We start from the raw sequence: 115343 nt of genomic DNA on the forward strand, positions 1-115343 counted from the left end.
CAAGTTGTCCTTCTTGATATTCTTTCACTACCATAAGCTTAAATTTTTCATCATATCTAGACATTAATAAAACACCCCAAAAGTTAGATTCTTTACTCTAACTTTTGGGGTGCAGTTCAAATAGAGGGGGGTTTATGATATTTATCAATACTTATTCTCCTGAAGGTTTGGTGATAGGAGTATATGCAGCTAAAGGTATCCCCAAATTTGGCGTCCCATCTTGATTCCAGTGAAATTTTTGGATCCTTGGATTACGAAGCTTCCCATTCCTATGGTCTCCTTCAGCCTCTGAAAAAGAAAATGCGTGATACAGAATCCAATCCTCAGTTCCATCCGGAGATTGAGTAAAGCTATTATGTCCCGGTGAAAACACCCGATTTTTTATATTCTTTGAAAAAACAGGTTGAGGATACTTACCCCAAGAAGTTGGGTCCATTACATCATCTGATTCATTAGCAGATAACATTCCTAAACAATAATCATCCGACCATGTAGCGCTTGCTGAAAAGATTAAAAATAGCCTCCCATTCCTTTTCAAAAAGATTGGCCCTTCATTAATTGCCATTCCACCTTGTTTCTCCCACTCAGCTGTTGGTACAGATAGTAGAATATTTTCACCTACTAATGTCCAGGGATTTTTCATTTTTGCAATATATAAGGCTGATCCATAATCAGGAAAATATCCATAACCTGCATAAAGGAAATAAAGTTGATTATGATGCTGAAGGACTGTTCCATCCAGCCCTGGAAGTTCCGTATTCACAGCACCTTTAAAACTCCATTCCCCCTCTAGCGGGTTTTCAGAGGAATTTTCTAACACATAAATTCGTCGTGTGTCATCTCCTTGCCCGTCATTAGCAGTAAAATAGATAAACCATTTATTATGTATAAAGTGGATTTCCGGCGCCCAAATATTTTTACTGTATGGCCCTTCTGCAGGAGGCACCCAAATGATCTTCTTTTCAGCAGTTGATATCCCTGTAATCGTTGTACTCTTCCAAAGGGCTATATGAGTACGAGTCGTAGCTGTAAAATAGTAGTTCCCATCAAAATGTTTACATATATATGGATCAGGCCCACTCTCAAGTAGAGGGTTCATAAACATTTCTCCTACTTCTACTTGACTTTGATTTTGTTTATTTTTTTCCAACGTATATCCTCCATTCATCGTTCATGACATATCCAAAATAAACGGGTAGGTATCTTTATTTTCTTGTACCTACCCATTTCCACTTATTTTTCTTCTATTTTTCTTATAAGTCTTAGAGCATCTCCCTCAAGTTCTTGTTTGATAGCTTCAGATAGTTTCTTTTCTTTTTCTAGAGAATCTCTAAAATCATTTAGATGCTTGATTGATTTAGCAATTTTCCCTTTGTCTAAATGATGCTTTGATTGGTCTAATTTATTTATAATTTTTTTATATGCACTATGAACAATCTCACCAGATTCTTTCATTCTATCCAGATCATTTTTAAGGGATGAATGGGTCGCTTCTAGTGGTTTTACCACAAAATTATCAAACGTTGTCTGATTATAATTTGATCGCAGTCCTACTTTTCCTTGCGTAAACGCCGTGCTGCTGTTGTCTGTATAATCTATTTTGGGCACATTCATATCTCCAACATAAATCTTTATATTTGTGCCTTTAGCGACAACTTTCACATGATGCCATGTATTCAATGGCTCATTTAGTTCAGCACCTTTTAAGTATTCCCAGTTATAATTAAACTTCCCTAAATGAATTCCAGCTTTATTTATATAAGCTATATAACCTTGCATAAAATCAGGATTATTTTGCCCAAGTTCAATACCGTTTGCCGGATTATTCACTCTGAAAAGTAAACCACCGTCTCCTGTTCCAGCTCGGATATTAAGATCCGCTTCGACTGTATAATCCTTCCACCTACTGTCTCCTATGACAGATTTCGCAAAGGTACCTGGTGATGTGCTATACTCACCTTCAATAGCTAGTGGTTCTTGACCGTCACCAACTGAGAATTGGATGCTTCTAAAGTCAAATTCCCCTTTTACCATTTCCACCTTGATGGTATGCTTTCCAGCCGGTAATGAAACATTTTCTTTAATAATACTTTCCCAGTTATCCCATCCTCCAGTTTTTGGAATACTTATAACACCTGTTAAATCAACAGTATCATCTAGCCAAAGCCTTATTTGACTTCCTTCTATATCAGTTGCCACTCTAATAGCCAGTTCATAATCATCCGCTTTGCTTATGTCGACATTATATTTTAGCCATTCTCCAGCCTGGTTCCAGCCTACATTATATCCACCTTCCGGATTAATACGGATATCGACTGCATCTCTCCTATATTTCCCCCCAATATTATCAGGAGAATTGTCGTGATATCCAACTCCTTCACCACCAGTCATATAATCCGCTGCCATTATTTTTCCCGGAAGCTCCTTTTGATGATCAAATCTATGAAATAGTAGTCTGGAAATATCAAATTCTCCATTTAAGACTTCAAGCTTTAACGTATGCTTTCCAGCTGGTAAAGAAAGATCCTGTAGTGAAATGTTTTCCCACCTATTTAAATCCCCTGTATTAGGTATATCGATTTCTCCTGTTAGATCAATGTCATCATCTAACAGAAGCCTTACTTTCCCTCCAGATTTAGTAGAGGCGGCAATAATATCTAATCCATAACTTCCTTCTTCTTCAATATCGATATTATAGGCTAGCCATTCTCCTGTTTGGTTGGAGGTAACAGCATAACCACCTTCCGGATTTGATCGTATATCGACAGAATCCTTCCGATATTGTTCTCCACTATTCTCTAAGGTATTATCATGATATCCAACACCTTCGCCGCCAAGATTGTAATCTTCCGCCTCAATAATACCAGGGATTTGCTTATGGATATCAAATGATGTAAAGTCAATGCTCGTGAAATCAAATTCTCCTTCTACGATCTCAACCTTTAACGTGTGCTCTCCCTCAGGTAATGTGACGCCTTCTTTTATGACAGGCTGCCAATTATTCCAATCCCCGGTGTTAGGAACATCCAACACACCAGTTAAATCTATCTCATCATCAAGCCAAATTCTCACTTTTGCTGATTGAAATGTTGTTGCCGCATTTAATTGAAGATTATATAAACCCGATTCTTTAATGGATACATTGTATTTAAACCATTCACCAGTTTGATTCCATCCTACTGCAGTACCTCCTTTTGGGTTATCACGTATATCTACAGAATCTCCTCTTAATACCCCGCCGATATTTTCCGCTGTTGTTTCGTGATAAGCGATTCCTTCACCGCCAGTAATATAATAAGCAGCACCTATTGACCCCGGTATTGGTTTGTACGCATCAAATACGCTTAGTTTATTTGTATTTACTGTCCAAAACCCTTCTATTTCCTCCCAGCCCTCGCTTGTTCCATCATTGAAGTTTGACGATATTTTCGTAACTTCCTTACTTTCATGAAAATCAAGTGTCGATAGATCAAAGCTTCCATTTTCTGCAATGACTTTTAATGTATGTTTTCCTTTTGGTAATTTTATCTCCTCAATCGAAAGAGTTTTCCACTTATCTGTTTGAGGGATATTGATGCTTGGAGTCAATTCCGTCGAATTGTCTAATACTACTTTTATTTGTGCATCTTTACTTGAGTCAGTGATTCTTAAATCCAGATTATAAGAACCCTCTTCTGCAATAGTTACGTTATAATTCAACCATTCTCCTTTTTTATTCAAACTTACATAATATCCACCATCGGAATTCCCTTTAAAATCTACCGTATCTTTTCTATATTTATCACTAGTATTCTCAGTCGTTGTGTCATGGTAGCCTTTTCCTTCTCCTCCTGAATTATAGTGCACCGCTTCTATGCTCCCTGGTACAGGTTTATATGCATCAAATACAGAGCTTCCGTTTACCTTATTACTAAAGGCAGTAAACCCGAAAGCAGCATGAACATCATTCGTCATGTATCCAATCTTTCCACCATCCAGTTTTTTTATGTGTCGGGTTTGCTTTTGCATACCATCTACAAAGATCTTAAAGGTTGATGCAGCTTTTTCGATTCGTATTTGATGAAGTTTAGTATAATCGTAACCATTAGGTAAATCTGTTGCTTCCCATTTTTGTTCAACACCGTTTACGATGAAGAACGTTTCTAATTGATTTTTATTAGGATTTAATACTGCTAATCCATAGTTTTTTTCATCCTTATAGGAGAAAACAGCACCAAAACGTGGATCACTACTGGATCCTTGTTCAATTATTTTCATATTAAATTCTGCGGTGTAGTCTGAGGATGTCCCAGCCTTTGTCAGTTGTTTAAACACTTTCGCACTACCCGTTTTTGTTTGCTGAAGCCACCCGGACATACCTGAGTTAACATTCCAGCTTCCTCCATTTACATTTTCCCAGTTCTTACTATGTGAGGATTGAGTGAACCGCTCACTAAAATCAGGTAAATCCGGGTTAGGCTGTTCGGTTGTAGTTGGACCAAGAACAAGCATTTTATCTCCATTCCAAGCAATTCGGTCGAGGTTCATATAGCGACCTGGATTTGCATGACTATGATAAACCATATAATCGGAATCAAGATCTGGTCCGCGAACAACAGAATTATGTCCTACACCTGCATTTACTCCTTCTGCATTTAGTAAGATCGGGTTTTGTTCCAACTTAGGTGCGAAATCAGCTATCGGGGAGTCGCTCGATGCATAATCAACACGGTAAGCTTTATTCCAAACGTGATTTCCTGTGTACGTCATGTAATATTTGTTATTTCTTTTTATAATCGTTGGTCCCTCTGTCCAACCATTCATTTCTGCACCAGTGTGTGAAACTTCTCCAAATGTATATGGATCAGACATTGGCCGTGCATCAATTCTTTGGTCACCGGTACTATAGAAATACCATTTCCCATCATCGTCTATAAACACATGTCCATCAATTCCCATACCGAGGTTTTCTGTTTGCTTTTTGAAAGGCCCTAAAGGATTTGAACTTTTATATACATAATGTCCATTACCTCCAGGTGATGTGTACATATAAAAACTACCATTCCAATAGACAACCTCAGGTGCATAGGCAGCCTTTGTTGTGGGTTCCTCCGTCACTAATCCACCGTACTCCCAATTCACCAAATCTTCTGACTTCCAGACTTTTACTCCACTCTTATCATCAACCGTACTGACATAAAGATAATAAATACCGTTATGTTTTAAAATATAAGGATCTCCTTCTCCATAAAACACTCCTGTATCCCATTCCCAAGAATTCGGTAACGTAAAAGGGTTACTGAAAGCAAAGGTTGCTAGCGGGAGAGACAGTATAAAACTAACCAAAATTGCCATTGTCATCATCTTTTTCAGGAAAATCTCCTCCTATTATTAGATTTTTTAAAAGTACAAAGACTACTAGCTAATACTCTATTACTCAATAAATTCCAAAGGAAAAACCAAAGGAAAAGAAGTTGGTCTTTCCTTTGGTTTTATCTTATTGATTTTGCAAATGATACTTCTCCATCTTTACTATTGATTTGTTTTTAGCAAAAGCTAAGATTCCTCCAGATAAAAACATGAGTGATGCTAAAATGTCCATGACAAAATAAGAGGCTAAACCTATGACAATAAACCATACCGGCTTTTTTGTTTCTGCTTTATCGTCCTTTAATCTCCTAGCTAAAAAGAAGTTTATCACCCCTAATAAAACAAATAACATCCCAAACGAGACCGAAAAGATATATAAACTTCCAAATATCGATTGTACTGCTTCCAGCTTTGCGAAGGTATCAAAAGAAGAGTTCAGCCCTTCATTTTTGATAAATGAAGCATAGACAAAAATGGTTAAGAGTCCTGTAGTCATTTGCCAAATGGATCCGATAATGATTAATCTTCTCTCGAGTTTTCTATTCAATGTGAAACCTCCTTTTGTTTCTACCCTTTAACACCTGATGACAAGGAAAGCGATTCCATAAAATATTTTTGTGTGAATAAATATAGAATAAATGTTGGAACGATCGCAATTAGCGCACCTGTTAAAGCATGAGCTATATCAAGTGCATACATCCCCTGAAGTAATTGCAGCCCTGGTGTAATTGGCATTTTTTCTATATCATTAAACACGATCGACGGCCATAAGAAGTCATTCCATGAACCTGTAAAAGTAAACAACGCAACAACCGTTAAAACCGGTCTTATTAACGGTAATATTAACTTAGTGAAAATTTGAAATTCAGAAGCACCGTCCACTCTGGCAGACTCATCAAAGTCCTTAGGAATTCCCTGCATAAATTGTCTCACTAAAAAGATATTAAATACTCCGGCAGCCCCTGGAACAATGGCTGCAAAATAGCTATTAACCCATCCTAATGTATCAATGATTTTATATAGTGGGATAAGGTTTACAACAGCAGGGAACATCATCGTTGCCATTAAAAAAACAAAGATGGCATCTCTTCCCTTAAATTTCATCCTTGAATAACCATAACCGGCTAATGAAACAATCACTAGTACTAATACTGTTTGAGATACCGATATAATCAGCGAGTTCATAAACCACTTAGCAACAGGGGCACTTGTGTTTTCAAACAGAACATCCTGATAGTTACCAATCACCCAATTTATTGGCAGGATGGTAAATGGATTTGATTGAATATCCGATTCATTTTTGAATGTAGTTAAAAATGTGTAAAGTAATGGAACAAGCCATATAAACGCCATGAATAATAAAAAGATGAATGAAATCATTTTCGATACTGATATTTTCTTCAAGGAAAGCACCTCCTAATCACGTTGTCTTAAAAAGAAGAATTGGATTGTTGATACAACCATAATACATAATCCTAAAATGACAGCCATTGCTGCCCCAATTCCGGCAATGGAAATTCCAGAACCGAATGCATTCTCTTGAATGTACATTAATAGAACTGTCGTCGAGCTTGTTGGTCCACCTTTTGTTAACATGAGCGGCTGCCCGTAAACATTAAATTGTGCGATTGTCGTAATAACGACTGTATAAAGTATTTGAGCTCTTATGCTAGGAAGTGTAATTTTAAAGAATTTTTGAATATTATTTGCGCCATCTATTGATGCGGCTTCATATAAATCTTTTGAAATTCCATTAAGAGCAGCTTGATAGATAATCATATTTGCTCCAATTGTCCACCAAACAGTTACGATAACCAATGTAACCCAGGCGTACGGCTGGGTAGATAACCAGTTTGTATCAACATTCAAAAAATGGTTGATTGGTCCAAATGAAACACTAAATAGCATAGCAAATATGATCATGACAGCAGATACAGAAAATAAAGATGGCATATAAAAGAGTGCTTGGAAAAACTTCATTCCTTTTGGTTTCGTATTTAGTCCAGCAGCTAAAAACAATGGAACTATAACACAAAATGGGACTGTAAATATTACAAATTTAAATGTATTTCCCAAACCAACACGGAGTTGTTCATAGAAAGTAGAATCCTTATTAAGTAGTATTTCTGTATAGTTTGCCAGTCCTACAAATTCAGGATCACCAATTAGATCCCAATTGGTAAAAGAAATATAAACACCATATAAGGTGGGAAATAGAAAAAATACGGCAAAAAGAATGAGATGCGGTCCAATATATAGATAAGGTGATAGATTCAACCTTTTTTTATTTGATTTTCCTACCAGTAACGAGGACATATTTACTTCCTTATTCTCTCCAGTATTTATCATCATTTTAAGCTCCTATTCTTTCGTTATCGAATAGAGAGAGGACAACTCAACCAAAGGGACAAACCCTTTGGTTGAATCATTCTCAATAATTTTAGCAACGCTTATTTGTTTGTTGCTATTTTATCTTCAATGGCTTTTTGTGCTTTTTCCAATCCTTCATCAATATCTAATTTTCCAAACGCAGCATCTCCAACTAATTTATCAATCTCTTCAACTACAAAGCCATTATATTTATAATCAAAGATTTTTAATGTTTTTTGTAATTCAGGATCTTCTACTAAAAATGATTGCGGCATTTCTTTGTATTCAGAATCTTCTAGTGTTTCTAATGCCGCAGGGTTTTGTCCTGCCTTTGCCCACGGAAGTGAATGTTGTCTGACATAGTCAAGGAAATCCATCATTCCTTTTGTTTTCTCTTCAGACCGATTTTCGTCTTTAAACATGACGAATTGATGAGAAGACGTCCAGTTTACAATATTATCTGGTGAAATTTGCGGGAAATTTGTTAAGCCCCAATTTAAATTTTTCGCTTCATTTAAGCCGTTTTGCATCCAAATACCTTCAGGATAGAAGATTGCTTTACCGGATTGAAACAATTGACCTGGATCTTCTCCATCTTTGTTGGCAATTTTGTCATCAACTAACCCCTTAATTAATTCCAACGCTTCTTTCGCTTCCGGCGTATTAAGAGTTGGTGTTTCTCCATCACTAGTAATATCTCCACCTAGTTGATTGTAAATAGATAAGAAGATCGGTCGGGTCCAAGTTAAGCCGAAACCAGTAATACCGTCTTTTTTAGATAGTTCTCCAGCCTCTCGGATTTCATCAAATGTAATAACGTTATCATCAAGTGCATTTGGTGCATATTTTTCAAGTAATTCTTTATTGTAATACATAACAAAGCTGTGAACATCTAATGGAACACTATATCTGCTGCCATTAATATCTCCAATATTCCATCCTGCGGGAACATAGTTTTCTGCTTTAATTTCAGGATAATCAACCAATAAATCATCGTATGGTGTTAACATATCATTATCAACAAATTGTTTAATTCTCTCTGCATGGACAATGGTTAAATCAGGGATACCTTTTCCGGAATTTACTACGGTTGGGATTTTCGTATACATATCTCCTTCAGTAATAGATAGGTTTTTAACCTTGAATTCCGGATTGGTCTTATTATACTCATCCACGATTTGTTTCATATTTTCACCATCTGGACCTGTAAACGGATTCCAAAATAGAATCTCATTTTTAGATGATCCTGAACTACTGGATGAACTACTACAACCTGATAAAGCCATGGCTAACACAAAAAGTATCATGAACATTAATACCGCTTTTTTCTTCATATATTTCCCCCCTAAGTTTTGTTTTACTTTATTTAAATCCCTTGACTGAAAATAGACCAATTTCAGTCAAGGGATCTTTCACATCATTCATTTTTGATTGGAATAGATTAGTTACCTTACAATCGGTACATGCCACATATCATTTATCTTTTTAAGCAGTTGTATATCACACTTTGGTTTTCGATCATATGTTAATAAGCCATTAATCTCCTGTTCAACATCTGTTAACTGTGTATAGCAATATCCATGCAGAGCACTGGATTCATACACCGCTTTCATGACTCGTTCATAATCTGCCAGAAAATCTTCCTCATTTGTAACCGACGTATAACCCCAGCCACTATCATCACCAACTTTATATCCAATTCCACCGAATTCAGTTAACAGAATTGGCTCCCCACTGTGATGATAACCTTTTGTATAGATCTCTCGTCCTGCAGGTCTTGAAAGAAGCAGGTTTTCAGTAGTTCGTAATGAATTCCGAAACTCATTGTGCTTTTCCACTTCATCCTTTTGTCCATGGTTGTAATTATGAATGGCACAAATATCTGTTTTTGTTAATTCCCACCCATCATTTGAAATGACTAATCTTGTTGTATCAAGTGAATGGATTAAATGATACATCGCTGCCGAATGGTGTATTTGCTGGTCATTATTACAAATAGAAGGAACTCCCCAGCTTTCATTAATAGGTACCCATGTGACGATACAAGGATGGTTGTAATCTCGTTCGATGATTTCAATCCACTCATTTGTTAAACGCGCAACAGCATCCTCGCTAAAGGAAGGGGAAGCAGCACATTCTCCCCAAACTAGAAAGCCTAATTGATCTGCCCAATAAAGAAATCGCGGATCCTCTACCTTTTGGTGCTTCCTGCAGCCATTGAAACCCATCTCTTTCGTTAGTTCTATATCTTTCTTTAAATCCTCATCAGTTGGTGCAGTTAATAAACCTTCCGGCCAATACCCCTGATCAAGTACTAATTTTTGATAATACGGTCTATTATTTAGATACACCATGCCATTTTCAGTATGGATTTTCCTCATTCCAAAGTAAGAAGAAATAGTATCCAGCACTTGTTCTTGTTCTTTCACACGTATTTTGACATCGAATAAATTCGGATTTTCTGGTGACCAGTTCCACCCAACATGATGAAAACCAGTTCGAAATATTTTTCGATTGTAGAGATTAATCGACCTTTTGACAAAACTTTCATAAATTTGGATGGTTTCATTGGCAATCACTTCATCTTTAAAGGTGATATCGATTTCCACCTTTTTATTTATATAATCACCTGCCAACTCAAAATCGATTGTAATATCACCTTTGTCGATATCCGGAGTGAATCTCAATTTTTTTATATGAGTTTTATTCACTGCTTCTATCCATACTGTCTGCCATATTCCGGTAGTCCGTGTGTACCAAATAGCAGCAGATTTTTGAATCCAATATTGCTTTCCTCTCGGAATGGTTTCATCTATAGAAGGATCTTCAACTCTTACAACAAGTGTTTGGTTTCCATCCTGTAAATAGTTGGTTATATCAAATGAAAAGGAGGTGTGGCCACCCTCATGGGAACCTACCAAATTTCCATTAACGAAAACCATTGCTCGGTAGTCAACAGCACCAAAATGCAGGATCATTTGCTTTCCATTCATAGAATCGGGAATCGTAAATTCACGACGATACCATATCCAATCATGGAAAGAAGGATCATTAATTCCACTTAGCTTTGTTTGATAAGCAAATGGTACATTTATTTTTTGCTTGTATTCCGTACTTTCTTTAAACCATTTTTCTTCCAGTCCAATATTCTGATCATCAAATTCAAAATCCCATTCACCGTTTAGATTAAGCCAGTCTCCTCTTACTAATTGTGGGCGGGGATATTCTTGTCGAAATGTCATAAACTTCTCCTTTATCTGTGTTAAAATTATTTACTGTTAATCTCTTTAATTTTGGTTAAGTCTACTTTTGGTGTTCGATCTTCATTTAGAAGTCCATTAATCTCTTGCTGAACATCTGTAATTTGTGTATAACAAAACCCGCTAATATATGGAGTATCTTTAATTCCTTGTGTAATAGATTCATAGCGTTTTAGGAAATCTTCTTCATTCTTAACTTGATTTCCATACCCCCAACCTTTTTCTGAATTGAAGGCAATACCGCCATACTCACTGATGATGATTGGTTGGGCTTTATATTCATATCCTTGTGCCATGGCATGTTTATGTTTATTGAAAGCTATTTCATTATTCACTACTTTTTCTTTATCTCCATAGCGGCTTAAAAATTCATCTCCATATTCCACATAATCGTGTAATGTAATGATGTCTGATACTGTGTGCTCCCAGCCATCGTTAACAATCACCGGTCTCATACTGTCGATTGCTTTTGTGAGATGATAAATTCCCTCTGTGAACTTTTGTTGCTTACGGTCTGTAAAAATATTTTTCACACCCCATGACTCATTAAACGGTGTCCATACAATAATACTTGGGTGATTATAGTGTTGCTTGACAACCTCCATCCATTCCTCAGTAAAGTTTTGAACAGCCTCATCTGAAAACTCGTATGTTGCAGCCATTTCAGACCAAACAAGGAGACCCTTTTTATCCGCCCAATAAAGATATCGTTGATCTTCCACCTTCATATGTTTTCTTACTCCGTTAAAGCCCATCGCGAAAGTTTTATCAATATCCTCAAGTATGGCTTCTTCGGAAGGTGGTGTTAAATGGGATTCCTCCCAATAACCCTGATCTAAAATGAGCTTTTGATAGATTGGAATATTATTAAGCAATACATTTCCGTTCTCTATTGATATCTTTCTCATCCCAAAATACGATTTTACAAGATCTATGACTTCACCATTTTTAAGTAAAGTAAATGTAACATCGTATAAGTTAGGAGAATGTGGACTCCAATGAACAACTCTCCAATGGTGGAACTCACTTGCAATATTTGTATTTATTGTTAGGTTTGGACGGCTAACTACTTGATCAAATGTCTTTATGGGTAAACCCTTAAAGGAAATAGACGTTTTCAACACATAGGAAGAATCCATGTTACCTCCTACTTCATAGACAAATTCAACTGATTCAGTATCTATATCAGGGGTTATTTTTACAGCATGAATATGTGTATCATTTAAGAACTCAAGCCATACTGTTTGCCAAATGCCTGTTGTTTGAACATACCAGCATTCATAACTCTGATCCAACCATCTCTGTTTTCCACGTGGTTGAAAGCAGCTTTGGCTATCCTCGTTTTTTACGACAATGTCCAGTTCATTTGTTCCTTCTAAATAGTCTGTTATATTGAAAGAAAAAGCGATTTGCCCACCTTTTCGTTCACCAACAAACCTCCCATTCACCCATAGCTTTGTCTTATAATCTGCTGCCTGAAAATGAAGGACGATTTCCTTGCCCTCGTATTCAGAAGGAATCGTTATTTTCTTCTGATACCAAATATGTGGACAAAATTCTTCCTCCTCAATTCCGCTGGCTTTTGTTTCATATGTAAATGGAACAGTGATTTTTTTATCAGCGTTGAATTTCTTGTACCACTTCTCTTTTTCACCATTGTTATCTTTATCAAATTTAAAGTTCCATTCACCATTTAAGTTCAACCATTCTGCTCGTTCAAATTGAGGCCTAGGATATTCCTCTCTAGGAATGCTATTATTTATCATTCTATAAATCTCCTTTAACCAAAATCTTGTTTATACACTCAGTACACTGAAAGTGCTTACACAAATATTATTACAGAATCAGTATAACTTATATACTAAATTTAATATAAAATATACTTTTATATACCAAATCAATTCTTTTCTCCCGATAATTGTGATCACTTAAAACGACATTTTTATAAGAAACGTAAATTTAAGCGCTTTCATTAAGATGTTAATATAATAAATCTAGATATCACATACTAAATTTAGTATAAAATATACTTAATTTATAAACTAACCAAAGTATTCTTATATTGTGAACAATACCTTACAGGTACCAAAAACTTGTGAAATGGAGCATCCAGGGTGGTTATTGAGCACGGGATAGCAAGAAAAAGGAATCAATGAGAAGTCACAAAAAACCGTACATTATATTTGCCTAAATGGCTCCAACATGTACGGTTTAATCTTGATTGTTTAATCACCGAAAAGTATTCGTTAACCTTCATATACTTTCTTCATCATTTACAATTTTCAGATCAACAGCAACGTATATTCTTTTTGGACTGTAATGCCCCTCAAGTTGCTCTAAAAGCAAGTTCACTGTTTTATTACTACATTCAGCAATATTCTGTTGTATAAAGGAAACCCCATATATTCCGGACGGGTCAAATGATAACAATTCAATGTCTCTGGATGCTTCTTTTTTAATTGATTTAATAGCTTCATGAGTATATAAAGCTAGTTCAGCATTCATCGTAAATACAGCTGTTATTTCAGATTTACTTAAAAGAAATTCTTTGATAAGTGCAGGGGTTTTACCAGCTGAAATATCATTAAAGTTTAAAGTAAGCCATTGATTTTTATTGATAGTCGTTCCCTTCTTTAAAAAAGCATTTTCAAAGCCTTTAGCTCGTTCAGCTGTAACTGTATTCGTAATAATTGGTGAAACAAGACCAATGTTTGTATGACCTTTTTCCAAAAAATAAGAGATCGCCTCATAGGTCCCAGATTCATTTTCAGAGGTTACACTATAAGTCAATATATTCTCCATGTATCTATCAATTAAGACCAGAGGGAATTTATCCAGTGATAGCCTGAGTACTGCTTCATTGTAAGTTTCCTTTTCTGTAGGAAAAATGATCATTCCCTTTACATCAAGCTTTCTGAACATTTCAATTGCATCAGCTTCTTCAAACTGAGATTCTCGCGTGATTTTTATAATTAGATGATAGCCATTTTTCGAAACATATTTTTCAATATAATTAACAAACTCTTGCTCAATCTTCGTTTTCATACTAGGAAGAATAAATCCTATTAGTCCTTTTGATTTTTTCGTTATACTAGTTGAGCTTGTGAGACTACTTTCACAAACAAACGTCCCTTTCCCTTTTATTCTTTCAACAATTCCCTCTTCCGCGAGTCCTGCTAATGCATTTTTGGTTGTAATTTGGCTCACATGATATTCTTCCGTTAATTCCTTTTCAGATGATACTCTGTCACCTACTCGCAGCTTACCAGATTGGATTTGCTCTTTAATTCTATTTTTTATTTGTTGGTATAGTGGTTCATTTTTTATTTTAACTCACCCTTAGTATATTATTGATACTAATTATACTAAGTCTTAATATAAAATACTACATCTTATTTCTAATAGTAGGAGTATCTCTGAAAAGCAAAAGCCAACTTAGAATAGAAGGCATTAATTCCCTTCTCCCAAATTGGCTTAAACTTGAAACTTGATTATTAAGATGTTTGTAAATTTTAAAGAAATATTTTTTTTTACAAATAATAACTAATAAACAGACCAATAAAAAGAAGAAATCCAAAGATCGTATTCGTTTGCGCAGTTGCTTTCATGGCTATACCAGTATTCATCGGAATCTCATTATCTAAGAAACCTTTAACTGCTTGAATCGGCTTTGGTACACTTAATAAGACAAGGAAAAGCCAAGGACTTGTATTACCTACTATTACTAATCCAGCAATCCATATATAGGAAATAATAAATAATAATGCCAGAAAATAGACCGCTTTTCTATGCCCCATTAAAATAGCTAAAGTCTTCCTTCCACCTTTCGTATCTTCTTCAATATCTCGTATATTATTAGATAGATTTATAGCTCCGACAAGAATAGCAATAGGAATAGATAAAAAGATGATTTGCAAGTTGATTGTATTTGTTTGAATAAAAAATGAAATTAATACAAATAAAGAGCCCATACAAAGACCGGCAAATAGTTCACCAAATGGTGTATACGCGATAGGAAATGGTCCTCCTGTATAAAGGTATCCAATTGCCATACCAATAATCCCAACCAGTGCCAACCACCAACTGCTACTTGCACAAATATAGATCCCTAATAATAGTGCTAAACTATATAATGCCAAAGCAAGCTGTAATACAGTTCTTGGTTTCATACCATGACGTACAATCGCGCCGCCAATCCCTACCGAATCTTCTGTATCCAATCCTCGTTTAAAATCATAATATTCATTGAATAAATTTGTAGCAATTTGAAGAAAAAGACATGCACATAACATAGCGATAAATAGTAAAATATCAACCTTCATATAAAACATCGCTGATACAGTTCCTATTAAAACAGGTATAAAGGATGCTGTTAACGTATGTGGCCGGGTTAGTTGCCATAACAGTTTTCCCATATTTTTATTTTCTTTACCCAGTGTTTGTTGATCCATCATTTCAATCCTTTCAAACCAGATAGTGACATTATATTAGGTTAGGAAACTACCTACTTTCTAGTTATATCATAATAGTTATTGTCCTTCTATACAAAGCCTCCTATGAAACAACTTCCAGCACAAAAAAATTCTCTCCACATTGAAATGTATTTTAAGGAGAGAACGTTTAGATGTTAATAGATTATGATTGCAACATCACTTAACCTGAGGACGTTATTAACCAAATATTTCTTTTGCTAACCTTTTTCCTGTAGGAGTCGCAGCGAGACCGCCTTCTGCTGTTTCTTTATGTGCTAGGGGCATTCTTTGGCCAATCAGATACATCGCATTTATGACTTCATCACATGGGATTTTACTCTTAATACCTGCTAATGCCATATCTGCTGCTGTCAGTGCGTTGGAAGCACCCATCGCGTTTCGTTTCACACATGGCACCTCAACTAAACCTGCAACAGGGTCACAAACTAAACCAAGCATATTTTTTAAGGTAATGGCCATCGCTTCAGCTGCTTGGGCTGGTGTACCGCCTGCCAATTCCACGATTGCTGCAGCTGCCATTCCGCTCGCAGAACCAACCTCTGCTTGACAACCGCCAGCAGCTCCTGAAATTGAGGCATTATTTGCGACAACAAAGCCAAAAGCTGCAGCTGTAAATAAGAATTCGATCATTTCCATACGTGTCGGGTTTAATTTTTCTTTTACTGCAAATAGTGTCCCTGGAACAACTCCAGCTGAACCGGCTGTTGGAGTAGCACAAATTGTTCCCATTGCGGCATTTACCTCGTTTGTCGCAACTGCCTTACTCACTGCATCTAACAATAGATTGCCTGTTAGCGTTTTTCCGCTTTTTATATAATTCTGCAACAATACCGCATCTCCGCCAGTCAGTCCTGAAAAAGATTGTACCCCTTTAAGCCCCCGTTCAATCGCTTGTTCCATGACCGTTAAGTTTTTGTCCATTTTTTCTATAATTTCTTCTCTTGTAAGACCCGAAACCTTAATTTCCTGCTGGATCATGATTTCTGCTGTTTTCACTTGTTTGCTTTCTGCCAACTCTACAAGTTCGGCTACGTTCCTAATCATTAATAAACCTCCTTAACCCAATCTATTCTACCATTCGTATCGTTTGAATAATGTTTGGCAATTTTTCTATTTCTTTTAATACCTCATCCTCGATTTTTTGATCTACTTCGATCACCATCATCGCCATATTACCTTTTTCTTTCCGTGACACTTCCATATGTCCAATATTCAATTCATATTTCGCCAGAATGTTTGCAACACTGGAAATAGCTCCAAACTTATCTTGGTGCACAACTAAAACGGCAGGACATTCTCCTGACAATTTTAGTTGAAATGAATTTAATTCCGTAATTTCAATGGACCCTCCACCAATTGAAACACCAACGATTTCCATTTGATGATTATTATCGTCATACAGGTTAATTCTGACTGTGTTTGGATGATTAGTTACGAGATTTTCAACAATAAATTCTATTTCAATCCCCGCTTTTTGAGCTATTTGTAAAGCTTGTGGAATTCGTTCATCAAAAGTATCAAAATCAAGTAGACCACCAACAATAGCAACATCTGTTCCGTGACCTTTATATGTTTTGGCAAATGAGCCATATAAAGATATAACTGCCTTTTTCGGCTCTCTTCCGAACAATGTCCGTGCCACTCTGCCAATTCTAGCTGCACCAGCTGTATGAGAACTGGAGGGGCCGATCATAATGGGACCAATAATATCAAATGCAGATCTATACTTCATTTATATTCCACCTTTTATATTAGCAACTTCTTTTTACTTAGTTGTTTATTTAAACTTAACCATTATGGCATAATACTTTAATACACATTTTATTCATTTCGTTGTCGATGGTTTCTTGTAATCTGAAATATTCAAACTATTTTGTAAACGCTTACACATAAAGATAAACTAAATAATTCCTTAATTTTAATATCAAAGTCTTTCAAACTCAAAAAGTATCATAACATAATAAACTTTAGTTGGAAATTAGAAATTAAGTATTTGTAAAATTCAATCAAACTTAAACCCCTTTGTGCATTTAGACCGGAAAGGTTCGAAACTTACTATATAAAAAACTTCAATCCCTTTATTAATAAGGAATTGAAGTTTTTTCACCATATATAATAACTATTTTGCTACGTTTTTCACGTATTAAATATTTAATCCCTCTTTAATATTTAATCCTTCTCTTATAGACTTCAATGTTACTTCATTGGACCATTCCGGTTTATCCGGATAAGCAAATACTGAATTTGTTACAATTCCATCAAACTTCATTTCTCTTAATTTTCGATAAAGTGCTTCAAAGTTTATTTCTCCTTCACCAGGGTTCAAGTGTTGATGAATCGTTACGTTCGCATTTGGAGGATTTACAATATAACGCAGTCCGAATGCTGCTTTATGATTCAGAGTGTCGGCAATTAGGACGTGAGCAAGCAAACTACCCGCTTCTTCCAAATGTTTCTCTACATCGCCGATACCATCATCATAAAAGAAAGCATGTGCAACAGAATAGACTAACTTCATCCACTCTTTATCAAATGCACGAATCATTCGAATAGCCTCTGTATTTAACTCAATAAAATCATTAGGATGGGATTGTAAATTAAGGTTAATTCCTTCTTTTTCAAAAAGCGGCATGAGCTCTTCCATTGATTTAACAAAAGCTCCTTCACTTTCCACCGGCCGGCTTTTGTCTCCGGCAAATTCACTGTTCATTAAATCTACTCCTAAATCAGAAGTGATCTCAATACAGCGCTTCCAATTCCTCACTGCAGCTTGACGTTCTTCCTCATTCGGTGAAGACCATTGTTGTACAGGAAGGACAGAAGAGATTTTAACACCCGCATCTAAACAATATCTTTTTAAATCTTTAATCAACTGTCTATCAACCTTAGGATATTCATAAAACCAAATAAAATCTTTGCGCGGTGATAACTCTACATATTCATATCCTAATCTGGCAACGGCATCAATTGTATCTTTTAAATTTGTATTATCACGATAATGTGATGGATCATAAGCCAATCGCAATGGAAACATCTCCTTTTTATGTTGTTTTTATTTAACATTTATCTTCTCTTATTTAGTGGAAGTTTTGGATTTAGAGGAACAATCAACGAAATCGAATAGTGTAATTCGTAGGATTGTTCCATCTAACCTTTTACATTACCAGCGAGCTGTTACCATCTTTTTACGAGTATAGAATTCTACACCGTCTGTTCCATTTGCATGCAGATCTCCGTAGAATGATTTCTTCCAACCAGAGAATGGAAAGAACGCCATCGGTGCAGGAACACCTAAGTTAACACCTAGCATACCTGCATCTATTGTTTCACGGAATTGTCGTACATGACTGCCGTTCGTTGTGTAAATACATGCGCCATTTGCAAAATCAGATTTATTCGTTAAAGCAATTGCTTCATCTAATGTGTTTACACGAACGACTGATAATACAGGAGCAAAGATTTCTTCCTTCCAAATGGTCATTTCAGTATTAACATGGTCAAAAATGGTAGGTCCTACAAAGTAACCCTCTCCAGAAGCTTGAGCATCTTTGCGTCCATCACGTACTAAAGTAGCTCCTTCTTTTTCTCCAAGTTCAATGTATCTCTCTGTTCTTTCTTTATGTGAATCACGGATAACCGGTCCAAGGAAAACTCCTTCATCTAATCCATTTCCGATTGTAATATTATTTACTGCTTCCAGTAATTTTTCCATAAATGGATCTGCAACTTCTCCAACTGCAACGACAACTGCAGCAGCCATACATCTTTCTCCAGCTGATCCATATGCAGCGTTCATGATTTGGTTAACAGCACCATCTAAATCTGCATCTGGCATAACGATTGAGTGATTTTTTGCACCAGCAAGAGCTTGAACACGTTTGCCATGATTTGAAGCAGTTTTATAAACATATTCTGCAACTGGTTGAGAACCAACAAATGAAATCCCCTTCACTTGAGGGTGTTCCAACAAACCATTTACAACATCATGTGCACCGTGAACAATGTTTAAAACGCCATCTGGTAAACCGGCTTCTGTAAATAATTCAGCAAGGCGATTTGCAAGTAATGGTGTACGCTCGGAAGGCTTTAATATGAAAGTATTTCCACAAGCAATTGCTAATGGGAACATCCAACAAGGTACCATCATAGGAAAGTTAAATGGTGAAATTCCCCCGATCACACCGATTGGATAGCGGTACATTCCTGATTCAACATTTGTTGCAATATCAGGAAGCTGTTTTCCCATCATTAAAGTAGGAGCACCTGCAGCAAACTCAACACATTCAATCCCACGTTGCACTTCACCGTATGCTTCGTTATAGCTTTTACCATTTTCCAAGGTTACTAAGCGGGCTAATTCATCCCAATTCTCTACAAGTAATTGTTGGTATTTAAAAAGCACTCTTGCTCTGCGAGGTACTGCCGTTGTGCTCCAAGTTTTAAACGCTTCTGCCGCTACTTCAACCGCATGGTCCAAGTCCTCACGACTAGAAAGGGGTACATTTGCTAATGTTTCACCAGTTGCCGGATTTGGAACAACTTCTGTTTTTCCGGAATTAGATTCTATCCATTTACCACCAATATAGTTTCTTAAATTTTGAACTGTTACTGTGTTTGACATAATCAATACTCCTCCCTTTTTAACAATCTATCATTACACTACTTTAATCGTTTTCATTTTCTTTAACTGGCAAATTAGTAAAGATCATGAAAAGTAGTAGCAAGTTCACATAATCAACCTATTGAATGAAATCGATTTCAATGATATCTCCGAAATAATCTTTCTACAAGACTTATTCTAAATGAAAAACGAAACTTTGTAAACGCTTTTCTAATATTCTCTACATTAAAAATCTTTAAATATTACAAGGTTTTCAAAGGTTTATATGATGAAATAACAAATTATTAATCTTATATTACATATATTCATTTTCATTTTTATTTAGAGAATTATTTGAAATCGATTACATTAACTATATATTCTAAAAACAACTATTTTAGTACGTATATTCTAACTTTTCCGCCAAGGAATGAAGAAACTAACATCATCCATTCCATGGCTTTCCTAATTTTTCACCGATGATTCTCTGATAATCAGTTCATCTTTCATAACAAATTTTTTCTTTTGAAGAGATTCACCATTGATTAATTTCAATAATAGCTCCATTGCTTTTTTTCCTATTTCGTACTTCGGCTGATTAATTGTCGTTAAATTTGGCTCAATTACGGAAGACATTTTTATATTATCAAACCCAACAATCGCCACATCTTCCGGTACTGACAAATAACTATCTTTCACAGCTTTTATTGCGCCCATTGCCATTTCATCATTAAAAGCAAAAACAGCCGAAGGCGGGGTTTCTAAGGCTAGTAATTTCAACATTTGATGATAGCCTGATTCAAAGGTAAAGTCGCCTTCCTGAATATATGCTGAATCAATTTCCAAATCATGACTCATCATTGCTTGTTGAAAACCTCTTAATCGATCCCTGCTTAGGATTACATTTATAGGTCCTGTAATATGAGCAATTTTTGTATGTCCCTGCTGAATTAAATGTTCTGTCGCTTTTCTCGCACTACTAATGTTATCAATTGAAACGGTGGGAACATTTAACCCATCCATATATTCGCACGCCAAAACCATTGGAAAATGCTCAGCTATTTCCTCCAGTTGGGTTTTATCTTGTCTGGCCGTTAATAGGACCATTCCATCCGCTTGTTTTTGCAGTAATAAATTAATATATTCTTGTTCTCTTTCAGTATCGTTTTCAGTATCTCCTAAAATAACCTGGTAGCCATTTTGAACAGCGACATGTTCAATTCCCCGTAAAACCTTCGAGAAGAAAGCGCTTGTAATATCAGGCACGACGACAAGTATAATTTTCGTTTCCTTCGTTCTAAACTGCCTTGCAACAATATGGGGCTTATAATTTACTTTATTGATAACCTCCATCACTTTTTCCCTAGTTTCTTTGCTGACTAAATCAGGATTGCTTAACACTCTGGAAACTGTTGCAGGCGATACATTGGCTAATTTTGCAACATCACTCATTTTCATTTATTTCACTCACCTTCAGTTGACACCATGAAGCAGAAATAGTATCTAAACTCCACACTCGTTTTCATTCATTTATTCTATATATCGTTTATAAAGAACTTTTAGAAATAGGGCAATTCCAAACTATTTTAACACGTGAAAGAAATAAATACGATTTTTTCATATGTTAAGTAAGAAATGAAAAAAGTGAAAGGATGGAAATACAAACTACTTTATCAATGAACAAAAAGCAACGTTCTAACGGGCAATCTAAGGCATTGTTGAACTTTAACAGAAATGCATCTTTTATGTGAACTCATTCTTGCAGGTTAAGTGATTTTTTTGCAACCCTTAATTCACTGCCTCTTTTGATAGAAGGCTCCTTAAAGCACGATCTTCGTCTCTTGTTAAAAACTCACAGCAATCGCTATTGCTTTTCTACTTGATTGAAATTCTCTCATTTTCCCCTTAACAGTATTAACTATAGCTTCTTTACCTGGAGTTGTAATAGCGCGTTGGTCATATAATTCCAAGTCACTATTTAATTTCTCTCGCACCGCTTTTGTCCATGCTTGTAGACACTCTGTATTTACGTTAATTTTTGCATGGCCTAATTCTATTGCTTTTCTAATCTGGTAGTCTGGTATTCCCGAACCACCATGCAGGACAAGTGGTATGCCCGTTAGTTCGGATATTTGTTTCATTTCATTAAAGCCAAGTTTCGGCTCACCTTGGTAAGGACCATGAACAGATCCTAGTGCAGCAGCAAGCGCGTCTACCCCTGCTTGTTCAACAAGTCGAACACACTCGTTTGGATCAGCATATTTCACACCGCCAATAAGGCCATCTTCCATTCCACCAACCGTTCCAACTTCTGCTTCAACAGAAGCATTTTTAGAATGTGCATATTCGACAACTTGCTTTGTCATTTGAATATTTTGATCAATTGAGAAGTGTGATCCGTCTATCATAACGGATGTAAAGCCGGCATCAATCGCTTGTTTACATCTATTGACAGATAACCCGTGATCAAGGTGTAACGCTACAGGAACTGTAATGTTCATTTCTTCTATTAGAGCTCTTACCATCGCAGAAATGGTTTTAAATCCTCCTAAGTCATCCACCAGCCGATCTGAGGCTGCTACAATGACCGGCGATTGTTCCTCTTCTGCAGCCTGAAGGATTGCTTGAGCCCATTGTAAACTATTTATATTAAATTGACCGACAGCATACTTCCCTTCTTTTGCCTTTAGAAGCATTTTCTTCATCGGGACTAAAGTCACTGCATACACCTCCTTAGCTATGTTTAAAATTCCTTACTTAGAGGCAATTTCAACATTATAGTAGTTAGTAATAACTTCCAATGTAGTTTCTTTCGCTGTTTTAATTGCTTCTTCTGCATTTAATTGATAGTACTCCGGTCTAAAGATTTCTACTGATGCCGGACCTGAGTAACCTTTATCTTTTAAAATGCCCAAAATACTTTCTAAATCAATTACACCTAATCCCGGCCACACACGATCTTCATCTGTTAAGAAACCGATTGGAAAATCCTCTGTATCATCAATATGGAAGATAAATATTTTAGAACCGTCAGCATTTTTAAGATCTTCCAGTTGTGATCCCATCGCATGGAAGTGGAACGCATCTAAAACTAATCCAACATTTTTGCGATCAACCGCTTCCACAATATCATAGGCTTGACCGAATGTATTCACTGTACATTGAGGATGACCGACAAATTCCAGTGCAATGTTAACACCATACGGTTCTGCTAGTTCTGACAATTCTTTTAACACTTCTACACAACTATCTTTAATATCTGTTTTCAAGATTTTCTCTTGTGTTACAAGTGGAACAGCTACGATATATTGAGCACCAATTGCTCCTGCTACTTCCAACATGTTTTTAAATTCAGCAATAGTTTCCTTAAGCCCTGCTTCATCGCGATTGTTAAAGAAAACAAGTGCATTTAGCGCCAGAGGCTTGATGTGGTTTGATTTAAAGAAATTAGCTAAATCATCAATCGAATGGTCTTGAAGATATTCTGGTAATTTATCCATTGTGCGAATCTCAATAAAATCATATCCATGTTTTTCACAATACTCTAAGTCTTTTACAAGGTTTGAATTTTCTAATGTTGTTGCCTGATTAAAACATAGTTTCATCGCTCATCTCTCCTTAAAAATCAAGCATTTACTGCTTCGGTTGGTTTACTATAAAAAACTGGTTTCTCTTGTAAAGTAATCTTCTCTTTTTCACCTGAATCTTGTGCTTTAATGGCAGCATCTGCTGTTACCTGTGCAATATAACCATCCCATGAAGTTGGACCGTCTGGTTCACCTGTTTTCTTAATCGAATCCATGAAATCTTGAAGCTCTTTGTCATAAGCATCAATAAAACGATCTTTCCAATCCATTAAGACATGTGTACCGAACATCGCATTTTTGCGGAATGAAATGCTCTGGAATTCAGGTAGACTAACAATCCCTTCTTCTCCGATAACTTCACATTGAATATCATAACCGTATTTACAGTTCACATTAATTTCCGCAGTGATCACGATTCCACCTTTTGTTTCAAGTGTCACAATTTGCGGATCTTTAAGATTTTCATGTGCATGCTTTGATTTTTTTGGATAAGCCACTTGAACCGTTTGATAATCATCGTTAACTAACCAATGCAGAACATCTATTTCATGAATTAATGTGTCATGAATGGCCATATCTGTCGTATAATTTTCTCCCACTTCCGGATTTCTGTGTGCAGCCCGTATCATAAGCGGCTCACCAATAAAGTTGTTTTCAATCGCTTCTTTTAACTGAACGTATCCACTATCATAACGACGCATAAAACCAACTTGTACAAGACGCTTACCGTGTTTCATTTCTGCTTCAACAATTCTCATGCATCCTTCAGCTGTTGTAGCCAATGGTTTCTCAACGAATACATATTTTCCAGCTTCAATTGCTGCTAATACGCTCGCCTCATGAGCAGGCCCCCAGCTTGTTACAAGAACAGCATCAACATTGTCAGCAGCAAGAAGTGCTAAGTCATTTGGATAAACAACTGCATCAAGCCCAAAACTCTTTACCGCATCTTCTGCAGACGTTTGATTCACATCTGTTACAGCAACAATTTTTCCACCTGCTAACTTATTGCTAATACGTTTAATATGTTCTCTTCCAATTGCACCTGTACCGATTACTCCGAATCTTAATGTCATGCTCTATTCCTCCTAAACATTTTATTTAATCTCTCTTGGCTCATACAAATAAAGGCAGTAGAGTCATGTAACCTCTATGCCCCTGCAAAAACTAACGTTCATAAAGTTAGTTTTTAACGATTTAGTCCTTTGTTTTTAGGAGCTTTTCATCAATATATTTTCTTGTAAGCAAAGCATATTCTAAAGGGTGAGCTATGGCTGGATCTTGTTCTGCTTCAATGACGATCCATCCTTTATAATTGTGATCAAGCAAGAATTGATAGACCTCTGTGAAATCAATACATCCATCTCCAGGAACAGTAAACATTCCATTTAAAAATGACTGTAAAAATGATCTCCCATTTTCTTTACATTGATGTAGTACTTCTTGTCGTGAATCTTTAAAGTGAACGTGTTTGATACGATCAATGTGCTTAATCAAAAGCGACATATAATCCCCATCTGAAACGTAAATATGACCGGTATCATAAAGTAAATGAACATGATTAGAGTCTGTGTTCTCCATAAGACGATTAATTTCTTCTAAAGTTTGCACTCCTGTCCCCATATGGTGATGGAAAACAAGTTTAAGATTATACTGTTCTGCTATTTTTCCAAGCTCATTTAACCCGACGCATAAAACATCCCACTCTTCATCAGTAAAGTATGGCTTTTCTCCAAACACATTCATTTCAGTTCCTTGAATACTGTATGTCTGTTCTGACACTACAGCCACACTGGCATTCACTTCTTGAAGATATGCACAATGCTGATGAAATTCTTTTGAAGCTTCTTCAAGACCGTCTCGAATAATAAAGCTACTAAACCATTTACCTGCAATTTTTAAATTTCGTAGATTAAGCTCTTTATTTAAAATTTTTGGCTCCGGGAAAAATCCGCCAACCTCTGTTCCTTGAAACCCTGCAACAACAATATCACTTAACAGATGTGATAACGTATTTTCCTTCCCAATTTCCGGTATATCATCGTTTCTCCAACCAATGGGAGCAATTCCCCAAAGAATATCTTGATTACTCATGAGCTCACCTCTATTAATATTGCTTTGCATTTTGTAGTTTTTGTTGTTTTGTCTCATATGACTTTTGGACACCTTCTTCAGCAGAAACTTCTGGTACACCCAAATTCCACCAGCTGCCATCATACCCATCTGTCATCGTTTTTGGTAGCACTTTCATTTCAATTAATGTTGATCTATCTTGATTTTTAGCATCCTCAAGAGCTGATTTTAATTCCTCAACTGTGTTTGCACGGTATGCCTTTGCTCCATATCCTTCAGCTACTTTTGCATAATCAATGTTCATAATTTGGTTATCATCTGTTCTGAATTCACAGAAATAGCTACCATTTCCGAAATCCATTTGTAAATTATTAATACATCCGTAACCTGAGTTATCAAACAGAAGAATATTAATTTTCTTCTTGTATTGAATTGCTGTAATAAATTCAGAATGTAGCATAAGAAAGCTTCCATCTCCAACAATTGTGTATACTTCCTTATCCGGCTCAGCAAGCTTTAAACCCAATGTACCGGAAACCTCATAACCCATACAAGAATAACCGTACTCCAGGTGATACGTATTTGGTACCTCGGCATGCCATAGTCGTTGAAGATCACCAGGTAATGATCCTGCAGCACAGATGATAATACTGTCCGGATCAATTGTTTCATTGATTGTAAGCAATGCAGTTGTCTGCGGTAATTCAGTGTTTAATGCATCTGCATATTCATTTAATAATTCTTGTGAGAAATGATTTTTTATTTCCGGATCAAAATTTTCTCTAGTAAATGTCACCTTGCTTAATCTATCACGTTCAACTAACCATTCTTCTTGCAACTCATCTATATAGGTGCCGAATTCACTCTTATATCCTTCCAACATAGGGATTAAGGCTTCAATTGAAGACTTAGCGTCTGCCACGACTGGAAAGGCATCTAATTTGTATGCTTGCATACGACTAACATTTATGTTTAAGAAGTTAGTTGTTTCAAAGTTAAAAATTGTCTTAGAGGATGTGGCGAAATCTGTAAATCTTGTACCGATACCAATAATGAGATCCGCTTCTTGTGCCGCTTTATTTGCTGCTGAAGTTCCGGTAATACCTAGTCCTCCAAGGTTGTTTTTAAATGTAGATTCAACAGCTGATTTACCAGCCTGTGTTTCAACTAATGGAATATTATATCTTTCTGAAATTTCGATGAGAGCTTCTCTTGCTTCTGAATACTTTGCTCCTCCACCAACAACAATCACCGGTTTTTTGCTTGCTTTAATTAGCTTGACTGCCCCCTCTAATTCACGTTGGTTAGGGAGACGTCGGTCAATATAATGTACTCGTTTTTCAAAGAACTTTACATCATAATCATATGCTTCCCCTTCTATATCCTGGGAAATACAGATGGTAGCCGGACCCGCCTTTGCTGGATCTGTCATCACTTCAAATGCACGAATTAAGCTTGACATTAACTGTTCTGGCCGTGTAATTCGATCCCAATATCGGGATAACGGCTGAAGAGCATCATTTGTTGTTATCGCAATACTATGTTCCTGCTCTACCTGTTGTAAAACCGGATCAGGTTGGCGCGTTGCATATGTGTCTGCAGGAAGTAAAAGAATCGGAATATTATTCGCAAGTGCTGTACCTGCAGCCGTAACTAAGTTTGCGGAACCTGGACCACTTGAAGTTGTAACCGCATATATTTTTTTTCTGAGCATCTGTTTGCTGTAAGCAATTGCCGCGTGTGCCATTCCTTGTTCGTTTTTACCTTGAATTATTTTTAAGTTTCCGGGATTTTGTTCAAGTGCCTCTCCAAAACCCAAAACATTTCCATGTCCAAAGATGTTAAAAATTCCTTCAACAAAAGGCTGTTCTTCACCATCAATTGAAACATATTGTTGCTGTATAAATTTAACCAAAGCTTGCGCTGTTGTTAATCGAATTGTGTCCATCTTTTTTCACCTCTATCAAACAGATATTGTTTCATTTTTATCAATTAATGCCTCAATTTCTTCTACTGTCGGCATTGCTTCTGATGAGCTATGTTTACTTACAACGATGGATGCTGATGCACTTCCATATTTTAGTGCTGTTTCAATATCTTTCCCGGAAATTAGTGCGAAAAGAAAAGCTGAAGCATAGGAATCTCCGGCACCAAATGTTTTTAAAACCTTTGTTTTGTATGCTTTTCCTCTAAATGTTTCACCTGACTTTGTATATGCATAAGACCCTTCCACACCATGTTTAATAACGACTAATTCAGGAAAATGATTAAATAAGTACGTAACAGTATCCTCGTTTTTACCTTCTGTTGTTCTGTTTTCAAGGGCATCATATTCATCACGAGTTCCAATGACAACGTCTGATTGCTCTGCAACAAAGGAGTAATATACAGCTGTTTCCTCTTGGTTTTCCCATGAATATGGACGGTAGTCTAATTCAAAAATGACTTTAACACCATTCTTTTTAGCCAAACTAACAGCCTTAATAACAGCTTCACGAGACGGACTCTTAGAGAGTGCAGTACCTGATACAAGTAAAACTTTTGACCTTTTAATGTAGTCCTCATTCACCTCTGCTGGAGTTAAATAAAGATCTGCAACATCTTGACGGTACATAAGGATGCTGCATTCTTCAGGACTTTTAATTTCTGTAAACGCCAATCCAGTTTTATGTCCTTCTTGATCGACAACAAAATTCGTCGTATCAACCCTTGCATTTCTCATATATTTTTCAATAAAACGACCGTGCTGGTCATCAGCAAGCTTTCCAATAAAACCTACTTTCAACCCGAGCTTTGCACTGCCAATCGCTATGTTTGCAGGAGATCCACCAACATACTTTGAGAATGTCATTGTCTCTTCCATTGGGCGGTTATACTCAACAGCATTTAAATCAATACACGCACGGCCAATTGCGATAATATCGAACTCTTTATCTGTATTAAAATTCACTTTCATGTCCATCACATCTCCTTTTGTTATCGTTTTAAAATCCATTCATGGTCAGGATCATTATGAAACTTCCAAACTCGTGTAGGACCTGCCATTATATTTAAGTAGTAAGACGTATATCCTTCAGGAACTCCAACTGGATGATAACCAACAGGTACAATGACCGTGTCACTATTTTCTACTGTCATTGTTTCATCTATTGAGCGATCATCTGTGTAAACCCGTTGGAACACAAAGCCCTGCGGTGGATCCATTTCATGGTAATATGTTTCTTCCAAAAATGATTCCTCAGGCAAATTATCCTGATCATGCTTATGAGGAGGATAACTGGACCAGTTACCACTTTCTGTAAACACCTCTACAACTAGTAAACTATTTGCTGAAGGATCAGAATCAGGCAGAATATTATGAACCATTCGTTTATTATTACCTGCGCCTCTATGCTCCACACCAATATCTGCAGCACTGATGAGTTTTGTTGGTAATTGTTTATTTGAAGGTGAATAACATAAAGCAACTCTCGCCTGACTAACGGCCTCAATGTCAAAGGTTTTATCATTTGAAACATAAACACTGTCAGTTGGTTTCTTTTCAAAAACTGATTCACGCGTTCCAATTTGATCAAATAATACTTCCTGATCACTTACATTGATTTGTCCTGTTACAGCCACAATACAACATTCTTGTTTTCCTAACGTTTCTGTATATTTTGCCCCAGGTACCAGGTCAATCATCTTAAAGCCAACATACTCTAATGTTGAATTAACAGATGTCACCTCATGTACAAGAGTAATACCCTTTGCCAACTCCTTTAGCACTGGTTTACGCAGTAATCTACTCATTCATGATCCTCCTTATTTGATAATGTATTTATGAATATTTTACATCTATCTGCTGATCTTACTGAAATCGATTTCATTCATTACTATAAAAGAATGAAAAAATCACCTAGGGTATTTAGTTTATTTCACTTGTTGCTCCAAAAAGGTCATGCCAAGCGTTTTTGCGACAGAATTTTTACCTATCTTGAACTTTTTAGTCCATTCATATTCTTTTAATGACAGGATTACTATTGCAATCGATTTCATTTATATGTCTTATTAGACTTTAATATTCTCGTTGTGGTTAGAAATACTAAATTTATAATTTAATAGTAACACTTACATAAAGCGCTTTCAAGTTTTGTTTGGAATTTAATAAATTTCGATACTATCCCGGAAAAGGTCTATCTCAAAGGGCGGGATTACTCCTGCTGATCTGATGGATACTTTATGTTAAAGCTTACCTGTTAAAAATTGTGCTTCACCCAGTCCAAAACTCCAATCCGCATTATTATTTTCTGTAATCGATATCATGAGATCTTCAGGTGAAACACCACACTCTGTTTTCAGTCTATCAGCTAATAACGCATATAACTTTTCTTTCTGACTTGTTGTACGTTTTTTACTTACAACACTTATAAGAACCAAGTCCTTTGTTCTTGTAAACCCTAACCCTGTATCTTGAATGATCAATTCATTTGGAGCATGCTGGTGAACAATTTGATAACGATCACGTTGAGGCACTTGAAAAGCATCCACCATCGCTTGGTGAGCTGTATCAAGCAACTTCCTTAATGTTTCTTCATCTCGACCTTCTACTAAATCAAAACGTAATAATGGCATAAATCTAAATCCCCCTAAATAATTTTTTTAACTTGAAATGATTAATTCAATACCATGTTTCTTTGTAAAATGCTGATACTCTTCTCCCGGAAATTTGTTTGTAATAATACAATCAACATCTTCGAGATCACAATACGTCATTAAAGCATATCGACCAAATTTAATATGATCAACCAGCAAATAAATTTCATCACTTTTTTGAACAACAGCTTGCTTAATTTCACTTTCATGTGGAGATGAATGTGTTACCCCATTTTCTAGTGTAATTCCAGTGGAAGCCATAAAAGCTTTATTAATGTTGTAGGATCTTAAAAGATCCATATTTTTCAAGCTAACAAATGACTTCGTCTTACGATCAAACACACCACCGGTTGAGATGACATTAAGATTTTCATATGGAAAAGAATTGAAAATAAAATCTAAATTATTTGTAATAATTGTCACTTGTTTATCTTTTATAAACTTCACCATTTCAAGTGTTGTTGTTCCTGAATCAACATAAATAATGTCTCCATCTTGAATTAAATCAGCTGCAGCTTTTGCAATAGATATCTTTTCTAACTGATTCTTTGTCTGTCTTTCATTAAATGATTTAAGAGTTGCATGATTAACTGCTACTCCCCCATAAACCTTTTTAATCTTGCCTCTTTCCACTAATTGCTGAATATCTCTTCTTATTGTGTTCTTAGAAACTTCAAATACCTCGACAAGTTCATCTAAAGAAACTGTTTGTTGCTGAAAAATATAATCTTGAATTTGTTCAATTCTTTCCGTTTTTATCATGACAATCCCTCTGTTCTCATTTGGCAGTGTGGTAGTGATGAATATGTCATTAACACTAAATGATTCATGTAAACCATTTCATCTCCCTTACATCAACTATAAATGGTTCTAACGATTTTTTCAACACTTAACCAAAAAATAATCATAAATATTCAAAAACTTACCCATTTATACTACATCTCTTAAAAAATTTACAAGATGAAAAAATACAAGTTTCTGTAACTACTTATTTGAAAGGTCAATAAACCCTTAGTTTATAAGGGTTCTTTTTAATAAATAGATACAAACTTATGAAATTTTTCAAAAATTCTCATTGACTGAAAGCGCTTTTAATATTATGATCAAACCAGATTAAATTACCAAAACATAATCAACACATTACCAACATATTGCAAAGGGGAGAATTTATATGGAACAATCTCAAAAATCTTTTCTATTTAAAGTCATCTTTGTATCAACATTTGGCGGGCTACTATTTGGTTACGACACTGGTGTAATCAATGGCGCCTTACCATTTATGTCTGAAGCACTTGGCCTTACGTCGTTTACTGAAGGGCTTGTTGCAAGCTCATTGCTTTTTGGTGCAGCTCTTGGTGCAGTTTTCGGTGGTAGATTATCAGATTACAGCGGACGCCGGAACAATATCCTGTTATTAGCTGTTATTTTCTTTGTCGCTACAGTTGGATGTACGTTGGCACCAAATGTAACGGCTATGGTGTTCTTTCGCTTCCTGCTTGGATTAGCAGTTGGAGGAGCATCAGTAACGGTACCTAGTTATCTAGCAGAAATGTCTCCAGCGGAGAGTAGAGGAAGAATGGTTACCCAGAACGAATTAATGATTGTGTCCGGTCAACTCTTAGCGTTTGTTATTAATGCTATTCTAGGTAACACAATGGGCCACCATGATCATGTATGGCGTTATATGTTAATTATTGCCGCACTTCCTGCGATCTTTTTATTCTTTGGAATGCTTAAGCTTCCAGAAAGTCCCCGTTGGCTCGTTTCTAGACAAAAAAATACGGAAGCTCTACAAGTTTTAAATAAAATCAGAGCAGAAAAGCAAGCGAAATCAGAATTAAATGAAATTAAATCAATTTTCGAAAAAGAAGCCCAAACTAATAAAGCTACGATGAAAGACATGGCTGTTCCTTGGGTACGACGTATTCTTTTTATCGGAATCGGTATTGCAGTTGTTCAACAAGTAACGGGTGTTAACTCTATCATGTATTATGGGACTGAGATTCTGAAAGATGCCGGCTTTGATACTGGTGCAGCACTAATTGGTAACATCGCAAACGGTCTTATTTCTGTACTCGCTACTTTTGTGGGAATTTGGCTGCTTGGAAAAGTAGGTCGCAGACCAATGCTATTAACTGGTTTATTAGGTACAACATCAGCGCTTCTTCTTATTGGTATATTCTCCATTGCACTTGAAGGTACTGCAGCTCTTCCATACGTTGTTCTTTCGTTAACGGTTTTATTTCTCGCCTTCCAACAAGGTGCTATCTCACCAGTTACATGGTTAATGTTATCAGAAATATTCCCTACTCGTCTAAGAGGTCTCGGTATGGGTGTTAGTGTATTCTGTTTATGGATTGTTAATTTTTTAATAGGTTTATTATTCCCAGTGCTTTTAGCATCAGTAGGTCTATCAACTACATTCTTTGTTTTCGTTGGACTCGGAATCATTGCTATGACATTTGTCGTTAAATTCTTACCGGAAACAAAAGGTCTGTCTCTTGAGCAATTGGAGGAGTACTTCCGTAATTATGGTAAGGATACTAATACGGTTAAGCAGTTAAGAAAGATAGCTGAATAGATAAAACGAAGGCGCTTATTTTAAAGCGCCCTTTTTGATTTAGCTGTTTTGCATAATTTTTTGTTTTTCAATGTATTTTTAATGGTGAAAATTGTTACACCATGTAAGTCAACTTCTAGTACTTCTTTATAGATTTCATAAAGTGTGCCATTCGTTTTAGCAAATGAAACGACTTCAATTCCATCCTCACGTGCAGCTTCTTTGTGAAACATCGTTTTGTAGTTTAGTTAACAACTTTTACTTGGCTTATTCTCTCTATTACTCCAAATTCGTGTGATAAACTTCCATTTTTTCTTCAGATACTGATAGTTCCTCTTTTAGTCTAACGATAATTAACTCAAAAAGCAGCAGCTGTGCTTGCTCAAATACCGCCCCCATTGGTTGAGGAGATGTACGGTTCTGGATATCAACTTTCATTGTTTGTGCATCAATTTGTACAACATGGTCTATATATTGTAATAGAGGAGATTCATCAGAAGCTGTTATAAAAACAACTCTGGCAAATTCTTGTTTTACTATTTTCAAAAGAGCTTCTACAGTTGATAAATAACCCGTACCAGAGCTAGTAATAAATAAATCATTTTTTTGAATTCTTTGTGCTGTAACATCACCAACTACATGAACATCTAAACCTAAATGCATCAGTCTCATCGCAAATGCTTGAAGCATTAACCGCTCTCTGCCCAGTCCAAATAAAAAGATTTTTCGAGCCTTAATAATCTCTTTTATGAATACTTGAATATCTGTGTCTTTAATACTAGAGAATGCAACCTTCAATTCTTCCACCATCAATGATTTAAGTTGTTCCATGTTTCCTCCTACAAGTATTTATTCTTTATCAAAACTCCTAATTTTTTCCACAAGTTGATCATACTCTTGAAAATTCGTAAAGGATTGAAAAGAATAATAAATTTTATGAGGAGCTCTATCTTGTACCTTTTTCAGAAATGCTTGATGACATACAATAAGATCAATGTCTGGATCTATATGATCTTGTATCGATGCATTATTTACCTTAACGTCTAAGTTCGCTAATTTTAATTTTTTTCTAAGCATTGCTGCACCCATAGAACTTGATCCCATACCTGCTTCGCAAACAAATAATACTTTTTCAATCGGCTTTTTAATGGGTTTTTCTCGTAATGGACTACTTTCAACTTCTTCCATCTTCTTTTCTATCGTATTATTTATCTTTGAAAAATGGTCAATATGCTGTAACGTATTAAGTGTAGCAATTTGAGTTTCAAACTCCTGCTCGTTAGGACTGATTAATGAACGACCTAATATAATAAAGGATAAAATAAATGACACAATAGCAGAAATGATGATTCCAAATAAAACACCTAGTATATCAGCCTTAGGACTCATACCTATCAAGGTAATAATACTACCAGGAGAAGGAATAGAAACTAATCCTATATTAAGAAATTGAAACACTGCATTACCAGCTATTCCACCACCGATTACAGCAAATAGAAGTTTCCAATTCCGCAATATATATGGAAAATAAATTTCATGAATTCCTCCAATTGATTGTATGATCATTGATAGTGTTAAAGACTTTCTTTTCCCATGAACAGACTTGAAAAAGTATGCCAATAAAACACCAAAGCCAGGTCCTGGATTAGATTCGAGGAGGAAAAAGATTGATTTTCCAATTTCCTTCGCCTGATGAATTCCTATTGGAGTTAAAAACCCGTAATTTATAACATTGTTAAAGAAAAATATCTTCGCTGGCTCAATAATTACTGCGGCTAATGGTAACCATCCAGAATAAATCACCATTTGCAGCATGTAAATGAACTCTTTGATGCCACTTGATAATAATTGTCCTACGTATAAAAAGCATATAATGGTCAAAAAGACACCAACAATTGCAATAATAATATTGGATATTAAAAATTCGAAACCGATTGGAATTTTGTCTTTTAATAGTCTCTCAATTCTATTTACGATAAATCCAGCAAATGGACCAATAAACATAGCTCCAATAATAATAGGGACGGAACTTGCCATTGTTAATCCGTAAACAACTAAAGCAGCAACTACAGCCCCTCGTTTCCCTCCTACTAATTTCCCTCCAGAATATGCTAACAAAATAGGTAATAAAGTTTCATAAATTGGATTAACGAGCAGGAGTATCCGATCATTATAAAAATATCCATAGATACCAAATAACTCTTGAATGATCCCGACAGCAATAATCACAGCAATATTCTGGTAAATCATTGCACTGAGTAATTGACCAAATTTTCTCATCGAGTACTTGGCTCCTTTAATAACGCTTTCATTCTTGTGAAATAAGCACTGGATAAAAGTGACTCTATTTCAATTTTTATCTGCTCCTCTACTCCTTTCTTGAGAGTCTTAAGAAACGAATCTTCGATTAAATTTGCACTTATTTCACTTATCATTTCTATATGTTCTTTTGGAGCATTAATAGGAGCTGCCAGCAATAGAATAGTATCGATTTTTTTTTCATCCCAAACTGTTAAACTACTTAATTGAAACACGGATACAAATAATTCACTTACGCCTGAAGTTTTTGTATGTACCATTGCTAAATGGTCTAGAACAAATGCACCTTGTTTTTCTCTTTTTTCTAAATCGAATAAGACTTGGTCAGAACTCGCTACGACTGAAATAGCTTCCACCTTATCCGTTAGGTCTTTTAAAAGAGTATTTTTATCCGCTACTAAATGAAAAACGGATAAATTTCGTAAGATTTGTACCATCGCTTCACCATACTTTGCTGATCCTACCATTGATACATAACTTTGTTCTTGTGAGCCCTTCGCTGCTTCTTTATCTTTTATTATTATGGTCCCTATCTTTTTACGGATTATATTGATTTCTTCTTCTCTTAAAAATGGACTGACCAAAATGTAATGATCTGGTTCCAAAAATGGCAAAGAAACGGTAGACAATATCAATTGATTTTGTGATAAATTGAATATTCGATCCCTTAATTCAGTTAATGACAATATTGATTCTATTTGGAGATTTGATATTTCTTTCTCCACTCTTGAAGCTAAATATGTCGATGTACCCATGCCGCTTGCACAAACAACAATAGCTTTATAGATACGACTTTGTTGCTCTTTTAAACGAATAGCTGATGCACCTATATGGATAGCTAAATAGCCTACTTCATCTTCTGGTATCACCTTTCCTACCTTAGCAGAGATGGTTTCACCCGCTTTAAGACAAGCTGTAAAAATATCCGGGTATCGCTGCTTTATTTCTGAAAGCATGGGGTTATGAATTTGCAAGCCTAATTTTAGCCTATTTACAGCCGGTACTAAGTGAGCAAGCAACCCTTCAAAAAGTGCAACATCTTCTTTTAACGATAGTGAGAGCTCTTTTTCGACCGCAGTTATAAAGCATTGCGTTAGATCGTACCATTCCATATCGTCTTGGCTATTTACAACTGTATCAGGATGGTTTAAAAAATTAGCACCATATAAATGAAGGGTGATGTATCCAATCTCATATCCCGGTATTGAAATTCCCAACATTTTTTCTAATTTCTTTACAATTTGTTTAGCAATTGAATACTCTTTCATTGTTTCAATCTCTTGAACTAAATTTTCTTGCTCAAGTACAGTATGTACATCATCTTTAATTCTCTCGATAGCTAATATGAGATGTACAACTAAATTGACATAATTTCGGTCAGTTAACTCAATATGAGTTTGGGATTCAATTACTTCTTTTACAGCATGCTCTACTTTTAATATACTCGATGTTTCGACAAATTTATGTAATCGTTTACAAACCAATTGATTAAACTGACTTCCTTCAATTGTTCCTTCCTCCTGTTCTGAAAGTTGAAAAAACTCAAACCACTCCTCAAAAGTGATATCTTTATGAAGCAACTTAGATAACATTGACCTTTTATCACTTTCTGCTCCTTTTATAAAAATCCCTACACCAGCTTTTCGAATTACAGTTACATGATTCTGAATGCATGTCTGTTCTAATTTATCTAAATCATTACTAATAGTTGCTTCTGTAACACCGTATTTATTGCTTAATGTAAAAAATTTGATTGGCTCGTTTGTTATTAGTAAATCAAATAATATCCCTTCTTGTCTTTCTTCCGGTGAATAGAGGGTGTATGTATTGGCATTTATTATCATTTCATTAAGTTTTTTCTTGTCTTCAGGTTTACCATTAATCAAAATGCCTGAACCCATTTTACTTACAACTTCTAGATTAAAGTCTCTTAAAATTGATTTTAAAGAAGAAACTTCCCTTTGCATTGTTCTCGAACTTACCTTAAACTGTGCAGAAATCTGTTTATAAGAAACAGGTGAAGGTGCATTCAACAATGTTCGTAATATGGATTCCTGTCTGGAGCTTAATAACTGAAACTTACTCATTTTACTCCCCCAATTCAATTTATGTTAAATTTTAACTAAATCTCTTATGTCATTATATAGTAAGCATAAAATCTCTGAAAAGGGGGAATCAAAAAAATATATAGCTATACGGTTCCTTCATTCTCGGTTTCGTATATAAAATAAATTAGCTTAGACTCTATATGTCTATGACAACTTTTATATGGCCTTTCCCAGTTTCCACCTGATACAAAGCACGTTCAAATTCGTCGAGACTATATCGATGTGTGATAAGTTTTTGAGTGCTTACTACTCCATTTTCAATAAATTTTAATGCACGATCAAAACAATGGGTTTGTGCAAAGGATCCAATAATCTTCAACTCTTTTTGAAAAATTTCATAAGGACTTAACTGGATTGTATCTTTTTGTGCTGCAACACCATAAATCACAACTTTTGCACCATTTTTACAAAATTGAGGTAAGTGTTGTATAACCTCTTTTGCCCCTGTAGCGTCAATCACAATATCAAAGCCTTTTGGAAAAAGATTGTTTATTTCTTGTTCATGTTTCGAATAATTAGATCGCTCCATTTGCACAACATGATCAGCTGCTAACTCTTTCACTAATGCTAGTTTTTTCGAATCAGATGCTGACACCACTACATTTCCAGCACCCGCATTTTTTAATAATTGCGCTAAAATGATCCCAGTCGGCCCTGTACCAAACATTAGTACATCATCACCAGGTTTGACATCGATCACATCCAAACCATGTACAGCACATGCTGTTGGCTCAGCAAAAACAGCTTGATCATATGATAAATTCCTTATCTGAAAGACTTTATCATGATTCACGACAACATATTCTGAAAAACCGCCTGGTCCATTAACTCCTAAAGAATAAAAATTTTCACAATAGAGAGGTTCATTACGTTTACAATAATAGCAATGGCCACATAAAACTGTATTATCACAAGCAACACGATCACCTATTGTTATACCTTTTACGTTTTCTCCTACTTGAACAACTTCACCGACAAATTCATGTCCAGGAACGAGAGGAAAACCTGCAATAAATTCCCCATGGTGAATATGAATATCTGTACGGCATACTCCACATGTTTTCACTTTAATCAAAACTTGTTGGCTTTTTATAACAGGATTTTGTACATTCTTAACTGAAAATGTTAATGGGCTTTCATATAAAACAGCTTTCATTTTTTTCTCCCCTTTCCATTTTTACTATTCGTTCATCCCTATCTTTCTACAAAAAATCTCATTATTGCCTTGCTGATAAGACATTTGCTTAATCTTTATTATTCCTAAATCATCCCATTTGGATAAACTATTACTTTTAGACTCTCTTTTTTATTTAATCGAGCTCTCTCCATAGCTACTTTTGCTTCTTCTAATGAAAAACGATCTGTAATCAGACAATTAAAATCAGGAGTCTTTGCTAGTAAAAACTTAATACCTTGTGGGTATGTGTTTGAATAACGGAATATCCCGAAAATATCTAGTTCATTATCTGCGATTAATGGAACATTAAGTCCAATTTCATCTTGTGGAGGAAGCCCGACAATCGCCAACTTTCCACCACGTTTAACAGCTTGAAGTGCAGATTTTAAAGCTATTGGATTTCCTGCCGTTTCTAAAGCAACATCAACGCCTTTTCCATTTGTTATTTTTAGAATCTCCTCATTAGGGTTTTCTTCCAACACATTAATCACATGAGTTGCACCTAGTTTTTTTGCAGCGACTAGACGATTCGGCTCTAAATCAGTTACGATTATTGTAGATGCTCCAAAAGCTTTTACTGCAGCAATAGCTGTTAATCCAACTGGCCCCATCCCCATAATCGAAACCGTCGAGCCTGGTTTTAACATGGATCGTTTTGCTGCGTGAATTCCTACTGAAAAGGGCTCAACCAATGCAGCTTCCTCAAAGGAAAGATCATCAGGAATGGGAAATAAAAAATCCTCCCGGTGCTTGATATATTGTACAAAAGCTCCATCAACAGGTGGAGTTGCTAGAAATTGAACCTCTGGGCAAAGATTATATCGACCTTCTTTACAATACTCGCATTTACCACATGTGATTCCTGGTTCAATGGCAACACGGTCTCCTACTTTTAATTTTGTGACATTTTCACCAACCTCTGCTACGATACCTGCACATTCGTGACCAAGAATAATCGGTTTTTCAACAACATAACGGCCAATTTTTCCATGTTCGTAGTAATGAATATCTGATCCGCAAATTCCCACGGCCATTACCTTTACTAAAACCTCGTCTTCTTGGACCTTTGGAACAGCAATTTCTTGAATTTCAATTTCATATGGCTGAGTCATTACCGCTGCTTTCATTACTTTCGGCACTACTACTTTTTCACTTACTCTCTCTTGATTTTGTACATTCATTTGTATATCCTCCTAATCTTCTATTTAACAGCTCCCATTGATAATCCTTGAACAAGATATTTTCTTACGGCTAAACCAGCAATAACCATCGGTGTAATAATCACCGTTCCAGTAGCCATTGCCTGACCCCACGCTATTCCATTTTGAGTGATTAATAATGAAGCTGCTACTGGAACTGTTTGTGTGTCATGACCTGAAAAAACGGAAGCAAACATAAAATCATTCCAAGAAAACATTAAACATAAGATACCTGTCGCAACTAATCCAGGTGCAGCAGGCGGAAGAGCAATTCTCCAAAATGCTTGGAAACGACTGCAACCATCAATCATGGCAGCCTCTTCTAACGCAACAGGAACTTCCTTAAAAAACACCATCATCATCCATAAAGCAAATGGTAAATTAAAAGTGGTATAAGCAAAAAGCAGACCCGGCATCGTCCCAATTAAACCCAGTTTTGAAAACATTAAATAAAGTGGCAAAATAACGGCCGGAATTGGTGCCATACGTGTACTAATAATCCAAAATGACAACCCTTTTTCATTTTTAAAGTTTCCTCTGGCTAATGCGAATCCTCCCAATGTTCCTAATACTAATGAAATTACGGTAGAGAGTACGGCCGCAATGACACTATTACTTAAGAAGTCAAAGAAATGACCATTCTCTGAAAACATAAATTTAAATGTTTCAAAATTAGGTTTGAAAAAGAATTTAGGTGGCATAGAAAACATACCAGCTTCTGTTTTAACTGAAGACAAGACCATCCATACAATCGGAAGGAGCGCCCAAATTAACGCGATTGTAATGATTGAGTACAAAATTGTATTCTTTATTGTTTTTTTCATTTTAAAAGATACGACCACGTTACTCATCTCCTTTCACCATAAAATTGACGAATTGTTTGCCCAAGAATATGGTAGTAAACAACATGGTCAACCCTAATGCTGCGGCTGCACCAAAATCTTGAAATTTAAAAGCTACTTCCATTAAATAAAAACCAATAACTTTTGTAGAATCCGCCGGACCACCTTCAGTTGTTATTTTTATCGTATCAACAAAGCGAAGGATATCCATTGATCTAATCAGCAACGCAACTAAAATTGTTCTTGAAACAAGTGGAAATACAACCTTCATTAATTGCTGCATATAATTTGCTCCATCAACTTGTGAGGCTTCCAGAGGTTCTTTTGGCAAAGATTGGAGGCCCGCTAATACGATCATGGTTATTAAAGGCGTCCATTCCCAAACATCCATGAGTATGACAGCCAATAGTGCTGTCTTTACATCCCCTAATATTTGCACATCAATCCCTACTAGTCCTAATAACCAATCATAAAGCCCATATGTTGAATTTAATAAAAACCTTCCTAATAAACCTGCAACAACAGGGGCAACAAATATTGGAATCATCCATAACGTAACAACAATATTTCTCCCTTTCGGAAGTTCATAGATTACTAATGCAATACCAACTCCTATAACAAGTTCTAATAATAGTCCTGCAACTGCATAAATAGCAGTTCGTCCCCAAGATGACCAAAAAGTTTCATTTATTAATACCTTCTCCCAATTCTCTATACCATTAAATGTAGGCTGATCTACTGAAAGCATGAAATCCATAAAACTAGCATAAATGAGATAAACGAATGGAAATATACTAATAATGGCTAAAATAATAATCGAAGGCAGTATCATCCAATGTTCGGTTTTATATTTTTTTAAGTTAAATAGATTTGAAATAGAACTCAACTTACCTTTTTTTGATACGAGCTGTGTATTCTCTGCAATTTTTGTGTAATTAGTTTTTGCATTCACTAGCGTTGTCACTTCCTTTCCTTTAAGAAAAGATAGGAGAAAATCTTTCTCCTATCTCAAATCATTAGTTACCAGTTGCTTGATCACTTTGTTTTGCAATTTCTTTCACGGCTTCTTCTGGACTTTGTTGTCCAGCTAACATCTTAGACAATTCTGTAAAAATAAATGTGTCTATTTGTGGCCATTGAGGAATTTTAGGTCTCATGTAGGCATTTTCTTCTTTCCATGCTTCTAAAGTTACTTTCATTGGTAATAAATTAGGCATCTGCTTTGATTCTTCAGTACCAGGCTCCATACCCTTATTCACTTCTTCAATTTCATAAACCGAGTGACGAGTAGGAGTTGATCCACCAACATCGGATTTCAAGATCATGTACTGTGCTTGTGGGGAAGTAGCCCATACTAGGAATAACCATGCTGCTTTCTGTTCTTCTGCACTTGCATATTTATTAATGCCAATTCCTGTTCCACCGTATGCATTTGCATTACGTACCTCACCTTTCGGCAGCAAGGACCAAGCAACATTTCCGACAACCTTCGAAGAGTCTGGATTTTCAAACGTAGATGAAAATTCATGCCACTCCGGCGCCATTGCAACATCCCCAGCTGCAAAAGCTTCTCCTAAGCCTGACCAATCCCATGACGTACTGCCAGGTGCGGCTACTTCAAGTATTTTCTTATAAAGTTCAGCACTTTTAATTGCAACCTCTGAGTTCATTGCTGATTTACCTGGGTTTGATTTTCCGATAGCCCCAAGCTCAATATCCTTAAAATAATCTCCACCATTTGCTGCAAGAAGATTACTAAAGTCATTCATTAATGAGTCATGTTGTTTTGCTTGCTGACCCGATCCATATTTAACTTCTGTGATTACCCCAGCCTTTGCCTTTTCTGTAATCCATTTTGCGATTTCATAGTATTGTTCCCAAGTTAAGTCAGGTCCAGGTGTCCAATCAAAACCTTTATCAGCCATAAAATCATCTTTATATTTTTCAAAAACATCTTTACGATATGCTAATACCATTGTTGGATTATCATATGGTAACGCGTAAAGTGCATCCGTATTTCCCATATATCCATTTACTTCAAGCTGGCTTTTAATAAAATCCTCTAAGCCGCCAGGAACAGATGGCATTGTCTTTTCTTCCATAAATGCATTTAAGTCTATAAAATGTTGTGAATGCTTCGCTAAAATCTGATATGGATCCGCATAGATAACGTGGTATTTTGCGGATTTTGCATTAAAATCAAGACTAGTTTTTTCAACGACTGTTCCTAAATCGCTTTGCTCTATATTTACTTTAATTCCAGTTACATCTTCAAATAAATGAATATTTGCTGCTAAAGCTGAAGATGGCGGAGTATTTTCTGTGATAACATTTAATTCAACTCCTTCAAACTGTTTCCAGTCAAAGCCTTCTGGAGCAGTAATTTCAGGCAATCCCTCAACCCATCCCTCAAACGGTGCGGCTACTTGTACTTCAGTATTAATTTTGTCAGCGTTTTCTGCCTTTGTGTCAGATGGCTTTTGATTACTAGTGGACGATAATGATGAACAAGCTGTTAAAATTAATGACACGATGGCGAAAAAAATAATCATCTTAAATAAAATCCTCTTTCTCATTACTTATCCCCCTTTATTTTTTATATCCTATGTATTTTGGATACGCTTTCATTATATGATGTTGATTTCTGCCATTAAAGACAAAGATGTCTTAATTTTGTCACAATTCATACATGACATTATTTCTAAATATCTTTATCCCTCTTTGTATTATTAAATGCCCATATTAGAAAAACTTGGCTTGTCGCCAAGTCCTAATGGAGAAAGCTTTAGTTTTTCGAATACTATCATCTATAAATTGATATAATTTCTGATAGTATAAATTAAGAAGTTAAAGTGTAGTATCACTTCCAAATATATACTACTATATTATGAGTTTGCATTTTTATCCAAACCAACTCATGAATAATCTCTTTATTTAAATAATCGAACGAACTATGACCATAAAATTAAAATTAACAATGTTCAATTAATATGTACTCTTTTTTTCATACGTCAATTTCCTTGACTGCACTTGCAGATCCTGTGCGATCTAAGGTTAGGCTCTGGAGCTGGCCACTAAAATTAAGTATAAAATTTTATCCTTCCTTACCTTTAAATAAAAGCTGACTCAAAAGATGTTATTAACAACCATTTGAGTCAGCCTCTACATAATTTGATATCATTATCTAGTTACCGCAATTGAGTGATGTTCTTTTGAGACCTCTGACAACATAAATCACCCTTTCACTTTACTTAATTAAGATTAACAGTAAAAATGCACATTTTCTTGGAAAATAATTATTAATTCCTTGTCAATATTTCAAAATTATATACGGTTGCATAGTCACTAATAAAAGTCCATCTTAATTTAATCTAATGAAATGGAGAACGCGAAATTCCAAAAAGATAGTGTTCACATAGTATTTACCTCTTACATTGGCGCTGCTATTAGATGGAAAATATCTTTGACTTCTTATAAAAAAATTGAGATAGTAATCAATGGATTTTCATTGTTAAATAGGATAATCTAATAAACATAACCTTATAGGAAATGGATGGAAATAAAAAATGATTGCAAAAACTGAAGAAGATTTTAACGGATTAAAAGAAATTGGAAAAATCGTTGCCTCAATTCGAGAGGAATTAGTTCAAAAAACAAAAGTGGGTATCACAACTAAAGAACTTGATGACATGGCAGGAAATTTATTTGAAGAATATGGGGCAATTTCTGCACCAAAGGGAGAATATAATTTCCCTGGATACACTTGTATAAGTGTTAATGAAGAGGTGGCACATGGTATTCCAGGTAGTCGTGTAATAGAAGATGGTGATCTTGTAAATATTGATGTATCAGGTTCTAAAAATGGTTATTTTGCTGACACTGGCATTTCATTCGTGGTTGGTAACGGAGCACCTGAATTAACAAAATTATGTCATACTGCTGTTGAGGCATTCGAAGCCGGATTAAAAAGGGTTAAACCCGGTTCTAAGAAAAGCAGACTTGGCAAGGCAGTAGTAGCGACTGCAAGGGAGAACGGGTTTACAGTTATTATGAACCTTACAGGACATGGAATTGGTCGCACCATTCATGAGGCCCCCCACCATATTTATAACTATTATGAGCCTTCCGATGACGAGCTTCTTAAAGAAGGAATGGTTATAGCATTTGAACCGTTCATCTCAACACGTGAAGAGGAAGTGTTTCAATATGAAGATGATGAATGGACATTTGTAACAGAGAACAGCTTTGTGGCACAGTGTGAACATACGATTATTATTACAAAAGAAGGACCTATTGTCATTACATTATAATAACTGTTTAGGATTAAGCACGAAAACCACCCTTATCAATTTAAAGGTGGTTTTTTCATGCCCTTAACTTATTATCGGACTTTTTGGTTGTTGTTTTTTCTTCATTTCTTTTACTTTTTTCTTTTTTTCAATTTCGTTATTGACTGCTTTATAAAACGAGGCACCCATTAGTATCATGACGAAGGAAAATGGAAGGGCAGCAATGATCAGCATATTCTGCAGCCCCTGTGTACCACCAAAATAAACAATAATAGCGGCCATCGCAGACATGGCAAGACCCCATGTAATTTTAACGGGATTTGCAGGATTTATAGATCCCCATGTACTCAACATCCCTAGAACAAATGTGGCTGAATCGGCCGAAGTGATAAAAAAGATAGCAATAACAACAATCGTTAACAATGCCATAAAATCTCCAAGCGGATAATGTTGGAGAACTCCAAATGTAGTGGTTTCAAGTGAATAGTTGGAAATAGCATCAATTCCATTTTGCTCAATATTCAAGGCGGAAACACCAAATACTGCAAAAAAGATAAAGCAAACGATAGCAGGGACAATTAGGACACCAAGTAAGAATTCCTTGACAGTCCGTCCCTTTGATACTCGAGCGATAAAGATACCAACAAATGGTGCCCAAGAAACCCACCATGCCCAATAAAAAATGGTCCAGTTATCTATCCAAGTACGACCTTCTTCATTTAATGGAGACAGACGGAAACTCATATCAAAGAAATTCGTAATATAACCACCGAGTGTTGTTGTAAACATATTCAAAATATAGAGTGTGGGTCCAACAATGAAAAGGATTAATAGAAGGGCAAATCCAAGACCCATATTAATATTACTTAAATACTTTATCCCTTTTCCAATTCCGGACCATGCTGATAAGGTAAATAGTATGGTTGAAATGGCGAGAATTAATAACTGCATCCCATAATTGTTTGGCGTATTAAAAAGGTAAGACAATCCACCATTAATTTGCGCTGAACCAAATCCAAGAGTGGAAGCGACACCTACAACTGTAGCAAAGATCGCCAGAGTATCAATTAACTTACCCGGCATGGCTCGCATACTTTTTTCGCCAAATATAGGTATTAGTGTTGCACTTATTAATCCAGGATATCCTTTGCGGAACTTGAAATAAGCTAAAACCAGAGCGACAACGCCATATACTGCCCATGCGTGAACTCCCCAATGAAAAAAGGAATATTGGAGCGATTGTTTTATCGCCTCGTCGGATCCCGGTTCAAATCCCGGCGTACTTTTATACGCATGGGAGATAGGTTCTGCGGTTGTCCAAAATACCAATCCCATTCCCATACCTGCACTAAATAACATCGCAAACCAGGTAGGTGTACTAAAATCAGGTTTATCATCTTCTTTACCCAATTTGATTTTTCCAAACCTAGAAAACATTAAATAGATACAGAATGCGAGCAATAGCATGATAAGTAATAAATAGTACCATCCAAATGCTTCTGATATGTATGACGTTAGATTTGCCGTCAACGTCTGTAAATGTTCTGGAGCAACTGCTCCCCAAACAACCAGTACTACACAAATAGCAAGTGAGTACCAAAAAACTGAACTAACTTTGTTCACAAATTTTCACCCCAAATGAAAGATTCATTTATTTATTATGTCGTAGCTTCTTTTATATCGCAAATATTTGATGTTAAGAATTTTTATTAATTTCCATCTCATTGTATGTTCAATCATTTTCAGGGGTGGAATTTTGACTTTTATTGGTTCGCAAGCCTACTATCACGCATAATTTTTGCATATTAATAAAATTGCAATAAAATTCTAATCATCATTCACAAGAACACACTGTGTGCTCCCCTGAATTTTCCCTTCCTTCTTTTCTAATTTTAATATGTAACATAATAAAGGAATAACAGACCTTACATGCAGTCTGTCATTCCTTTATTTTTTAGAATATTACATATCTTGTTTCGGATTGTTATTATTGTTCATATTTCTGTTTTGAAACAAATTGGTATGACTTGTAGGTATGTTCGTTTGCTCTGGTTGTCTCTTCCATTCTTTCGGATCTGGACTTTGAATTGTAGTTTGCTCCATTTTATTACCTACTTTATTTAGAGTACGACTGGCCGCTTCTCTCCCACCTAATCCAAAAGCCAATCCAAATGCAAGAGTGAATCCGCCCAGGATTAAGATGAATGCAGCATTTACAATCGTACTTGCAACTCCTAGTTGATTAAGTGCCATAAAGAAAGCTAGTGTAATAATAGTATATTTGGCAATATTACCAAGCATCTTACCTTCTGTTTCTTGTCTCACCATGCTTTTCACAATACGTTTAACAAGATCTCCCGCATAAAATCCAATTCCAAGAATAAGAACAGCCGTTAACACCATCGGAATATATGCCAATACAACCGTTAAGATAGAAACCAAGCTTTCAAGATTAACAAGCTGCAATGCTTCTATTGTAAATAGCAGAACAACGACAATCTGTGCTGCCAATCCTACTAGCTCAGAGAGGGTTAAAGTTTGTGTGCTCTTTCTCAGTGACCCTAGTCCCATTTTAGAAAGAATGCTGTTAAATCCAACTCGCTCCAACAAAGAAGTGATAGCTGTCTTGACCCATTTACCGACCCATAAACCTGCTGCCACAAGGAGAATGGCAATAATAATGTTTGGAATCATGTCCATGATTTGACCAAGCATTCCAACAGCCGGTTCGGAAATACCATCAATATCCAATGTTTCAAGTGCCGAAATGACAACCGGGATTAAAATAAACACATATACAATTGTTCCTATTAACTGAGAAATCGAATGGTTATCAAGTGCCTTTTCAGCACCTAATTTAGCTGCAAGACGATCTGTTCCAATACTGCTTAGAAACTTCACAAGAATTTCTTTTACAACCTTTGCTACTAACCATCCAATAAACAGAATGACCGCAGCACCAATAAGTTTAGGAATAAAAGCAAAGAATCCATTTAACATGCCTTCAAGAGGTTCTGAAATGGCTTCAATTCCGAGAGCTGCTAGAACCGCAGGTAAGAATAGCAGCAGTGTTAAATAAAAGACTGCTTTAGAAGCAGAGAGTACCGCATTATTTGCTTGATTTCTGTCACCTGTTAGCTTCCATCTTGATAAAAATCCTTGAATATGTTGACTATTTCCTGCCTTTTTAACTAAAATTGACAATCCTGATGCAATCAACCAGGCAACAACGGCAATAAGAGCTGCTTTTAATAGACTTGGTATTGCCGCTGCGATAACACCCAATGCTTGTGAAATTGGCTGTGCAACATATGGCAAACTCAGCATATTTAAAAATACAACAAATGCTATAGCCATAATAATCCAAAATACAACCTTACTAATAATACTTTCAGAAGAATAGTTGAAAGGCTTTGATGCATCCCGGTTTCTATTAGAATCCGGTCTCATCCATCGCGCCATTTTGTTATCAAAATCTGTACGATGTAAGGCAGCCTTTACCGCCTTTGCAATTATAGTTGCAACAATCCACCCTATCAAAAGGACGAGTAGGGCAAGTACTAAATCTGGTAATCTCCCTAAATAAGCCATCCAAGAATCTGTCACTCCGTTGTAATCTATCATGTTCTGCCTCCTTTAAAAAATACAATTATGTGATGTGATTGATTCATAGGTTACATTCCCAATGAATCATGTGGTTAAACAGAAAAAAACTTATAAAATTATCTAAAATTAAAGTTTCAAAAAAATCTATTAGGGTTCAGCCAGTTAATCAATCTATTTAGTAGATAAGTGATGCTCACAGCTTTTACTAGACATAAACATTGTGTTTACAAAAGATTAAGAAGGGTATGCAAATAAACGAAGGATCATAAATCATGAAGGAGGAATAGACATGAATATTACCGAAGTCATGACAACCGATGTTGAAAGTTGTACAGTAAAAAGTTCTTGCAGTGAAATTGCTTTAAAAATGAAAGAGCTTGAAGTAGGCTCTATTCCAATTTGTGAAGATGAAAGATTAGTAGGAATCGTAACCGATCGCGATATTGTCATAAAAGGGATAGCAAACAATCTATCAGGTGAAACATCCATTTCAAAGCTAATGACGGAAGATGTTATAAAAGTAACAACGGATATGTCTGTTGAGCAAGCGGCAGAGATCATGTCACAGCATCAAATTCGCCGTCTTCCTATTGTCGAGGGTGAGAAATTGGTTGGAATGGTTTCGCTTGGAGACATAGCAGTCCACAATGAATCAAAGAAAAAAGCTGGAAAAGCCCTCGAGGACATTTCCGTACCCGCCGAACCTAATCACTAATAAATTAATTCAAAAACAATTAAAGGAGTGATAAAAATGCCATTGTTGGAAATAAGTATTATTCCCATTGGAACAAATTCTACCAGCTTTAGCTCAGAGGTCACCAGCGTTGTCAAAAAAATTGAAGAAAAAGGATTAACCTATAAGCTGACTCCCACCTCAACTGTCATTGAAGGAGAAATTGATCAGCTCTGGGACATTGCCAGAGACATGCATCAGAAGGCATTTTCAGTAGGTCCCGACCGAATTGTAACCAACATAAGTATTGACCATCGTACTGATAAACAAATGGATATGAAGCATCAGGTAGATACAGTTGAGAAGGATTTAGAATAAGAAATTAAGTCAAGAAGAGAACACCCCCATACTTTTGTGATGTATGGGGGTGTTTTTACATATCATAAATTTTCAAAATCTCAATTATCCATTCTCTCTTTCAAAAACTTCCTTTAAATCATCTTGAATACTTTCATCCGCAAGTTTTAAATTTGATCGATATGCTGCTCTACACATAAGATGTGCTGCAACAGGGGTTGTAAGAAACACAAAGAAAATCCCCAAAATTAATCGAATACTGAAATACCCCTCAGATATCCAAAAATAACACAGTGTCCCCAATAATGTACAAAGAACACCAAGTGTTGAACTTTTTGAAGCTGCATGTGAACGTGTATATAAATCAGGAAATCGTACTAAACCTACAGCACTAAGAAAAGTGAAGATCGTTCCTACCAAAATTAGTAATGCCGGGATCAGTTCACTTGTTTCGTTTGCGAACAATAACAACACCTCTTTCAATAAATCTGGCAAAGGCAATGGTACCTACAAATGATAAAATGCCAATTAACAGGATGATCTCCAATATGGCATGACTGTCTAATAAAACAGAGTAAATGGCTACACCGGCAATAATCGTTATACTGATTGTATCTAAAGCCTGCACTCTGTCAGCAGTTGATGGACCTTTTATGACACGATATAGTGCCGCCAAAATTGAAAGAACCAATAAGAATAACGCTATGTTTAAAATGATTTCGGTCATTTCCTTGTCACATCCTTAATTGCCTTCTCAAAGATTTTACTCGCTTTTCTCACAGATTCTCCTGCTTTTGGTAGATCTAAGGCATGAATATAAAAGACTTTAGAGTCTGATGAGACTTCAATTACAACTGAACCTGGAGTAAGATTAAGCAACAGCGAAAATATGGTTACTTCTAAATCTCCTTCTAAATCGGTTTCTACTGTAATAATTCCCGGTGTTAAATTAACTTTTGGTCTTATTACATGTCCTACAACAAAAATGCTCGATGTGATCAATTCCCTTATAAAAACCAAAAACAGCTTTAAAATGGATCCCAATTTACTCAAATAAAATTCTTGTTTATAGAACCGTCTTAGGATGAAAAGGACTACGATTCCTACCAAATAGCCGCTAAAAAAGGCTAGAAAGCTCCATTCATCTTGGAGAAACATCCACAAGAATGCAATAAATAGGTTGATTAATACCTGTAAAGGCAATCAAACCACCTCTTTTCATAATTTCAAGAACTAGAGACTTTAAGGAATCTGTTTCCCTTGAAATACCGCCTCAATATATGCAGTTGGATTCATCAGATTTTCAGCAGCAAGGTTAATATAGTTATATATTCCTTCAGCCCCGACACCTAATAGTATGGTCAGGATTGTTAGTATACCTATTGGCAACATAATCCCCTTAGTTGTTCCTTTTTCCATTTCCTTACTTAGATATCCTTCTCCCCAAAAGCCATTCATAAAAATCTTCATGACCGAATACAGAACCATTAGACTAGTAAATAGTCCTATTCCGCCAATCCAATAATAACCTGCCTCAAAGGTACCTCGTGTTATAAATACTTTCCCTATAAACCCGCTTAATGGAGGAATACCGGCTATCGATAAGGAAGTGATAAAGAACATCCAACCTAAGTAAGGATGTGTCCGAATCAGACCACTTATCTCTTTTAGCTTACTAGTACCGGTCAAATAGATAATTGTCCCCCCGATCAGAAACAAAAGGGCTTTAATAATAATGTCATGAATAAGGTAATAAATGGAACCTTTAAACCCCTCTACTGTGTAGGAAGCAAGTCCAGTGATAATAAAACCGACACCGACGATAACATTATAGGTTAAGATTTTCTTGATATCCCAATATGCTATTGCTCCAATTGCTCCCAAAATCATTGTTAAAACCCCTAATATCCCTATAAATAAATGAGTAATTTGAGGCTCATGATAAAAGACGAGTGTAAACATACGAAATAATGAGTAGATACCGACCTTTGTAAGTAATGCAGCAAAAATCGCGGCAATTGCAGTTGGTGGAGCACTATATGAACCTGGTAACCAAAAGAAAAGAAATAGTGCTGCTTTCATACTAAATACAATAATGAAAAGAATGGCAACAGTAGTAATCAGCCCTCCTTGTCCTACTTCCGCAATACGTGTTGAAAGGTGTGCTAAGTTAAGTGTTCCTGTGATTGCATACAAATAAGCAATCGCAAGTAGAAACAAGAAGGAAGAGACAATATTAACTAAAATATATTTTAGTGACTCCCGTAATTGAAGCTTTGTACCACCTAATGAGATTAAGACATATGAGGCAATCAGCATCACTTCAAAACAAACATATAGATTAAATAAATCTCCCGTTAAAAAGGAGCCATTTACTCCTGTTAAAAGAAATAATGTTAATGGATAAAAGTAAAATTCTTCTCTATCTTTACCAATTGTTTTAAAAGCAAATAACATACAACATAATGCAACAATGCTTGAAGTTAATAGTAGTAATACAGAAAACATATCAGCCACAATGCTAACACCAAAAGGCGCTACCCAGCCACCCAATTGAAGGGTTTGAATACCTTTGGCTTCAATTTGTCTGATCATCAACAACGCAACAATACTAATCAATAAAATTGCCAGAACACTTACTACTCTTTGAAATAAGATATTTTTCCGAAAAACAATCATCATCATTCCTGCAATAAGAGGTATGATGATCGGCAGTATAATAAGATTATTCATGTTCATTACCCCTTATTTGATCTATATCAACAGTTCCTAATACTTTATTCGCCCGATAGCTTAACACTAAAAAAAGAGCTGTAACAGCAAAATTTATGACAATTGCAGTCAAAATCAATGCCTGGGGTAGGGCATCTGTATACGTAACATTTTTTTCACCAATGAGTGGCAGTCCCCCTGTTTTTAAGCCACCCATCGTAAGAATCAGCAAATTAATCCCATGACTAATGATGGATGACCCAAGGATGATTCTTAATAAATTCCTCGACAAGATCAAATAGGTACCGATCATAAAAAATAGACCAACAAGGATAGATAGTAATGTCTCCATTTTATCGATCCTCACTTATTGTCATAATAATTGTGACAGCTGTACCAATAACAGCCAAGGCAACTCCAATATCAAAAAGCACGGCAGTTGCAAGTTCAGTTTTTCCGAATATAGGAAGATTAAAATAGTCAAAAGTTTGAAATAAGAATGGTTGGTTAAACATCATTCCCCCTATTCCAACAAGTACTGCGATTAATACGCCTATCGCAGCAAGCTTTGTAAAATCAACAGGTAAATTCGCTTGAACACTTTCTATATCAAAGGAAATAAATAAAAGAGTCAGTGCTGCAGCCATACTAAGACCTCCGATAAATCCGCCTCCGGGATTATGATGGCCAGCAAAGAACAGATCAATGGAAAAAGTGAGAATAATAACGACAGCAATCTTTGTTACAGAATGAAGAATAACGTCATTTGGACTAGTAGAATGTTTCATTATTTTTCACTCCCTTTTAATCGTAGTTTAATTAACGTGAATACTCCCAAGCCTGCAATACATACAACTGAAATTTCCAGCAACGTATCAATGCCCCTAAAATCAACCAGAATGGCATTAACGATATTTTTTGCCCCTGCAAGTACGTAGGAATCCTCGAAATAAGTTGAAATCGGTTCAAACAGACGTGTGCCATTTGCCGAAAGAGCCATAATCGTAACAGTTAAACCAACACCAAACGATACAACGAAATTTGTTAATTTAAATCTTACTCTTCCGATATTTTTTCCAAGCTCTGGTAAATGGTAGAAACAAAGTAAAAATAATGCTGTTGTGATCGTTTCAACAACCAACTGAGTAAGAGCTAAATCCGGTGCACGGAAGATGACAAATAACATTGACACAAGAAAACCAAGTACACCAATTAATACTAAAGATGTCATTCTCGACTTCACAAAAAGTACGGCACCTGCAGTTAGTAACATTGCCACTAATAGTCCCAATTCGAACAGTGTGACAGGTGCATCTTTTGAAGAGTCAAATGAGATTCCATTGAAAAAGAAAAGAGAACCACCCAGCATCAAGATCATAAATAGGAAAATATAAATCAAATACTGACGGATAGACCCAGTCATATATTTTTCAGTAAGAAGACGTGATGCTTGTTCAGATTTCTCAATTCCAAGATTATACAAGTTATTTAGTTTCAGACTCTCAGGATATATTGCATACACTTTTTGCCACTTCTTTAGGAGAAGATATAAAACTCCTCCAACTAATACAACACCTATCGTCATAAATAATTCTGTGTTCCACCCATGCCAAGCACTTATTTTCACCTCAAATACACTGCTCTCCGCTACATTTGGTAAAACAGCATGTAAAGCAGGTTTCAACAGGTATTTTGCAAGGACATTCGGGAAAAAGAAAATGACTATCACAAGCGAAGCTAAAATAATTGGTGATAGTAACATGCCAAGTGGTGCTTCATGTGCTTTTTTCCCTAATTTTTCAGGCTTATATTGACCGGTAAATGTCTTAAATAAAAGAATCATGCAGTAGATAAAAGTAAAAACACTCGCAATCCATGCAATAGCAGGAATCATCCACCCGAGGGTTTCCATATTAAAACCACTCATCTCTGATGCTTGTAACACACTTGTGAAGAACATTTCTTTACTTAAAAATCCATTAAACGGAGGTAATCCGGCCATCGCAAAGCTTCCAATAAGTGTTAATGAAAATGAAATAGGCATGATATGAATTAATCCGCCTAATTTCCGAATGTCACGTGTCCCTGTTTCGTGGTCAATGATTCCCACAACCATAAACAGACTACCTTTAAATGTGGAATGATTAATTAAGTGGAAAATGGCTGTAAGGATAGCCCCTGCATACAAAGCCCGCTCATCCTCAAACCCATAATATAATGAAATAGATCCAAGGCCGAAAAGACTCATAATCAACCCTAATTGACTGATGGTAGAATAGGCTAGCAACGCTTTAAGATCTGTCTGTTTTACAGCATTTAACGAACCATATAATAATGTAATTAATCCAATACTTGAAACGATCCAAAACCATTCAGCACTTCCGCCGAATATTGGAGTGAAACGCGCAACAAGATAAATTCCCGCTTTAACCATTGTTGCTGAATGCAAATAAGCACTAATTGGTGTAGGTGCTTCCATTGCATCAGGTAGCCATATACTGAACGGAAATTGAGCCGATTTTGTAAATGCTCCCAAAAGAATGAGGATCATCGCAGGAATAAACAAGGTATGTTCCTTTACAGCAGAAAGCTGGGTCATCATGTCACGAATGCTGTATGTATCAGCCATTATCGATAAAAGGATAAAACCTGCAAGCATAGCAAGCCCGCCGAATATGGTAATGAGCATTGACTTAAGAGCTCCATAGCGTGAACCTTTACGCTGATACCAGTATGCAATCAATAAAAAGGAAGAGATACTTGTTAATTCCCAGAATACATATAAAACAAGTATGTTATCAGAGAAAACAACACCAAACATTGCTCCCATGAATAACATGAGATAAACATAGAAATTATGAAGTGATTCACGTTCAGCTGATAAATAATAGATAGAGTAAAGAATAACCAGGGTACCTACTCCTGCAATGAGAAGCCCAAAAATAAGACTTAATCCATCTATATATGTTGTATAATTAATATTTGCAGAAGGCAGCCACGGTACTGTTTTTAATATGACTTCTCCCTTGGCGACAACAGGGATATACCTTAACAAATAAATAAAAATGATAAGAGGTACAAACAATACAAACCAACCAGTGTGAACCTTCGGGGAAAACCGTTTATATAAAAAGGGAACAAAAAAAGCAAATATAAATGGAATCAAAATCATGATATATAACACCGACATATGATCCCCTCCTTTTGTAAGTTTATTTACAAAGATTAATAGGTTATATCATAGGTATTCTCAATGTAATTTTTATAAATGTAGGCAAGATATATGTTCTGAAAAAATTAGTTTGACTGATGATTATACAAGATGCTATATTCATACATAGTCTGACTTAAATAGTGGTAAATTATCCTATTAAATACACATACGAGGTGGACTTTAAAATGAAAAAAGTAAAAGGTCGCATGGATGAAAGTATTCTCGTGTGCGTTTATTATGGACCAAATGGAGAACGTCTCATCCAACGTGGTTGCAAAATTGCAAATATGCTTGATTGCCCACTTTATATTTTAACGATTGATCCAAAACCGTTTGATGATTTGGATGCTGAGAAATCTCTTTATATAGAAAGATGGAAACACTTAGCTAAACTTCATAATGCTGATGAATTCATTATAAAAGACAATGAAAAACGTCCAGTTTCAAAAGTCATCGCTGATGTGGCAAGGGAGAAAAGCATTACTCAAATTATTCTTGGACAAACTGCCCAAAGCAGGTGGGAACAAATCGCCAAAGGTTCTGTCATCAATTCCTTATTACGTGATATACCATTTACAGATCTTCACATCATTTCTGTTTCACGTGCACTTAAGGATGAAGAGGGGCAATTTGAAAAAGGGGTTAGAGCCTATCTAGTGAAGGAAAACGAAAAGTATCGTTTATCCTTTACCCACACAAAAGATATTGAATATGAAGGAATCTTCTTTAAAGAACATGGAACCGATTTTAATAATGGAATCTTTAAGTTTATGAAAAGCAAAGAAACCTTACAAGTTCGAGTTACTGACGATATAATTGAAGATTTCACAAATGTTTCCCGGACACTTGAAACCTATAGTGAAAATCCAGACGAAAACAGGTAACTCTATATCTATATTTTTAGCCTCTGCTTTGTAATGAAGCGGAGGTTTTTTATATGACTTATTATGAGGGAACGCATGATCTTACAACAAAACCAGCCTCATAAATTCACATCCACTTTAATTACTTGTTTTTCATCTTTGTCAATTCCTAAATATCGTAGTGTTTCTGCAGAAGAATGATGATGATAAATCGACATTAAAATGGAAATAGCTATTCCCTTCCGGTAAGCATGGTAACCAAAAGTCTTTCTAAGTGTATGTGTTCCCACTTTGCCGATAACTCCTACCTCCTTAGCGGCATTGTTAATAATACGATATGCCTGCTGACGAGTAATTGGTTTAAGATCCTTTTTTGACTTAAATAAATAATCTTCCATTTTAAAATCATGTTGGGCAAAGTAATTTTCTATTTCATATTTCACTGCATTATTTATAAAGTAGCCTATTGCATCATCTTCTTCGATATAAAGGAATTCTTTAACCTTTTCACCATCAAAAACATCCCTTACCTTCAAAGCAAGTAAATCACTAATTCTTACTCCTGTATTAATACCAAATACAAAAAGCAAAAGGTCTCTTTGTGATTGTTTTTTTAATTTCTCTTTTATCGCATCTATTTGTTCAATGTCTTTGATCGGATCGACATATTCCACAGGAAAGCTCCCCCTTATGTTACATAACTACATTCTAACAAAAATTATGTAACATTACAATTATCTTGATCGCTTGATAATTAATCATCATTTTCATTTATTACTTTTTAACGTCACTTAGAATGTCCAATTATTATGCCCACCCTTATAAAATCAATGTTCAAATGTGAATTTTCACTAACGTTACTTATCCCTACCTATTACAAAATTATGTAACATAAAATCGTATAGAACATGAAAAAGGTGTTCATAGAAACAGTGAATTATAATCTGCCTCTAAGAATAAATGAAAAATAAAATTTTATGGTAGACTTAAATAGGAAAAAAATTTGAAAAGAGGAATTTTATGAATGTAAGTGAAAAACATAAACCATTTAAATTAAGAAAGATTTTACAAGGATTAATGGTCATTATCGGCGGAATTATCGCTGCATATGGACTTGAAACAGTATTAATTCCAAACAATGTCTCTGATGGCGGGGTAACAGGACTAAGTATCGTCGGCTCAAAACTATTTGACATACCATTAGGAGTTTTGATTGCCGGCATAAACATTCCATTTATCTGGCTTGGATATAAACAAATTGGCAAAACCTTTACGATATTATCGATTCTTGGCATAGCTTCACTTGCTTTAGGTACAGTGTTCATGCATCATATTCCTGCTATTATTGAAGGAGATACACTGTTAGTTACTGTTGTAGGTGGGATTATCCTCGGTTTTGGAATGGGACTAGCACTGCGTAATGGTGGAGCATTAGATGGGATTGATATGCTTGCCGTCCTACTATCTCGAAAATTACCATTTGGGACAAGTGATCTCATTTTATTCTTAAACATCTTTGTGTTTATTTTCGTATCAACCGTATTTGGACTTCAAGGAGCTATCCTTTCGGCGATCGCTTATTTTATTGCTTCTAAAGTCATTCATATTGTTGAAGTAGGATTAAGCGGCTCTAAAACATTCCAAATTATTACAACAAAACCTGAAATAATGATCAAGACAATTCGCGATCGTTTAGGCAGAAGTGCGACATATAAAGAAGCTTACGGCGGCTTTTCGAATGAAAAATTCAAAGAGATCACATGTGTCATCAACCGCTTGGAAGAAACCAAACTTAAAGAAATCATAAATGAAATCGATGGAAGTGCCTTTGTTACCGTTTATGATGTTGCTGAAGTTAAGGGTGGTAACTTTAGAAAACATAATATTCATTAACTTTTACTAAATAGGAAACAATAAATATGCAAACCCAAAAAGACGCAATTTAATAAGTTGCGCCTTTTTGGGTTAAAAAATTAAGAAAACTGTTCCAATTGTAATAATTCCCCCGCCAATAACTTTACTTTTTGTTACTTTCTCCTTTAAAATCATAAAACTTAGAATCATCGTGATAACAACACTAGCTTTATCAATAGGCGCTACTACTGAAACCTTTCCAATAGCTAAAGCAGCAAAATAGCAAAGCCATGATAAACCTGTCGCCACACCTGATAGGATTAAAAAGAGATATCCTTTTGAGGAGATTGTTTTTATTTCTTTATGATTTCCTTTAAAAAACACGATTGCCCATGAAAAAAGTAAAATAACGATCGTTCTTAAAAAGGTAGCAACATTTGAATCCACATTTTCAATTCCGATTTTTGCTAATATTGCCGTTAACGCTGCAAATACAGCCGCTAATATGGCATACACAATATAAATTTGAGAACCGGTAAAGCGTTTCTTTTCTTCATTTTTCCCAATTAACACAAAAGTCCCAACAGCAATTAATGCTCCACCAACCATAATATGCGGGACAGCTTGCTCTCCCAAAACCACAATTGATAATATAATTGTTAATACAACACTTGATTTATCGATTGGTATTACCTTGGAAGCATCCCCCATCGCTAGTGCTCTAAAGAAAAACAACCAGGAAATCCCTGTTGCTACCCCTGATAATAGGATAAATAGTAATGCTTTTGTTGAAATCATGGTGATGGAATGAAGCTGATCTGTGATTAAAACAATGATAAAAGCCATGATTAATACAATAATCGTCCGGATGGCTGTGGCTAAATTAGAATTCACATTCTCCATCCCGATTTTAGCCAGAATTCCTGTTATTGAAGCAAAAAAAGCAGCAAGTAATGCCAGCGTGACACTCATCCTATACCCTTCTTTACTCTTAAATTTCTCCTATAAGAGTATTAAATCTGTTACAAAGAGATTCCATACTATATGGGAGTTTCCAAAACTAATTATTACGATAAATTTTAATCGATACACCCAAATAGTACAATAAAGATACCAAATATTTTATCATTAGAACTCTACATATTTTGTTCAATTTGCTCCCCACTTAGTCTTAATAGCTTCGTATTCTTCATTTGTTAAAGATAGAACAGAACCATGTCTTTTTTTAGAAGAGCCTAAGGAGTAAGTCGTTTTTACTATTTCAAACTCACAACTTGAAAGATCTCTGGTGAGTAATGGTAGATATCCCTTCCCTGTTGCATATTGATCAACCAATAAACACCATTCTTTTTTGTTATGAAATTTAAAAATCAAAGGACCCTCAACATCTTTTCCAGTTAATCCGGTTGAAGCCTCTAATGTTCCAATCTTTTTCCACGAACCTAGTATTTGCTCGCTTTTTTCTATTGTGATTTGTCCATCTCCTGAATATCGATAATACATTTTATTATCTCTAATAATCGTTGTATCAATAATATGGGTATCTTCTGGACGTTCAATATACACATTCGGATTTGTAAAAGTATAGAAATCCCTTGTTTTTGCATAATAAATATTATGGGTTCCAAATTCACCTTCGTCCAAGACTCTTGATGCCCAAAATACAATATATTCTCCTGTCTTTTCATCATATATTGCCTCAGGAGCCCACGCATCCCCTGCATTTTGCGGGGCCACTTCAATCATCCAAGGATCTGACCAGTTGACTAAATCATTTGATTCCCAAACAATAATAGATTTACTTCCAGCAGTTTGTGCTGCATCCCAACCTCTTCCATTTGCGATCCGTAAATCTGTAGCGATTATGAAAAATTTATCTCCCTCTGCTGATCGCAAGATAAAAGGGTCTCGTACTCCCTTTTCACCTATATCGGAGAGTAAAATTGGTTTTCCACTATTCAAATCACTCCAGTTCAAACCGTCTGTGCTGCATGCAAAATAAATCTGTTCTCCTTTTTCATGCTCACCTGTAAAATGAACCATTAAATAAGCCTGAAAACTCATTTCTCCTGGTTTTGCCTTCACCGTAAGAGAAATATGCTTCGTTTCACTTAACTCTCCAATAGTTATTGATGCAGTTAATAGAACAGGTGTATCGGTTTCAGGTCTGGATACAATACCTGCAGGAATATCATCATATCCCTCAATCTTGACGTTTTTCACATTTACTATATCCGGTCTACTCGTTTCCCAAGATATTGTTGCTCCTTTAATAGATAACGGTAAAGAAATATTTCCCCTAATGTCATCCGCATGTGGAATTTCCAATTCTTTTTTTATTGATTCAATCATTTCTTTATCCGATAATCTTGCATCTCCCATTGAACATTCCTCCCCATTTAGTAACTAACGCTTTTACTACTGTATGAAAAGCTACTTATAAAATGTCACATAACTTGCTGTGAATCAATATAGATATTAGACTATACCTAATAAATATCAGTAGAGTTTTCATAAGCTGATGGCATGTAACTAGTTGTTTACTTATACAATTGTTAGGGTATTAAGTAGAGTAACCTTTTAACATTTTATATCATAAGGAGGATATATAATGGACCGGGAAAAAGTGCAGCAAAAGAAAAAAAATAACCCCGATAGATTTAAAAAAGATAGGGAAAGTCAGCAGGAAGTTGACCAACTTGTTATGCCAATTGATGATCTACCCCTAGAAGATATAAAAGAGGAAAAAAGAGAAGAACGAGACAAACATGATACAAAAGATCAATCTTCTAGCGAAAAAAAATATAAGCCTTAAAATAGCAATAAAAAGCAGTGGTGATCCGACTGCTTTTTTATTTTGTTTCATTTAAATAAGGACGCCTCTTAATAAAAAAGGCGTCCTTTCGTTAATTTTTAGAAACTTCATGGAATGGACATTTTCCTGTCATTGGTTTTGCATCATCACCTATAAAGTACTGTTTCCACTCCCGGTGATCAGGATCACCATAATGACTTATGTTTGGATGCTTCGGAAGCTGATCCCATTTTTCCACACGTTCTCTCACTTTCTCTCTGGACATCGCTCCTCCTTTGGACGTTCCTTCTAACCCTTCAAAAATACGGCGTGGCTGAAAACCTAAAATGAGGCTGTTTCCTAAGTTTCTTGTTTTTCTTTGTTTGTAAGCAGGTGCATTTCCAAAGACAAAAAATGGTTCATTCGCAAATGAAAATGCCCATAAATGATGGTCCGGATCGTACGGAATATCCTTCGGCCACTCTCTTTCATCATGTTTATGTAAAAATTGCAAGATTCTCCAAAAATAATCTCGGTAATAGGAAATTGATTTTTCCGTCTCCTCAGGCTCTACGAAAAGAAATAATCCATGACGAACAAGCTTAGGTGCTTGAAATAAGTCTATGAAGCTATTAATTGTATCAGGTAATTGTGACCAATTATCATGAGTAATGTATGAGTATCGAAGTTCCCCTTTATTCTCTGCACTCATCCCAAAATAGCACGGAAAGGTAGAATCTGTAACTGTTGAGTGAAACGTCTGATATTCTTTTAGTACCCAATCAGGAACGATTTGATCGTTTACCATGTCTTCCTTTGTTAACAATAAACTCTTCTTTTTTGTTTGCATGTCATCACCTTCTATAATTATTTTATCCATAACAACTTTCTATTTTTAAACAAAGAGACTGCGTTTAAGCAGCCTCTTTCATCAATTTTTCAGTTTAAGCATGTTTTCGCATACTCTTCATAACAAAACTAACGACAAATACCAGAACAATTGCTCCTATTAAAGCTGGAATAATATAGAAACCTCCTGCTTCCGGACCCCACTGCCCCAATAAAAGAGATCCTAGCCATGCTCCAATAAATCCTGCAATGATATTACCAATTATCCCGCCTGGAATATCTCTTCCTGCGATGAGGCCTGCTAACCAACCAATAATTCCACCTATAATTAATGCCCAAAGAAATCCCATTTTTCATCTCTCCTTTTAATTTTTTTAAATGTGTTTACTAGTAGATACCCATTGTCCAAATTGATAAACTTTCATTTTCATATTTTTTTAAAAACGTTGTTACTCTTTTATTCTTCTATCAAAAGATTAATCGTTTTAAGAACAAATTTTTAAGGGTATATGAACATTAAGAAAAAAAGATTAACACAAATTAATTGAAAGGATGGATTTAATAATGGGAAGTAAACCGAATCCCACGAAGGATTTTGTCATGGAAGAAAAACCAAAGACGACAAATGAAGAAACTCAAGAAGGAACTAGGAATGACCCAGTTGCAGAAATCAGATCGGAAATGCCATCCAAAGAACAACAAAACGGTGTCGATATTACCAATCCATATGAAATTGCAAAGCGTTTAATCGAACGTGCAACAGAATCACTACACCTGCCAAAAGGAGTTTATGAGATTTTAAAAAAACCGACCAGAGTGATGAAAGTTTCGATTCCAATTCGTAAAGATAATGGGGAATATGTAAGCTATACCGGTATTCGCTCCCAACATATTGATATACTGGGCCCGACAAAAGGTGGAGTACGATTCCATCAAAATGTTACCGAGGATGAAGTAATTGCCTTATCCATGTGGATGTCTTTAAAATCCGCCTTAATCGGTTTACCATTTGGAGGTGGTAAAGGAGGAATTATCGTCGATCCACATGAACTATCAAATCGGGAGCTTGAGGAATTGAGTCGAGGTTATATTAGGGAATTAGAGCCTATTATTGGACCTGCAAAAGATGTCCCTGCTCCTGATGTCAATACCAATCAACAAATCATGGGATGGATGCTGGACGAATTTGATCGATTATCAGGGCGTAGTGTTCCCGGCTTTATAACAGGCAAACCAATTGTGATAGGTGGGTCAGCCGGACGGATTGAGGCAACCGGACGTGGGGTCGTCATCTCTATTATAGAGGCAGCCAAACGTTTGAATCTCAAACTTGACAACCTAACCGCAGTCATTCAAGGTTTTGGAAATGTTGGTTCCATTACTGCAAAACTATTACATCAACATGGAGTAAAAGTGATCGCTATTACGGATGCAAAAGGTGGCGCTTTTTCACCAAATGGTTTAGACATTATGAATTTAATAGACTATGTTAATGAAAATGGAACAGTAAAAGGTTTTAAAGATAGTATGAATATTACAAATAAGGAACTGTTTTCGCTGGATTGTGATATCCTCGTTCCGGCAGCATTAGAGAATCAAATTACAAGTAAAACCGCCCCTGCTATTAAAGCAAAGATCGTAGCTGAAGCTGCTAATGGACCAACTACACCGGAAGGAAATCATGTAATGGAGGAAAAAGGGATATTTGTCATTCCTGATATATTATGTAACGCCGGTGGTGTAACCGTATCCTATTTTGAATGGGTTCAAAATTCTATGAATTATTTTTGGAAAGAAGATGAAATTAATCAAAAATTGCAAGAGAAATTAATTCATGCATTTGAAAGTGTATATTTGATGAAAGAAGAGAAAAAGGTTAGTATGCGAGAATCAGCCTATCTGGTAGGAGTCGGAAGACTAGCAGAAGCCATGAAGGCCCGCGGATGGATTAAAAATTGGAAAATGCCGATTGATTGTTAAGAGAATAAAATACTATTAGGATTTCTTTCTGCATTTTCACTAAATTAATTGACAATAAGGGATGTTTAAGAGTTAATCATTATCTTTTAACACCCTTTTTTATAAAAAAAAACCAGCTTCATATTAATGAAGCTGGTTTAATATGTTTAAGGATCGTATATCCTGTTTTGTTTCAGCTGTTCCCAGAAGGTATATTTTTTCATATAGCTTTGCAAGTAAACGATGCTGCTCTTCTCGTGCTTCTATACCATTTTCTTCATTTAACGATGTGAGAATTGGTTTTGGATCATATTCCGTCATTTTAATCTCTTGTAAGATACTCTCAATTTCCTCCAGTTGCTGCTTCGAAGCCTCTATTTCATAATAATGAAAGTGATCATCAAATGGGGAATCTTGAATATCCCCGACTTCGACGGATACATAGTATCTTTCTGCCATTTTAATCGCTCCTTGACAACATTTTTAATAGGCGAATGATTAGTAACGATTTGATGTAAAACTTGGGCTTCTAGAAACGCTCTGTTGTTGATCTTTTTAATGAAAGACAAAACTGACTATGTTATGCTGCCATTTGTCTTTTATCGTCACGATGAAAGACAAAACTGACTAAGTACCACTGCCATTTGTCTTTCATCACCACTATGAAAGACAAAACCAACTAAGTATCGCTCCCATTTGTCTTTCATCGCCTCTATGAAGGACAAAACCAACTAAGTACCGCTCCCATTTGTCTTTCATCGCCTCTATGAAAGACAAAACCAACTAAGTACCACTTCCATTTGTCTTTCATCACCACGATGAAAGACAAAACCAACTAAGTATCGCTCCCATTTGTCTTCCATCACCACTATGAAAGACAAAACCAACTAAGTACCACTTCCATTTGTCTTTCATCACACTAAGAAGGACAAAAGCAGCTTTATAGAACTGCATGATTTGCAACGTACTATAATTCCCTGATTTTATCCTTCTAATGGAATTTCAAAATTATTCTGTTTCTGGATTCTTATTTTCGTTATCTACATCATCCTTTTGTTCTCCATCGCTAGGACCATTATCTTGATCAACTCCATCAGCACACCCAGCTAGGCCACCAAAAGTTAATAACGCAGCCGTACCTCCAACAATTAATTTTTTCTTCCAACTATTATCCATTATCAATTCCTCCTTTTTACTTTGTTAGGAAGGTTTTACCCTTCTAGAAAAACACTCAAACTTAAAATAGAGATTTAAATCTCTTATTATAAGTAACTATTTATTCAAACTTTTTGTAACCATAAACTGGTTTTCATCTTTGAGTGGGTTTGCATATATGTTTTATAAAAAGGTGGACGGGTATGAAACTGATTAAGAAAAAGTTAATAATATTGGGGGACTATTCATGTTCGGATTTGAAGACATGGGAAAATTTTTTCTTTCCCTTTTCTTAGTACTACCTGTCGTTACCATCATTCATCAAAGCGGCCATTTATTTTTCGCAAAGCTTCTAGGATGTCAAGTAGATATTCATATAGGTACAGGAAAAACGCTTTGCAAGGTAGGGCCCTTTTGTATCCGTAAGGTCTATTTTGTAGATGGTTGGTGTGAATATAAGGAATTGCATCATAACAAAAATGGGAAAGTAAAAAAGGTGCTAATATTTCTAGGTGGTTCTATCTTTAACATGTCAACCATTTTTCTTGTTAACGGTTTAATTCTACAAGGGACCCTTAACCCTAGTATTATACTCTATCAATTTGTATACTTTTCTGTTTATTATGTGTTCTTTTCTCTATTTCCGGCCCAATTTGTAAATGGTTGTCCAAGTGATGGCAAAGCAGTCTTAAACATCATTTTTAATAAACCATTAGAAAAAGATCCTATCAATTAGCATTAAAATATATAGTTTCAATCGTATCCAAACATGTTTAGCATTGCTTATTTAGGGAAACTGTTTAGAAAAAACATTGGTGGTTACTATGAAAAATAAAAAACAAAACAAACGTAAAGAAAGTCAATACCCTAACAGACAATATTATTTTCCTGAGCAAATTATCGAGTCTTTTATTTTAAAAGGAAAAGAATCATTACAAATGACAAGACGTGCACAATTTATTCTTTCCATTATGGCGGGAGCATTTATTTCATTCGGTGCCCTCGCTTCCGTTTTATTGTCCAGTGATCTTGAGAAAGCAGGTTATTTTCATCTTTTATCAGGTATTGGTTTTGCCATTGGATATGCCATGATTTTTTTATCAGGATCCATTCTTTTTACAGAAATTAATATTTTACTGCCAAGTTACATATTGCATAGCCATTACTCTCTAAGCAAAAAGATTTTACAGTTCTGGCTGGTTTGCTATATTGGGAACTTCCTTGGCGCTCTTTTTGTCGGATTTTTACTTAATCTTTCAGGTTCATTAGATAAAGAATTTTATGAAGGTCTTCTCGTTTTTATGGAGAAAAAAATGCAATTTACTGAGCGCGGAACATGGGGATGGTTTCAAGTTCTTTTTTCAGGCATTCTAGCTAACTGGTTAATTGGGATTGCTGCGGTTTTAGGAACGGCTGCTAGAGATGTTGCAGGAAAAATATTGGGTATTTTTCTTCCTGTTATTATTTTTGAAGCTGGCAATTTCCAACACGCGGTAGCCAATATGGGATATTTCAGCATTACTGTGCTGGAAGGCTTTGAGTATAATTGGTTTCAATTAATCTTTTATAATATTATCCCTGCCTCTATAGGAAATTTAATTGGCGGAGGAATATTAGTTTCGCTTTTATTATCGTTTGCTTTTAAAGAAGATATTGATGAAGAAGTACTTGAAGAGGAATAAAATACATAAATTAACATTTTTTAAATATAACCTCTTCCTTGTCGGAGAGGTTATATTTGCTTTCGGTTTTAGTTTCTTAGTTCTAGATCGATTCACACACAAACTTTCCCATTGAAGGTTGTAATATAAATTTCAGTCTCTCGAATAGGTATTATCTCCCTTATCATATCAATCTAACATGATCATTTTTTCTTAGAAGATTCACAAATTTTCGTTATAAAGATTACATTCATGCTATAATAAGAACATATATTAATAGATATATACTCTTATTTTTTAATGCATTTGGAGGTGAAAATATGAAATGTGGTAAGGTCAAGAATATCGTGATTATTTTTTTGCTTGTTAGTTCCTTAGCTATTCCTACCTCAGCATTTGCAACTTATGGAAATACATACACTGATCAAAACTTTTTTGAATCCATTTTTAGTTTCTTTAATAGTACTGGCGAAAAGTATTCGTGGGGTAATGATAAAGATGATTGGGATGATGACTGGAATAAGGATAAGCATAATTGGGGTCATTGGGATGGCTGTAAAAAAGGTAAAAACAACCGTTGTATAGAGTCCATTGATATATGGAAAGATTGGTACTGCAGGAAGGATAAAGACCGAAATGACGAACATGATTATGGTTGGGACGATAAACATGGAGGGTATGATAAGAAGGATTATAGTTGGGTTGATGATAACAAAAATAACTAGTTAAGCTGGATATGGTAAAAACATATATGGAAAGAAAAAACCTATTAGAAGGTTTGGTATTACTTATGTTGCCATGATAAAGGTAATGAACTAACTGCTATAGAATTATATCTTCAGCTTGTAGACAATGTCTGATATTTAGGCAGGTCTACAAGCTTTTTTCCATTCAATTCTGGACTAAGAAAATGATACACCTCATTGTAACGTCATATAAGTTTTTCTGTTTTTTTCCCATTAACGTATATATAATGAATTTTATAAGTAACAATTAAACTTTCCAAACCACATGAATAACACACCTATCATACCCCTTGGAGATATGGAAAATCATAACCATTATATATGGTACATATACTTAACTAAACGAACTAAATGAGGGAAAATAAAGTGAAAGAACAAAATAAAATTATGTTCATTGTTGATGAGCTGTTAAAATTATCTGACCGTTTCGTAACAGTTAAAATAGAAGAAAGATGTCCTTTGAATCGAAATATAGGAGGGAAGTACAGCCTACAAGAACATGCCATTACATTATATGTAGATGAAATTAAAAAACAGTGCGAGTTATTGTTTCCCGGCAAAAATGTATTCCTCGATTACACTGCTGTCATTCTTGCCCATGAACTCGGACACGCAACTGATCAATCACTTTTAGCATTAATTGAATTGCATGAGAAAACAGAGAAGCCACTACAAAAAAGACAAATTGACTTCCTTATTGAGTTTCAAGCGTGGAAAAAGGCAAAAAGATTAGTACCAAATATACCATCCTCTTTTTTCAATTACATAAAACACCATTCATTAGAGTACTATTACAGCGAGATTAATAGGCATTACGCCGTCTAATTCATGATTGAAATTAAAACTCCTCACAATAGAAGCCTGTACTAATTAAGTACAGGCTTCTATTAGTTTGTCTCTTTTGTTTTATTTAGTCTCTTTAAAGTAAATTAATCATTATCTCGTTGTTTACTGCGTGCTTCTCCACCCTTTTCACCAATCTCTTGGTAAAACTCTTTATCGTGGTTTTCTGAAGTAGCTTCTCCACCTTTTCGACCAATTTCTTGATAAAATTCTTTATCATGGTTCTCTGAAGTAGATTCTCCGCCTTTTCGTCCGATTTCTTGATAAAATTCCTTATCGTGATTCTTTGAAGTGGCTTCTCCACCTTTTCTGCCAGCTTCTTCTACCGTCATTTTTTTGTCATCGTTTTTAGCCATTTTCAATTCCTCCTCGAATAAGTAAAATGTGTTGTCCTTTCGGACTTAATGAACTATAACCGCTTTGGTAGGATAGTAAACCTCTAATAATAAATAAAGTTTAGAAATCTACTTCACATCTTTATAACTAGTTTCGCTCATTCTATAATGGGGAATTTAATAGATAATAACTCTAAATAAGGTGATATTATGCTAACAACTATTGGTCCTAATAACTGGAAATGGCATCAATTTGAGAAAAACGAGACTGAAAAAATAAAACATATTATACATAAAGAGTACTGTCCCTTTAACAGGGAATGGCTTGATCATATTCAGGGAGATAAAACAAATTGCTTAAGAACATTCATATTAGAAAATGGAAAAAAGATTGTAAAAGGTTCGCTGATTTACGAACAAAACTTCGAGGATGAATTAGATCATAAAATCTGTCATTTTTTTATGACGAGTGATCTGTTGATTACAGTTAATCTTGATCTTACCTCTCTTAAACATATAAGCCAGGAATTATTATTTGGACATATCGAAAAGACCGAAAACGCTGTTGATGGATTTTTAACCATACTTGGAGAACTAATGAATGAAATGCTATATGGTATTGATCTATTCGAAGAAAAGTTAAACGATCTGATTTGGAATGTGAGTAAAAAAAATAAGACAAGCATTCTCGATAAAATATATATGCGGAGACATGAACTTCTGCTTTGGAAAAATTTATTCATTCCATTGAAGGAGCTGAAATTGGGAATAGAGGAAATCTATATTGATGATGAAATAAATAATAAAATTATCTTTAATCGAACGGGCAAACGGATTGATAGAGCAATGGTTCTAATTAATGAATATGAAACTGAAATTGATTCAATTATTAATTTAGAAGAAGTCATTTCTTCCCATCGCGGGAATGAAATTATGAAAACATTAACTGTTATCACAACAATCTTTACTCCTGTTATGGCTTTAGGGGCATTATGGGGGATGAATTTCAAGCATATGCCTGAGCTCGAATGGAAATATGGCTATTTACTTTCAGTTGTACTAATTATTGTTTCAACTCTAGCACTTTACGGTTATTTAAAAATGAAAGGCTGGACTGGTGACCTTTTGAAGGCCAGAAAAAAAGGATCGTTTTTTAAGTGATATGAATTTGCTTATAAAGGTATTTCGGCAATCAAAATGTATATTTTTAACAACATTGCCATTTATTTGTAATTTACATGTAATATCATTATGCTAAAATCTTATTTAAGCCGATAAAAAAAGGAGTTTCATCTATGTCAAAATATTTCATAGATCATTCCAAATTAATTGTACATCGGACAGCTTTCATTACCGATGGCTGTAACCATCATAAGATTTTACATAAACACCTAGAGGAATCTAATAGTGATGAACAAGTATTACAGTTGATCAGTCTTGGTGATTATCATCAATGCCCTCAGTGCTTTGAGTATTTCTCTTTAGAAAAGGATAAGCATCACTATGTTCGTTACTAGAAAAAATTGCAAAATAATAAATTCATTAACGTGAATAATAGTCAGATAAAGTGAAAACATTTGGGAGCTGGTCAGAAGGTACTTATATTCTGGCCAGCTCCTTATTAAATTACATCGAGACAATTTGTTTCTTTTGCGATATCTTTACTTATTGGGAACGGCGAACTAGTCCTCCCAATTACATAACATTTGACTCGTTACATATTTGAAAATGAGAGGAATTTTATATAGTAAGTAAAGTTAGAGTAAGTATCTAAAAAAAATTTCAGTACTATAAAACGTTTTCGTAATTGATTAAAATAAATTTAGGGAATCAAGTTTCAATAATGGGCAATGATGAAACTTATTAAGACTCCTTTAACACTTTATGTTACAGACGCTCAATCAGAGGAGCCTATTACAATTTTAAGGAGAATATAATGATGAAAACGATTAAACTCGGAAACAGCCTATTAGAAGTACCCGCCATCGCTGTCGGATGTATGCGGATTAATTCACTTGAAAAAAATGAAGCTGAGCACTTTGTTCAAACTGCACTGGAATTAGGTGCTAACTTCTTCGACCATGCTGATATTTATGGTGGCGGAGAGTGTGAAGAAATGTTTGCAGATGCGATTCATATGAGTGATGATATTCGTGAAAAAATCATTCTACAATCGAAGTGTGGAATACGAAAAGGAATGTTCGATTTTTCAAAAGAACATATTTTGGAATCTGTTGACGGAATTCTAAAACGCTTAAATACTGATTACCTAGATGTTCTTCTTCTTCACCGCCCAGATACATTAGTTGAGCCAGAAGAAGTGGCAGAGGCATTTGATACACTTGAAAGTACAGGTAAAGTGCGTTATTTCGGTGTTTCCAACCAAAATCCAATGCAAATTGAACTCTTAAAAAAATCAGTTAAACAAACGATTGTGGCAAATCAACTTCAATTAAGTATTACGAACGCAAACATGATCTCAAATGGTTTTAATGTGAATATGGAGAATGATTCTGCAATTAATAGAGATGGCAGCATTCTAGATTACTGCAGACTTAACGATATCACGATTCAGCCTTGGTCTCCTTTTCAATATGGATTCTTTGAAGGCGTATTCCTCGGAAACGACAAATTCCCGGAATTAAATCAAACGATTAATGAAATCGCTGACAAGTATGAAGTTAGCAATACGACGATTGCAATAGCATGGTTATTACGCCATCCAGCAAATATGCAACCAGTCATTGGTACGATGAACATAAACAGATTAACAGATTGCTGTAAGGCAAGCGACGTTCATCTTTCGCGCGTAGAATGGTATGAAATTTTCCGAGCAGCAGGCAATGTTTTGCCTTAAATCTAAAAACAAACAAAGCACCCTTAATTCTTCATTAAGAGGTGCTTTGTTGTTTTGATTATTCTATGTCGGGAATGTATATGCCTTCTAAACTAAGTAACAACATGACATCACTCTTCAGGCATCCATATTTTAAAATTTCCGCTCAAGGCTAATAAACTAAAAAAATACAAACAATTGTCATAATAACGGCGATTCCCAGTACGCACTGGTGTATTCCAAAATAATTCTACACATTTCCTTGCATTAGGACCTGTTGTAGATAGTGAAGCCATTGCATTAGACGCTACAAGCCCGACAGGATGAAGAGATTTTTCCTCAAAGGATTCCCCGGAAATTTTATAACGTCGATAATCTGCCGGATCTTTATCTATAAAAAACTGCTGGATTCTTTCATTTATTTCTATCGGGGTTTGTTCATCTTTAAACCATTCATAATCCAATCCGATGTTGCAAGCTACCCGGTAAGAATCACTGAAAAAATGTCCGTAGCCATTTTCATTATTAGGAGTTCCATCATAATATGCATACTCTGGTGCTAAGCCTGTAACAGGATGACATGCGATTTTTAGATATTCTCTACTTGCAACGGCAGCTTCTTTCCAGAATTGTCGATCTTCTGGATAAGCCCATAATGAAAACAACTCATAAAAATGTGGTAAATGATAGGAAGGATCAGAAAATTCAACGTTCGGAACAAACTTTATTAATTTATTTTCAGGGTTCCACATTGGAAAACCTTCTCCTTGTTCTCCCTTATGAAGACAGGTTCTTAGTAAGTCCCTTGCTTGTTGTCCGTAGTTAAAGATTCCGTCCCTGTCACCCCAACGATGTGAAGCAAAAAATAAGGCCAAGGCAAAATATTCCTCTCCATCTGGTGCCGGTCCATGAGAGCGCTTTGAACCATCTGTGTTACAAGACCAAGCAAAATATCCTGCATTTTCTCCTTCTGTCATATACATATTCTTAAATGTCCACTTCCAAAGTCGGTCGAATATATCTTTTTGATCCATTTGAACGGCCATCATCATTCCGTATGACATTCCTTCTGTACGGACATCCAAATTTCCCGTATCAAGCATGTACCCTTCATCAGTTCCAACTTGATAATAAATTTGAGTTTCAGAATGCTGATCTGAAAAAAGTTTATTCCATGTATCCTGTACTCTTTCATTAATCACTTTATCAGAATATCCATATTCTCTAAAAACATTTCTATATGTTCTGTTATAAAGTATTGCCGTGTTCACCTATCATTCCCTCCTACCTATTGTTTGGTTATTATACAAACAAAGTTTTTAGAAATTTTATCTTTTTTTTTCAAGTTTACGATCTATTAAACGAGTTATTTCATTTTCCCCTTTATAGTGAACACAATCAAAGAATGCAGATGTTCTACTTTCTTTTCCATTCCCTGTTGCATACACCCCAAGACAAACACCGGTAAATACGCCTCCAAATCCTCCATTTTCTTCTTTGGATAAGTTGGCCAGTGGAGCTTTTCCAAGGTCCTGCCACTCTTCCCCTTCTTCTGCATATTGAAAATGATAATCTTGATTATCTGATTTTATCTTTAATTGAACTGTTAAATTTCGAATCATGCAACGTGCAATTTCTTCAGTTTTTCCTTGAATCGTTTTTAATGCGACAACTACTTTTTCTCCATTTAATTGGTTAACAGCTATCTCATAATGTGCTTTTTCATTTAATCGAACTGCCAAGCCGGCTTCTTCGCCTTCATTTTTCGGATCAAATTCAAGCAATGTACTAAATTCCATTTTACTATGTTTTTGTGGTTTACAAATAAATGTAGGAACTCCTTTTTCATCACTCAAATGATCCGGTCCACCAATCAATGCCAACCAACTTTTTCGTTCAGATAAGGAGTAGTTTTCCTCACTTTTAGCTCTAAGATAAAACCATGTCAAATCTAATACATCTTGTTCAAAATCATCATGATCTATAAAATTTTCCTTAATAGTAGATTCTCCGGAAAGCTTCGTTGTTTCCATAACACCTGATACACTGCCCTCATTATTATCAATCATTGGCCATCCATCTTCTGTCCAAGTTATAGGTGCTAAAAACGTTTCTCTTCCCAAAACTGTATATTTTTGATTCACAGGTCGGGTTCCTAAAAATACAGCCCACCAGTTCCCGTTTGGATCTTCGACAAAGTCGGCATGCCCAATGTTTTGTATTGGATGATCATTCATTTGATTATGTGTTAAGATAGGCTTATTTAACATTTCGAAAGGTCCGTAAGGTTGGTTACTTTTTGAAATGATAGCTCTGTGATCTTCTCCTGTTCCACCACATGCACATAGTAAATAATAAATTCCTCTTATTTTATATAGGTGCGGGGCTTCGGTCCATTGTCCTCCATCACCATGAGATATAACTACCGGTGAGGTTAAGGCCATACCGGTATGGATATCGATTTCATATTGAATAATATGAGACTCGTATCCAACTCCATTTTGAACGGTTACATAGACTTTTCCATCATCATCAAACATTAAGGAAGGATCAATATTTCCATATGGAATTTTAATTGGATCTGACCAAGGACCTTTTGGATCAGTTGCTGTGACATAAAAATTACCAGTTCCTGATACATCAGTCGAAATCATATAAAATGTTCCATCATGATATCGTAACGTAGGGGCATATAAACCACCGGAGCTTCTACTATTTCTTAAGTTAACCTGACTGTCTCTCGTTAACACACTACCGATTTGTTTCCAATTAAGAAGATCATTACTATGAAAAATCGGTATGGCAGGAAAATATTCAAAAGAGCTTGTTACTAAGTAAAAATCATCTACTCCTACTTTTACAATACTTGGATCTGGATAAAAGCCAGATATAACCGGATTTAAATACTTCATTTCTACACATCCCCTTCTCTTCGAATTTAGAGTTAAGTAGGCCTATTCATCTAACCTAAAATAATCAAAGTCTACAAAACCACCAGGTATTTTTGTTGCATAGTTAAATAAAGCAAAACGATAGCCTACAAAATGATCTAATTTATATTTCATTTGAAGGATGTTCCCTATAGGATTCCAATTCTCCCCATCAAGGCTATAGTAAAAATAAGCTTTATCTACTTGATCTCGATAATCTACATAAATTTTAAAATACACTCTATCCTGGTTGACGGGAATACTTTCTATTTCTTTCCCATCTCCTAAACTATTATTGATCATAACAACAAAGCAAGTCTCTCCTGATTTTCGCACACCAACAAATCCATAGTCCTTTTGAAATGCGGCAAAACCGGCAAGATCTCCATCCTTCATCTTGGTTATTTCCAACGCTACCTGCGCTGAACATTCCGGTCCCATTGTTCGTTGTGTAAGTGTATTCTTTGCTTCTTCTATATTTTTGCATATGTTTCCTGTAGTAAGGCGCAAAAAACCAGGGCGGTCTGTGAGTGACCAAAGGCGATGATCGGGATTGTGATTCCACTGCCATACTACTTTTAGAAGCTTATGGCAGTCTCCATCAGAAAATTCTTTTGAAGAAGATGTTGTCAGGTCGAATTCATCTGAATCCACCACATATTGTTTACCGCTCACTCGTCCTTCTTGAGTCATCACTTTTTTCAAACTGGTATCATGTTCTCCGAAAATTGGCCAATCATATTCCCATGTAACAGGGATAAGATATGGTATCCGTCCAAGTGCACCACTATCTTGAAACAGGAAGCCATACCATTCTCCATTTATCGTGTCGATGATCCCACCCTGCGCAATCCCTTTATGGTTAAAAGCAACTCTTCCTTCATATTCTCCATCTAACTTTTCCGAACGATGCACTAGTTGAGTTCGATTTCCATTTTTTGGCCATGTAATAGTAAAGACATAGTACATTCCATTTATTTTTTGTATATGTGCTCCTTCCGCGGGTAAACCAACTTTCTCCTTTGGACTGGCAACTAAACTCGCCTTAGGGATGATTACTTTATTAAGTCCTCCTTTTTTGATAGCTGTAGCGTCCGCTGTAAGTTCAATCACTTTAATATCATGATTTCCGTAAACCATATACACATGCCCATCATCATCAAATAATAAAGACATATCATGATAGTATTCATCTAGTACGGAAGATGTCCAAGGACCTTTTTCAATATCCTTTGTTTGATAGATATATGTTTTACCAGTTGCCAAGGAACCAAATGTTACATAAAAGGTGTTATGATGATAACGGATACTACTTGCCCAGGAACCTTTGCCATATTCGTTTTTCCCGCTACTAAGTGTTTGTTCTTCATTATCTGCCAGGATATCGTATACATAACTCACAATTTCCCAATTTAATAGATCATAAGATTTCATAACTGGTACGCCGGGGTTATAATACATAGTCGTACTTGTCATATAGTAAACATCATTTACCCTGATAACATCTGGATCAGGTATATCTGTCCAGACTATCGGATTCTTAAAAATTCGCTCTTCTTGTTGAGTTGGTATTGTCACATTAGAATGATTTTCTTTACACACAATAACACATCCCCTTGACCTATACTTTTTACCTCTTATCTATTAATCACCTTCCAAAAAGATTCCTTTGGTTGATGATGTTCATTAAATAATAATGGCCAATTCTTTCTTCCACGCACTGGAAAATTGTCGAGCCATGTATAATCATCCGCTGCTCCCCAAAAGGTAACGGATGTGATCACGTCAGAATACTCTCTTAATAGTTCAAAAAAACTGTTGTAGCGATCGGTTTGTTTAGCTACCATTTCTTCCGTAGGGACTTTTACATCAGTTCGTTTATCATCAGAACCAAATACAGAAACATCCATTTCTGTAATATGAATCTGTAATCCTAAAGAAGCATATCGCTCTATAGCAGTTCTAATATGATCCAAAGTAGGACTATATAAATTCCAATGTGCCTGTAAACCAATTCCGTGAATTGGCACTCCTCTTTCCACTAATCCCTTTGTTAACGAATATATTTTTTCTCTTTTTTCCGGATTTGACTCATTATAATCGTTATAAAACAGCGATGCATTAGGGTCTGCCAGGTGGGCATATTCAAAGGCTTTATCGATAAAATCCTCCCCAACAATGTCTTTCCATTTAGAATCTCTTAACAAGTTAGCTCCAGAATCAGAAACAGCTTCATTTACAACATCCCAACTATAGATTTGTCCTTTGTATCTTTCCATTACAGTAGAAATATGTGTTTTCATTCGTTCTAAAAGGGTGTATCGATCAACAGAATTTCCATTTTTATTTGTAAAGACCCAATCAGGTGTTTGATTGTGCCAAACAAGAGTATGTCCCCTTACTTTTTTTCCATAATCATTGGCAAACGATAGAAGCTGATCTGCTTGATCAAACGTAAAAGTTCCCTCTTCAGGTTGCAAGCTTTCAAACTTCATTTCGTTTTCTGCCGTAAGACTATTAAAATGTTTGATAATCAATTCTTTTTGGGATGTGATCGTTAAGGGATTTACGGCTGCTCCCATAAGAAAGTAATCTTCATATTCTTTATAAAGAGATGGGACTTCATTTTGAACGTTAGATGTTGTCACCCGAATCGCTCCTTCAAATATAGTAGAAAATCTAACCAATTGATTATTCCAGAAACATGATATGATTTACTTAACAGCCCCTAATGTCATACCCTTAACAAAATATTTTTGTAAAAACGGGTACACACAAATAATAGGGAGACTTGCTACAATGGTCATAGTAGCCTGAATTGACTTAGGGGTGACAGCTTGGACAGCACGCTCACCACTTGCTTGAGCAGTATTCCAATCTCCATTTGAAGTTGCTGTGTTTTGAAGGATCTTCATTAACTCATATTGCAAGGTCGTTAAATTCTCGTTACTTGAGTTATATAAAAATACGTCAAACCATTGGTTCCACTGGCCTACAGCAACAAATAATGCTACCGTAGCTAAAACCGGTAAGGACAAAGGCAGCACAATTTGAAAGAACACTCTAAAGTCCCCTGCACCGTCAATTCGCGCTTGTTCAAAAAGACTTTTAGGAAGACCTTCTATAAATGAGCGCATAATAATAAGATTGAATGCACTTATTAATCCCGGTAAAATATACACCCAGAAAGTTCCAATTAAATGCAAATCTCTCATTAAAAGGTAACCTGGAATTAATCCCCCATTAAAATACATCGTCATAATAAATATGATGGTTACAGACTTTTTAAAAACAAATTTTTCTTGAGCGATCGCATAGGCCACCATAGCTGTACATAATAATCCAACCCCTGTACCCACAACTGTTCTAGCAACAGAAACAAAAATGGCCTGAATAATCGATGCTTGACTGAATACATATTCATAGTTTCGCCAAGTAAATTCTCTTGGCCATAAGTAGATTCCACCTTTCACAGAATCTGTTGCGGCATTTAAAGAAAGGGCAATTTGGTTTATAAAAGGATACAGCATAATAACACTAAGTAAAATCATGAACAGTATATTAAACGTATCAAAAACTACATCTTCTCTCGTCCTCATCAAACTATTTCTTTTTCTAACTTTTAACATTTTTATCACCCTCCTTAATATAAACCGCCTTGGCCCATTTTTTTCGAGAATGAGTTAGCTGCCATTAAGAATATCAAGCTAATAACTGTTTTAAACACTCCCGCTGCTGTTGCCAATGAAAAATTGAACATTGAAATACCATAATTAATAACAAACACATCAATATTCTCTGAGAACTCTATATTTTGACCATTACCTAATAAATATTGAGCTTCAAATCCCGCCTCAATGATATATCCAATATTCATAATCAAAAGGATGACAATGACTTGCTTCATTCCTGGAAGGGTAATATATCTAATCCTTTGTAAACGGGAAGCCCCATCAATTTTTGCTGCTTCATATTGTTCTTGATCAATCATTGATATGGCTGCTAAATAAATGATCGTATTCCACCCTACATTTTTCCAAACCTCTGAGGCACCTAAAATCCCCCAGAAATATTCACCTTTCCCTAGCCAAAGAATTTCCTTGTCAATGATATTCAGTCCCATCAGTATTTCGTTAACGATTCCATCAATAGACAAGACAGAGGAAACAAGTGCTGCTGCTACAACCCAAGAGAGGAAGTGAGGTAAATAACTAATAGTCTGAACAACTTTTTTAAATTTTAGATTCGTTAATTCATTGATTAATAGAGCTAACCCAATAGCTGTAACAAACCCTAAAACTAAATTAATAACACTTTGTGCCAATGTGTTTCTAAGAACACCTAAGAATCGATCATCAGTAAATAGAAAAATGAAATGCTTAAACCCTACCCATTCTTGTTCTGAAAAAGGTCGAGCTGGTTTAAAATCCTGAAATGCCATTGACCATCCCCAAACAGGGAAATATTTAAAAATAAATACCCAAATGACAAAAGGCAACGTCATTAATAATAATGCCTTTTGACTCCGACATTTTTTAATAAATGCTTTCATACCCTTTTCTTGATTTAGTTGCACAATTGGAGACGTATGTGATTTTACTTTTGTTTGTGCCTGCATGATAAGACCGCCCCTTCCTAATTGATCATAAACAATGAAGAAGGCTGAACTTCTCTCTATAGATCATTCAGCCTTTTCATTAAGATTCTTATCTACTTGCCCATTAGTTCAGCTTCTTTTTTAACGGATGCTTCGATTACATCTTCATAAGCTTTATACGGCAATTTATCAAATTCTCCCTTAAATTTATCCCACTCTGCATCAAATTTAGACGGATCTGCAAGTATGATATCAGGGTATGACCGTTTGATAAGATCACGGGACTGTTGGTCATATAACTGTGCTTCAGAGCCAGTTTCGATCACTGCATCCCAGAACGGGAACCATGGTGCCGGATCCGGCTCAGTGAATAAATCCGTAAATGTTTCAATGTTATAGGCTTCTAAGAACTCTTTGTCCACTTCATCATAAGCAAGTTGGGCAACTTCAGGTTGAACAGCTGGATCAACAGAGTTACCATCATCAAATGTACCTCCCATAATTGGCCAGTACCAACCTAATGCTTTAAAGCCAAATTCATCTCTAAATTCTTCTTTGTTCACTAAATCAATTTGTTCCTGAGTTCGGTAATAACGACCTTCTTCATTTACTTCATACGTTTCTCCTTCAATTCCCCATGTAATTAACTTTTGAGAATCAAGCTTTGCCATATGATCTAAAAACTTAATAATTCTAACTTGATCTTCTTCAGAAGTACCTGACGTGAGTCCCATACCCGGAGAAGTAACGTAAGATTCTGGATTTAAATATTGATCTTTGATTCCTTCTTCGAAAACAATCGGGAAGCCCATATAATCATTATAAGGATCATCATCCAGCTCAAGTGTGTCTAATGCTGTACCTGATTCCCAACGCGGTCCAAACCATCCAACAACTCGTCCTGAAGAAATCTTAGCCAGATATTCATCAAAGTTTTGTGTAAAGGCTTCTCTATCAAATAGTCCTTTAGCATTTACTTCATTTAATATTTTGAGCCATCTCTTTGTAATATCCTGATTATGATGAACAGATACTTCCAATGTTTCATCATCAACCATTATTCCTTCCTGTTCACCTGATAAGAATGCCGGCGGGTCAAAAAGCTGTCCAACATGCCAATCGTATTGTAATAATGTATAAGGAATGGTATCTGCCCCATCTGTTTTAGGATGGGCTTTTGCATATGTTTCAACAATCTCAAAAAACTCATCTATTGTTTTTGGATGCGGATAACCTTGTTCTTTTAATGCTTCACGTTTAATCCAAAATGCACTTTGTCCAACATTTGGAGGCTTAATGTATCCATTTGATACACCTGATGGAAGAATATAAATGTTTCCATCCTCTTGTTTCATTTTCTCCCAAATTGGATCATACAATTTTCTAAGGTTTGGAGCATGCTCCTCAATAAGATCATTAAGTGGTACAAATCCTCCTGCATCAATAACATCATTTGTCGCGTTTTGAGCATTCAGTAATTCCGGGTATTCTCCACTAGCAATCATTGTCCCTATCTTTTGGTTACTATCTCCAACGATATGTTCAATGTCAAAGTTAACTCCGGTTGCTTCTTCAAACATTTTTCCAATTTTGGTATCAGCTGTGTTAACGTCTTTACCAGTTGAAGATGCATTAAAGAATTTGTAAGTAAAGACTTCTCCTTCTTCTTGTCCAGCACTTTCTTTGTTTGTACATGCCGTTACGACGGACAGCACTAGCATAAGACATAAAAACAAAACTAGAGACTTTCTTTTTACCACTTTAACTCCCCCTTTTTAATGATTACTTATTGCTTCACACCAATGTTGTAAGCACTTTCATTATAACTTAGACGCTATTTATTAGTGACCTGACAAAGTATAGTTTTTACTTTGTAAACTTTAGTGATGTTTTGAAATGGTTGTTTTCTCACTTCGTTATTTTGGATTAAAATTAGTTCGTTCCATTGCGCTCCAGACACTATACAATTAAATAGTAGGTTTCAAAAGCAACAACCTTTCAAAAAAGCCATTTATATAAGAAAAACCAATGTACACCGAAAAAGAATTCGACACACATTGGTTTTGGTTTTTCTATTAATCTCTTGAAAGAAAGTAAAAAATTAATTTTTGTATTCAAAAAACGGAAGAATAATTTTTACCGTTGTTCCTACACCTTTTGTGCTTATTATGTTAAATTCAAACTGATTAGAGTAATGTAATTTTAAACGATAGTAAACATTTTTTATTCCAACATGTTCACCAATGTTTGCAACCTCTTCTAATGATTGCATGACCTGTTCATATTCTTCCGCTTCCATTCCCTGTCCGTTATCATTTATCTCACATACTAATTTATCATGATTACGCTTGATTGAAATGGTGATCATCCCTTTTCCTTTTATCGGTTCAATACCGTGAATACTGGCATTTTCAACAAATGGAATGAGTGACATGTTTGGGATAAGGCACTTTGCAGCGTCCGGGTCTATATCAATATGATATTGCATTTTATCATCGAATCGATAATGCTGTATTTCTAGGAAACATTTAATTAAATAAATTTCTTCATCTACTGTAACCCAATCTTTTCCCCAAATAAATGATTTCCTTAGCATTTTAGCAATATTTTCTATGATTTTTGCTGTTTCATCTTCTTTTTTTAATATGCTTCTCATACGAATAGTTTCTAAAACGTTAAATAAAAAGTGCGGATTGATTTGACTTTGCAAGGCACTTAACTGTGCCTGCTTTCGTTGTAATTCTAAATCCTTCTTTTGAATATCTGCAACATACACTTCATTTATCAGTCTCTTAATTTTAGAAGCCATTCTGTTAAACGCATGTGTAAGTTCACCAATTTCGTCCTGATCATCTACTCCTTCTATCAGCTCAAAGTTTTGATCTTCTACCTTTCTCATATGTCTTAAAATACGTAAGATTCGTAGATGAAGGGAGCTTGTAATATAAACGATAAAAAGGGATGGAAAAATTAAATTAATAAGTGCTAAATACAGGATAAAATTCCGTGACCCTTTAATATCCTCAAGTAATACATGTTCTTGAGTAACAGCAACCACTTTCCAATTATTCAAATAAGGAAGATTATATGACTCTTCAAAAATAACTTTATCATCTGGTAATGAAACTGACTTATACGAATATTTGCTTTCAGACCAATCAATCTTTGAATTTGTCGTATATTCAATAGTACCCTCATCATTCAATAAATATAATTCTCCCGGAAACGTAACATCATGAAAAATACTATGCATTAATCCTGCTTCTAGATTTATCTCAAGTATTTTCTGCGTAGAATTCTTAGAAACAAAATAGTCCATTTCTCTTATTAAACTAAACATATCATGTTTTCCTGAATCTCCAACGCTTCTGATTAAAACGGGGTAGGAGCTTCTAATTAATTCTGATTCTTTATACCACGTGGAACCTTTAACAAGTGTGTCAATTTTACTAATCCCACCTGCGTATATGACGGTATCATTATCTGTGTACAACTTAATAGAATGAACAGATGGATAAAGGGACACTTCTTTACTTATATCCCCGAAATAATCGTGATAAGCATGGATAAAATCTATCGATGAGTTATACTTCGTTTCTAAAAGATTGTAAAGTTCATAGTCCGTGTAAATCATAGAGGAAATTCCGACAGCATCATCTATGGATGTTTGGAAATCATTCGCTATCTGTTTCACAGAAAGAGACATATCATTCATTTTCTGTGTTCTAACATTATTGGTCGTAACATGATAATATGCGATATGGGTTAATGTGATTGGAATAAATACAGTACAAATATATATGATGAGCAGTTTGTTTCTTAAATTTAGATTATTAAACTTATATATCCTCATGGTAACTCCATCTCTGTCATTTTCCCCTATAGTTTTTTTCGATATTGAGTCGGTGTCATACCAGTCGTTTTTTCAAATTGAGTGACAAAATAATCTGAATTGGAAAACCCCACATTTTCAGCTACCTGATAAATTCGCATATCTGTTTGTCTTAGCTTTTTCTTTGCTTCACTGATACGAACTTGTAAAAGATAATCTTTAAAGTATAATCCATACGTTTTTTTAAACAACTGTCCCATGTAGACAGGGTTCATAAAAAATTGATTCGCTATACTCTTTAATGTAAGGTCTTCTCTGTAATGTGTATCAACATACTTTTTTATTCTACGTATATTTAGTTTTCCAGAATCTTTATTTAATTGATTTAAAAGTATTGCGGCTTCTAATATAAATTCCAAAAATATTTCTTTTATATTTGGTAAAGTACGAGGCAGGTTATCCCAAATTAACATGGTTTGAAGGGAGTGGACATTTTTTTCATCCCCATCCATCGACTGGATGGTTTTAACTACTTCATGAACCACCCGATTAATAGACGTTCTTACCGCATCTTTCGCAAATGCTTTTTCCTGAAATTGCTCAAACATTTTATCGATTGAATTTTTTATTTTAGAAATTTGATTTTCTTCTATATGCTCCATGAGTGTATGGTATAAACCATGATCAAGCTCTATATAGTTCACAGCAGATACTTTTGTTTTGCCATAATTAATGGGGGTTTCTAAGGGTTCCAAGTACTTGAATTGCAAAGTCTTTACTGCCGTTTCATAGGTCTCTTTGATTTCATCGGGATCATTTACAATGTTCCCAACAAATATAGAAACATCCGTATTCAAACTGCCCATTAACTGAGTCTTTATTACTTCAGAAAACTGCACAATATTCCCATTGAATTGTTGAATCTCCTCACTTTTGACGAGTATGCCAACACGATTATTGCCATGTTCACGAAATAAAGTAGTAGAATGAAGGTCTTCACCATGAATCGTTTTACTTATAACTTCACGTATCTTAGTCGCATTAACCATAACATTATTTATCTCAATAATCATATACGCCATTCCTGTTGTTTGGTTAATATTCAACTTTTTCATACAATCATGACGATGCTCTTCTTCTAATTCCCCAGTTATTAATTCATTAAATGCAGTAGCAGCAAGAATATTGTTTCTATTTCGGTCTACCTGTAATTTCTTCGTATGCTTCTCCGCAACCTTTTTAAGTGTCTCTTCTATTTCATCTTTATCAACTGGTTTTAAAATAAAATCATGGACACTATACTTAACAGCTCTTTGAGCATATTTAAAATCACTATATCCAGTAATAATAATAAAGTTTGGGGAAGATTTCTTTGACTCTACTGTCTGCTTTATCAACTCGAGGCCATCTAACACCGGCATCTTGATATCAGTAATGACCAAATCGGGATTGTTCAACTGGATGTACTCTAAGGCATCTTCTCCATTATCAGCTTCTGCACAAACTTTAAAGCCACAGCTCTCCCAATCAATGAGATTAATCAATCCTTTGCGAACAAATCGATCATCATCTACTAAGAATACGTTGTAAGCCATAGCCATTCCCTCCAATCATATAAGCTCTTCGACATATACCGCACACACATATATAACGCTTTCATTTTATCATACTAAAAGTCAAATAGACTCACAATGTTGACTTAGCTGATTGCTGCTTATCTTCTAATCTACGAAATCCGATTAATGCACAACCCATTATAATGAAAGCAATTGTGCTGGTCGTTATTAAAGGGATTAATCCCGGTATTAATCCTAGCAGAAAATAAAGGGTGGTTAATCCTATAACAATAAGCATGGTCGTGATAGGACTAAGAATACCGATTAAAAGAGCATGTCTAAAATATTGATGGATTTTCAAATCATAATGTACATATACAGGTACAATATATAATAAAGAGATAAAATAGATGATACTAATAAAAATCAACCCGATTTGAAACAAATAATATGTTGCTCCATTCATATTTTGGATATATAAAAAATCAAGATATAGTAAATAGCCAACTAATGTGAAGATTAACCCGATCAAATTAGACTTAAAAAATTCTTTCTTATAAGTTAAAGCAAAAGTCTTTAGAATTTGTTTTCCAGTAGTATCCTTTAATAGCAAGTGACGAATAACTGTAAACATTGCAACGCTTGCCGGAAAAATACCAAATACAATGAACCCAATCAGTGCACTGCCGATCCACAACAAATTAATGTATGCCAACCACATGACCCATTCTAACAACAGATAAAACTTTGTTATATTGAGAACTTTCCCCATTGTCTTACTCCCTTCATCTTTATGATAAGCCCATTAATAAACGATTATATGGAAAAGAAGAAGGCTGATAGCTCAAAATCAACCTTCTTATTTTTCAAAATGCATATAGATTCTTTTTGACAAAGATCTTATTTCTGAGTTAGGGCATCCTACTATCCAGATTATGTAAACACTTACATTATACCTTTTTCATCTTTTATCCATTACCCTATAAACTATAGATTTTACTTTAAAAAACATAGATCAGTCCAACTTATTCGCAATCATTTCCAAACTGTTTCTACTATTCTATTACCTCAACTCATCTTACACAAGCCAAAAAAAAACTCCTATACGTACATCTTTAACAGGAGTTTTTTCTTTTAATTGAATAACGATTTAATTTAAACGATCAGTTTTGTGAAACTGCGAAATTATTTTTTCCATTGTTCTCGGAAAGGCTTACATTCTTATAATCAACATATTTAAAGTACCCTGCTTTTCGTTGTCCACTTAAGTCTTGTACACACAAACCAATAAACGTTCCTGTAAAACGAATATAATCTGCATCGTCATCTGAAAGATGACTTATATCTACTTTTGGCCCGATTTCTTGCCACTCGTCATTAACTTCCTTATAGTAAAACTGCAACCACTGTTTATCGATTTTTGCTTTTAATTTAGTTCCTTTCGATGAGTTTAGTGGAACATCCTTCTCTAGCAACTCATCGTAACTACCATGTTTTGATTCAATAATTCCTATACATTTTCCTAGCTCCTCGTGATGCGTTATACGGAGATATACATAATCTTCAGTATCATAATAAATGATAAGACCTGCCATTTGTTGAAAATGTTCAGGATTAAATTCTATTTCCGTTTCAACCTCCACCTGAAAACTTTCCAATCTTCGGGCTAAAAGACTTTGGTGGTGAGTGGATTGCATGGATTCTCCACCTTTAATTGTTAAATATCCTTTTCGTTCTTCTAAAGAAATCCAATCTTTATTGAATTCTCTTCTGAGAGAATTCCAATACTTTTTCAAAGAATTCTCCTGAAAATCATCATAGTTATTTTCTATTTCAAATGGATGATGTTCTAAATCAGGTGCTTCTACTTCAATCTTTGGATGTGGACCACCTTCCACACGAATCCAATTATCCTCTGTCCAGTAACATTTTTGTATCGCTGTTTCACGACCTAAGATACACTTTTTATCAACAACAGGACGTCCACACAAATGAGCCATATACCATTCTCCATTCTGTGTTTCTACAAAACTAGCATGTCCTGCTTTTTGTAATTGGCTCATATCATTTTGATTTGAAGTAAGAATAGGATTCATAGGGTCTACTTCATATGGACCATGTAAAGACTTCGATCTAGCAACAGTTACTGAATGGGTGTACCAAGTACCCCCTTCTGCGGTTACTAAATAATAGTAACCATTTCTTTTATAGAGATGTGGAGCCTCTGTTAATCCTATACTAGTACCCTTAAAAATATTTTTAACAGGACCTACTAATCTTTTTTCTTCAACAGAATATTCCTGCATGACGATTCCTGCAAAAGAATTCTTTCCTTTCCGATGATCCCAAATCATATTCACCAACCATTTTGTTCCATCTTCTTCATGGAATAAGGATGGGTCAAATCCGCTACTGTTTAAATATATAGGCTCAGACCATGGTCCTTCAATATTTTCAGCCGTTATCATATAGTTATGGGTGTCTTTAAAAGCTCCCATTCTACTTTTTACATCCGTATATATTAAATAAAATAGTCCATCAGAATAACTTAATGCAGGAGCCCAAACTCCACCTGAATTAATGTTTCCTATCATATTCAATTGACTAGTACGTGTTAATGGATAAGTAAGAAGTCTCCAGTTCACCATATCCTTTGAATGGTAAATTTGAACTCCGGGAAACCATTCAAATGTAGAAACTGCAATATAATAATCATCTTCAACTCTTATTATACAGGGATCGGGATGATATCCTCGCAATACGGGGTTTACTATTTTATTCAAAAAGTCTCTTCCTTTCCTATTTTAAAGACTGACAAACCATATAGAGTTACTCTTTCCTTTAACAAAAGTCATAATAGGCTAAAAGGGAATATCCTATAAATATTAAAATATTATTCTCATGAAACTACACTTATAGTTAAACTTGTTCTTTTTCCTTTTCCATTGCTTTCATACCAGCTTCTAATACCTCAATAATTCGATCTGTATCATATACACTTCCACGCCATGTTCCTCCACTTACTGCCTGTAATGCAGCCCACAGTCTTGTGTCATCAGGAAGATCCTGGTGTGGTTTAAGGTCAGGATGTGGCTCACGGATAGTTAATATCTTTGTTGCTTCTTCTATTGAAACCCTTGCATCTTTCGTTCCAACAAAATTAACAGAACCAGTCAATTCATAACAGTCAACTATGATTTCAATCACATCTCCATCTCGTAATTTCCCAATAGGACCGCCGCCCAATGCCTCTGGACCAACATGACCTATACATGCACCTGTTGAAACTCCGGAAAAACGAGCATCTGTAATGAGTGACACATATTTTCCAAAAGGTAGGTACTTCAATGCTGATGTTAACTGATACGTTTCTTCCATTCCTGTTCCTGAAGGGCCTCCCCCCATAACCACCATGATATCTCCTGCAACAATCCCACCTGTTTTGATGGCTTTTATAGCTGATTTTTCTGACGTAAAAATCTTCGCTACTCCAGTATGACGGTATACCCCGTCTTCTCCTACTCTACTAGGATCGATAGATGTTGACTTGATGACAGAACCTTCTGGTGCAATATTTCCTGTAGGGAAAGTAACTGTAGAAGTTAAACCTCTTTCTCTCGCTTTTATTGGATTCATAATTACTTCATCAGGGTGAATTCCATCTGCATCAATTAAACGCTTTCTTATTTGAGCTCGCCGCTCTGAGTGTTCCCACCAATCTAGATTCTCCCCAAGCGTACTTCCTGTAACAGTTAATACATCTTCGTGTAATAGCCCTAAATTTCGCAAATGAAGCATAACTTCCGGAACTCCACCTGCTAAAAACACTCTTACAGTTGGATGATTATCCGGTCCGTTTGGAAGTACGCTTACCAAACGTGGAGTTTTCTTGTTAATTCTAACCCAATCTTCTACAGTAGGAATCTTACATTTTGCAGCATGGGCAATAGCTGGTATATGAAGTAATAGATTTGTTGATCCTCCAAATGCCGCATGGACGACCATAGCATTTTCAATCGCTTTATCAGTAATAATATCCTTTGTCGTTGTTTTACTTTGCTCCATTTCTAATACTGCACGTGCTGACTGTCTTGCCATTTCTGCCCAAATCGGCTGACCAGATGGAGCAAGTGCTGAATGAGTAATAGCTAAACCCAATGCCTCTGCAACGACCTGTGCAGTAGCAGCTGTACCCAAAAACTGACACCCGCCACCTGGTGTTGCACATGCGACACAACCAAGTTCAGCAGCTTCCTTCAAACTGATTTCTTTGTTTGCAAATCTCGCACCAATTGTTTGTATTTTCCCCGCATCTTCACCAACTGTTGGTGGAAGCGTTACTCCGCCAGGGACAATAACCGTTGGTAAATCATGCATTCCAGCAAGGGCAATCATCATCGCTGGTAACCCTTTATCACAGGTAGCCACTCCAATCACTGCACGCCGTGTTGGAAGAGACCTTATTAGACGGCGGTATACAATCGCTGCATCATTTCTAAAAGGAAAGGAATCGAACATCCCTAACGTACCTTGTGAACGCCCATCACAAGGATCGCTAACAAATCCTGCAAAAGGGACACCATTTCGTTCTCGGATTTCTTTTGCAGCTTCTATCATTAATAAATCTACTTCCCAATGTCCTGTATGATACCCTAAAGCGATTGGACTTCCATCATAATCCCGGATGCCACCTTTCGTACCTAGAATCAAAACTTGTTTTCCAAGAAGATCCTTAGGTTCCCAACCCATACCAACATTTTGAGTAAGTCCGAATAGATCTCCACTAGGAGAATCTTCAAGCATCTGAGCGGTAAGAGGAAGTGCACCGATTGGTCCTTTAGCATGTGTTTTCACTTTATAAAGAGACTGTTCTTCTTCACCAAAAATTGATTGTAATGACATATTAATCACTCCAGATTAAGTTGATTATTTTCATCAAAAATTGTGGATACCGGAGGAATGAACCCCTATATACTTTTTGAATTGTTCATTATCATCACTCTTTTAACTAAAATGTTTTATATTATAAAACACCATGCTATTATATAAATTTCTTGTGTTGATTATAGCATAAACCCTCAAAAAGTAAACACTTACATTGGGATTAATTAGCTAAATTATCTACTCCATTTCTTCTCATCCTTCTTAAAAGAATTCAGTTCTTAATTGCAATTTCATAATGATTGTATTACTGTAAAATTACAATAAGAAGTGTTTGTGTTATGCGAATACTACTTAAACTTTTACATAAGAGGTAAAAATAAAAATATGCCTATTATCCAATCTGTCCAACGTTCTCTAAAAATTTTAGATCTTTTTAATGAACATACAAATGAGCTTAAAATTACTGATATAAGTGAAAGAATGGGTCTCCATAAAAGTACCGTCCACTCGTTATTAAAAACACTTCAAGAGTCCGGATATATCGATCAAAATCCAGAAAACGGCAAGTACCGACTGGGATTAAAACTTGTCGAGAGAGGGAATTTAGTAATAAGTTCGATTGATATCAGAAAAATTGCGAAAAGTTACCTTATTGATCTATCGAAACGTACAGGTCAAACTACTCATCTCGGAATATTGGATGGAAACGCAGGTGTTTATATTGATAAAGAAGAAGGGGAAAAATCGGTGATCCGTTATTCCCGAATAGGTCGGAGAATTCCTCTTCACTCTACAGCGATTGGAAAAGTACTCTTATCACTTCAAAAGCCAGAAATAATTACTCAATTGTTACAAGACTATGAATACACTTCGTCTACAAAAAAAACAATTACAAATGAAATGAATCTTTTGGAAGAGCTTGAAAAGGTACGTCAACTTGGATATGCAGTAGATAACCAAGAAAATGAAATAGGAGTCCGTTGTATAGCAGTCCCTATCAAAAATCATCATAATCAGGTACTTGCTGCGGTTAGTATTTCAACCTTAGTGTCCAGTGTGAACGATCAGAAGCTTGAAGAATTTATTGTTCTACTTAAAAAAGTAGGACATGAGTTATCTGACCATGTAAGATATGGATTACCTGATTAAGTACTTCTTTCGAAATCATGCCGTTAATGTGTTTAGCAACAAATAAGCCAATTTGGAATAGAAGATGTTCTTCGTCTCCATTCCAAATTGGCTCTTACCTTCGAGGTAGTTACTTACTATCACTTGACTACCTTTGTTTATAAACTGTTAATACGTAAGATGCTTACTTTGTACCAGTTAAGTGCCTTTGAATTACCCTTTCCCATACTCCTTCCAAAATACGCTTAAACACAATCGACTGTTCCCAACGATCTGATATTTCTTTCGAATCAGAGGATGTTTGTTTTGTTATTGAGTAATCTGGAGGTCCAAGCTCACAGACAAGCGGAAGAACATCTCCTTGTTTTGCTTCCTGCAACCAGTATGACATTCCTTTCTCCCACCATTTAACAAAACGCTCTGTTATTGGATGGCTGCCATCTGATCCAATGTCGATTTGTATTTGATGCCCATTTGATACACGTGCATGGATCGAGGACGTTCTTTTTAATAAACTATCAAAACATTCTTCTGCTTTAGCAGAATGACATCCTTCTCCAGCCACTACATAATGTGATAAATCGATTGTTAAACGTAGATCAGGAATTTCATTTACATAGTTCACTGTTCGAATTAAATCCTGGGTAATCCTCCCCCTATGAGTTTCCACAAAATATGGGATATTTGCCTTTTTTGCCTCTTCTACAAGATTTTTTAATAACTGAACTGCTTCTTCACCAATAATAAAATCATCCATTACTTGGGAACTCACGTATTGGACTCCAAATTCGTTTGCTTCTACTAGTAACTGCTGAAGATCTTCTCTTCTAGATGGAAAGGAATGGATTCCGAAGCTAAATTGGTATTCATCAAGTAAGCGTCTCCATTTCACCTTTTCATTTTCTTTTGGAAGCTCACCCATGATACCCGTAAAGCCTGCTTCAGCTATTTTTTCAAACTTTTCCTCCATCGTCCATTCTCTGTGACCATTTCCTAGTCCATTCATAGCCCACCAAGACTGTTGGATATCAATTTTCACCTTTTCATCTCCAATCTCTTTATTTCTATTGTTCTATCATCACCCATTAATGAGGGTATTCAGCATCAAATACTTCTCCACATGGACCTGAATCCTGATTTGTATCTGGTTCTACCTTACTTCCATTCTCTCTAAATAATGGGCTATAAAAACTTCCAATCTTTGTCGTCGACTCACCCGCATAATGGCAAATAAATGATTTTCTAAATCGATCCTTCGTTTTATTACGATAGGAACCATGAATCAAATTTCCATTAAAAAACAATACATCCCCTGGATCTAATATAGCTGGTTCAGCTTTTAAGCCTTTTGGAACTTTTACATAGTGAGTTGTAAAAGATTCCTTCGCATCTGCTTTTTCGGGACAATAAATATCATCGTTATTCGTTTTCGGCACGACGAGTAATGTACCATTTTCTTGATCAGCACGATCAACCGCAGTCCATGCTGCAATACAAGTCCCTGGTTCTACTTTCAAATAAAAGTTATCTTGATGGAGAGCCTGCCCGCGCGCTCGAGGGGGTTTGAAGTAAAACATACTTTGAGCGGCCAACGCCTCTTCGCCAAATAAATCATTTAGTATCTTCATTACTTTTGGATGTAACATATATCTCATTGCAACATCATTAACACGGTGTGGATGCATCATTCTGGGATATCGTTTTAACGGATCCTCTTGCCCATCTAATAATAATTGGTCTATTTCAGGCTCAAAACAACCAGGAATGACAGCATTACTCATTTTTATAAAATTTTCGTCAAGCTCTTTCATTTCTTCTTTCGTAAATACTTCTTTCACAATTAAATAGCCTGCTTGGTCAAACTGTTCTCTTTGTTCAGGTGTAATCGCCTTTAACTTTGTTGCCACTACTCCCATCTCCTTTATCATCATTAATTTGTTTCTATATCAACAAGTGTAAATATTTTTTTCTTCTTGTTGAAGTAATGATACAACTAAAAACTATAACAATCCTGCTATTCTTTAAAAGAACCAGTGTGATATATTGAAAGGATCAAAGGTGTTACATAAATCACAAGGAGGAATATGCATGGCTGATATAGATTTACCATCAGAATATGTAGCTTACCCTGAATCCCATGTACTCATTGCCGGTCATTTTCTAGTAAAGGATACATATCAAACGAAAAGGCAAGCCGGAATGAACGATTGGTTGATTACCTTCACCCTAGATGGCGAAGGTTATTTTAAGACAGGTGATGAACATATAATATGCACTCAAGGGGATGTAACAATATTAAGGCCAACTGTTCCCCACCAATACGGAACAAGCAGGGGGAAAACATGGCACTTTTTCTGGGCCCACTTTTCTCCTGAACTCTTTGAAACCAACTATCTATCAGATAAAAGCCTTGTAAATCTTACAATAGAAAACGAATATATCCGCAATAGGATTAATCAATCCTTTGAAAAGCTTATTCAAGATTATCGGGAGAGACAGAAGTATTGGTATGAGTTATGTGAACTTTCTCTAAAAGAAATTCTATTATTAATTGCCCAAAGACAAGAGCAAGTGTTGGATTCACGTATTGAAGAGGTTCTTCATATCCTTTCCAAACAAATGAAGGATTCTATTAGCATTAATAAATTAGCAAAAAGTGTAAACTTATCTCCTTCAAGACTTTCTCATTTATTTAAAGAAAATGTCGGACAATCAATTCTTGATACATTGAAACAAATGAGACTAAATCAAGCTGCTCTTTTGCTCGAACATACAGATCGATCCGCCTCCGAGATTGCCTATGAGGTTGGATATCAAAACTATAACTATTTCGCTATACATTTCCGTAAGCGTTATGGTGTCTCACCAAGGGAATATAAAAAGGAAAGGCTACATTCTTTCAAATAAAAAATCCCCCGACTAATGGAACCTAATTAGTGACCACATTAGTCGGAGGATGATGGAATTTTTTTATATATTATTTGCCCAAAAGGTTAATTTATTAGTGTAAACAACCTTGATCAAAAATTTTTATGTATCAACCTCTTAAACTACTATCTTAATTCCCATTCTTCTTCTCAATGGCTTTATTAATTTTTTCATTTCCTTCGTCCACATATTCACGGTATTCCTGATTACCACTATCAACACTTTCTCTATAAAGCTGATTCCCCGTATCGACTGAATAACGCCATTTTTTATTTTCGTAATCTATTATTGCAGAAAACATTTTTGATGCTGGGTGATCATAATCATCAAATCTCTCCTTCAAGTATGCTTGTGCTTCCTTCATGCGCTCTTTCTCACGATTGCTTTTTTCTTTCATGCTTTCTTTTGTATTTTGAGCAAGCTCCGTTTTTTCTTCCTTTAAATTGAATGCTTGTTCTTTTCCAGCTTCTTTCCAATTAGTCCATTGTTGTTGAATTTCTTCATATTGAGCTCGCATATATTCATTTAATTCCTTCTCTGAATTTACATATGTAAACTCACCATTACCCGCGTTTGCTACTTCCTTTAAAAGAGTTTGGCCTTCATTGTCGACATCAAACCCAATAATATTCACAACTGTTTGAATATCTGCTGAAACTAAATTCTCAGCTTCTTTGACAGGTTCACCATCACAAGTTTCAATTCCATCACTCACAACGTATATAACAACATTATCTGTATTTTCAGGGATATCGTCCTTTACAGCTTGCAAACCAAGAGCAATAGGTGTCCACCCAACAGGCTTTACCTTACCCAATGCTTGTTGGAATGTTTTTTCATCAAAACTTTCATTATATAAATTTTCAGTACTACTACAAGATATTTTTTTATCAGCATCACTATTTGATCCTTTATGACCGTATACACGTAACGAAATAGTTGCATTCTCTGGTACTTGTTTCGCAAATTCCATAACCGCATCCTTTGCCGCATCCATTCTCGTTTTACTTCCTGCTTTTGCTGCCATACTTCCACTTGCATCTATTAAAATAGCATAGTGAGCTGTTTTTAAAGTAGGAGTATCCACTGTTTCATCCGGACGATTAATCGCTACCTCCACACTCGAATCAAATTGAAGCAGTGTCTGCATTTCTTCATGATAATCCTCAGCAAATAAATATAAGAGCTCCTCCATATACTGCTCTTCTGTGAGATTATCAGGTAATTGGTCAAGTGCTTCCTTTACTTTCTCCTCATCATATTGTTCACCACTAAAAATTCCTGGGTGTCGCAGCATTTCCTTTTCTATGTCGGTTAACTCCCGATCAATTCCTTCCATTTCATAATAGTTTGCTTCCTTAGGTGAATATGTTTTTTCTTTTCCATTCTCATTTTCTTTTTCGGTTTTCTTTGGTTCAACATCTGTTTGTGCCGGTTGAACTTCATCTGAAGAACAAGCTGATAGCATGATCGAAAGCATCGCTATCCCCATTAAAAGCCTCTTCATTTCCTCTCTCCTTCCTGTCACAAAAATAACAATGATTTCATATTACTGTATTTTTAAGTGGAATTTTCCTATATTAAGGAAAAAAGGAAAAAAGTATGATATTGTATTTTTAGATCTTTTGAATTAGGACTTAGTGAGGAAAAGGCGTTTTTTTAAAATAAAAAATCTCCGTAAATGTTGATAAAACAACAACTTTTACGAAGAATTCATTCTTACTGCAAAAAATAAGTCTAGTTCCCCGGTACTCATACTTTCACTATTACAAGGCCAAAACTAATCGACCAATAGCTTGAATACAACAGGCTTATTACTACTAACGTGGTCTGTAGTAATCTCCAGACCCTCTTCTGTCCGTTTCCAACTTGGTTTTTCATCAAATCCTAGAATAGAAATGTCTTTAATTATGCCATGAAAATGAGGTAGTTTTGATGCATCTTTTTCTGCGAGAGACTGGATATTTATTTTTCCATCTTGCGGATACTTTAGCACTGTTGCGTAAAGATAAGAGCCCTTTACAGTAAAGCGTATATCTTCTGAAGTAAATTCTTTAGATTTACTGTCTGTAAACTGTCCCTCTTGAATTTCTGTAGGTCCCTCACCAGACTTCCTCCACACTTTACTATCATAAATGGCTTCACCATTCACTTTTAGCCAATTTCCAATCTCGAACAATATAGATTTATCTTCATCAGGTATCGTTCCATCTGCTTTTGGTCCAATGTTCAATAATAAACTACCATTTTTACTCACGATATCAACAAGGTTACATATAATCTCATTGGCAGATTTATAATCATTATTTTCTGTATAGCACCATGAGTTTTTGGCTACAGACGTATCCGTTTGCCAAAAATAGGGCTTCTGTTCTGAAAACTGCCCTCTTTCTATATCTACTACTGCACTGCCAAACATAAAGGCATCATGTTTATAGTTAATAGCAACTTCCATGCCCCATTCATCGGCACGATTATAGTAATATGCAGCGAATTTTTTAAGATATGGTTTTACTGAATGATGCTGTATCCACCAATCAAAATACATGATTTTTGGACGATAACGATCGACTATTTCACAAGTGCGTACCAACCAATCCTCAAGAAATTCCTTTGAAGGAGAAGGGCTAAATAAGTCTTGATGATTAGGTTCCGGCATAGCCGCCCAATAAAAATCTCCCCTCGAAAGTGGTTCTTTAATGTCACTATCGAATTCTTTGCCATGGCTCATAAAAAACCAATGTTCAATTCGATGGGAGGAAGCACATAGTGGAATGTCTCTTTTTTCTAATGCATAACCTAATTCCCCGAGGATATCTCGTTTAGGTCCCATTTCCGAAGCATTGAAATGAGAGTAATTACTCTTATACATTTGAAACCCATCGTGATGTTCTGCAACAGGCATTACGTACCGGGCTCCGGCTTCTTTAAAAAGGTCTGCCCATTCATCTGGATCAAAGCGTTCTGCTTTAAACAGCGGGATAAAATCTTTATAGCCAAATTCCTTATGATGACCGTAAGTTTTAACGTGATGTTCAAATTCTTTTGACCCCTGAATATACATATTTCTTGAATACCATTCACTTCCAAAAGCGGGAACTGAATAAACTCCCCAGTGAATAAAAATGCCAAATTTCGCATCACGGTACCACTTTGCTAACTCGTACTTCGAAAGTGACTCCCAATTGTCCTCAAATTTTCCCTCTTTAATCACTCGATCAATTTCATTTAAATAATTAGTATATTTATTATCAGTCATCATCTTTCCTCCTCTAACGTCTAAGCAAAATTTATTCGGAGATAACACCTTTTTTTAGAATAATGTTTGCATAAAGAGCTTTTTCACCAGTTGCTATTATGGCATAGGCATTTTTTGCTCTTTCGTAAAAAGAAAATCTCTCTACGTATTCGAAGGGAATGTCTATTGAGGTTTGTGTGGCTACGATCGTTTTATACTCCTCCCAAATTGGTGTTTTAACAGGATCTCCTTTAACGACCTCCATTAGAGTGATGGGGTGTTTTGTATATGTATCAATTGGAAACAATTTCAAAATTGATTCTAGTATCTCTGTTGTTCTACTCCCATCATAGCGGATCACCTTACTATTATGACTTGCTGAAGGGAAGTTTCCATCAGCAAGTAGAATTTCATCTCCATGTCCCATTTCCATTAATATCTTTAATAGTTCAGGGGAAATTATTTTTGGTATGCCTTTTAACATTTTCATATACTCCTAATCTATCAGTTTTTTCTCTTAAGCCTTCAGACAGCAGGCTGGAACACGATTATCCGACTGCAATTTCCTTTCTTCCCTTCCTCTCAATTCATGAAAAAGATTACGATTTTCGAATTGGAAAATAAAGTGTATACTTTTCATCTGTCACATCAACTAGCGGAATAAATTTAAAGTTTGTGGACTGATTTTTAGTTTTATATGTTCCATCATTCCAAAAACTATGGTGTCTTTCGTTATGAGAAGCTAAGAAAGTATCTGGTTTATGATAATCTCCTACAATTTCCCTCTCCTCTTCAACTAGACCTGCTAAAACAAGTGGTCCATCCATTAACGCTACCATATTTTGTGAACCAAGCAGTGAAGAGACAGAAAGTTGTTTTGGAAATTCCAATGTTACCTGATCATGTTTCCATATTCTTTTCAAAAGAATAAATGAAGATTCGATCATATACTCTACTTCTTCTCCATTAATTTTCACAGTGGGTTCTCTTTTCACCCACCAAGGAATACGAATTTTCATCTCAAATTCAACTTGTGTATCGCACTCTATATGAAGAGCATGCAAATAGCGATCAGGTCGATCACTTGGAATTTGTGGTACATGCACAAATTGAATTTGCTCAAGCCCACTTTTATGAAAAGTTCGAATAGGACCAGCTCCATCTTGAGTTCTATTACGTAATTCTAGTTTTACATTTGTTTCTCCATACTTAAAACTAGTTCGTGAAGGAATAAATTGGCTGATCGTTATTCCATTTACTTGCCTATGAAAGATACATTGATCATAAGATGCTTGTGCTTGAACAAGTGTTCCGTGACAACACCAAAAATGCTTCGTTGGACTTCCCCAATTCTTCTTGCTTCCAGGTCCCATATCTAAAAAATATGAAACCATCCCTGTTTTCTTGTTCTGTTGCGACATGATTCCATTAAATAAATTCTTTTCCCAGAAGTCAGCATACTTTACGTCTCCAGTCCAACGGAACAAAAATTGGGAAAGTCGCATCATATTGTAAATAACGCAATGTTCCTGTGCTAAGCCTAATCTTGCAGTTAGGTTTTGAGGGGGTGTCCACACTTCACCACAAGACACTCCACCTGTACAATATGTTCCCCTCTTCACCACTGCCTCCTCCCAAAAAGCCTCAACAATGTTACGCCAGCGTATTTCTCCAGTTACCTCCCAAGCACGAGCAGCTCCTAATATTTCCGCTACTTGCGTATTTGCATGTTTATTTGTAAGAACATCCTTACCTTCAATAAGTGCATCAAAAAAACTTGGGCGATCGTACCTTTTGATTAATTCAAGATGTTCAGGCTTACCAGTAAGATCATATAAATCCACCCATGCTTCAAGCATTCCTCCTGTTTCATAATCTAAAATCTTATCCAGTTTTTCTCTTGTGAAAAATGTAGTCCAATGATAAAACCATTTTGAGAAACGGTCTGATATGTGTAAGGCCTCATCTATTTTCATCATTCTGTACACATCATGTAATCCCATAAATATTTTATGGATGGTATAATGTGGCGCCCATACTTGTCGCCCTTCCAATATCCTCTCCATATAACTCTCCGGAATTGCCGCTACCCATTCTCCGCCGTTTGCTTGCTGACATCTTGCAAGCTCCTGAACGATAAATAACGTTTTCGCTCTAAGCTCTTGATCACCCGTTTGTCCATAAACATAAGCTGAAGCTGAAAGCCAATGTCCTAAGAAGTGACCGCGCAGCTCACATGTTGGTGACTCCCAACCCCAATGCCATGTTTCTGGTCCTTTTTCTTCATCTTCACTATCAAAGGAAGTACTAGCACTTCCACTGTAACTCCATAAACCCGCTTGAAGATAAAAATTTCGTAGTAAGTTTTCCGTTGTTAAACTTTTAAGATATGAAGCATTCAAATGAAAACGATCCAAAAAGGGGCTATCAATTAACTTTATTGATCCTTGTTGAAACTCTTTTAAATTTTCGATCATCAACTATCACTCCAACATCTTTAGCATCTACTACATTTATAAAACCGAAGAAACCTACTTTACTCTTTTTTCATAAAGGAAGGAACTCCCCACTCATACCTTCGAAACTCTTAAACAAGTATTGTTTCCGCTTCCATTACTTCTTTAAAGGGATCTATTGTTTAACGTTCAGAGTATATGAACCATCTCTTTCCGTAGCAAAGCAAATTAGTCCGTCAGCTTCATGTAACCCATTAACATTTTTACCATTTGTATCAGTTAACGTATATGTACCTTTCAAGTTTAGTTTGCATTCATTTCCACTTAAGGAATGAATGACTGCCTTTTCTATTGAACCATTCTCCCAATACAAATCTGCTTCAAATCCGCCTCGCGCTTTTATGCCCTTAATAAAGCCTTTGTTCCACTTTTCAGGGAGGGCAGGTAGGAACTGTAGTGTTCCATTATGGCTTTGTAAAAGCATTTCAGCAATTCCGGCAGTACCTCCAAAATTCCCATCGATTTGAAAAGGTGGATGGTTGTCTAAAAGGTTCGGAAGGGTCGAGTGCTTCAGCATTTCTATGATATTTGTATAGGCAAGCTCTCCGTCCCAAAGTCTTGCCCACATGTTTATAATCCAAGCACGACTCCATCCCGTGTGACCCCCGCCATTTGCAAGCCTTCTTTCTAAAGTTGTTCTGGCTGCACGTGCAAGCTCTGGGGTATGAGAAACGGTAATTTGTTTCCCTGGATGGAGGGCAAATAAATGTGATATATGTCGATGGCCCAGTTCTGCCTCCTCATAATCCTCCATCCATTCCTGGATTTGTCCATATTTACCTATTTTCGTTTCTGGTAAGCGCTTTAAAATCTCAGTCAATTGTTCTCTAAACGCTTCGTCCTTCTCAAGAATTTCACTTGCCTCAATACATGCAAGAAATAATTCACTCAAGATTTGGCTATCCATTGATGGTCCAATACACAATGTTCCTTTTTGACCATTAGGAAGAATATAGGTATTTTCCGGTGAAACAGACGGGCTTGTAACCAGATATCCTTCTTCCGTTTCTACTAAAAAGTCTAAAAAGAAATCTGCTGACTCTTTCATAGTCTCATAGCTTTTATCAAGAAAATCTTTGTCATATGTAAATTGATAATGTTCCCATAAATGTAGGCAAAGCCATGCTGCACCCGTTTGCCAGTAGGTTGATGGAGGGTAAATATCCTGTGGAGCCGTATCCCCCCAAATATCAGTATTATGGTGTGCTACAAATCCTCTGCATCCATACATAACCTTTGCTGTATGTCTACCATTTACACGCATTCGTTCAATTAAGTCAAATAATGGTTCATGACATTCTGATAGATTACATACCTCAGCAGGCCAATAGTTCATTTGCACATTAATATTTGTTGTATATTTACTATCCCAAGGTGGTCTCATTTGGTCGTTCCAAATTCCCTGTAAGTTTGCCGGGAGTGTACCAGGCCTACTACTGGAAATAAGTAAATAACGTCCAAACTGAAAATATAACTCAATCAACTTATGATCTTCTAAACCGTTTTTGACCCGGTTGAGTCTTTCATCTATTGGCAATTGGAGGATTTCTTCACTTAATTCATCAGTCAAACTAATATCCATTCGTTTAAAATAAGCTGAATAATCCTCAATATGACGTTGCTTCAATTGTTCATAAGATTTCATAGCTGCTTGATCAATCTTTTTAAAGCATTCTTCTTCTGGATTAGCATGCCGAAAGGTCGATGCAGCTGCTAAGAATAATAAGACTGTATCTGCCTCACTTACAATTAGGTGCTCTCCAATCGTTTCTACCGTTCCTCCCTCTGGAAAGGCAGATAGCACAACAGAATAATCAGATCCACCGTTCCCCCCACAATTCCCTTTCATGACTATACTATTATTTCTTTTTGAAGATAAACTCTCAACATATCGATTCTGTTCTCTGGAAAGCCTAGCAGTAAATGAAATCGAACCTTTTTCACTTGATGTAACACGAATCACTGTTATTTGATCAGGGTAGCTGGAGAAAATTTCTCTGTTATAGCTGGTTTGATTCAAAGAGTAATCAACCGATACCATCGCTTTTTCTAAATCTAGCTTCCTTGTATATTCTTCGATCCCTTCATGACCAAAATGAAGAAACAAATCACCTAGCGTCATATAATGTCTTTGTGTTTCAGGTGTTCCCGATAAAGCATATTTTGCTAATTTTTCAGCTTCACTTAATCTTCCTTCCTGAAGTAATCCTCTAATTTTAGGAAGATTTTCCAATGCATCAGGATTGTTTCTATCTCTGAATCCTCCATACCAGATTGACTCTTCATTTAACTGAATTTGTTCTACTGAAGTTTTGCCAAATACCATGGCACCTAATCGACCATTCCCAATAGGCAATGCCTCATTCCATGTTTTTGCAGGCTTATTAAATACAATCATATTATTTTCCAAAACTGGTTTCCCCCTTATTATTTTAATGAATAAAATCGAGAACAGTTTTCACCTAATATTTGATTCTCGTAATCAGAAGCGTATTGTTTCACATAGTCTAATACAATGCCCATAACTGCTTCATAGGATTCGCTTACTGTGCATACAGGCCAATCAGATCCAATCATGACTCTTTCGGGTCCAAATGCATGAAATACACGATCAAGATAGACTTTAAAATCTTCTTTTCTCCAATTCTTCCAATCTGCCTCTGTAACCATTCCAGATACTTTCACATAAACATTTTTGTATTCTGCAAGTTTTGTAAGATTTTCCTTCCAAAATGAAATCTCTTTATTCTTAATATCTGGTTTACCGATATGATCTAAAACAAATAACTGTTCCGGAAATTTTTCTACAAGTTGGAGAGCATAAGGAATATGCTTTGGAAAAAGCAAAAGATCATATGTTAAGCTAAAATCTTTTAGCACACTGATGCCTCGTTGAAATTCTTCGCTTAGCATAAATTGATCATCAGCTTCATCATGGATCACATGACGAATGCCTCTTAAATAGGAGTTGTTCGCAAATTGATTTAACTGTTTTGTTACATCAGGTGAACAAAGGTCCACCCACCCTACAACACCTTTGATAAAATCAAATTTTTGGGCTAATTCTAAAAGCCATTTTGTCTCTTCTAAGCTTTGTCTAGCTTGAACAACGATCGTGCCATCAAAATGAATAGATGTTAAACGTGTCTTCAAATCTTCAGGTAAAAAGTCTCTTTTTAATTCAGACATATCGTCATCTATCCAGCCAAATTCCTTGTCATTATAGCGCCAAAAATGGTGATGTGCGTCAATTTTCATCAATCAAAAGATCCCTCACTTATTCCTATTATTCATACTCAATTACTGCCTTTATTACTTTTGCCTCAGGAGCTAGCAAATGCTTGAATTCTTGCGCTATTTCATTAAATGAACAGCGATGTGTAATTAAGTCCTTCAAGATCATGCTTGATGATTTTACAGCTTCGATTACTTCTTGAAAATCTTCCTTTGTTGCATTCCGACTTCCCATTAATGTTAGCTCTTTCTTATGAAAGTCAGGGTCATGAAACATGATGTCACCCTTTACTAATCCAACAAACACGATTGTTCCTCCATGTGCTGCGTATTGAAATGACTGATTCATAGATTGGATATTTCCTGTTGCATCAAATACAATATTTGGTAGGTCACCATTTGTCATGTCTTGGATTTTTTGGAGTGGTTCATTTGTTACGCATACTGTTTCATCGACATTCGCCCAGTTTTGGCAAAAAGCAAGCCGTTCTTCATTTATATCCATTGCGATGACACGAGCTCCTCTATATTTAGCAAACGCCATAACTCCGAGACCTATTGGTCCCGCACCGATGACTAAGACATTGTCACCTTCTTTTAAAAATGATCGCCTAACAGCATGGGCACCGATCGACATTGGCTCTAACATTGCAGCTTCATCAAGTGAAATTCCATCTATCTTTATCAAGTGAGACACCGGTACTGATAATGTTTCACACATTCCTCCATCTATATGAACACCGATAACATTTAAATCTGTACAGCAGTTCGTTTTCCCTGCTGCACATGCAACACATTCTCCGCAATGCCTATATGGGATAACCGCAACATGATCACCTTTTTTTAAACCACCATCATTTTTTTCAACTTCTTCAATGATCCCTGACAATTCATGACCTAAAATTCGGGGATACGTAAAAAATGGCTGATTTCCTTTATACGCATGGATATCTGTCCCACATATTCCAATTCGCTTAATAGCTACCAACGCCTCTCCTTTTTTTAAAGTAGGCTTTGCCATTTCGATCATCTTTAGGTCGTTTGGATTTTCACAAACAATAGCTTTCATTTTATATCCTCCCAGAATGGACTGAAAAAAGGATTACCAATCCTCACTTCTTCCACTAGACCATGTCTTATTGTGGATTGGTTCGAGAATAGCAAGAATCTCTTTTATAAAGTCTGTATCAATTGGATTATTTGCCCATTCGATATTCTTTTTAACATTTTCAACACTTGCTGTACTCACTAAAGTTGTTGGTACTTTTTCATTCGCTACCGAGTATTGAATAGCAAGCTTTGAAATGTCTACGCCATGTTGTTTACAAAATTGAGCTGCTTTGCTACATACATCTTTTATTTCTTGTGATGCCGGATGCCATTCCGGTACCGATCGATTGCTAAGTAGTCCCATCGATAGTGGGGATGCGTTCATCAAGCCGACCTGATTTTTTTCTAAAAGAGGAAGTATATCTAATAAAGAATTGTCATTTAATGAATAATGACAATAGGAAAGGATGACATCAAGATCGGTTTCGTTAAGTACTTTTTCAAATATGGCTAACGGTAAACCCGAAACACCAAAAAATCGAATTTTCCCTTCCTTTTTTAGTTGTTTGAGGGCAGGGATTGACTCCTCTATGATCTGTTCATAAGAACCAAATTCGATGTCATGCAAAAGCAAAATATCTACATATTCCGTCGATAACCTTTTTAGACTTTCTTCTACACTTGTCATTATTCTATTCTTTGAAAAATCAAATTCATGCTCTCCATATCTTCCCGCTTTTGTGGAAAGAATGAACTTCTCTCTCGGAATATCCTTCAGTGCTTTTCCAAGTACAGTTTCTGCCTTCGTTAACCCATAATAGGGTGAAACATCAATTAAATTCATTCCAAATTCTACTGCTGTATGAACCGTTTTCATTCCCTCATCCTCATCAATATCTCTAAACACAGAACCTAAAGACGAAGCACCATAACTAAGAACAGGAACGTCTAGCCCTGTCTTTCCAAGTTTTCTATATTTCATATGCCCTCCCAAAAAAGGTAATCTTCACATTGCATTGATACAAGGAACTTACCTAAGTATCACACGTCATTTAATACCTTCTATTTGTATATCTCAAAATATTTTTTATAAATAATCATAAAAATTAGAACCGATGAAGAGACCTTCATCGGCTTTTTATTCAATTGTTCAGTTAAATAAATCAGAACTTCTATAAACTAGAAGTGTCATAAGCTTCTTGCATAATTTCTAGATAACGTTTTAGATTTAATTGTTCAAATCCTTTCACGTATGAATCCCATTCTTTATCTAAATCTTTTGTGCCTGTAATAAACTGAAGAGAATTCTGCTCAATATAATCCATAATATTTGTCTGAATCATCGCAGCTTCATCTGCTACAGCTGGGTCAATCCAAATGGCCCAATGTGGGAAAACCTCAGAAGGCTCTTTCCCTTCATATAAATGTGTTGCTTCCTGCAATCTGCGCTCATATCCTTCTGCTGTATAAATATCAGTTGCTTGGACTAGCCCATCTCTATGTTCTCTTGAATGATAAAATTGCACCATTGATGTCCAATTATCATTACGTGGTTCTTCACCTTCTTCAAGCTGAATTTGTGCAAGTATAGGTTCAGCACTTTCCTCAATCGCTACTTCTCCTTCTTTAGGTTCCCTCCAGCTTTTATCCTTTTCCCCATAGTAACTGCGAATCAGCCCTTCCTCTGTAAACATATAGTCTACTAGCTTAATAGCAGCAATCTGCGCTTCCTCACTTGCCTTATTTGTTATAACAAATGCACCTCCAGGAGTGCTTGGGAAGTTGTAAGTTGCATATTCAAAGTTTGGTCCTTTCAGTGGAGCCAATGCATCGTAATCTTTAGAATACTCTTCATCTGTTACAAACACTCCTGGGTGCATCGCAGTTGATGCTCCAACAATTTGAATTTCTGCATTATTACCTAATTTTTGGTGTGCTTCAATATTCTGTGAAAAGGCACCTTTATCAATTAACCCTTCTTCATATAAGGACTTTATATAGGTTAATCCTTCCTTCCATTCTTCTTTATTTGCAGCTAAATCAACCTTTCCATTTTCCAAAAGCAACCTTGATCGGGAATCATCATATATAAAACCGTTCATTAAATATGGAATAATAGACGATTCAATTAGTGCTGGAGAACCACTCATTGGAACTTCATCCTGTTTTCCATTTCCGTTTGGATCTTGAGTTTTAAACGCTGTTAAGACATCTTTAAATTCTTCAATTGTTGTTGGCATATCCAAATCTAACTTTTCAAGCCAATCCGTATTCATCCAAAGTTTGTTTCCATATGAACAATGGAAACATTCATTTAAATGTGGCAATCCATAAATATTTCCGTCAGGAGCTGTTACCATAGATGCATAATAAGGATGATTTTCTAACACCTTTTTTATATTTGGAGCATACTCATCTATTAAATCATTTAATGGAAGTACTACACCTTGTTTTCCATAACGTAACAAGTCTGTTTGAGAAAACTGATCAACCCAAGGAACTAAGAAAAAGACTTCTGGGTAATCACCACTCGCTAGTGCGATATTTCTTACTTCACTTGCAGAAGTACCGTCATAAGTGGTTACTTGCCACTCTAAATCAATATTAAATTTCTCTTCAGCAAATTTAGTGAAGGAGTTTGTTTCTAAATCGGTTTCAGCATTTTGTGGTCCAAAAACCTTAATCTTAACAGGACCATCACCATCTTGCTGAGACACTTCTGTTTTTTCATTTGAACTACAACCAACTAAAGTAAGACTGACAATAAGCAAAAATGATAAAAAGTATAGCATCGTCTTTTTCATTTTAATCTTCCCCTTTTCATTAAATTGAAAGTCAATCTCAAAATCTGAATACACATATTTACTCCACATTCCCCCTTTCAACATTACCAATTAACATGCATTATCCTTTTACTGAACCAATCATCATACCTTTAACAAAGTGACGCTGAACAAATGGATAAATGAGCATAACAGGTAAACTTGCAGCAACAATTAAGGAGTATTTCATCAAATCAGCTAGCTGCTGTCTTTCCATCATTTCAGATGCTTCTATCCCACCTGTCCCTGTATTCAAGATAATAATATTTCTAAGGACCAACTGGAGAGGATGTAGATCTGGATTCTTTAAATAAATTAAGGCATCAAAGTATGCGTTCCACTGACCTACTGCATACATTAAAACAAGAACGGCTATAATGGGCTTGGCCAATGGTAGGACAACTGACCAAAGGAAACGTAAATCACTACAACCATCCATTTCACTTGCTTCTACTAATTCATCCGGTATGGAAGTTTGAAAGAAAGTACGTGCAATAATAACCTGCCAAACAGCAATAGCGTTAGGAATCAAGAGTGCCCATCTTGTATCAACCATACCTAACGATTGCACGACAAGATAAGTTGGAATCAATCCGCCATAAAAGAGCATGGTGAATACGATAAAAAACATCAGAAAATTTCGACCAAAAAATGTTCTTCTCGAGAGTGGATAGGCAATCAACACCGTCAATGTCACACTAATTAAAGTTCCAACTATAGTATAAAATAGAGAATTCATATAACCTGTTAGGATCTGAGCATTACTAAATAAAACTTCATACCCTTTAAACGACAGGTCAACAGGAAATAACCATACTTTGCCAGATGAAACTGCTTGAGGACTGCTTATAGATGCACTAACAATATAAATAAGTGGATAAAGAACAGCCACTAATAAAATGGATAGAAAAAGGTAAACTCCTGTTAGAAAAATTCGATCAGCAACAGATTCTTTTATTTTGTTTTTACGACCAAACATCATCTTGTCCCCCCTTATTACCACAAACCATTTTTAGAAATTTTCTTTGAAGTTGCATTTACAACCACAAGTAAGATTAAATTAATCACTGAATTGAACAGACCAACGGCTGTTGCAAAACTAAAGTTGGCATTTAACAAACCAATTTTATAAACATATGTTGAAATAACTTCAGATGTAGATAAATTAAGAGGATTTTGTAATAAAAAGACCTTTTCAAACCCTAGTGCCATAATGTTCCCCACACTGAGAATGAGAATAATCGTTGCAACAGGCATAATGCTCGGTATATCAATATAGATGATTTTTTGAAGTCTCGTCGCCCCATCAACCCTCGCAGCTTCATATTGGGAAGGATCAACACCTGAGAGCGCTGCCAAATAAATAATGGCTGAATAACCTGCATGCTGCCATACATCAGACCAAACATAGATGTCTCTAAACATGCCAGGCATACCAAGAAAGTCGATTGATTCAAGATTCAATAGTGAGAACAATTGGTTTATAATTCCAATCCTAGGAGAAAACATTAAAGTTAACATGGAAACAATGATAACAGTTGAAATGAAATAGGGTGCATATGTGACTAATTGAACTGTCTTTTTAAATACGCCATTTTTAATTTCATTTAAACATAGAGCCAATATGATCGGAATAGGAAACCCTACTGCAAGCGCATACAAACTAAGATAAAACGTATTTTTTATAAGCACCCAAAATTGTGGATTGTTAAAAAACATCTCAAAGTGCTTAAATCCAACCCACTCACTCCCCCATATTCCTTTCACAACACTATAATCTTTAAAAGCAATGACTGAATTAAGCATTGGGATATACTTAAAAATAAGAAAATATAAAACTGGTGGAATAACAAGTAGATAAAGTTGCCAATGCCTCTTTATTGACTTTTTGGCATTAGCCAAAATTGTTGACTTAACCTGTACTACACTCGAGTTAGGTGAAGTCTTATTTGCTATCTCGACTTTCAATTCAACCCCTCCAATCCTTTTTGTAAACGCTACCAATAGTTGAGAACTATTAAGTTGATACGAATGTAACATGAGCTTGATCAGCTTCATAGGTACAATTGAATATCACTAGGACAATCAAGGATAAATTGACCATAACGCATACCTAAAAAACATTATCAAAAACTCTCTAAGCTAAATGCCACTTCAAAATAAAAGACTTTTCTTACCTTCTCATAAATCATTCACATCCCTTTTTTTCTAACTCAAGTAACATCACAAAAACTACTTGAAATATTGCTTGAATAATACATAAAAACGTCAAGGTACAAATGATTTTTATCGGTACATCTTGTGTGTACTAAATATTTCATAAGGTTAAATCAAGTTTTACAGCACATATACGTCACTGATTTAGTCTACATTTAAATGTACAAGACAACCAACCTTGAAGAACAACAAAAAAACAAATAGAAATGATCTATTTGTTCAAAGTAGAATTTAAACTTATTTAAATGTAGAGTTGAATCCTTTTCATTTTGCCTCAAGAGCTGCTTGTCTATAAGATTTCGGTGTAACATGTAAGACCCTCTTGAAAGCTCTTCGAAATGAATGGGCAGAATTATAGCCAACTTCACTTGATATCTCTTCTATTGTCATATCTGTCCCAAGGAGTAACTCTGAAGCCTTATTGATGCGTATTTTTTCAATATAATCTGATACATATTCACCAAGTTTTTCTTTAAAAAGCTGGGAAACAAATTTCTCAGGAAACCCTACCTTTTCCGATATTCGATATAATGATAAGTCTGGATCATGATAATGTTCTTCTAAAAACTCAATAATTAACTTAATAGCCTGATCATTTGATTCTTTTTTTCTTTTATTAACCATGCTACAGTATTCATCAGCTATCAATTCAAATTCTTTCCAAACATGATTTAATCCAAGGTTTAGATGAATTTGTAAAACTCTGTTCACCAATTTGATCGAATCCCCGCATCCTTGAGAAGTAGCAGAGTAACAACCCTTTATCAGCGTGGATTTTATTTCTTCCAATAATTGCTCCACAATCTTTGGCGATAGTTCTCTATTACTAAAATTCTCTTGAAATATTTGTGCCATGATTTGTTTGATATCGTATACTTCCCCTGTTTTCATCGCATTTATCAGTCGAATTTCAAGATCCATTGGATAATAATACATACTTGTTTCTCTAGCTATATCTTGATACCAAAGTATCTCACTTTTACTTAATTCTGAGAAGGTGGAATCCAATGCCTGCTTTGCCTCATAATAAGAACGATTTATTTCCTTAAAATTTTGAAATGATTTCCCTACATAGGCTGATATTGAGATACGATAAGAATTAGCTACCGATGAACTCAGTTCGTGTAAGAGATGTACTATTTCATCAGAGACATTCACTTTATTTTCACTATTACCAGTTATGATCATAACAATCTTATCTATATTTAAATCCGTCATAACAATGGAAGGTTCTAGCTCCTTAATCGTTCGTTTAATAAGGAAGCGGGATGCACTTAACTCATTATGAATTTCTTTATTCTCCATATCACCATAACCATTTATTCTTAAAATACAAACATATCCAAACTCTCCTCTAAAGAGTACATTTAACTGTTCCGCTCTTTCAATCATTCCTTCCTGATCGTAAAATTCTCCGCTTAATAAACTATTTATAAAGGAATCCTTCAATATATCTTTTTGATTCGTTATTTCTCTTTTTAATAATTTATTATTAGAGATTAAATTCGAGATATTACCGTGTAAAAAGTCAAACTCATTATTATGTTTGGTAGCATCCGGACCAATTTGCTCTCTAACCACATCTATTAAGTTATGAATTGGCGAACTATCACGATAAGCAAGAAATAAACAGAGCAACATCCCAATAATCAGCGTACTTAATGTAACAACCATGGTTATATGTTTGATAGCCTCCGCTTTTTCCATTAATCCTTCTTTAGGTATCCCTGCAACATAGTTCCATCCATTAAGATCAGACTGTATAGATAATAACATTGTTTCATTTTCTATTACTTTATTAAGTGAGTCTGTATCTTTTGTATACTTATTAACAATTTCTTTAGCCTGGGTTTCATTAATTCCCATTATTGTTATCGGGTTTCCTTCTTTATCAGTGATAAAGGCCCAGCCACCATATTGCTTAGATATTCCTTCTAATAGAATATTTATTTTCCGCTGGTCAATTGTCAAAACTGCTGTACCTAATGGTTGATTTAAACTATTAAAAGGAAGAGATTGAAGATATGTAATGACAGAAAGCTCCTTATTGTTACTCGTATATGAGCGAAGTGGCAGTATTTCTCCTTGATAATTCCCATGCAAAATAGTTTTTTTCCATTGAGCGAAGGAGAGATCATTATAATGGTAAGTTTCATAGAAGTGGTCAACTCTAAAAAAAACAGCACCCTCTTTTAATACAGCATCATAATTTTTTAAATAAATATAAAAATCCTCTAAAAAATCGTTCGAATGAGTATATGTTGAAACAAAACGTGATGTTTCTCTTAAGCTGTAAATATCAATTGGAGTAGGCTCTGTTCTTGCCGTTAAATGTTGATTGAAATCCTCTAGAGCAATCTGTCTTGTAAACCTTTCAATCTCCATGATTCTGCTCTCTAAAATATCCTTACTTTTGTTTAAAATTATTTTGCTCGTATCAATAGAACTGGTCTTTGCGACATCAATTGATACTTGGTACGATATGAACCCGGTAATAAGTGGAAATAAAAGAATAATAACATAAGAAAGTAAGAATCTTCTAAAAATTTTAGGTATTTTCATTTTCAAAACAAAGTCCCCCTCCCTCCATAAAGATAACGCTTACATTTATGTGTAGACAAGAGCTATCAACCGCCCACTCCACAGTAAATAGCTATAGCACTCTCATCTTATCACGTTTTTCAATTTATAAAAATAATATTTATAGACTATTTCTAACCATGCTCACCTTTTTAGATTATAAGAAGCGGCATTATCTATAATTAAATGATCGATGCCAATAATATCTTTATTCTCTCGAAAAGCTCCAGCCGAAACACCGATTGTTTTTCTGAATACTTTGTTGAAGTAATTGGCATTTGAAAAACCTACCTTATGTGCAATATCTGTAACACTAGTATTTGTTGATCTTAATAGCTCCACAGCTTTTTGTATTCGAATCTTCATAAGATATTGCATCGGTGGCATTTTAAGATTACATTTAAATTGCTTAATAAAGTAAAACCTTGAGTAACCTGCAGCGTTAGCTATGTCATCAAGGGAGATTGGCTCATGATAATTAAATTGGATAAATGAAAGTGCCTTTGTAATTTGAGTGGAAAAATTCTCAACTACTTCAATATTTTTGGCAAAACGATAGATTTCCATAATAAATTCATAGGCTTTTGAAGAGGCATAATAAGCATCTGTCATTTTTTGTTCTTTCGTATTTTGGTAGATTTTGAATAAAAGTTCAATTAATTTGGAATCAGGAGGAACTTTAATGATCGAACCATTTTGTCTTCCAATATATTCCCAACATTTAGCAGCTTCATTTCCCTCAAGTGTTAAAAAAATAAATTCCCATTTGTCACTTTCTTGAGGAAAATAGTAGCGATGATCACTTGGCACCTCTACCATAAACGCTTCCCCGGGTTTCACCGAATAAGTTCGTCCATTTATTTCAAGCATTCCAAAACCAGAAAGTGTGTATTGAAACACATATGTACCAATATCTTTTCGTTTTAATCCATTCCAACTATAGATATCCCCAAACTTTATTTCTTCCTTACCAACTACCCTGATATTCGCTACATCATTTGGAAGTGTGTCATAAAAACGAAACCCATACACACCATAATTGGTTTCATTTTCTTTAGATGAAATAGACAATATTTTACCCTCCAATCGCACTAACTTACCATTGAGGTAAGCATGTAACCGTTTTATCATTATTATAGCTACAAATAATAAATAGTTGAAGTAAGGACCATTCATTAATTTAAGACAATTTTTATCCTGGTCTTACTAGTGAACTTTTCTTTCTTCATCTTTCGGGAGGATTACTAGATGTCTAAAATAACATTTCTAGGAGCAGGAAGTACTATTTTCGCAAAAAATGTTCTTGGTGACTGTATGTTTGTTCCAGCATTATCAGGCTTTGAATTTGCCCTATTTGATATTGACGAGCAAAGACTAAAAGACTCAGAAAATATGTTGAACAATTTAAAACATAGTTTAAAAGCGAATATCACAGTAAAAGCGTATTCTGATCGAAAAGAAGCGTTGCGAGGAGCAAAATATATTATTAATGCTATCCAAGTAGGGGGATACAAACCAAGCACTGTGATTGATTTTGACATTCCTAAAAAATATGGTCTCCGTCAAACGATTGCTGATACAGTTGGAATAGGTGGGATTTTCCGATCACTGCGTACTATCCCAGTCATGATGGATTTCGCTAGGGATATTGAAGAAGTTTGTCCAGATGCCTTATTTTTAAATTATACAAATCCGATGGCAGCTTTAACTGGAGCAATGCTCCGTTTCACAAATGTAAAGACAGTTGGCCTATGCCATAGCGTACAAATTTGTAGTGAACATCTGCTTAAATCATTAGAAATGGATCATGAAGGAATTGAAGAAAAAATTGCTGGTATAAACCATATGGCTTGGTTACTGGAGATCAAACGTAATGGTCAGGATTTATACCCTGAAATTAAAAGACGTGCAAGAGAAAAACAAAAAACCAAACATCATGATATGGTACGATTTGAATTGATGGATAAATTCGGATATTATGTAACAGAATCTTCTGAGCATAATGCAGAATATCATCCGTATTTTATTAAACAAAATGAACCTGAATTAATTGATAAATTCAACATCCCTCTTGATGAATATCCAAGACGTTGCATTGCGCAAATTGAAGGTTGGAATAAAATGCGTGATGAAGTTGTCAACAACGCTCAACTGACTCATACTCGCTCACATGAATATGGTTCACGCATCATTGAAGCTATCGAAACAAACATTCCTTTTAAATTTGGTGGTAATGTCTTAAATAAGGGACGTTTAATTAGCAATTTACCTGAAAACGCTGTTGTCGAAGTCCCTTGTGTTGCTGACCGCAGTGGTATTAATCCATGCTATGTAGGAGATCTTCCGGAACAATTGGCAGCACTCAACCGAACAAATATTAATACACAACTTTTAACAATTGAAGCAGCAGTTACAAAGAAAAGAGAACACATTTATCAAGCTGCAATGCTAGATCCACATACAGCGGCTGAGTTATCCATCGATAAGATTGTTGCAATGTGTGATGAACTAATTGAAGCACATGGTGACTGGATTCCAAATTTTGAAAGCAGTAAACAATATAGTAATTCATACTAATCATGTTGAGATCATGGTTTTCACACGACTAGCTAAAACAGATTAAAAACAAGAAAAGCTTCAATCCCTTTCTTTATCAAGGGATTGAAGCTTCCTACTTTGATTACTCGAACTAAGTCCCTCTCCTATCAAAATTAGTAAGGGAATTAACATGATCATTACTCTAAGTTAATTATTATTTAACAATGTTATCACTTATTATAGGAAGATCATTGAATTGCTACATGATCAACATACACAGCTGTTTGACCACTGCTATTTGAGGAACCTGTAAACTGTACTCCAATTTCTTTCATATGACCTAAATTTGAGATAGATGATAAACAGTTTACTCTATTTCCCACCCGTAAATGATATACCTTTAATAAAATACTTATTGAAAAAGGCATAGATTAATAGTACAGGTAATGTAAAGACCATAGAGGCAGCCATGATATAGTTCCAATAGCTAATATACTGACCTTTAAATGTATTTAATCCAAGTGGCAATGTAAATAGGTTTGGATCCGATAGTACAATTAATGGGCGCATAAAATCATTCCATAGTCCCATAAAAACAAAAATCGTTTGTGCTGCTAAGGCCGGACGAGCTAATGGTAAAACAACTTTGAAGAAGATACCAAATCTATTTAGACCGTCAATCGAAGCTGCCTCTTCCAATTCTTTTGGGAAGTTAATAAAGAATTGGCGCATCATAAAGATGAACGTTGCATTAATCATAGATGGAGCAATCATTCCTTGGTAGGAATTTAACCAACCTAGCTCTTTTAAAATTAGATAGTTTGGTATCATCGTTACCTGTGCAGGAATCATCAACACAGCTAATATGGTGACGAACAATGCTTTTTCACCTGGAAAACTTAATCTAGCAAGAGCGTATCCAGCCATTGAATTAAAGATTAAGTTTAAAGCTGTCGCTACAGTTGCGATAAATACACTATTAAATAACCATCTTGGAAATAACTCTTGTTCTACAAAAATCGTCTTATAGTTGTCGAAGGTAAAATCTTTCGGGATAAAATTCATCGAACCACTTACAATTTCTTCAAGGGTCTTAAAAGAAGAAGATAGCGCCCATAAAAATGGGATGAGCGTAATAATCGCGTAGCCTACTAGAATCACATATAAGATGTTTCTTCCAATATTTCTTTTCTTCATGCTGCTCACTCCTTAGTAGAGGGATTCCTCTTTTGAAAATTTTCGTTGAATTAAGGTTGCTACTAGGATCACCAATGCCAGAGCAAAGGCAAGTGCTGCAGCATATCCCATTGTGCCAAAATTCTTAAATGCGTATTGATATATCAATAAAACAACCGTTAATGTAGAGTTATTGGGTCCACCAGATCCACCTGAGAAAATATAGGATTGATCAAATAACTGGAATGTCCCGATAATCCCCATGATGACAACAAATGAAGTAACTGGTCGTAAGTTTGGAACAGTAATATACAAAAACTTTTTAATTGGGCCTGCTCCATCTAGTTCAGCTGCTTCATAAAGTGAATCAGGCACATCTTGAAGAGCCGCTAAATAAATAACCATAAAGAATGGTGCAGTTGACCAGATGTTCATAATCATAATCGCATTTAACGCAACTGCCGGGTCTCCCATCCAGTTGTAAGTTGGTAATCCTACCATGCTTAATAGATTGTTAATTAACCCATTTTGGTTGTACATCCACATAAAAATTAACGTTAATACGGCTGATGATGTTAAGGTCGGAAGAAAATATACGATTCTAAAAAACTTTTCTCCCTTTAATCCTGCGTTTAAAGAAGCTGCTAAAATCAATGCTAGAATGGTTTGACACGGTACCACAATCACAACATATTTGAATGTATTCCAAAGAGCGATCTTAGCCCTTGTGTCATCTAGTATTTTGGCAAAGTTTTCAAAGGCAACAAATTTATAGCTTGTTCCACCTAATAATTGAACA

General features: G+C 35.5%; 97 protein-coding genes and 1 pseudogene (1 of these 98 running past the window's edge). 17 read left to right on the forward strand and 81 right to left on the reverse strand.

Annotated elements, in window-relative coordinates; genetic code table 11:
- Positions 1-151: 151 nt before the first annotated feature.
- From LC095_RS05045 to LC095_RS05160, 24 genes are all read right to left on the reverse strand, one after another.
- Positions 152-1105 carry a family 43 glycosylhydrolase gene (locus LC095_RS05045; RefSeq protein ID WP_226527340.1) on the reverse strand — a complete coding sequence of 318 codons (954 nt, stop codon included), beginning with the start codon at positions 1103-1105 and terminating at the stop codon, positions 152-154.
- A 128-nt stretch (positions 1106-1233) separates the two neighbouring features.
- Positions 1234-5340, reverse strand: a complete 4107-nt coding sequence (locus LC095_RS05050) for a carbohydrate-binding protein (RefSeq protein WP_226527131.1) — start codon at positions 5338-5340, stop codon at positions 1234-1236.
- Between the two features lie 136 nt (positions 5341-5476).
- Positions 5477-5896, reverse strand: a complete 420-nt coding sequence (locus LC095_RS05055) for a hypothetical protein (protein WP_226527132.1) — start codon at positions 5894-5896, stop codon at positions 5477-5479.
- Between the two features lie 20 nt (positions 5897-5916).
- Positions 5917-6762: a carbohydrate ABC transporter permease gene (locus tag LC095_RS05060; RefSeq protein ID WP_413467455.1), complete on the reverse strand. Its 846-nt coding sequence runs from the start codon at positions 6760-6762 to the stop codon at positions 5917-5919.
- Between the two features lie 3 nt (positions 6763-6765).
- Entirely contained in the window at positions 6766-7698 is a 933-nt protein-coding gene (locus tag LC095_RS05065; RefSeq protein ID WP_226527133.1) for a carbohydrate ABC transporter permease, read from the reverse strand.
- Between the two features lie 101 nt (positions 7699-7799).
- On the reverse strand, positions 7800-9053 hold the full coding sequence (locus LC095_RS05070) for an ABC transporter substrate-binding protein (protein ID WP_226527134.1): 1254 nt from the start codon (positions 9051-9053) through the stop codon (positions 7800-7802).
- A 111-nt stretch (positions 9054-9164) separates the two neighbouring features.
- Positions 9165-10961, reverse strand: coding sequence for a glycoside hydrolase family 2 protein (locus LC095_RS05075; RefSeq protein ID WP_226527135.1), 1797 nt, complete (start codon positions 10959-10961; stop codon positions 9165-9167).
- 26 nt (positions 10962-10987) lie between these two features.
- Positions 10988-12745, reverse strand: a complete 1758-nt coding sequence (locus LC095_RS05080) for a glycoside hydrolase family 2 protein (protein ID WP_226527136.1) — start codon at positions 12743-12745, stop codon at positions 10988-10990.
- Between the two features lie 487 nt (positions 12746-13232).
- Complete coding sequence (locus LC095_RS05085) at positions 13233-14306, reverse strand: GntR family transcriptional regulator (RefSeq protein WP_226527342.1); 1074 nt, start codon at positions 14304-14306, stop codon at positions 13233-13235.
- 203 nt (positions 14307-14509) lie between these two features.
- Positions 14510-15430: a 1,4-dihydroxy-2-naphthoate polyprenyltransferase gene (locus tag LC095_RS05090; protein WP_226527137.1), complete on the reverse strand. Its 921-nt coding sequence runs from the start codon at positions 15428-15430 to the stop codon at positions 14510-14512.
- 219 nt (positions 15431-15649) lie between these two features.
- Complete coding sequence (gene sdaAA / locus LC095_RS05095) at positions 15650-16516, reverse strand: L-serine ammonia-lyase, iron-sulfur-dependent, subunit alpha (RefSeq protein WP_226527138.1); 867 nt, start codon at positions 16514-16516, stop codon at positions 15650-15652.
- 22 nt (positions 16517-16538) lie between these two features.
- Positions 16539-17204 (reverse strand): L-serine ammonia-lyase, iron-sulfur-dependent subunit beta, encoded by a 666-nt coding sequence (gene sdaAB / locus LC095_RS05100; protein ID WP_226527139.1) that lies wholly within the window; start codon positions 17202-17204, stop codon positions 16539-16541.
- A gap of 411 nt (positions 17205-17615) precedes the next feature.
- Positions 17616-18497, reverse strand: a complete 882-nt coding sequence (locus LC095_RS05105; RefSeq protein ID WP_226527140.1) for a sugar phosphate isomerase/epimerase family protein — start codon at positions 18495-18497, stop codon at positions 17616-17618.
- A gap of 135 nt (positions 18498-18632) precedes the next feature.
- Entirely contained in the window at positions 18633-20093 is a 1461-nt protein-coding gene (locus LC095_RS05110; protein ID WP_226527141.1) for a CoA-acylating methylmalonate-semialdehyde dehydrogenase, read from the reverse strand.
- A gap of 444 nt (positions 20094-20537) precedes the next feature.
- Positions 20538-21530, reverse strand: a complete 993-nt coding sequence (locus LC095_RS05115; protein ID WP_226527142.1) for a LacI family DNA-binding transcriptional regulator — start codon at positions 21528-21530, stop codon at positions 20538-20540.
- Between the two features lie 386 nt (positions 21531-21916).
- Positions 21917-22792, reverse strand: coding sequence for a class II fructose-1,6-bisphosphate aldolase (gene fba, locus LC095_RS05120; protein WP_226527143.1), 876 nt, complete (start codon positions 22790-22792; stop codon positions 21917-21919).
- A 33-nt stretch (positions 22793-22825) separates the two neighbouring features.
- On the reverse strand, positions 22826-23677 hold the full coding sequence (gene iolI, locus LC095_RS05125) for a 2-keto-myo-inositol isomerase (RefSeq protein ID WP_226527144.1): 852 nt from the start codon (positions 23675-23677) through the stop codon (positions 22826-22828).
- Between the two features lie 20 nt (positions 23678-23697).
- A complete protein-coding gene (locus LC095_RS05130) occupies positions 23698-24735 on the reverse strand; it encodes a Gfo/Idh/MocA family protein (RefSeq protein WP_226527145.1) in 1038 nt (345 codons plus the stop codon).
- A gap of 121 nt (positions 24736-24856) precedes the next feature.
- Positions 24857-25753, reverse strand: coding sequence for a myo-inosose-2 dehydratase (gene iolE / locus LC095_RS05135; protein ID WP_226527146.1), 897 nt, complete (start codon positions 25751-25753; stop codon positions 24857-24859).
- A 13-nt stretch (positions 25754-25766) separates the two neighbouring features.
- Positions 25767-27680 (reverse strand): 3D-(3,5/4)-trihydroxycyclohexane-1,2-dione acylhydrolase (decyclizing), encoded by a 1914-nt coding sequence (gene iolD, locus LC095_RS05140; protein WP_226527147.1) that lies wholly within the window; start codon positions 27678-27680, stop codon positions 25767-25769.
- A gap of 15 nt (positions 27681-27695) precedes the next feature.
- Positions 27696-28688 (reverse strand): 5-dehydro-2-deoxygluconokinase, encoded by a 993-nt coding sequence (iolC, locus tag LC095_RS05145; RefSeq protein ID WP_226527343.1) that lies wholly within the window; start codon positions 28686-28688, stop codon positions 27696-27698.
- A 20-nt stretch (positions 28689-28708) separates the two neighbouring features.
- Positions 28709-29524, reverse strand: a complete 816-nt coding sequence (iolB, locus tag LC095_RS05150; RefSeq protein WP_226527148.1) for a 5-deoxy-glucuronate isomerase — start codon at positions 29522-29524, stop codon at positions 28709-28711.
- Between the two features lie 432 nt (positions 29525-29956).
- Entirely contained in the window at positions 29957-30346 is a 390-nt protein-coding gene (locus LC095_RS05155; RefSeq protein ID WP_226527149.1) for a tautomerase family protein, read from the reverse strand.
- Positions 30347-30373: 27 nt separating this feature from the next.
- Positions 30374-31129, reverse strand: a complete 756-nt coding sequence (locus tag LC095_RS05160) for a DeoR/GlpR family DNA-binding transcription regulator (RefSeq protein ID WP_226527150.1) — start codon at positions 31127-31129, stop codon at positions 30374-30376.
- Positions 31130-31538: 409 nt separating this feature from the next.
- Between LC095_RS05160 and LC095_RS05165 the strand changes: the two genes are divergently transcribed.
- The gene (locus tag LC095_RS05165) at positions 31539-32948 is read left to right on the forward strand and encodes a sugar porter family MFS transporter (protein WP_264195925.1); all 1410 of its coding nucleotides are present in this window, start codon (positions 31539-31541) and stop codon (positions 32946-32948) included.
- 20 nt (positions 32949-32968) lie between these two features.
- Here LC095_RS05165 and LC095_RS05170 read toward each other — a convergent pair whose 3' ends face one another.
- The 9 genes from LC095_RS05170 to LC095_RS05210 form a co-directional block, all read right to left on the reverse strand.
- Complete coding sequence (locus LC095_RS05170) at positions 32969-33160, reverse strand: hypothetical protein (protein ID WP_226527151.1); 192 nt, start codon at positions 33158-33160, stop codon at positions 32969-32971.
- Positions 33161-33206: 46 nt separating this feature from the next.
- Positions 33207-33758 carry a 6-phospho-3-hexuloisomerase gene (gene hxlB / locus LC095_RS05175; RefSeq protein WP_226527152.1) on the reverse strand — a complete coding sequence of 184 codons (552 nt, stop codon included), beginning with the start codon at positions 33756-33758 and terminating at the stop codon, positions 33207-33209.
- A gap of 18 nt (positions 33759-33776) precedes the next feature.
- A complete protein-coding gene (locus LC095_RS05180; protein WP_226527153.1) occupies positions 33777-35207 on the reverse strand; it encodes a PTS transporter subunit EIIC in 1431 nt (476 codons plus the stop codon).
- Positions 35204-37333 (reverse strand): BglG family transcription antiterminator, encoded by a 2130-nt coding sequence (locus tag LC095_RS05185; RefSeq protein ID WP_226527154.1) that lies wholly within the window; start codon positions 37331-37333, stop codon positions 35204-35206. The genes LC095_RS05180 and LC095_RS05185 overlap by 4 nt, the downstream gene beginning before the upstream one ends.
- 157 nt (positions 37334-37490) lie before the next feature.
- A complete protein-coding gene (locus LC095_RS05190) occupies positions 37491-38510 on the reverse strand; it encodes a zinc-dependent alcohol dehydrogenase family protein (RefSeq protein WP_226527155.1) in 1020 nt (339 codons plus the stop codon).
- 104 nt (positions 38511-38614) lie between these two features.
- Entirely contained in the window at positions 38615-39712 is a 1098-nt protein-coding gene (locus LC095_RS05195) for an NAD(P)-dependent alcohol dehydrogenase (RefSeq protein WP_226527156.1), read from the reverse strand.
- Positions 39713-39732: 20 nt separating this feature from the next.
- Positions 39733-40554, reverse strand: coding sequence for a carbohydrate ABC transporter permease (locus LC095_RS05200; protein WP_226527157.1), 822 nt, complete (start codon positions 40552-40554; stop codon positions 39733-39735).
- Positions 40555-40573: 19 nt separating this feature from the next.
- Positions 40574-41524 carry a carbohydrate ABC transporter permease gene (locus LC095_RS05205; protein ID WP_226527158.1) on the reverse strand — a complete coding sequence of 317 codons (951 nt, stop codon included), beginning with the start codon at positions 41522-41524 and terminating at the stop codon, positions 40574-40576.
- A 64-nt stretch (positions 41525-41588) separates the two neighbouring features.
- A complete protein-coding gene (locus LC095_RS05210; protein WP_226527159.1) occupies positions 41589-43148 on the reverse strand; it encodes an extracellular solute-binding protein in 1560 nt (519 codons plus the stop codon).
- Between the two features lie 990 nt (positions 43149-44138).
- Here LC095_RS05210 and map point away from each other — a divergent pair.
- Entirely contained in the window at positions 44139-44882 is a 744-nt protein-coding gene (map, locus tag LC095_RS05215; RefSeq protein WP_226527160.1) for a type I methionyl aminopeptidase, read from the forward strand.
- 63 nt (positions 44883-44945) lie between these two features.
- Here the strand turns inward: map and LC095_RS05220 are convergent, their stop codons facing one another.
- Positions 44946-46484, reverse strand: coding sequence for a BCCT family transporter (locus tag LC095_RS05220; protein WP_226527161.1), 1539 nt, complete (start codon positions 46482-46484; stop codon positions 44946-44948).
- Positions 46485-46823: 339 nt separating this feature from the next.
- The gene (locus LC095_RS05225; protein ID WP_226527162.1) at positions 46824-48485 is read right to left on the reverse strand and encodes a mechanosensitive ion channel; all 1662 of its coding nucleotides are present in this window, start codon (positions 48483-48485) and stop codon (positions 46824-46826) included.
- Positions 48486-48756: 271 nt separating this feature from the next.
- Between LC095_RS05225 and LC095_RS05230 the strand changes: the two genes are divergently transcribed.
- Positions 48757-49182, forward strand: a complete 426-nt coding sequence (locus LC095_RS05230) for a CBS domain-containing protein (protein ID WP_226527163.1) — start codon at positions 48757-48759, stop codon at positions 49180-49182.
- A gap of 36 nt (positions 49183-49218) precedes the next feature.
- Positions 49219-49518 (forward strand): MTH1187 family thiamine-binding protein, encoded by a 300-nt coding sequence (locus tag LC095_RS05235; RefSeq protein WP_226527164.1) that lies wholly within the window; start codon positions 49219-49221, stop codon positions 49516-49518.
- A gap of 84 nt (positions 49519-49602) precedes the next feature.
- Here LC095_RS05235 and LC095_RS05240 read toward each other — a convergent pair whose 3' ends face one another.
- Genes LC095_RS05240 through LC095_RS05270 form a run of 7 tightly spaced genes read right to left on the reverse strand, consistent with a single transcriptional unit; the run spans position 49603 to position 55399 of the window.
- Complete coding sequence (locus LC095_RS05240; protein WP_226527165.1) at positions 49603-49962, reverse strand: Na+/H+ antiporter subunit G; 360 nt, start codon at positions 49960-49962, stop codon at positions 49603-49605.
- The gene (locus LC095_RS05245; RefSeq protein ID WP_078435018.1) at positions 49940-50224 is read right to left on the reverse strand and encodes a Na(+)/H(+) antiporter subunit F1; all 285 of its coding nucleotides are present in this window, start codon (positions 50222-50224) and stop codon (positions 49940-49942) included. Before LC095_RS05245 ends, LC095_RS05240 begins: the two co-directional genes overlap by 23 nt.
- Complete coding sequence (locus tag LC095_RS05250) at positions 50221-50700, reverse strand: Na+/H+ antiporter subunit E (protein ID WP_078435019.1); 480 nt, start codon at positions 50698-50700, stop codon at positions 50221-50223. Before LC095_RS05250 ends, LC095_RS05245 begins: the two co-directional genes overlap by 4 nt.
- A 39-nt stretch (positions 50701-50739) precedes the next feature.
- A complete protein-coding gene (locus LC095_RS05255; protein ID WP_226527166.1) occupies positions 50740-52230 on the reverse strand; it encodes a Na+/H+ antiporter subunit D in 1491 nt (496 codons plus the stop codon).
- Positions 52223-52561 carry a Na(+)/H(+) antiporter subunit C gene (locus LC095_RS05260; protein WP_078435021.1) on the reverse strand — a complete coding sequence of 113 codons (339 nt, stop codon included), beginning with the start codon at positions 52559-52561 and terminating at the stop codon, positions 52223-52225. The genes LC095_RS05255 and LC095_RS05260 overlap by 8 nt, the downstream gene beginning before the upstream one ends.
- A gap of 1 nt (position 52562) precedes the next feature.
- The gene (locus LC095_RS05265; RefSeq protein WP_226527167.1) at positions 52563-52997 is read right to left on the reverse strand and encodes a Na(+)/H(+) antiporter subunit B; all 435 of its coding nucleotides are present in this window, start codon (positions 52995-52997) and stop codon (positions 52563-52565) included.
- Entirely contained in the window at positions 52997-55399 is a 2403-nt protein-coding gene (locus LC095_RS05270) for a Na+/H+ antiporter subunit A (RefSeq protein WP_226527168.1), read from the reverse strand. The genes LC095_RS05265 and LC095_RS05270 overlap by 1 nt, the downstream gene beginning before the upstream one ends.
- A gap of 209 nt (positions 55400-55608) precedes the next feature.
- Between LC095_RS05270 and LC095_RS05275 the strand changes: the two genes are divergently transcribed.
- The gene (locus LC095_RS05275; RefSeq protein ID WP_226527169.1) at positions 55609-56307 is read left to right on the forward strand and encodes a universal stress protein; all 699 of its coding nucleotides are present in this window, start codon (positions 55609-55611) and stop codon (positions 56305-56307) included.
- A gap of 98 nt (positions 56308-56405) precedes the next feature.
- On the opposite strand, the gene LC095_RS05280 is transcribed toward LC095_RS05275, so the two are convergent.
- On the reverse strand, positions 56406-56960 hold the full coding sequence (locus LC095_RS05280; protein ID WP_226527170.1) for a tyrosine-type recombinase/integrase: 555 nt from the start codon (positions 56958-56960) through the stop codon (positions 56406-56408).
- Positions 56961-57306: 346 nt separating this feature from the next.
- On the opposite strand from LC095_RS05280, the gene LC095_RS05285 reads away from it, so the two are divergent.
- Positions 57307-58179: a YitT family protein gene (locus LC095_RS05285; protein WP_226527171.1), complete on the forward strand. Its 873-nt coding sequence runs from the start codon at positions 57307-57309 to the stop codon at positions 58177-58179.
- 72 nt (positions 58180-58251) lie between these two features.
- Here LC095_RS05285 and LC095_RS05290 read toward each other — a convergent pair whose 3' ends face one another.
- Together LC095_RS05290 and LC095_RS05295 are read right to left on the reverse strand one after the other, a co-directional pair.
- Complete coding sequence (locus tag LC095_RS05290; RefSeq protein WP_226527172.1) at positions 58252-59112, reverse strand: EamA family transporter; 861 nt, start codon at positions 59110-59112, stop codon at positions 58252-58254.
- Positions 59113-59289: 177 nt separating this feature from the next.
- On the reverse strand, positions 59290-60522 hold the full coding sequence (locus LC095_RS05295) for a glycoside hydrolase family 43 protein (RefSeq protein ID WP_226527173.1): 1233 nt from the start codon (positions 60520-60522) through the stop codon (positions 59290-59292).
- A 229-nt stretch (positions 60523-60751) separates the two neighbouring features.
- On the opposite strand from LC095_RS05295, the gene LC095_RS05300 reads away from it, so the two are divergent.
- Complete coding sequence (locus tag LC095_RS05300; protein WP_026559784.1) at positions 60752-60955, forward strand: hypothetical protein; 204 nt, start codon at positions 60752-60754, stop codon at positions 60953-60955.
- Between the two features lie 91 nt (positions 60956-61046).
- Here LC095_RS05300 and LC095_RS05305 read toward each other — a convergent pair whose 3' ends face one another.
- On the reverse strand, positions 61047-61814 hold the full coding sequence (locus LC095_RS05305; RefSeq protein WP_413467456.1) for a YqcI/YcgG family protein: 768 nt from the start codon (positions 61812-61814) through the stop codon (positions 61047-61049).
- 64 nt (positions 61815-61878) lie between these two features.
- Positions 61879-62133, reverse strand: coding sequence for a GlsB/YeaQ/YmgE family stress response membrane protein (locus LC095_RS05310; RefSeq protein ID WP_026559782.1), 255 nt, complete (start codon positions 62131-62133; stop codon positions 61879-61881).
- Between the two features lie 250 nt (positions 62134-62383).
- Between LC095_RS05310 and LC095_RS05315 the strand changes: the two genes are divergently transcribed.
- Positions 62384-63763: a Glu/Leu/Phe/Val dehydrogenase gene (locus LC095_RS05315; protein ID WP_319005770.1), complete on the forward strand. Its 1380-nt coding sequence runs from the start codon at positions 62384-62386 to the stop codon at positions 63761-63763.
- A 123-nt stretch (positions 63764-63886) separates the two neighbouring features.
- Here the strand turns inward: LC095_RS05315 and LC095_RS05320 are convergent, their stop codons facing one another.
- The 3 genes from LC095_RS05320 to LC095_RS05330 all read right to left on the reverse strand — a co-directional run bounded on the left by LC095_RS05320 (position 63887) and on the right by LC095_RS05330 (position 64918).
- Entirely contained in the window at positions 63887-64201 is a 315-nt protein-coding gene (locus LC095_RS05320) for a hypothetical protein (RefSeq protein WP_226527174.1), read from the reverse strand.
- A gap of 351 nt (positions 64202-64552) precedes the next feature.
- A complete protein-coding gene (locus tag LC095_RS05325; RefSeq protein ID WP_226527175.1) occupies positions 64553-64696 on the reverse strand; it encodes a hypothetical protein in 144 nt (47 codons plus the stop codon).
- Positions 64697-64750: 54 nt separating this feature from the next.
- The gene (locus LC095_RS05330) at positions 64751-64918 is read right to left on the reverse strand and encodes a hypothetical protein (protein ID WP_169908449.1); all 168 of its coding nucleotides are present in this window, start codon (positions 64916-64918) and stop codon (positions 64751-64753) included.
- 226 nt (positions 64919-65144) lie between these two features.
- On the opposite strand from LC095_RS05330, the gene LC095_RS05335 reads away from it, so the two are divergent.
- From LC095_RS05335 to LC095_RS05350, 4 genes are all read left to right on the forward strand, one after another.
- Positions 65145-65633 (forward strand): site-2 protease family protein, encoded by a 489-nt coding sequence (locus LC095_RS05335; RefSeq protein ID WP_226527176.1) that lies wholly within the window; start codon positions 65145-65147, stop codon positions 65631-65633.
- 88 nt (positions 65634-65721) lie between these two features.
- On the forward strand, positions 65722-66579 hold the full coding sequence (locus LC095_RS05340; protein WP_226527177.1) for a formate/nitrite transporter family protein: 858 nt from the start codon (positions 65722-65724) through the stop codon (positions 66577-66579).
- A gap of 299 nt (positions 66580-66878) precedes the next feature.
- Positions 66879-67283 carry a hypothetical protein gene (locus LC095_RS05345; RefSeq protein WP_226527178.1) on the forward strand — a complete coding sequence of 135 codons (405 nt, stop codon included), beginning with the start codon at positions 66879-66881 and terminating at the stop codon, positions 67281-67283.
- Between the two features lie 387 nt (positions 67284-67670).
- Complete coding sequence (locus tag LC095_RS05350) at positions 67671-68129, forward strand: hypothetical protein (RefSeq protein WP_226527179.1); 459 nt, start codon at positions 67671-67673, stop codon at positions 68127-68129.
- Between the two features lie 107 nt (positions 68130-68236).
- On the opposite strand, the pseudogene LC095_RS05355 reads toward LC095_RS05350, so the two are convergent.
- A pseudogene (locus LC095_RS05355) lies at positions 68237-68503 on the reverse strand (KGG domain-containing protein); the annotation flags it as partial.
- A 189-nt stretch (positions 68504-68692) separates the two neighbouring features.
- On the opposite strand from LC095_RS05355, the gene LC095_RS05360 reads away from it, so the two are divergent.
- On the forward strand, positions 68693-69643 hold the full coding sequence (locus LC095_RS05360; protein ID WP_226527181.1) for a magnesium transporter CorA family protein: 951 nt from the start codon (positions 68693-68695) through the stop codon (positions 69641-69643).
- Between the two features lie 778 nt (positions 69644-70421).
- Positions 70422-71339 (forward strand): aldo/keto reductase, encoded by a 918-nt coding sequence (locus LC095_RS05365; protein ID WP_226527182.1) that lies wholly within the window; start codon positions 70422-70424, stop codon positions 71337-71339.
- A 110-nt stretch (positions 71340-71449) separates the two neighbouring features.
- Here the strand turns inward: LC095_RS05365 and LC095_RS05370 are convergent, their stop codons facing one another.
- From LC095_RS05370 to LC095_RS05425, 12 genes are all read right to left on the reverse strand, one after another.
- On the reverse strand, positions 71450-72589 hold the full coding sequence (locus tag LC095_RS05370) for a glycosyl hydrolase family 8 (RefSeq protein WP_226527183.1): 1140 nt from the start codon (positions 72587-72589) through the stop codon (positions 71450-71452).
- A gap of 57 nt (positions 72590-72646) precedes the next feature.
- Positions 72647-74230: a glycoside hydrolase family 43 protein gene (locus tag LC095_RS05375; RefSeq protein ID WP_226527184.1), complete on the reverse strand. Its 1584-nt coding sequence runs from the start codon at positions 74228-74230 to the stop codon at positions 72647-72649.
- A 42-nt stretch (positions 74231-74272) separates the two neighbouring features.
- On the reverse strand, positions 74273-75850 hold the full coding sequence (locus tag LC095_RS05380; RefSeq protein WP_226527185.1) for a glycoside hydrolase 43 family protein: 1578 nt from the start codon (positions 75848-75850) through the stop codon (positions 74273-74275).
- 35 nt (positions 75851-75885) lie between these two features.
- Positions 75886-76896: an endo-1,4-beta-xylanase gene (locus LC095_RS05385; protein ID WP_226527186.1), complete on the reverse strand. Its 1011-nt coding sequence runs from the start codon at positions 76894-76896 to the stop codon at positions 75886-75888.
- 66 nt (positions 76897-76962) lie between these two features.
- Positions 76963-77877, reverse strand: a complete 915-nt coding sequence (locus LC095_RS05390) for a carbohydrate ABC transporter permease (protein WP_078435042.1) — start codon at positions 77875-77877, stop codon at positions 76963-76965.
- Positions 77878-77891: 14 nt separating this feature from the next.
- The gene (locus tag LC095_RS05395; protein ID WP_078435043.1) at positions 77892-78866 is read right to left on the reverse strand and encodes an ABC transporter permease subunit; all 975 of its coding nucleotides are present in this window, start codon (positions 78864-78866) and stop codon (positions 77892-77894) included.
- Between the two features lie 92 nt (positions 78867-78958).
- Positions 78959-80605 (reverse strand): extracellular solute-binding protein, encoded by a 1647-nt coding sequence (locus tag LC095_RS05400; RefSeq protein ID WP_226527187.1) that lies wholly within the window; start codon positions 80603-80605, stop codon positions 78959-78961.
- A 341-nt stretch (positions 80606-80946) separates the two neighbouring features.
- Positions 80947-82539, reverse strand: a complete 1593-nt coding sequence (locus LC095_RS05405; protein ID WP_226527188.1) for a sensor histidine kinase — start codon at positions 82537-82539, stop codon at positions 80947-80949.
- Between the two features lie 185 nt (positions 82540-82724).
- Complete coding sequence (locus LC095_RS05410; protein ID WP_226527189.1) at positions 82725-84272, reverse strand: response regulator; 1548 nt, start codon at positions 84270-84272, stop codon at positions 82725-82727.
- A gap of 91 nt (positions 84273-84363) precedes the next feature.
- Positions 84364-85005 (reverse strand): YesL family protein, encoded by a 642-nt coding sequence (locus tag LC095_RS05415; RefSeq protein ID WP_226527190.1) that lies wholly within the window; start codon positions 85003-85005, stop codon positions 84364-84366.
- Between the two features lie 391 nt (positions 85006-85396).
- Complete coding sequence (locus tag LC095_RS05420) at positions 85397-87016, reverse strand: glycoside hydrolase family 43 protein (protein WP_226527191.1); 1620 nt, start codon at positions 87014-87016, stop codon at positions 85397-85399.
- A gap of 136 nt (positions 87017-87152) precedes the next feature.
- Complete coding sequence (locus LC095_RS05425; RefSeq protein ID WP_226527192.1) at positions 87153-89135, reverse strand: YjhG/YagF family D-xylonate dehydratase; 1983 nt, start codon at positions 89133-89135, stop codon at positions 87153-87155.
- A 366-nt stretch (positions 89136-89501) separates the two neighbouring features.
- Here LC095_RS05425 and LC095_RS05430 point away from each other — a divergent pair, with 366 nt between their 5' ends.
- Positions 89502-90266 (forward strand): IclR family transcriptional regulator, encoded by a 765-nt coding sequence (locus LC095_RS05430; RefSeq protein WP_226527193.1) that lies wholly within the window; start codon positions 89502-89504, stop codon positions 90264-90266.
- A gap of 163 nt (positions 90267-90429) precedes the next feature.
- Here the strand turns inward: LC095_RS05430 and LC095_RS05435 are convergent, their stop codons facing one another.
- Together LC095_RS05435 and LC095_RS05440 are read right to left on the reverse strand one after the other, a co-directional pair.
- Positions 90430-91284, reverse strand: coding sequence for a sugar phosphate isomerase/epimerase family protein (locus tag LC095_RS05435; protein ID WP_226527194.1), 855 nt, complete (start codon positions 91282-91284; stop codon positions 90430-90432).
- 46 nt (positions 91285-91330) lie between these two features.
- Complete coding sequence (locus tag LC095_RS05440; protein WP_226527195.1) at positions 91331-92152, reverse strand: phytanoyl-CoA dioxygenase family protein; 822 nt, start codon at positions 92150-92152, stop codon at positions 91331-91333.
- A 181-nt stretch (positions 92153-92333) separates the two neighbouring features.
- Between LC095_RS05440 and LC095_RS05445 the strand changes: the two genes are divergently transcribed.
- Positions 92334-93152, forward strand: coding sequence for a helix-turn-helix domain-containing protein (locus tag LC095_RS05445; protein WP_226527196.1), 819 nt, complete (start codon positions 92334-92336; stop codon positions 93150-93152).
- Positions 93153-93303: 151 nt separating this feature from the next.
- Here the strand turns inward: LC095_RS05445 and LC095_RS05450 are convergent, their stop codons facing one another.
- From LC095_RS05450 to LC095_RS05510, 13 genes are all read right to left on the reverse strand, one after another.
- The gene (locus tag LC095_RS05450; RefSeq protein WP_226527197.1) at positions 93304-94680 is read right to left on the reverse strand and encodes a vWA domain-containing protein; all 1377 of its coding nucleotides are present in this window, start codon (positions 94678-94680) and stop codon (positions 93304-93306) included.
- Positions 94681-94953: 273 nt separating this feature from the next.
- Positions 94954-96432: an alpha-L-fucosidase gene (locus tag LC095_RS05455; protein ID WP_226527198.1), complete on the reverse strand. Its 1479-nt coding sequence runs from the start codon at positions 96430-96432 to the stop codon at positions 94954-94956.
- A gap of 31 nt (positions 96433-96463) precedes the next feature.
- A complete protein-coding gene (locus LC095_RS05460; RefSeq protein ID WP_226527199.1) occupies positions 96464-96895 on the reverse strand; it encodes an RbsD/FucU family protein in 432 nt (143 codons plus the stop codon).
- Between the two features lie 115 nt (positions 96896-97010).
- The gene (locus LC095_RS05465) at positions 97011-98888 is read right to left on the reverse strand and encodes a beta-L-arabinofuranosidase domain-containing protein (RefSeq protein WP_226527200.1); all 1878 of its coding nucleotides are present in this window, start codon (positions 98886-98888) and stop codon (positions 97011-97013) included.
- Between the two features lie 154 nt (positions 98889-99042).
- Positions 99043-101337 carry a glycoside hydrolase family 95 protein gene (locus tag LC095_RS05470; RefSeq protein WP_319005764.1) on the reverse strand — a complete coding sequence of 765 codons (2295 nt, stop codon included), beginning with the start codon at positions 101335-101337 and terminating at the stop codon, positions 99043-99045.
- Positions 101338-101354: 17 nt separating this feature from the next.
- The gene (locus LC095_RS05475; RefSeq protein WP_226527201.1) at positions 101355-102185 is read right to left on the reverse strand and encodes an amidohydrolase family protein; all 831 of its coding nucleotides are present in this window, start codon (positions 102183-102185) and stop codon (positions 101355-101357) included.
- 28 nt (positions 102186-102213) lie between these two features.
- Positions 102214-103230 carry a zinc-binding alcohol dehydrogenase family protein gene (locus tag LC095_RS05480; protein WP_226527202.1) on the reverse strand — a complete coding sequence of 339 codons (1017 nt, stop codon included), beginning with the start codon at positions 103228-103230 and terminating at the stop codon, positions 102214-102216.
- Between the two features lie 33 nt (positions 103231-103263).
- Positions 103264-104193, reverse strand: coding sequence for an aldo/keto reductase (locus LC095_RS05485; protein ID WP_226527203.1), 930 nt, complete (start codon positions 104191-104193; stop codon positions 103264-103266).
- A gap of 190 nt (positions 104194-104383) precedes the next feature.
- A complete protein-coding gene (locus tag LC095_RS05490; protein ID WP_226527204.1) occupies positions 104384-106015 on the reverse strand; it encodes an ABC transporter substrate-binding protein in 1632 nt (543 codons plus the stop codon).
- A gap of 100 nt (positions 106016-106115) precedes the next feature.
- On the reverse strand, positions 106116-107012 hold the full coding sequence (locus LC095_RS05495) for a carbohydrate ABC transporter permease (protein ID WP_226527205.1): 897 nt from the start codon (positions 107010-107012) through the stop codon (positions 106116-106118).
- Between the two features lie 17 nt (positions 107013-107029).
- Positions 107030-108001: an ABC transporter permease gene (locus LC095_RS05500; protein ID WP_413467457.1), complete on the reverse strand. Its 972-nt coding sequence runs from the start codon at positions 107999-108001 to the stop codon at positions 107030-107032.
- Positions 108002-108514: 513 nt separating this feature from the next.
- Complete coding sequence (locus tag LC095_RS05505; RefSeq protein ID WP_226527350.1) at positions 108515-110812, reverse strand: helix-turn-helix domain-containing protein; 2298 nt, start codon at positions 110810-110812, stop codon at positions 108515-108517.
- A 162-nt stretch (positions 110813-110974) separates the two neighbouring features.
- A complete protein-coding gene (locus tag LC095_RS05510; RefSeq protein ID WP_226527206.1) occupies positions 110975-111901 on the reverse strand; it encodes an AraC family transcriptional regulator in 927 nt (308 codons plus the stop codon).
- A 177-nt stretch (positions 111902-112078) separates the two neighbouring features.
- Between LC095_RS05510 and LC095_RS05515 the strand changes: the two genes are divergently transcribed.
- Positions 112079-113407: an alpha-glucosidase/alpha-galactosidase gene (locus LC095_RS05515; RefSeq protein ID WP_226527207.1), complete on the forward strand. Its 1329-nt coding sequence runs from the start codon at positions 112079-112081 to the stop codon at positions 113405-113407.
- A 209-nt stretch (positions 113408-113616) separates the two neighbouring features.
- Here LC095_RS05515 and LC095_RS26750 read toward each other — a convergent pair whose 3' ends face one another.
- The 3 genes in view from LC095_RS26750 to LC095_RS05525 are tightly spaced (at most 12 nt apart) and all read right to left on the reverse strand, a layout consistent with a single transcriptional unit that may run on beyond the window.
- Entirely contained in the window at positions 113617-113751 is a 135-nt protein-coding gene (locus LC095_RS26750) for a hypothetical protein (RefSeq protein WP_264195927.1), read from the reverse strand.
- Complete coding sequence (locus LC095_RS05520; protein WP_226527208.1) at positions 113741-114565, reverse strand: carbohydrate ABC transporter permease; 825 nt, start codon at positions 114563-114565, stop codon at positions 113741-113743. Before LC095_RS05520 ends, LC095_RS26750 begins: the two co-directional genes overlap by 11 nt.
- Positions 114566-114577: 12 nt before the next feature.
- Positions 114578-115343, reverse strand: the 3' portion of a protein-coding gene (locus LC095_RS05525; protein ID WP_226527209.1) for a carbohydrate ABC transporter permease. 134 nt of this gene lie beyond the right edge of the window; 766 of the gene's 900 nt are visible here — the last part of the coding sequence; the start codon falls outside the window, past its right edge; its stop codon occupies positions 114578-114580.

It is taken from the genome of Metabacillus niabensis, assembly GCF_020524345.1.
Taxonomy (GTDB): Bacteria; Bacillota; Bacilli; order Bacillales; family Bacillaceae; genus Metabacillus; species Metabacillus niabensis_B.

Bases quoted from the DNA above. Each gene is read 5' to 3' on its own strand.
- LC095_RS05110 (WP_226527141.1), bottom strand. From the start codon at position 20,093: ATGTCAAACACAGTAACAGTTCAAAATTTAAGAAACTATATTGGTGGT.
- LC095_RS05415 (WP_226527190.1), bottom strand. From the start codon at position 85,005: ATGGGGAAAGTTCTCAATATAACAAAGTTTTATCTGTTGTTAGAATGG.
- LC095_RS05295 (WP_226527173.1), bottom strand. From the start codon at position 60,522: ATGGGAGATGCAAGATTATCGGATAAAGAAATGATTGAATCAATAAAA.
- LC095_RS05160 (WP_226527150.1), bottom strand. From the start codon at position 31,129: ATGATAAAAACGGAAAGAATTGAACAAATTCAAGATTATATTTTTCAG.
- LC095_RS05375 (WP_226527184.1), bottom strand. From the start codon at position 74,230: ATGAAGTATTTAAATCCGGTTATATCTGGCTTTTATCCAGATCCAAGT.
- iolI (WP_226527144.1), bottom strand. From the start codon at position 23,677: ATGAAACTATGTTTTAATCAGGCAACAACATTAGAAAATTCAAACCTT.
- LC095_RS05515 (WP_226527207.1), top strand. From the start codon at position 112,079: ATGTCTAAAATAACATTTCTAGGAGCAGGAAGTACTATTTTCGCAAAA.
- LC095_RS05490 (WP_226527204.1), bottom strand. From the start codon at position 106,015: ATGAAAAAGACGATGCTATACTTTTTATCATTTTTGCTTATTGTCAGT.
- LC095_RS05425 (WP_226527192.1), bottom strand. From the start codon at position 89,135: ATGTCATTACAATCAATTTTTGGTGAAGAAGAACAGTCTCTTTATAAA.
- LC095_RS05300 (WP_026559784.1), top strand. From the start codon at position 60,752: ATGGACCGGGAAAAAGTGCAGCAAAAGAAAAAAAATAACCCCGATAGA.
- LC095_RS05360 (WP_226527181.1), top strand. From the start codon at position 68,693: ATGCTAACAACTATTGGTCCTAATAACTGGAAATGGCATCAATTTGAG.
- LC095_RS05475 (WP_226527201.1), bottom strand. From the start codon at position 102,185: ATGAAAATTGACGCACATCACCATTTTTGGCGCTATAATGACAAGGAA.
- LC095_RS05075 (WP_226527135.1), bottom strand. From the start codon at position 10,961: ATGACATTTCGACAAGAATATCCCCGCCCACAATTAGTAAGAGGAGAC.
- LC095_RS05070 (WP_226527134.1), bottom strand. From the start codon at position 9,053: ATGAAGAAAAAAGCGGTATTAATGTTCATGATACTTTTTGTGTTAGCC.
- LC095_RS05080 (WP_226527136.1), bottom strand. From the start codon at position 12,745: ATGATAAATAATAGCATTCCTAGAGAGGAATATCCTAGGCCTCAATTT.
- LC095_RS05045 (WP_226527340.1), bottom strand. From the start codon at position 1,105: ATGTTTATGAACCCTCTACTTGAGAGTGGGCCTGATCCATATATATGT.
- LC095_RS05460 (WP_226527199.1), bottom strand. From the start codon at position 96,895: ATGTTAAAAGGCATACCAAAAATAATTTCCCCTGAACTATTAAAGATA.
- LC095_RS05115 (WP_226527142.1), bottom strand. From the start codon at position 21,530: ATGAAAATGAGTGATGTTGCAAAATTAGCCAATGTATCGCCTGCAACA.
- LC095_RS05200 (WP_226527157.1), bottom strand. From the start codon at position 40,554: ATGAAAAAAACAATAAAGAATACAATTTTGTACTCAATCATTACAATC.
- LC095_RS05335 (WP_226527176.1), top strand. From the start codon at position 65,145: ATGTTCGGATTTGAAGACATGGGAAAATTTTTTCTTTCCCTTTTCTTA.
- LC095_RS05330 (WP_169908449.1), bottom strand. From the start codon at position 64,918: ATGGATAATAGTTGGAAGAAAAAATTAATTGTTGGAGGTACGGCTGCG.
- LC095_RS05265 (WP_226527167.1), bottom strand. From the start codon at position 52,997: ATGAAACATTCTACTAGTCCAAATGACGTTATTCTTCATTCTGTAACA.
- hxlB (WP_226527152.1), bottom strand. From the start codon at position 33,758: ATGGAACAACTTAAATCATTGATGGTGGAAGAATTGAAGGTTGCATTC.
- LC095_RS05340 (WP_226527177.1), top strand. From the start codon at position 65,722: ATGAAAAATAAAAAACAAAACAAACGTAAAGAAAGTCAATACCCTAAC.
- LC095_RS05480 (WP_226527202.1), bottom strand. From the start codon at position 103,230: ATGAAAGCTATTGTTTGTGAAAATCCAAACGACCTAAAGATGATCGAA.
- LC095_RS05520 (WP_226527208.1), bottom strand. From the start codon at position 114,565: ATGAAGAAAAGAAATATTGGAAGAAACATCTTATATGTGATTCTAGTA.
- LC095_RS05225 (WP_226527162.1), bottom strand. From the start codon at position 48,485: ATGATAGATTACAACGGAGTGACAGATTCTTGGATGGCTTATTTAGGG.
- LC095_RS05155 (WP_226527149.1), bottom strand. From the start codon at position 30,346: ATGCCATTATTACGTTTTGATTTAGTAGAAGGTCGAGATGAAGAAACA.
- LC095_RS05485 (WP_226527203.1), bottom strand. From the start codon at position 104,193: ATGAAATATAGAAAACTTGGAAAGACAGGGCTAGACGTTCCTGTTCTT.
- LC095_RS05505 (WP_226527350.1), bottom strand. From the start codon at position 110,812: ATGAAAATACCTAAAATTTTTAGAAGATTCTTACTTTCTTATGTTATT.
- LC095_RS05260 (WP_078435021.1), bottom strand. From the start codon at position 52,561: ATGGAGACATTACTATCTATCCTTGTTGGTCTATTTTTTATGATCGGT.
- LC095_RS05050 (WP_226527131.1), bottom strand. From the start codon at position 5,340: ATGACAATGGCAATTTTGGTTAGTTTTATACTGTCTCTCCCGCTAGCA.
- LC095_RS05275 (WP_226527169.1), top strand. From the start codon at position 55,609: ATGAAAAAAGTAAAAGGTCGCATGGATGAAAGTATTCTCGTGTGCGTT.
- LC095_RS05185 (WP_226527154.1), bottom strand. From the start codon at position 37,333: ATGAGTAAGTTTCAGTTATTAAGCTCCAGACAGGAATCCATATTACGA.
- iolC (WP_226527343.1), bottom strand. From the start codon at position 28,688: ATGAAAGTGAATTTTAATACAGATAAAGAGTTCGATATTATCGCAATT.
- LC095_RS05255 (WP_226527166.1), bottom strand. From the start codon at position 52,230: ATGAATAATCTTATTATACTGCCGATCATCATACCTCTTATTGCAGGA.
- LC095_RS05495 (WP_226527205.1), bottom strand. From the start codon at position 107,012: ATGTTTGGTCGTAAAAACAAAATAAAAGAATCTGTTGCTGATCGAATT.
- LC095_RS05210 (WP_226527159.1), bottom strand. From the start codon at position 43,148: ATGAGAAAGAGGATTTTATTTAAGATGATTATTTTTTTCGCCATCGTG.
- LC095_RS05305 (WP_413467456.1), bottom strand. From the start codon at position 61,814: ATGGATAAAATAATTATAGAAGGTGATGACATGCAAACAAAAAAGAAG.
- LC095_RS05230 (WP_226527163.1), top strand. From the start codon at position 48,757: ATGAATATTACCGAAGTCATGACAACCGATGTTGAAAGTTGTACAGTA.
- LC095_RS05430 (WP_226527193.1), top strand. From the start codon at position 89,502: ATGCCTATTATCCAATCTGTCCAACGTTCTCTAAAAATTTTAGATCTT.
- LC095_RS05455 (WP_226527198.1), bottom strand. From the start codon at position 96,432: ATGACTGATAATAAATATACTAATTATTTAAATGAAATTGATCGAGTG.
- LC095_RS05410 (WP_226527189.1), bottom strand. From the start codon at position 84,272: ATGGCTTACAACGTATTCTTAGTAGATGATGATCGATTTGTTCGCAAA.
- LC095_RS05165 (WP_264195925.1), top strand. From the start codon at position 31,539: ATGGAACAATCTCAAAAATCTTTTCTATTTAAAGTCATCTTTGTATCA.
- iolD (WP_226527147.1), bottom strand. From the start codon at position 27,680: ATGGACACAATTCGATTAACAACAGCGCAAGCTTTGGTTAAATTTATA.
- map (WP_226527160.1), top strand. From the start codon at position 44,139: ATGATTGCAAAAACTGAAGAAGATTTTAACGGATTAAAAGAAATTGGA.
- LC095_RS05290 (WP_226527172.1), bottom strand. From the start codon at position 59,112: ATGAGTGTCACGCTGGCATTACTTGCTGCTTTTTTTGCTTCAATAACA.
- LC095_RS05320 (WP_226527174.1), bottom strand. From the start codon at position 64,201: ATGGCAGAAAGATACTATGTATCCGTCGAAGTCGGGGATATTCAAGAT.
- LC095_RS05450 (WP_226527197.1), bottom strand. From the start codon at position 94,680: ATGAAGAGGCTTTTAATGGGGATAGCGATGCTTTCGATCATGCTATCA.
- LC095_RS05190 (WP_226527155.1), bottom strand. From the start codon at position 38,510: ATGAAAGCTGTTTTATATGAAAGCCCATTAACATTTTCAGTTAAGAAT.
- LC095_RS05195 (WP_226527156.1), bottom strand. From the start codon at position 39,712: ATGAATGTACAAAATCAAGAGAGAGTAAGTGAAAAAGTAGTAGTGCCG.
- LC095_RS05270 (WP_226527168.1), bottom strand. From the start codon at position 55,399: ATGTCGGTGTTATATATCATGATTTTGATTCCATTTATATTTGCTTTT.
- LC095_RS05285 (WP_226527171.1), top strand. From the start codon at position 57,307: ATGAATGTAAGTGAAAAACATAAACCATTTAAATTAAGAAAGATTTTA.
- LC095_RS05390 (WP_078435042.1), bottom strand. From the start codon at position 77,877: ATGTTAAAAGTTAGAAAAAGAAATAGTTTGATGAGGACGAGAGAAGAT.
- LC095_RS05315 (WP_319005770.1), top strand. From the start codon at position 62,384: ATGGAAGAAAAACCAAAGACGACAAATGAAGAAACTCAAGAAGGAACT.
- iolE (WP_226527146.1), bottom strand. From the start codon at position 25,753: ATGAGTAATCAAGATATTCTTTGGGGAATTGCTCCCATTGGTTGGAGA.
- sdaAB (WP_226527139.1), bottom strand. From the start codon at position 17,204: ATGAAGTATAGATCTGCATTTGATATTATTGGTCCCATTATGATCGGC.
- sdaAA (WP_226527138.1), bottom strand. From the start codon at position 16,516: ATGATTAGGAACGTAGCCGAACTTGTAGAGTTGGCAGAAAGCAAACAA.
- iolB (WP_226527148.1), bottom strand. From the start codon at position 29,524: ATGAGTAGATTACTGCGTAAACCAGTGCTAAAGGAGTTGGCAAAGGGT.
- LC095_RS05170 (WP_226527151.1), bottom strand. From the start codon at position 33,160: ATGTTTCACAAAGAAGCTGCACGTGAGGATGGAATTGAAGTCGTTTCA.
- LC095_RS05465 (WP_226527200.1), bottom strand. From the start codon at position 98,888: ATGATCGAAAATTTAAAAGAGTTTCAACAAGGATCAATAAAGTTAATT.
- LC095_RS05345 (WP_226527178.1), top strand. From the start codon at position 66,879: ATGAAATGTGGTAAGGTCAAGAATATCGTGATTATTTTTTTGCTTGTT.
- LC095_RS05445 (WP_226527196.1), top strand. From the start codon at position 92,334: ATGGCTGATATAGATTTACCATCAGAATATGTAGCTTACCCTGAATCC.
- LC095_RS05180 (WP_226527153.1), bottom strand. From the start codon at position 35,207: ATGAGAAAATTTGGTCAATTACTCAGTGCAATGATTTACCAGAATATT.
- LC095_RS05365 (WP_226527182.1), top strand. From the start codon at position 70,422: ATGAAAACGATTAAACTCGGAAACAGCCTATTAGAAGTACCCGCCATC.
- LC095_RS05065 (WP_226527133.1), bottom strand. From the start codon at position 7,698: ATGATAAATACTGGAGAGAATAAGGAAGTAAATATGTCCTCGTTACTG.
- LC095_RS05310 (WP_026559782.1), bottom strand. From the start codon at position 62,133: ATGGGATTTCTTTGGGCATTAATTATAGGTGGAATTATTGGTTGGTTA.
- LC095_RS05245 (WP_078435018.1), bottom strand. From the start codon at position 50,224: ATGACCGAAATCATTTTAAACATAGCGTTATTCTTATTGGTTCTTTCA.
- LC095_RS05235 (WP_226527164.1), top strand. From the start codon at position 49,219: ATGCCATTGTTGGAAATAAGTATTATTCCCATTGGAACAAATTCTACC.
- LC095_RS05130 (WP_226527145.1), bottom strand. From the start codon at position 24,735: ATGACATTAAGATTCGGAGTAATCGGTACAGGTGCAATTGGAAGAGAA.
- LC095_RS05395 (WP_078435043.1), bottom strand. From the start codon at position 78,866: ATGCAGGCACAAACAAAAGTAAAATCACATACGTCTCCAATTGTGCAA.
- LC095_RS05325 (WP_226527175.1), bottom strand. From the start codon at position 64,696: ATGCAGTTCTATAAAGCTGCTTTTGTCCTTCTTAGTGTGATGAAAGAC.
- LC095_RS05090 (WP_226527137.1), bottom strand. From the start codon at position 15,430: ATGGATCAACAAACACTGGGTAAAGAAAATAAAAATATGGGAAAACTG.